The sequence below is a fragment of the Pseudocoprococcus catus genome, assembly GCF_019734885.1.
Classification (GTDB): domain Bacteria; phylum Bacillota; class Clostridia; order Lachnospirales; family Lachnospiraceae; genus Coprococcus_A; species Coprococcus_A catus.
Map to the genome: position 1 here is coordinate 1 of NZ_JAAXCM010000020.1, position 115,343 is coordinate 115,343.

A 115,343-nucleotide genomic window follows, 5' to 3' on the forward strand; every position below is an offset into this window, starting at 1 on the left:
ACAAATAGCATAAGAAGAATAACTATATAGGGCAGGGACTGCCCGAATTTACGCCTGTGGAGATAGTAGGTCACGAGGTCTGTGAAGCAGGAAGCCCATTGGCTTTAGACAATGGGTAGTTCACGGATGGTAATCAGACAATTATCTTGAGTACACAAGGAACGAATCCATCGGAAGTACCGGTGGAATTGGTGAATTTTCTGAAATATGTTGGCCAGGATACGGATGAAGCAGAAACGAATGATGATTATGTGAGATTGTTGCAGGAACAGATAAAACGCATAAAACAAAACCGTGACTGGGAGGGAAAGTATATGCTGTTAGAAGAGATGATGCGAGATGAGCGAGAAGAAGGCAGACAAGAAGGCAGAGAAGAAGGCAGACAGGAAGGTCAGGAGCGAATGAGTCAGCTGATTTTGTTGTTGTTAAAGCAGAACAGGAATGAAGATATTGCCAAAGCAGCTGCAGACAGAGATTATCAGGAGCAACTGTTCAAGGAGTTTAACTTGTAAAGGGATACTGTGCGAGTATCTGATGGATGAAGAAGAATTACTTGAGGACATAAGATAAAATACAGAATGAGAGTGAAATAAAATGTATAAAAAAGTAGTAAACAGTTTACTTGAAGTATGGGGCAAGAGGAATCCTGTTTACGAAAGATAAAAGCACTATAATTAAAGAGGGAGGATATGACTCATTTGGAATCATATCCTCCCTGTGTTTTGTCCTGAAGAAGCAGCAAATCTGAGATATTTGTACCTAATCAGGATGTTTTCATTTTGCTAATGATACATGGTATCTGCAGCGCAGCAGATAAAATAAGTCCCAGTGCAAGGCATACCGCCCAATGACTGAATCCTGTACAGCTAAGAAGCAGAATGATACTGTTATACAATATCATTGCAGCAATGACAACATGCCGAAAATGTTTCTGCTCATCAAGTGTTGCCGGACGCTGAGGTGACATGATGGGACTGTTGATCATTAGACTAATTGATGCCAGTGCCAGTACAATATACAGTGCCAGACAAGTTGAAATATGAATTGCCAGATACATAAAGCCAGACAGCAGTGTACAGGAAATGATAAGGCATGTCCGTGCTGTTTTAGCATGGAAGCCACCGCTGAATTTTCGGATAGTCATAAAGGGAAGAATGAGAAGCAGAGCTTCCGGCAGCCTTCCGATACATGCACTAATGATAAATAAAAGAAATAGCGGTGTCCATGCAAATAGAAAACAATATGCAGCATAGACATAAAGCTCACGATCGGCTGGTTGAAGAGTATCTTCGCGAATCAGCCAGTCAATTAAGTGATTTGAAATAGTGGTAATCATTTTTTATTATGAGAAAGATTTTTCTTAAATTGAGTTAAACTTTCAGGAGCTGAAGGTTCATGACAGAGCAGTGTAGAGTTGGAATGCGCTTCTGTATGAATGACTATTTTAAGAAAATTAGAGGTTACATTGGCAAGTGAATAATTGCTATCTTTTTTCATAAAATTAGATCTCCTTTGCTAAATGAATTAAGATTTATTATATTGTAATATCTTATTTACTATATTACAGTGAGTGGTGACAAGATGTCTAGAGAACATGACAGATGGTTAAGAAAAAGATAAAAACTGTGTTAGAAAGTAGAATATTAGTCGTTAAAGAGAATATAAAAGAAGATTTCTGTAACACATGATTTTAAATAGCGCCTTCGCAGTTGACTTATATACTTTGAATGAATATAATTTGAGAATAGCAGGGGTGAAAGGAAACATAAGATGATTGATATTATAAATATAGGGGTAAATTATATCATTGAGATGGTTGCTGCATGGCAATATTTTCGTAGTTTTTACAGTTCGAAATGTTCAAAACAGACAGAGTGTATGTTTATGGTAAGCGCATATGTAATGATGTTTTGCTTGTTTTGGCTTCAGATATTCTGGTTTAATGCCGTTGACTTTTTGATTATTAATTGCTTTTTATGTTTTTATTTATTTTCCAGAAGGATGTCATCTTCTGTTTTTCATGCATTGATTTTAACTGTAGCAATGGTAGTCACGGAAGTAATTATAGAGTTGGTATGTATGCGATTATTAGATGGATTTCTTGTTTTTACGCAGAATTCAATTTCTTATGCTATTGTATCTATTGGCAGCCGTATATTTTATTTTTTTGTTATACGAATTATTATTGTAGTTTTTGCACCGAAGAAAGAGAGATTGGAAGCCAAAAGCGGCTTTACAGTTTTATTGAGTGTCACTCCATTGATATCAGTTTGGCTTACTCTTGTAATTGTAGTGATTTGTATGAATGGCCATATAGATTTCATAATGGGTGGAATGCTATTGGCGAGTATGGCGCTTCTTCTTGTTATGAATTTTGTTGTATTTTGGGCCTATGATTCTGATCAGAAATTTATGAGGAACTATTTGATGATGCAGGCTGATCTGAAAGAGCAGCAGGCAGAAGCGGAGTATTATCGCAGATTGGCGGAGCAGACAGAGAATCAGAAGATTTTAATTCATGATATCAAGAATCATCTGCAGACGATTGCAGGTTTGAGTGAAGATGGTGGAGAATCGAAGATTCATGAATATGTGCAGCAATTAATGGAGATGCCGGAGATGAAATCTTCGGTGACTTATTGTAGTCAGCCGGTGCTGAATGTGATTCTGGGACAATATCAGGAGATTTGTAAGAAGAAGAGCATTCAGTTTGGGGTTGACATCCGAAAGGATAGTGTAGATTATATAACCATGGATGATTTAACAGCTCTGTTTGGCAATCTTCTGAAAAATGCTGTGGAAGCTGCAGCAGGTGTGTCAGAAGCTTATATAGATGTGACGGTGAATTATAATTATAAGTCAAAGCAGACATTTATATCTGTAGAAAATTCGGTACTGTATCCACCGAGGTTTGATGGAGATGGCGGACTTATTTCACGGAAGAATGATGGCAAGTTGCATGGGGTAGGAATAAAGAGTATTCAGCGTGCGGCCGAACATTATCAGGGAGAAGTAAGTTATCATTATGATAAAGAAGCGAAATGTTTTCATATGATGGTTTTGCTGACGAATAACAAGTGATGGGGTGGAGAATAGAAATGAGAATTGCTGTATGTGATGATGATCAGAACTTTTGTAAAGAAATGCTGAAGTATCTTCAAGGTTATTTTAAAGAGAAGAAATTGAAGCAGCCGGAATATGTTTGTTTTTCCAGTGGAGAAGCAATGATGAAAGCCGGAGGAATATTTGATATGGCTTTTCTGGATGTGGAAATGGATGGCATCAGTGGTATTCATGCCGGTGAGTATCTGAAAAAGAAGAATGATAAAATTCTCATTTTTATTGTAACTTCTTTTCCGGAATATCTGGATGAAGCCATGTCATTCAGGGTTTTCAGATATTTGTCAAAGCCACTTGACAAGGCTAGACTGTATCGGAATTTGGAAGCAGCACTGAAGATTTATACGGTATCTAATCGTAAAATAGCCGTGGAGACAAAAGATGGGACGTATAGTCTTACGGCAGAAAATATTGTGATGGTGGAGGCTGTCAATCGGAAGGTAATCTTGTATACATTAAAACGTGAATTTGAATGTGTTCATCCAATTAAATATTGGGCGGAACAACTAACAGATAAATGCTTTTGTCAGCCACATCGGAGTTTTATTGTGAATCTGAAATATGTACAGAAATTTGATAACCATCTTATTTCTCTGGCTGGTGACAGAGTGGCTTATTTGACAAGACGAAAATACAAAGAATTTAAAGATGCGTATTTGTTTTACTTAGAGAGTGCAAAATAATAATCTAATAGAAGCGGATTAAAGCACTGCTGTTTTATTGGAAGACAGAATGGGTTTTATATAATCCATTAGATTTCAAGAAGACAGTAGTTCTTTTAAAATTGACCAAAAATAGCTGAAAAATGTCGTTTGATTCATATAGTATTGCTAAAAATGTTGCTTTGAAGTATATTGATGGAAAGAAAATTGCTTTATGAAGGAGGAAGGAAAATGAGAAAATTATTTAAGATGGGAATTGTTACGTGTTTATTATGTTGTTTATTGGCGTCTACCGTCTATGCAGGAAATTCGAGTTTTGGTTCAACAAAAGTCAAATATCAGACGTTGAGTACTGGAACGGAATTAACATCTACCAGTTCAAGAAACACAAAAGCGACAACAAATGCAAAATGGTTTTATTATGTAACAGCTATTTCATTTCCGCGGAGTACAGATGGAACTTTAGGCATGATGCATGTACCGGGGTTATATTCTCATGCTAATGAAATATATCAGGCAAAGGGCGAAGCACAGTGGACAAAAACGACATTTTCTTATTTGGATTATGCTGGATGGTTAAGCGGACAGGGAAAAGCAGGAACAACATATACCTTATGTGCACGTTTGGATAATCTTTTCCGTAGTGGTTATGGCTATACACAGGGTGCGTGGAATTCTAACTAGTTTCTATTCAAATCAAATAATTAGAGGTCGGCAACCAGGTCGTTTTTCGACCTGGTTGTTTTTTTAATGATGAGGATAAATATTATGAACAGAAAAATCATAGGAATTTTGGGATTAGTAGGTTTAGTGCTGACAGGCTGTGCGGCACCAGAAGTTGAAACAGAGCAAACAATGATGGGTTCTTACAGCTCAGATGAAATTATGCAAGATAATGGCCGAAAAATAGAAAAGCATTTTCAAAATGAAGGAGAAGATGGTGTGCTTGATATAAATGCTGTTGTGGATATTCCGGATATATCGTTGAAAGAAGGCGTTATACAAAGTAAAGAATGGGATATTTCCATGTTGGAAAATGTGCTGTGTCCAGGGACAGATATGATTTTAGAGCAGAACAGTCAAAGCGACTATACACGTTATATTGGTGGATCTGCTTATAATGATTTGGATTATGATATATATTTTGAAATTTCAAAATTAGATAATTCATTGACGTATTGTAATTATAAGTTAGATGATTATTTTGTTAATGAGGAGTTTGAATTAGTAAAGGAGACTGAATGGACAGAATCAGAGCAAAATTTTGTAAAGAAAATGGAAGAAAATAGTTTAGACTTGTATTCGAAATTGGGTATAGAAGCGGAAGTTGCAAATACAGATTTAACAGTTTCAAATGAAAAACAGTATTGCAGTGTAAAAATGTTAAGAACTTTAGATGGGTGTTCCTGGCTGGATGCAGGCGGAGAGCCTGTTTGTGATACGATACAAATAGCAGAACCGGGGATTAATGTTTTGTCAGTAGCAGAACAATATACGACAAAGGATGTTAAAGAGGCAAGCGTATTATCTATTGATGAAATCATGCAGATTATTGATGATGGGGTAAAGAACGGAAATATTCACACATATATAATGGAAGAAAAAGGCTTTGATTATACAATACAATCCATACGGATGGGATATATGACACAAATAGAAGATGGAGCAATGCACTTTTTCCCAGTATGGTATTTTCAATGTAAATTGGGTGAAAAAGGTATTACATTACTGGCTCTGGATGCAAGAAATGGTGCTGTTATTTATATGGGATAAAGAAGGATATAATAAACGATGAAAAGAATAATGTTAAAAAGATCAATATTAAATATCCGAATGCTGTTTGTTATTGTTACCAATTTTATTATCTTGTTTGTAAGTCTATTTGAATATGGAATTATAACAGTGGATGGGAAGACTCCGGGCACTACATATGATATTTTGACTATGTATACAATTCCCTTTGCAATTTCTTCATTTATTATATTTGCAGGGATATTTCCGGGGCTACCATATGCGTTTAGTTATTTAGAAGAACGTAATAGTGGATATTTGAAGTATATTCGGACAAGAATTAATATAGGAAAGTATGCAAAATATAAAGTGCTTTTTAGTGGATTGTCAGGTGGATTATCTGTTATGATTCCTGGGGTTATGATTTTTGCAGTTATTTGTTTGATTGGGCGAAAAGTCATTCCTGGTGATAATGGACATATATTTAAACAATTGATGTGGGCACCGTACATGTATATTTGGGGTGGTCGTTTTGTGTTGTTGTTAAAAGCAATATTATTGTTTTTATTTGGTGCAATGTGGGCCGAATTAGCTTTATTATTTTCAAATATTTTTAAAAATCGATATGTGGCCTATGTTTTACCCTTTTTAGCCTATGAATTAATGTGGTTAGTATTTCCAGTTGGAATATGGAATCCGGTATACCTTGTCAGAAGTGATTTTGGTCGTGATATTCCGGTATTTATACCATATTTAGTAGATATGGGGTATATTGTAATATTATGTTTAATCAATATGGTGTTAATGAAGCGGAGGGGGCGGCAATGAATATAAATTTCCGTCAAATAATACTTGTTTTATCAGGGCAGCTACGAGCTGCTTTGATGTCGAAAAGAGTTTTGATTGGATATTTGATTGGAGTAATGGCGGCATTAAAGGCGGCGTATTTGTATGGAGAGTATGCGTCGAATCATCCAATCCAAATATTTGAACCATGGCTGATGAATTTTAGAAGTCTTGCTGATATTACAATTATGTTAGTTGGATTTATTCTTGTTGTGGCAGATGCTCCTTTTGTAGATTCAAGGTCACTTTTGACAATATACCGCACTTCGAGAGGAAATTGGTATGATGGGCTGTGTTTGTATGTTTTAGTGCAGGGAATTATCTATTTTGCACTATCATTGACGGCAAGCTGTATTTATACGATTCCTCATGGTTATATTCAAAATCAATGGAGTGTGGCAATGAAGCAATTAGTTTTGTGGCCGTCGGACAAAGCAATCATAACATGGCATCTTGTTGCACCGGATAAAACTTTGATTGAAGGGGTTCTTCCGTGGGAATCGGTTTTTCATACATTTTTGTTGATGCTTTTGTACAGTCTGGTGCTTGGAATGCTATTATATGTACTCAATGCTGGAATAAACAAGGCAATAGGAACCATCGCGGCAGCAGCTGTTCATGTAAGCGGCATAATTTTAATGAATCTAAATGTTTCATATAAGATTACAAGGTGGTCATTGCTGAAAAACAGTAGCTATCTTTGGCATTTTGAGGCAAAACTTGATTTAGTGTTTTCATATGCTCTCTTTTTATTGTGTTATGTCTGCATTTTGTTTATTGGTCCGATAATATTAAAACATGCGGATTTCAGGTATTCAGTAGGTGAAGAAAATGACTAAGAAATATCGATGGATTTTCGGCATACTAATCACAATATGTATGAGTATAATTTTAATTTTGATTTCAAGTATTGCTTTAGATTATCATAGAAATGTCTGGCGTTATCTTGGAGGACCTGTGAGTGATGGTATTGTTCCTCAGAAGGTGATTGAGTGGCTGTTGATAGTGACGCCGGTTTGGACAATATGTGGTTGGTGGCTAAATAATCAATTCGCACTTGTTCAAATGACAGTGTTTCGATATGGGAATATAGGTGTATGGTGGAAACAGCAGATAAAGGAAGTGTACTTATTACATAGCTGGTATTATATTTTAATGTTTGTGGTTTTGAAATTGAGAATACAGAAATATTGGACGGCTAATTTGTATTTAGAGATTTTAATGATTTTGATACATTCACTTTTTATGTTAACAATAATGATTTTAATAAGAATTGTCGTTAATAATATGCTGGCTTCTTTTACTTGCATTTTGATGTTAGAAATTTTGAGTATTTATGCTTCGGCACAAAAATGGTTTAGTCCAAAATACTGTCCATTTGTCTGGGGGATGTATAATGTATGTAATCAGACATATCCAAATAAAGGGTATGATATAGAAAAAGCTATTGTGTTGTCAGTTGTTTTTATTATAGTATTAAATGCTGCGATTTTTGTGGATAAGAAGTTGTTGAAAAGGAGTTTGAGCCATGGAAAAAATAGAACTGATAGGAGTGAATAAGTCTTTTAAAGAGGAAAAAGTATTAAAAGATATTTGTTTAACATTAACTGACAATAAAATTTACGGTTTTGTTGGCAGAAATGGTTCTGGGAAATCGGTCTTATTTAAGATTATTTGTGGGTACGTGATAGCGGACAGTGGAAAAATTATGATAGATGGTAAAGAACTTGGAAAGGATATGGATTTTCCAGAAGGATTAGGAGCTTTAATTGAAACGCCTGGATTTATCTGGTATCAAAGTGGGTTCGAAAACTTACGTTATCTGGCTCGTATTAGAAATAAAATTAATGATGCACAGGTAAAGGATGCAATACGTCAGGTTGGGTTGAATCCAGACAGTAAGAAATGGGTAGGGAAATATTCCATGGGGATGAAGCAGAGACTGGGAATTGCTCAAGCGATTATGGAAAATCCAGATATTTTAGTTTTGGATGAGCCGATGAATGCATTAGATGAGGAAGGCGTTGAGGAAATTAGGCAGCTTTTGTTGAAATATCGACAGCTGGGGAGATGTATTCTCATTACAAGCCATAATAGGGAGGATATTGAAATATTATGTGATGAGGTATTTGAAATAAAAAGCGGTGTATTGCAATAATGTTTTTTGTTGCATAGGAAATTGCGTCCTATGCAACAAAAATGCTCCGAGAGGGCGCGCATTGTCCGATGGACAATAGCTATGCGTTGACAAAAACGGAGTGAAGATGCACTTATGATGCGCCCTTCTGGTATCATATTCATACAAACACTTTCGAATATATTATGAGAAGAAAGGGGCAATGGGTATGAGAAAATCAGGGAATTTACGGATGATTATGGCAGCAGCATTGACGCTGGTATGTGTTATGACGATAGCAGGATGCGGTAAGCAGCAGGCGGGCGCAGGATCAGGTTCAGAGCAAAGTGCACAAAGTGCTCTGGAACATGTGCTGAGCTGTACAGTTCAGGAGGCTGCTGATTTTGAGACGGCATCGGAAGAAATTAAACAGGCAGCAGAGGAAACCGGGGATGAGACAGGGATTGTTTCTGTAGATGGACTGGAAACATATTTTCAGGGGAGATTCGGGGATGATATGACTGAAGATTGTCTGAACAAGATGATGACGGATCGCACCATTGCAGTGAGTATCAAACTGGCGGAGCAGTATCAGTCAGATATTCTGGCAGAGGACATTCAATTGACGAAGAAATCAAGCAACGAAGATATGTATGATTTCGAAGCAAAGTTGGTGACAGCAGCTGACAGTAAGCAGATTGCATCAGTGACGGGCGTTGTCACGATGGAGGAGAGGCAGTCGTCCTGGAAGATTTCTAATTTGACGCTAAAAGTAAGTGAGTCATAAATGGTTCATAAAAGTAAGTGAGTCATAAATATTTCTATTGAGTGTAGAAACATCCTCTGGTATACTAATTGTATAGAAACGAAAACAATGGCAGCTCTTATAAGGAGGCGATGCGGATGAAGTCTTTCAAAACTTTACGAATGGTGATAACGATTGTGGATGTGGTGTGTTTATTGGCCGTGTTGTTTGTTCCGGCTCTTGAGGCAGCGAAGCATAACTTCTTTGCCTGGCTGATTCTGGGACTTCTGACGTTGTATGTTCTCTTTATGTGGCTGGTGTTAGGGCGCAGAAACAACAGTGGTTATGATGCAGAGAGTGACCGTGAGGCAGATATTTCGAAGGAACTGCTTTCTCAGAGGAATAAGTGGTACTGGTAATAAGATAAGCGTGTAAGAAATCTAAGATAAGAAACTGCACAAAAAAATAATAAATAATAAATCAAATAAAACAGGCGTATGAATAATGTGAGAAGGTTCATACGCCTGTTCTTTAATAAGGTAGGAATTTACTAAGCAAAATATGCTTTGTTAATGAAGTATTTTGTTTTACAGATGGAATCTTGTTCCTGTTTTGCCCTGGATACCGTCTTTGGATTTCTCCAGAAGTGTGATCAGAGCTGTGCGGCCTTCCTTGGAGGAAGCGAAGTCAACGGCTGCCTGTACTTTTGGAAGCATGGAGCCAGGTGCGAAATGACCTTCTTCCATGTATTTCTTTGCTTCTTCAACTGTCAGATCTTCAAGCCACTGTTCGTTTGGTTTGCCGAAGTTGATGGCAACCTTTTCAACAGCTGTGAGAATGATGAGGAAATCTGCGTCCAGTTCCTGAGCCAGAAGACAGCTTGCGAAGTCTTTGTCGATAACTGCGCTGGCGCCCTTTAAGTGGTTGCCCTGACGGGTAACAGGAATACCGCCGCCGCCGCAGGCGATAACCAGGTCTCCGGATTCAACCATTGTACGGATAGTACCGATTTCAATGATTTCTGCAGGTTTTGGAGAAGCAACAACACGGCGATAGCCTCTGCCGGCATCTTCTTTCATGATGTAGCCGTATTTTTCTTCCATCATCTTCGCCTGTTCTTCGTTGAAGAACTTGCCGATCGGTTTGGATGGATTGTTGAAAGCAGGATCATCTTCATTGACACGAACCTGTGTGATCATTGTTGCAACAGGGATATCTGTGATACCGCGGTTGAACAGCTCTTCACGCAGTGCGTTCTGAAGGTCGTATCCGATGTAAGCCTGGCTCATGGCAACACAGACAGATAACGGTGTGTTTGGCTGCTGTGCATCTTCATGTGTCAGTGCGATCATCGCATTGTTGATCATACCAACCTGTGGGCCATTGCCGTGTGTAACAACAACTTCACAGCCTTCTTCGATTAAATCTACAATAGCTTTGGAAGTTACTTTTACAGCTGCCATCTGCTCCGGCAGTGTATTCCCCAGTGCATTGCCGCCAAGTGCGATAACGATTCTTTTCTTCTTATTCATTCTAAATATTTCCCCCAAAATAAACAAAATAACGGTTTTTGCGATTTATATAAGGCGGAGGTGAATCCCCGCCTTATATGTTAAGTTGTTAAGTTAAATTTAATCTTATTTGAAGATTCTAGGCATAGATCTTTCTTCGAGTTTCTTCAGGATTTCCTGTGGATTTTCGAATTTAGCAAGGAAGATCATAGCTGCGATGATATATGGTTTGTAGCTTGCTTCTTTGTAAAGAGGATCTCTGTAACGATCGAATACGGAAGCATCAACTTCACCTTCTTCACAGCTTACGCCTGTGATGTCAGCTGGCAGGCAGTGCAGGTAAAGAGCTTTGCCGTTCTTTGTTGTAGCCATAAGTTCTTCTGTACAAGCCCAGTCTTTGTGTTCTGCGTTCTGAGCAAGGAGTTCTTTTTCAAGAGCTTTGATACCTTCTGTATCGCCGTTGCCGTAGAGTTCTGTACGTTTTTCCATAGCAGCGAAAGGAGCCCAGCTCTTTGGATATACGATATCAGCATCTTTGAATGCTTCTGCCATGTTGTTTGTCTTTGTGAAGGAACCGCCGGATTTCTTAGCGTTTTCAGCTGCAACAGCTTCAACTTCTGGGAATACTTCATAGCCTTCCGGATGAGCAAGTACAACGTCCATACCGAAACGAGTCATCAGACCGATGATACCCTGAGGAACGGAGAGTGGTTTGCCATAAGATGGAGAGTAAGCCCAGGACATAGCGATCTTTTTGCCTTTAAGGTTTTCAACACCGCCGAATTCATGGATGATGTGAAGCATATCAGCCATAGCCTGTGTAGGATGGTCGATATCGCACTGAAGGTTAACCAGAGTAGGTTTCTGCTCAAGGATACCGTCTTTGTTGCCCTGTGTTACAGCGTCAACAACTTCATGCATGTATTTGTTGCCTTTGCCGATGTACATATCATCACGGATACCGATAACGTCAGCCATGAAGGAGATCATGTTTGCTGTTTCACGAACTGTTTCGCCGTGAGCAACCTGAGATTTGCCTTCATCCAGATCCTGAACTTCAAGACCAAGAAGGTTACATGCGGAAGCAAAGGAGAAACGTGTACGTGTAGAGTTATCACGGAATAAAGAAATACCAAGACCACTTTCGAATACCTTTGTGGAGATGTTGTTCTCTCTCATGTAACGAAGCGCATCAGCAACTGTGAAAACAGCTTCAAGTTCGTCGTCTGATTTCTCCCATGTCAGGAAGAAGTCACCGTTGTACATTTCTTTGAAGTTAAGTGCGTTTAATTTGTCGATATAAGCCTGTAATTTAGCATCCATTATAATAATCCTCCGTTTGATTAAGTGCCGTGCACCGGTTAAAAATTGTCCGATGCACGGAAGTTTTATTGGTTTATAATACGTTAACTTTTATAGTATAGTCTTTTTTGAAATTATTCGCAATAGGACATTGGCAGAGCAGCGTAAACAGCAGCACATGTAACCAGATCCTGTTTCCATGTCATTTCGTTAGGAGCGTGAGCCTGAGCTTCTGCACCTGGTCCGAAACCGATACATGGGATACCGTTTCTACCCATGATAGAAACGCCGTTTGTGGAGAATGTCCACTTATCTGTCAGTGGGCGAGCCTGACGCATTTCAAGTGTGTCAGCAGCACCGATTCTCTTATCGCCGTACAGACCATGGTAAGCAGCTTCAAGTGCTTTTGTAACCTTGTGATCCTTTGGAATCGCCCATGTTGGGAAGTAGCATTCGATTTCGTATACACAGCCTGTGTAGGATGGACGGTCATAGTTGTACATGGAAACAACAACGTCATCACCGTATTTCTTTACGCTAGGCAGGTTGCGGATTTCTTCCAGACAGCTTTCCCATGTCTCGCCGAATGTCATACGACGGTCAAGAGATACTGCACAGGAGTCAGCAACTGCACAACGGCTTGGGGATGTGTAGAAGATCTGAGATGTTGTAACTGTACCTCGGCCAAGGAAGCGAGCTTCTTCCCAGTCAGGGTTGTATTTAGGATTCAGCATCTTAACAAGACCTTTGATCTCTGTTTCGTCTGCATCATCATTTTCATTCAGTGCACGAACATCCTGAAGGATATCAGCCATCTTGTAGATTGCGTTGTCACCACGTTCTGGAGCAGAACCATGGCAGGAAACACCCTTAACGTCGATACGGATTTCCATACGTCCGCGCTGACCTCTGTAGATACCGCCGTCTGTAGGCTCTGTAGATACTACGAATTCAGGACGAACTTTGTCTTCGTTGATGATGTACTGCCAGCAAAGGCCATCACAGTCTTCTTCCTGAACAGAACCAACAACCATGATCTTGTAACCTTCCGGAATCAGGTTGTAATCTTTCATGATCTTAGCGCCGTAAACAGCAGATACAACACCGCCGCACTGGTCAGATACACCACGGCCGCCGATTTCTGTTTCGTTCTCATAACCATCATATGGATCGAATGTCCAGTTGTTGATATTGCCGATACCTACTGTATCGATATGGCCGTCGAAAGCGATAATCTTGTCGCCTGTACCCATGTAACCGATAACGTTACCCTGTGGATCGATGACAACTTCATCGAAGTCCAGTTTCTTCATCTCAGCAGCAATTGTCTCTACATGAGCCTTTTCATCACAGCTTTCGCCAGGATTCTTAACGATGGCACGTAAGAAAGCTGTCATATCAGCCTGATAGCCCTGTGCTACTTCTTTGATTTTGTTAAAGTCTAACATTTTTTTACCCTCCATAATGTTCATATATTGTAACGCTACAAAATTGTTTCTCTATTTATATGTAATAACTGTCAAAGGCAGTTAAAACGAATGCTTAGTTTTCCTGAAGATCAGCAAATGGTTCTTTGTCTGTGCCGCATAAGCCTTCCCATACGATTTCACGATAACGGTCAGGATCTGTATCGCCTTCAGAAGAAACAAGAAGTACCTGAGAATTCTCATCCAGTTTCAGTGCTTCCTTGAGTTCCTTTAATTCAGGTTTTGTCATGATCGCTGCAACCAGACCCATTGTAACGGAACCGGATTCACCGGAGATAACTCTTTCGTCACCTTTCATTGGTGAGCTGTAAATACGTGTACCGTTGGCACTTACCCAATCAGGACAAGATACGAATGCATCTGCATGATTGCGAAGGATATCCCATGATACTGTGTTTGGTTCGCCGCAGGCAAGACCAGCCATGATTGTGAGCATATCGCCTGTAACATCTACGCGGCTGCCGTCACCCTTGGAAGCAGAGCGGAAGAGGCAGTCTGCAGCTTTGGCTTCTACAACTGTCATGATCGGTGGGTTTTCTTTGAAGCGGTTAGCGAAGTAACCAACAACTGCACCGGCCAGTGAGCCAACGCCTGCCTGAATGAAGATATGTGTTGGACGGCAGTTGTCTTCTTCTAACTGATGATCAGCTTCAAGTGCGAGTGTACCGTAACCCTGCATGATCCATGTAGGAATTTCTTCATAACCTTCCCAGGCTGTATCCTGAACCATGATGCCGTGTTCTGTCTCAGCCGCTTCCTTCGCAGCCATACGAACACATTCGTCATAGTTAAGATTCTCAATAGTAACTGTTGCATTTTCCTTTGCAATATTATTTAAACGAGTCTGTGTTGTGCCCTTCGGCATTCTGACTACGCATTTCTGTCCAAGCTTATTCGCTGCCCATGCAACGCCGCGGCCGTGATTACCATCTGTTGCTGTGAAGAATGTTGCCTGACCGAAGTCTTCCTTGAGTTTCTCAGAAGTTAATACATCATAAGGAACTTCGCTGACATCCTTGCCGAGCTGCTGTGCCATGTATCGTGCGATTGCATAAGAACCGCCGAGAACCTTGAAAGCATTCAGACCGAATCGATAGGATTCATCCTTTACATAAAGTTTCTTAAGTCCGAGATACTCGGCCAGATGCGGAAGTCCTGTAAGAGGTGTAACTGAATACTGAGGAAAGCTCTTGTGGAAATTGTTTGCTTTCGACATCTCCTCCAGAGACATGTTAGCGACCTGTTTGTCATCACTCTTCGGCATCTTGTTTAATACCCATTTGATTTGATTATCTGCTTTGTTAGCCATTGCTGAACCTCCATAAAACTATGCTTGATAAGTCTCATTTTGTCTCCCTGTAATCATCATAACAGATTATCTGAAAAATGCAAGAGAAAAATCAAAAAAATTTTTAGGAATCAAAAAATTTTTTTAGAAAGTGCTTGTGTTTTGTCTAATATAATGTTAAAATGACAATCAGAGAATATTTCTTTTGGTGAACTTGAATAAATGCGCATCCATGAGGGAGGGAAATATTTTTGTTATTGTGTAGCAAATGAGTGGAAGTCTCCCTGTTTGTTAATCAAATGTCAAAACAACCCGACATAGTCTGGCAGCTGTTCGCGGGTTATGCATGATATCCTTATCATATGCACACGATAAAAAGGAAAATACATAAAAGTATAAACTTTTAGGGAGGTAGGTGTTACAAGATGAATAGTAAAGAAGATCTTGGACGTAAGAAAGGCAGAAGGCTTTCAGCTGATGACTTATTTAACATGGAGGGTAAGCCATCATTTTTACAGGCATTTCCATTGTCATTGCAGCATGTAGCTGCTATGATAGTAGGATGTGTTACACCGGCGATCATTGTAGCCAATGCGGCAGGTCTTTCCGATTCTGATTCAGTTATTCTGATCCAGGCAGCGTTGTTTGTTTCTGCATTGACCACATTGCTTCAGCTTTATCCGCTGTTCCATGGCAGAGCGTATGCAATCGGTTCGGGTTTACCAATGATTATGGGTATCAGTTTTGCGTATGTTCCGACGATGCAGGCTATAGCGACTCAGTATGATGTGGCGACCATACTGGGGGCACAGATAGTCGGCGGTATTGTTGCTTTATTGGTTGGTCTGTTTATTAAACAGATCAGGAAGTTCTTCCCACCGCTGATCACAGGTACGGTTGTATTTGCCATTGGTCTTTCATTGTATCCGACAGCCATCAACTATATGGCCGGTGGTACATCCAATGAGCATTACGGTGCATGGCAGAACTGGCTGGTAGCAATTATTGTATTATGTATCGTTACATACCTGAACCATTACGGCAAAGGTATTTTCAAGCTTGCTTCTATATTAATAGGTATTATCATTGGTTACGTTATCTCCATTTTCTTCGGAATGGTGGATTTCTCATCTGTAACCGGTGCATCACTGATTAGTATTCCTCAGCCGCTGCATTTTGGCATTAAGTTTGAGCCGTCTTCATGTGTTGCCATCGGTATGCTGTTTGCGATTAATGCGATTCAGGCAATCGGTGACTTCTCAGCTACCACAACAGGCGGTCTGGACAGAATGCCGACGGATGAAGAGTTAAAGGGCGGTATTGTGGCTTATGGTATCAGCAATGTTGTGGGTGCGATTTTTGGCGGTCTGCCGACAGCAACCTACAGTCAAAATGTAGGTATTGTAGCATCTACGAAGGTTGTAGCAAGAAAGGTATTCCGTATTGCGGCAGTGATTCTGCTTGTTGCAGGTCTGGTGCCTGTATTCTCAGCAGTTTTGACAACGATTCCTTATTGTGTATTGGGCGGTGCAACAATTTCTGTATTCGCATCCATCACAATGACAGGTATCAAGCTGATCACAACTCAGCCATTGGATTTCCGCAATACAACAATTGTCGGTCTGGCAATTGCCCTTGGTATGGGTGTGACACAGGCGAATGCAGCATTAGCAACATTCCCAGCTTGGGTAACAACTATTTTTGGTAAATCACCGGTTGTATTGGCGATGATTACAGCTGTTGTGCTGAATCTGCTTCTTCCAAAGCCGAAGGGCAGTGCAGTTGAACCTGTGGAAGAAAAAGCCGAGTAAGATTGATATAAGGTAAATAAACATTTTGTAACTGTTCAGAGCCAGGCAAAATTTCAAAAACAGGTATAAAATGCTTGCATTTTTAAAACTGTTTTTGAAATTTTATTTGGCGGATACGCCACACCGACGAAATGCGTAGCATTTTGGAGGTTGGCTCTGAACAGTTACAACATTTAATTTAAGTTTTAAAGAAGGAGGCAGGAATGATGCTGGTTATTGGTAATGGTAAGTTATTTACAAGAAATGATGAGATGCCCTTTGTTGAAAATGGTGCTGTTGCGATTGAGGGGACAAAGATCGCTGCTGTGGGGGAAACAGAGGCTATAAAGAAACAGTATGGGGATGCAGAATTCATTGATGCAAAGGGCGGCGTGATCATGCCGGCATTTATCAATACGCATGAGCACATTTACAGTGCGATGGCCAGAGGATTAAGTATTAAGGGGTATAATCCGAAGGGATTTCTGGATATTCTGGATGGTCAGTGGTGGACGATCGACCGCCATCTGACACTGGAACAGACGAAATACAGTGCGGTTGAAACATTGATTTCCTGTATTCGCAATGGTGTGACGACGGTTTTTGACCACCATGCAAGTTTTGGACAGATTGGCGGCAGCTTATTTACAATCGCTGATGTGGCTAAGGAATTAGGTGTGCGTGCCTGCCTCTGTTATGAGATTTCTGATCGTGATGGCATGGATAAAGCCAGAGAATCTGTCATGGAGAATGCGGAATTTATCCGTTATGCACTGAAAGATGACTCAGATATGATCGCCGGTATGATGGGTATGCATGCACAGTTTACAATTTCCGATGCAACCATGGAACTGGCAGCTGCGAACAAACCGGATGAAGTCGGCTATCATATCCATGTGGCAGAAGGCATTGAAGATCTGCATGACTGTCTGAAGAAATATGGCAAACGTATCGTGGACAGACTGATGGATTTCAACATTCTCGGTGAGAAGACGCTGCTGGGTCATTGTATTTACATTAACCCTCATGAAATGGATTTGATCAAAGATACCAACACAATGGTGGTACATAATCCGGAATCCAACATGGGCAATGCCTGCGGATGCCCGCCAACCATGGAGCTGGTTCACAGAGGTATCCTGACAGGTCTTGGTACAGACGGTTATACACATGATATGCTCGAATCTTATAAGGTGGCCAATGTACTGCACAAACATCATCTTTGCGACGCCAATGCGGCATGGGGAGAAGTTCCGAAGATGTTGTTTGAGAACAATGCAGCCATTGCCAATCGCTACTTTAAGACACCACTTGGTGTTCTGAAAGAGGGCGCAGCCGGTGATGTCATCGTTGTGGATTACAACCCGCCAACACAGCTGGATGCATCCAATATCAACGGCCATATTCTGTTTGGCATGACAGGCAGAGACGTTGTGACAACGGTTGCCAATGGCCGTGTATTGATGAAAGACCGTGAGATTAAAGTGATTGACGTTGAAGAAGCAATGGCAAAATGCAGAGAGGAATCTGCAAAGCTGTGGCACAGCATCAACGGTTAATCAGATTGGGGACAGGAGCGGCATCTGTTCCGGCAGATGCCGCGGATTTAAAAGAAATAGAGACTTAAAAGGAAGATAGAATTAAAAAAATAGAGATTGAAAGAGAATACAGGAGGATTTCTCATGAGTGATAGAATGACAGGTATGTCTTTTGACCAGTTAATGAATTGGGTAACTGAAGAATTAGAGAATCATGGTACGCTTTTTGGGCTTCATCGTGCTTATAAAGCGCCTGAAGAAGCGCTGACAATTTTTGGCAGAGACCTTGAGACTCCGATTGGTCCTGCAGCCGGCCCTAACAGCCAGTTAGCTCAGAATATTGCGGCTTCTTATTATGCCGGCAGCCGTTTCTTCGAACTGAAAACCGTTCAGATCATGGATGGTGATGAACTGGCAGCATGTGTCAACAAGCCATGTATCAAAGCGGATGACGAAGCTTACAACTGTGAGTGGTCTACCGAGCTTTATGTTCCTCAGGCACAGGATGAATACATTAAGGCATGGTTCCTGCTTTCCTTTATGGCAAAGGAATACGGCCTTGGCAGTATGGATGGTTTCCAGTTTAATATCAGTGTCGGTTATGATCTGGAGGGTATCAAGTCTGAGAAAGTCAACACATTCATTGAAAGTATGAAGAATGCAGCTGATACAGAAACCTTCAAAGTCTGTAAGCAGTATCTGCTGGATCATGTAAGCGAGTTCAAACATGTGACAGCAGAAGATATTGAAGCTATCAGACCGGATATCTGTAATTCCGTTACACTTTCCACACTGCATGGCTGTCCTCCGCAGGAAATCGAACGTATTGCAACCTATCTTTTGACAGAAAAGAAACTCAATACATTTATCAAATGTAACCCAACACTTCTTGGCTATGAATTTGCCAGAGAAACACTGGACAAGATGGGTTATGATTATATTGCATTCGGCCGTTTCCATTTTGAAGATGATCTTCAGTATGTGGATGCCGTTCCGATGCTGCAGCGCCTGATCAAATTATCCGGCGAAATGGGTCTGGAATTTGGTGTGAAGATTACAAATACATTCCCTGTAGATGTTAAGGCAGGTGAACTTCCAAGCGAAGAAATGTACATGTCAGGTAAATCCCTGTATCCTCTGTCCATTTCACTGGCAGCAAAACTGTCACGTGAATTTGATGGCAAACTGCGTATCTCCTATTCAGGCGGTGCAGATGCTTTCAATATTGACAGAATCGTCGGATGTGGTATCTGGCCTGTAACAGTTGCCACAACGATTCTGAAGCCGGGCGGCTACCAGAGATTACAGCAGATGGCAGATTCTCTTGAGGCAATGGGCGTCGGCGAATTCAAGGGTATCGATGTGGCGGCACTGAATAAATTGGCAGAAGATGCCATTACAGATGCGCATCATGTGAAACCGGCCAAATTGCCTGCATCAAGAAAGTCTAATGAGACAGTTCCGCTGCTTGATTGCTATACAGCACCTTGTCAGGATGGATGCCCGATCCATCAGGAAATCCCGACTTATGTTGCATTAGCCGGTGAGGGCAAATATGAAGAAGCACTGAAAGTGATTCTGAACAGAAATGCACTGCCATTTATGACTGGTACCATCTGTTCACATCCTTGTCAGGGTTATTGTACACGTAATTTCTATGAGAAATCCGTACAGATCAGAAATACAAAACTGGAATGTGCTGAGCAGGCTATGGATGCTATTATAGACAGCGTATCTGTAACTGGTGATTACAGCGGCAGTGTTGCTGTCGTGGGCGGTGGTCCTGCAGGTATGGCAGCAGCTTACTATCTGGCAAGACTTGGCGCAAAGGTAACAATTTATGAAAAACGTGAACGCCTGGGTGGTGTTGTCAGCGCTATCATTCCTAACTTCCGAATTGATGACAGTGTCATTGCAAAGGATGCTGCTTTACTTGAAAAATTAGGCGTGAAAGTTTTATATAACACAGAAGCACCTGCTGTAGATGTTTTGAAGAAAGAATATGACAGCGTAATTCTTGCTGTTGGTGCTTACAAACGCGGTGAACTCAAGCTTGAGGGCGGTGAAGCACAGAATGCACTGGCATTCCTTGAAGATTACAATCGCACAAATGGCAAGATGGCCATCGGCAAGAATGTGGTTGTCATCGGCGGCGGCAATACAGCCATGGATACAGCTCGTGCAGCAAAACGCTGTGATGGTGTTGAGCATGTGTATCTTGTTTATAGAAGAACAAAACGCTACATGCCTGCTGATGAACATGAATTAGTGCTGGCTGTAGAAGATGGTGTAGAGTTCAGAGAACTGCTGGCACCTGAGAAACTGGAAAATGGTCAGTTGATCTGCCGTGTCATGAAGCTTGGTGAACTGGATGCATCCGGTCGTGCAGGCATTGTTGAGACGGATGAAACAGTGGCTGTACCTGCAGACCGCGTGATCGCAGCTGTTGGTGAAAAAGTGCCGACAGATTTCTATGAAGCGAATGGTCTTCAGGTAGATGACAGAGGCCGCGTGAAAGTCAGCCCGACTCTGGAATCCAGTGTAGAAAATGTATATGTCATCGGTGATGGTCTGTATGGCCCATCCATCGTTGTCAAAGCAATGGCTCAGGCCATCACAGCAGCAGAAGCTATCTGCGGCCGTGAAATCTCAGGCAGCTGCGACATCGCAGCAGATCCGGCTTCCATCTATGCGAAGAAGGGTATTCTGGCTGAACCGGGTGATAAACCGGAATCTGAACGCTGTCTTGGCTGTTCAACCGTATGCGAAAACTGTGTAGATGTATGCCCGAACAGAGCCAACATCTCAATCAAGGTACCTGGTATGGCCAAAGCACAGGTCATCCACGTAGACTACATGTGCAACGAATGCGGCAACTGCAAGAGCTTCTGTCCATACGCAAGTGCACCATACCTTGACAAATTCACTTTATTTGCCAAAGAAGCCGATATGGCTGACAGCAAGAACGATGGATTTGCCGTTATCGACAAAGAAGCAGTTACAGCGAAGATTCGTTTCTTCGGAAAAGAAACAACCTGGACAAAAGGACAGGAAAGCAGCGTGCCATTCGGCCTGCTGAAAGTCATCGAAGCTGTTTGTGCAGAGTATAGTTATTTACTTCCATAAAACCATATAGGCGGAGACTTCAAGTACCCTGAATCCACTCTGCCTGTGACTTACCTCTGAAAACACGCTCATCGCGAAACGTTTTCAGAGGTAAGTCACAGGCAGAGCGGAATAGAGAAGGGAAAAGAGTCTCCGCCATTTTTATGTGTAGAAATAACTATAATCTGCACGGCAGGCGCAGGAGGGATGGAGAGTCGGAAATAAAGGCAGGGGTTTTAATGTCAGGACATTCTGGCAACAATATGGTAAAAATGTCGTTTTTGCAGGCACTTTTGGGTTGAGCTGAATCTCTAATAATGCTAAGATATACTATAAAAGTTGGATACTAATGTTTGGTTTATAATTAATTTATGAAGAATAAAACTTAGAATTGCTTTTTCTCATTATTGGTATTGGTCAGAGAGAAAAGTGCAGATGAAAAGCTTTATTCGGTGCATTCATGGAAAGCCTGAATCGCCCGGCAGGAGAAAATATCCGTCATGGGACGCGGCATACAGCTATTGTCAGCATGCCGTGCCCATTGCGAGAACTAAATCTGCCGGGCAGAGCAGGCGACAGACAGGAGGTTTTAGCGATGATCCATCATATGATTATGACAGCCGATGAGGCAATTGAGAAGTTAAAGTCAGGGAATACCCGTTATTTACTTACAAATAATAACAGCGGCAATGTTTCTGCGGCACTGCGTAAGTTTACTTATGAACACGGGCAGCATCCTCATGCGATTATTGTGACTTGTTCAGATTCCAGAGTGATTCCGGAGACGATTTTTTCGGCGGGTCTGGGTGAAATCTTTGTAATCCGTGTGGCGGGCAATGTCATTGATGATCATCAGCTTGGAAGTATTGAATATGCAGCCGGACATCTGGGAAGCCCGGTGGTTGTTGTGCTGGGACATACTCATTGCGGTGCGGTGGATGCGGCCATCAACAGTGACCCGGAGGGCTATATCAAGTTTATTACGGATGAGATTAAGCTGGCCATTGGCGATGAAACTGATGATTATAAGGCTTGCTGCCTGAATGTGAAGCGCAGTGTGGAATTGATTGAACACAGTCTGGATATCCAGCAGATTGAGGAGCAGGAAGGTCTGAGAGTTGTTGGCGCTATGTATCACATTGAGGACGGCAGTGTGGAGTTTTTATAAGAAAGAAGAGATAAATTGAGAGAAGAACAAAAGGGTGCTGTAAAAAACAGTATTGGCCGTATTTTTATTACGGCGCTGTTGGTTTTGATACAGGTTGTCTGGATTATTGAATTATTTGTCAGACTCAATAAGTATTCCACCGGAATTTCTCTGGTATCCGGTGCCATTGCATTAATTGTGGTTATTAAAATATACGGCCGGGATATGAATTCTGCCATGAAGATGCCATGGATGATTCTGATTATGGCATTTCCGGTGGCTGGTGTCGGTATTTACCTGTTATGCGGACATTCCGGAGTGAATATCGGTATCCGCAAACATTTTCAGGGACTGAAGTCAGAACTGACGCTTTTATTGCCGGAAAAAGAAGATGTTTTGCAGAAATTGTCGGCTGAGGACCGGCAGACAGGGAACATGGCCCGTTACATCAGCCATTCGGCGGGGTATCCGGTGTATGGCAATACGGATTTGGAATTTTATCCGGAAGCAGTTGATGGCTTTGAAGCTCAGAAGGAAGCACTGAAGCAGGCGAAGAAATTTATCTTTATGGAGTATCATGCCATCGAGGATGCACAGTCCTTTGCGGGCATGAAAAGTATTCTCTTTGAGAAGGCGAAGGAAGGTGTGGAAGTTCGTCTGATTTATGATGATGTTGGCAGTATGGGCTTTATCAATACGGATTTTGTGAAGCAGATGGAAAGCCACGGCATACAGTGCAGGATTTTCAATAAAATCGTACCTTTTGTCAATATATTTATGAATAACAGGGATCACAGAAAGATTACGGTCATTGATGGACAGGTTGGTTTTACAGGCGGCTACAATCTGGCAGATGAATATTTTAATATTACCCATCCATATGGCCTTTGGAAAGATAGCGGTGTACGTATGGAAGGGGATGCCGTTCAGAGTCTGACGGTGATGTTTCTTGAAATGTGGAATGCCATTAAGAAGACGGACACGGACTATGCACCGTATTTTCCGGAGATTACATATACAGCGAAGCAGACAGGCTATGTACAGCCTTATGCAGACAACCCGCTGGATGATGAGCATACCGGGGAAAATGTGTATATGAATATTTTGAACAGTGCACAGGAATATGCGTATTTCATTACACCGTATCTGCTGATCAGTGATGAAATGAACAAGGCTTTTACATTGGCAGCCAGAAGAGGCGTGGATGTGCGGATTATCACACCGGGCATTCCGGACAAGAAGTTTGTCTATAAGGCAACACGTTCTTATTACAACAGATTGGTAAAAAAGGGTGTGCGGATTTTTGAGTATACGCCGGGATTTTGCCATGCCAAGCAGTGTGTATCGGATGATAAAGCAGCGGTGGTTGGCACCATCAATCTGGATTACAGAAGTTTATATCATCATTTTGAAAATGCGGCAGCTTTTTATCATAAGGATGCAGTTGCGGGCGTGAAGGCGGACTTCGACCATCTTTTTGAAGAATGTCATGAAGTGACGGAGCAGTATCGAAGCCATCGGTCAACAGCACTGAGAGTTGGGCAGTGTATTCTGCGATTATTTGCGCCGCTGCTGTAAGATGTGAAGAAATCGAGCACCAGAAATCAAAGATATGTGAGGCGGTAAATGCAGAGGATGATAACGATGTCTGAATTTGATAAAAACAGCGAGAATATAGATGAAGACGATGATTTAGAGTATTTAATCAATTTATATGGCCGGGATATTCTGTCATCCCCGGGTATGCAGTCTGAGAAAACATTCAGACAGCACGGCAGGATGTCGGTATACGAACATTCCCTGGCGGTGGCTCGGATGTGTCTGAGAATTGTAAAACATTTTCCGGGAGAAGTAAATATGCGGTCACTGGTGCGAGGTGCACTTCTGCATGATTATTTCTTATACGACTGGCATATACCGGATGAAAGCCATAAATGGCATGGTGTCACCCATGCAGGAGATGCCTTGAAGAAGGCCATGCGGGATTTTGAACTGAACGAGATTGAGCAGGACATGATTCGAAAGCATATGTTTCCACTGAATCCAGTCCCGCCGAAATATCGGGAGAGCTGGATTCTGTGTGTTGCGGATAAGATATGCGCCTCAAAAGAGACGATTAAGAGACGTTAGTTTTAAGATAGCAATGTTTATTTGAAATTTATATGCAGAAAACTGCGTAAAGCGGAACAATTTTTTTGTTATCTTCAAATCCAAAGTTTTTGGTTGAAAGTTTGATGGCATAGGCTGGTTTGTAAGTATCCATATATAATTTTAAGCTTTTGGCACGTGTATTGTCAGCCGCTTTTACTTCGATAGGGATGATATGCGTGTCTCGTTGAATAATAAAATCAATTTCAGCCCCGCGATTGGATTCCCAATAGTAAGTTTTATAACCATTGATTGTAAGGTGTGTATTGACATAATTTTCTGTCATACCGCCTTTGAAATCATTGATTTCGTCCACCATATAGAGAATGTCTGTTGCAGCCAAATCCTTTTTGGCACAGAGCAGACCAAGGTCAGAGACATATATTTTAAAGGAATCAATATCCCTGTAGTTTTCCAATGGCTTTTTGATTTGTTCAACTTTATATATTTGCGATACGATACCGGATAAGGTCAGCCATTCAATGGCATTTTCAAATTCGGATGCACGTCCTCCTTTTTTAATTAATTTATATTGGAAGCGTGTATTTTTTTTGGAAAGCTGAACGGTTATGTTGTCGTATGTTAATCGGGTTTTCTTGATTTCATTTAAAGTATTATACTTACTCATGTCATTCAGATAACTGGCCAAAATGGTATCCTGTGTATGACGAATAAGAATATAATCCTTGGTTTCAACAAATTGAAGGACGCACTCAGGCATACCGCCTACAACGAGATATTGGCGATAGAGCATCAGTGCGGCTTCGTGAAGGGCAGATGGCAAAGGGGTATTAGCGTCGAAACATTGGCGGATTTGTTGGACTAAGGTTTCTTCACCCATAGCCAGCATAAATTCTTCAATGTCCATGGGATAAAGTGTTTTCATATCAACTTTACCTACAGGAAATGAAAATCTGGCACGATTAACTGCCACGCCAAGAAGACTTCCGGCAACAATGATATGATAATCCGGGGCATCCTCACAAAAATACTTGAGTGAAGTTAATGCCCGTTCGCATAACTGAACTTCATCAAATACAATCAGTGTTTTTTCACGAACAATGGTTTGACCGGCGATATGTGATAAGATAGGAATCAGGTAATCAGGGCTGATATTTTCATCAAATGTTTCATTGAGTTTGGGATTGGTTTCGAAGTTAAAATAAGCGACATTGTCATAATGGGTGCGGCCAAATTCCAGAATGGAGTAGGTTTTGCCGACCTGTCGTGCGCCTTGGAGAATTAGTGGCTTGCGATGGGGACTGTTTTGCCAATCCTCAAGAAAACGGATAACTTTTCTATACATACAATGAAAACCTCCTTCTGTAATTTGTAAAAATAAAATTTAGTACACGTTTGCGGGCCTTGGTATGGAAGGCTGTTTTATGCGGAAAAGACTCTTTAACATAAAAATAGCATATATTCGTGTAAAAATCAACGAATATATGCTATAAATTAACACTAAATTACATGAATAAAATTCAAAAACTTACATTATTCGACACACATTGCAAAAAATAAGTTTACATGAAGTATTGCTTTTCATGGTGAGATACTAGTACATCGTTTTCGAAATATTAATTCTTATCCTTGATATTCCCGCTTTTGGCGTTCATAATCAGCATCTGAAGTCGGTTTTCGATGTTGGCGAAGCTGACATCCGGGTCGTAGTCCAGAGGCAGGATCTGTGCATCCGGGTACATTTCTTTCAGCCGCTTGCTGATGCCTCGGCCGACTACGTGGTTTGGCAGGCAGCCAAATGGCTGAAGGATGACAAAGGAACGGCAGCCGTCCTTGGCATGATGCAGGATTTCACCCGGGATCAGGACACCTTCACCGGCATCAAATGTGTGGTGGATGATCGGGTCGCTGGCCTTGACAAGGTCAGGCATTCGGCAGGCGGGTGTATAGAGAGGATGCTTTTTGGCAATGGCATCTGTCATATTGTGGGCCATGTCGAAAACCTTATCTACAGTTGAAAACCAAATCTTCTTGTCTAACGGTTTCTTTAATTTATATTCTTTAATCTGCGCATCCAGATAGAAATAGGACTTCTGGATGACGTCTGTCATGTGGGCTTCAATGATCTCGAAGCCGTTATGTTCCAGATAATCTTCAATATCGTGGTTGGCACCCGGATGAAAGTTCAGCAGGTATTCACCGACAATGAGAACCCGCGGACGGCGGTTGGTGCGGTCGTATTCTACCCGGTTCATCAGGTCGATGGCCTTCATGAAGCCTTTTTTCAGACCGCTGATGCCGTGAAGCTCAAGGCCTTCCACAACGGCATCCATACCTTCTTCAAAGGCTCGGTTGGCACTTCCGGCCACCTTTTCATAAGGTCGGATTTTGCGCAGCAGTTCTTCCAGTACGTCAATCACAGGCAGAGCAAAAGCCAGACGGATGGCGGAACCCAGGCTCATTCGGAAGCCGGGATGCATATTGTGGTAGTCTACATCATCGTTGGTGAGAATCGGCACATCACGGAATCCGGCATCATCAAGAGCTTTGCGAAGAAGGGCACTGTAATGGGTCAGACGACAGTCGCCGATATATTTGCCCATACCGATGGCTACTTCTTTGCCGTCGTATTTGCCGCTCTTTAATGCAGCCAGTGCTTCACCGATTACGATCTGGCAAGGGAAACAGATATCGTTGTGAACATACTGCTTTCCAAGGAGGATGGCTTCTTCACGGCCGATTTCCAGCGGTTCTGCCTGAATATGCTGTCCCCGCATGGCGGCTGACATGATCCGACAGAAAGCATGGGAGGTATTCGGAACCAGGACAATCTTTTTGCGGCGGTCTTCCTTTGTAAATTTCACCGGATAAGGGTCTTCCAGCGGATGGATATCCAGTTTCGGATGAACGGCATGATTCATGCTGACAGTTTCCGTAAAGGAGCGGACACGGATACGCAGCGGCCCCTGAATATCACTTTCATCCAGTTTCAGAACCAGCGGTGTCTTGCCGGAAATCTCCTTCATCAGGCGGATGATTTCATCAGAAAGATAAGCATCATGGCCGCAGCCGAAGCTGACAATCTGCACATATTCCAAATGTGGATTTCTGGCAGCCAGAATAGCAGTGGACAGCATGCGGGCATGATAATTATTGACAATATCCAGCCGGCTCATGCTCAGATCCACATGGTCGGCTTCCTCCAGAGAATCTGCCGTCAGCACCGGAATGCCGAGACTTGTAAACATTTCCGGAAGGTCATGGTTCACAAGGGCATCGTTCTGATATGGCCTTGAGGCCAGAACAACGGCATAGCTGCCATTGGCAGTGACTTCGTCAAGAACAGCTTTTCCTGCCCGATGCATTTCATCGTGGAACTGTTTTTCAGCGTCATCGGCGGCTGCGATGGCTTGCCTGGTTTCTGCCGGGGAAATGCCGAAAGTCTTCTCCATATAGCCGGTGAGCTGACAGTTTCTGTCCTCACTCCTGTACCAGTGGAAAAGCGGTGCGTCAAAGGGTATATGCCAACGCTTCTCCGGGTTATCGGAGTTGCGGATGACAATCGGATAGCCTTTGACAATGGCACACATAGATTCGCTGGTGCTCTCTGTATTTTCAGAGGTTACTGTTGTGATGGATGGCATGAAAATACGATCCACACCTTTTTTCGCCAGATTGCGGAGGTGTCCGTGCACCAGTTTAGCAGGGAAGCAGACGGTATCGGAAGTGACCGCAGACAGTCCGTCTTCGTAAATTTTGCGTGTGCTCAGATCGGACAATTGAATCTTAAATCCCAGAGCACGCCAGAAGGTGGTCCAGAATGGCATGGTTTCCCAATAGGAAAGCACCCGGGGCAGACCGATGGTGATGTCACGTTCTTTAGCAGCTTTCGGATAAGGGTAGTCTTTAAACAGCAGTTCCTGTCGAAGTTTGAAAAGATTTGGTGTCTGTTCACGGGATTTCTTGGCATCTGCAAGCTGCTGTCGGACAGAAGCATCCTTCGGATCACCGAGGATTTCGCCGCGTTCGCACCGGTTGTTGGTTACCCAGGAATTGCCGTTGGAAAAACGGACAATGGTTCGTTTACAATGGTTGGCACAGAAGGGACAAGGGGCGTTGGCTTCCTGTGTATAGGAAAAATCAGCCACACCGTCAATGCCGATAAATGTTTTGGCCGGGTGGTTCTGCTCGAAACGCTCTTTGGTAATAAGGGCAGCGCCGATGGCACCCATGATGCCGGGATAAGGGGCACGGATGACTTCACGGCCGGTGTACTGCTCAAGGGCACGAAGTACGGCATCATTTCTGAATGTACCGCCCTGGACAACAATCTTGTTCCCCAGACTGTCCAAATTGGAGATTCGGATAACCTTTGTAAAAACATTTTCAATGATGGAACGGCACAGGCCGGCCATAATATCTGCGGATTGTTTGCCGTTTCGCTGCTCCGTGACAATGCTGCTGTTCATGAAAACCGTACAGCGGCTGCCAAGGGAAGCGGGGTGGTCGGATGAAAAAGCAGCATCAGCGATTTCTTCCACCGGAATATGTAAAGATGAAGCAAAGTTTTCAAGGAAGGAGCCGCAGCCTGAGGAGCAGGCTTCGTTGACAACAATATTGGTGATAATGCCGTTGTCGATCCAGATGGCTTTCATATCCTGGCCGCCGATATCAAGGATAAATGTGGCATCTTTGATATACTTGTCCGCAGCCCGGGCGTGGGCAACGGTTTCCACCACATGGCATTCTGTGCTGAAAGCCTTTGAGAAAAGCAGCTCTCCGTAGCCTGTGGTACCTGCGGCAATGATATCCAGTTTGGCACCAGCCTTTTCGTAGCGGTCATGGATGGTCAGTAGGGCTGTCCTGGCAACTGTCAGCGGGTCCCCTTCATTTGGTGCATAAAATGAATCAAGAATATTCTCATTCTCATCCATCAGTACAAATTTCGTGGTGGTACTGCCGGAATCAATGCCAAGATAAGCATGGACAGTTTCACCTTTCTTTGGTACATAAGGTGTAAATTCCGGAAGCTGATGGCGTTTATTGAATGCACGGTGTTCCTCTTCGGATTCGAAAAAACGTGGACCGTCGGCAGAGGCCTGCAAATGGGCACGAAGCTTCGGATTGTCCAACAGTTCAAGGTAGTGCTTTGGCGCATACCATGAAGAATTGCCTGCAAACATACCGTCTAGAGAAAGGGCTGCACCATAGGCAATCATAATCTCAGGATGGGACGGGCGCAGCGTTTCTTCCGGTGTCAGGCCAAGCCTTTCAGCAAAAACATTGACCAGTGTCGGATTGAAGGTCAAAGGACCGCCTTCAAAAACAACAGGCTTCTGGATGTCCAGACCTTGAGCAAGACCGCCGATGGTCTGCTTGGCAATGGCGTGGAAGGAGGACAGCGCCAGGTCCTGACGGGAAATACCCTGATTCAGCAGTGGCTGGATATCTGTCTTGGCATAAACACCACAGCGGCCGGAAATATCATAAATGCAGCTGCCCTGGGAAGCCAGTTCGTTGAATTCTTCCACAGGCACCTTTAATATAGAAGCAATCTCATCAATGAAAGCACCTGTACCGCCGGCACAGCTGCCGTTCATACGCATATCAGCTACATTCAGTGTCTGGGTGGCCGGATCACGGCGGAAGAAGATCATCTTCGCATCCTGACCGCCCAGTTCGATGGCAGTACCTACATCGGCATATTCCTTCTGCAAGGCGATGGAGTTGGCCACAACCTCCTGAATATAGCAGCAGCCAAGGGCTTCGGCCAGATGCTTGGCACCGGAGCCTGTCAGGGCCAGACGGATACGGGCATTTGGAAAGTTGCTCTCCAAAAAGGTCAGGGCATTCTGAAGGCTCTGAGCCTGTGCGGCATTGTGACGTTTATAATTGGATAATAAAATTTCATGCTTTTCAGGATCAATGGCCACAATTTTGGTGGTTGTGGAACCGACATCAATACCCACGAAAAGCTGTGTATCTTTGGTATTGTTTGAATTTGTCATGGTGTGACTCCTATATATTCTCAAGATTCATTTTTGAGTCCCGGTTCGGAATGAAATTCTGCTGAACGCGCCTCAGCAGTGTGAGTAAAATCTTCTTCTCATCTTCGGAAAGACCTTCTGACATATGGTCAAAGACACATACCATATGGGATTCTGCTTCCTGACAGATGCTCTCTCCTGCTGTGGTCAGTGCGACAATTTTTATACGTTTGTCATCAACACTTTGGGTGCAGGTGACAAAATCTTTCTTCTGCAGCCGCTGAACCAGACCGACGGTGGTGGACTGGCCAATCTGCAGCTGGCGTTCAAGTTCTTTGAGTGTAAGTGCGTGTGTGCCGCCGGGGGCATGGTTCAGTGCCTGGAGCAGATAGATCTGAGAAACTGTCAGGTCCATTTCACGAAGCTTGTTGTTGGCTTCTTTCTCCATAGCACAGTGGATATGCCGGATAAGCGGGGCACATTGTTCTGTATAAGTCATAGGATTTTCCTTTTTTCATCGAGATTGCGAAACTTCAGGGATTTTGAAAACCATCCTGATTAACCGTTCACAGCAGGCACGTTCGCACTGCCATTGCTTGGCAGCGGTACATAAGGTGCTAAAGGACACCACCTAAGTACCGGCCAGCAATGAAGCACCTGCTGCGAACGGTTAATCAGGATGGTTTATCCAAAGAGATAAGAGTTTCGCAATCCATCGAGGATTAAATTTATATTTTGTAACTGTTCAGAGCCAAGCAAAATTTCAAAAAACAGGTATAAAATGCTTGCATTTTTAAGACTGTTTTTGAAATTTTATTTGGCGGATACGCCACACCGACGAAATGCGTAGCATTTTGGAGGTTAGCTCTGAACAGTTACTATATTTTACTATTTAGGCATAAGTAAGCATGATGAGTATAGCATTTTGGAAAGAAAAATTCAATAGCATGGCATTGATGTGGTGTCGAAAAACTGCTAAGGAATGGCAAAGAAACAAAAAAGAGAAAGATTACATATTGATTGTAGATGTTAACATTTGTTAATATTCCGCGGGAAAAAAGTTTATTAATAAACAGACTTATTTTGTAGTCAGGGAATTCATCTGAAAAAGTGGCTGATAGTGTCGAATTTCCTTGTATTCTGCGGTTTACATCGTTGACAAAAAGGTAGATTTTACCTATAATGAAATCAGAGACTAAGCTGTGAAGCTTTAGCCTTTTGTTTACCGACCCATTATTTAAGAAGGATGTCAGTGAGAGGAGAGAGGAGAACAGCAATGTCAGAAAGATTAATTAGTATCAAAATGAAGAAAGCGAGGGAGGGTGATTAAGGAAATCAAACGGGGAGGACACAAAGCAACCATAATTTTTCACTTATTTGCATAGAGTGAGTAAGTGGATGGAACCGGTGCATGGCACTGGGATAAAATTATGACAAAAAGAAAGGAATGAAAACATGAAACAAGGATTTAAGAGAATTGTTTCTATGGCGCTTATTGCATCCATGATCGCCACAATGGCTCCTTCTACAGCATGGGCAGCCAGTGTGGATAATACAGATGCAGCGCAGGTTGAAGCTCAGACAGCCGCAGATGAAGAAGTGGTACCTGCTGCAGAATCAGCAGCAGAAACTGAAGCGGTTGAAGTTCAGACAGAGACAGAACCTGCAGCGACAGAAGAAACAGAAGCTCAGACAGCGACAGAAGAAACAGAAGCTCAGACAGCGACAGAAGAAACAGAAATTCAGACAGAGACAGAGACGCCGGTTTATTCAATTGGTGATATCAACATTAATTTCCAGGGTGCCAATGCAGCTGTTGCAGAACAGATGACAAAGGACGTGGAAATTGATGAATCTGATCCTGCTATCCAGAGTCTGAGAAAAGCACTGGAAGAGGTTGAGATTGTTGGCGGCGAAGCCGGCACAGAATCCAATGAATCTAACATCAGCACAGCAGACCTGTATGAAGCAGATGAAGCAGATGAACAGGCTGAAACCAAGAAGCTGACAGAAGACCAGATTAATACAGTTGTTGGTATGTATCAACAGTATCTGGATCAGTGGTCAGCCAATGCCAATGTACTCGGTGTTCAGAATCCGTACTTTCTCAATTTTAATGATGATAATAAGGATGGACTTGGTATTCTTGGTGAGATGCTGGCATTAGATGGCGCATCTGTACAGGATGTCAGAGATGGCAAATATAGCTATAATGATCTTACCGGCATGATTCTTAATTTCATGTATGGTGACAAGCTTGGCATTAACTATTATGGTGATGATGTTATCCAGGCAAGAAAAGATGCACTTGCTGCTGTAGATGCATCCGGTGCACAGACAAAAGCTCAGAAGCTCCTTGTTCTGAATGACTGGCTGGCTCATGAGAATACATTCGATATGTCTTATATCATGAACTCTGGTAAATCTGACGATGAGAAGCCGATGGTTGCTGAAAAACCTCAGAAAGAAGAACATGAAGACGATGTATATAATACAATTTACAGTGTCTACAAGCCTCAAATTGAGCAGAACTTCCATGATTCAGTATATGCGGGGATCGAAGATTCTCTGCGTCAACAGTTTTATGAACAGGCTATTCAGCAGGCTGCTTATAAGCAGGCGTTGAATAAAGAAGAGAGTGAAGCTACAGACGAAGAGAGACAGGCAGCACAGGAGAAAGCAGAAGCTTATGTAAAAGAAAATAAAGATGCAATTGACAAAGACCCGGATGGATTTGCAAGAAAGGCTTATGGCGCTGAAGCTGCTGATCAGATGAAAGAGCAGGCAGATGCTTTTATTAAGAGCGCCGAAACAGATGGTGTTGAAGTTAACGGTGTAACTATGACTGTAGAACAGTTGACACAGCAAGAGTTGCAGAGTACAGACAAGAAAGTTCAATTAGAGGATGGCAAGATGTATACTTACCAGGAAGCTATTGAAGAATCTACCAAGACAGCTGCAACTAAGCTGACAACAGGTATTCTTAATTATTGGGAAGGAACTCAGTTTGGTGTGTTTGGTAAGGGTACATCCGTATGTCTTGGCTATTCAAAAGCTTTCTCATATCTTGTACAGTGCCTGGACAAAAAGATCTATCTGATTGATCCTGATAAGACAGATGCGTATGACAGTAAGAAAACAGTGACAGCAGATGATGGATCTACATCTGAAGTATGTGATAACTGGAAGACTTCCAAGGAACTGTATTATACAGATGGCGCATTGGATATATCCAAGAATTACACCGTTGACCTTGTAAAGATCCATTTCAGTTCAGATGTTACAATGTATGGTGAAGAACAGGAAGGTTTTGGTTCCGATCATTACTGGAATGCTGTAAAACTTGAAAATGATAAGTGGTATTATATTGACTCATGTTACACAGATGTTTATACAGAAGTTATGAGCCGTGACCGTGTTGAGACAGATGGCGATATGAACCATGGTTTCTTTATGTTCAGCCAGACAAGTACAGAAAGTTTATATAAGGGTAATTATGAAAGCATCACATCTCTGTATACAAGTGCTGCAACGGATCAGTCCTATGAAGATGCTTGGATGTCTCGTGCAGCAAGTAATGTTTACTACAAAGGTGGATATGCCTACTATCTGTATGATTCTACTGGTTTATTCTCAAGAACAAGCTTGAGTCAGAACCAGAAAGCGTCAGAATATAAACTGGTTCGTCATAATTTGGCAAATGATGATTTGGCAAAAGACAGTGACGGCAATGTGGCTGGTGAGAGTGATTATGAAACACTGATTAACTTCACAGATAAAGAAAATGACAATGATACATTTGTTAGTGTTCTCAAAGACGGTAAGATGGAGAAGAGTGATCTGCTGACTAAACTGTATGCACAGTTTTTAGATGAACAGAGCGCTTATCCAGCCATTGACCTGACAGCAGCTCTGGCTGACAATGGTAAGCTTTACTTCAACGTATCCAATGACATTGTTTCCTATGATCCTGCAGATGGTTCTGTAGCTGTTGTAAAAGAATACAATGAAGTTTTTGCAAAACGAGATAAGACAAAACTGTTTGGTGGTATGGCTTTCTCAACAACAGATAAAGACAATGCTGTCTTTACGGTAACCAATCACCCAATTGCCGGTCTGACAATCAAAGATGGCAAGATGATTGTTTCTATTGCAACAAACTTTGCATTTATTTCCGGTAAGAGCAGTGTAACAGATCATACTAACTATGGTTATTCATTTGAGGAAACAGATTATAATTCAGGTTATACCAATTATAAGTACTATCAGCAGATTATGGGTAACCAGACAAATGATAACGATGAATTCATGTGGTCTGCGAACTTTGTAGATACTGTTGATATGGATACTTTAACAGGTACTTCTCATAATTATGAAGAAGTTTCTGTACCAGCTTTCTGCGGACGTAATGCGTTCACAGAAGAACGTTGTACAGATTGTGGCCTGATCAAAGATGGTACACGTGTAGAAGAAGAAGGTACTGCACATGATCATCATTTCATCAAGTTCCATGAAGTTTATTATACAAAAGACAGTAGTGGCAAGTGGAACGAAGCAGATAACTATGTTTGCCCAGAGTGTGGTTTAGGTATCTCAGAACCTGTAGAGCCTAACGAAAAGTATGCGACTGAACAGTTAAAAAAGAATTATAAGAAGAAGAAAGCCCTCTGGGATGAGGCACAGAAGAATGCAGCTGAAGGTCATGCTTACACAGCAACAGATGCGAAGTGGAGTGATGACGATTCAACTGTTACATTCCAGAAACTGGAATGTACAACATGTAAAGCACAGATCAACAAGAGAGATTGCCTGCTTGAATCCGATGACACAAACAAAGCCAACAGAGAGTTTATTAATAAAACTTTAGACGAAGCAGTAACAGTTAAAGCTGAACTTGTTGGCCACACTGGTACATGTGATCAGGGGGTAACATCTACTTACAAAGCAACAGGCAAGACAGATGATGGTTACAGATATACTGCAACTGATAAGAAGACATCTGACGCAGGTCAGCATCAGTACACCGGTACATGGACATGGGCTGAAAAAAAAGATGATGCTGGTAACGTAACTGGTTACACAGCAACTGTCGCTGATGTGAAGTGTACAGTTTGTGGCGATGTAGCCAAAGAAGACCAGATCAAAGTAGAAGTTGCTAAGGATACAGAAAATTCCAAAGCAGCAACATGTACAGAAGCTGGTAAAGATGTTTATACAGCAACAGCGACAGTTACAGATGCTGATGGTAAGGAAATCGGTACATTAACAGCAGATCCAAAAGAAGTTGATTTACCGGCACTTGAACATAAGTATGGTGAACCAGTATGGTCAGACTGGGAAGAAAAGGATGGCAGCTGGACAACAACAGCAACGTTCACATGTGCAAATGATAAGAATCATGTAGAGACACCAGAAGTCAAAGTAACATCAGAAACAACAGATGCAACATGTACAAAAGCAGGAACTGTGACATATACAGCAACAACAGAATTTGGTGGTAAGACTTATACAAATCCAAATCCGAAGGTTGTAGAAGGACAGGCACTTAGTCATAAGTATGGTAAACCAACATGGAAATGGGATGGCTATACAAAAGCCACTGCAACATTTAAGTGTGAACGTGGTGATGATACTCAGACTGTAGAAGCAACTATCACATCTAAAACAACAGATGCAAAATGTGAAGTCGCAGGTGAGACAGTTTATACAGCCACAGTGACATTTGATGGCAAAGAGTACACAGATACTCAGAAAGAAGAAATTAAAGCACTTGGTCATAAGTATGAACTGACATGGTCTCCATGGGAAGAGAAAGACGGTAAGTGGACAACAACAGCAACATTTACATGTGCAAATGATAAGACAGATGTACAGACACCTGAGGTTAAGGTAGCAGAAACTTCTGATAAACCAACATGTGAAGAAGATAGCGTTGTCACATATACAGCATCAACAGAGTTTAAAGGCCAGACTTACACAAATCCTGAGAAGAAGACAGTAACTGTTAAGGCTCAGGGACATGATTATCAGCCAGTTGTAACAAAGAAAGCGACAACAGCAAATGATGGTACAATTGCTTACACATGTTCAAGATGTAACAAGGTTGAAAAAACAGAGACAATTTCTCATCCAAAGACAATTGCTCTGGAAGCAACAACTTACACTTACACTGGACAGGAAATTAAGCCTGCAGTAACAGTGGCAGCAGCAGATGGTACAACAATTGCGGCTGACAAGAACTACACAGTTTCCTATCCAACAGCAAAGAATGTTGGTAAGTATACAGTGAAAGTAACTTTCACAGGTGATTACTATGAAGGTTCTGTAGAAAAAACATTCGAAATTACAAAAGCAACAGTTGCTATGAAGTATACAAATGAAAGTGTTGTAGTTGATTACACTGCAAAGGGTACTGTTGATAATGCACTGGTGACAGAAGCATCAGCAGATAGTATCGCATATACTTCAAGTAATGAAAAGGTAGCAAGAGTTGCTGAAGACGGTACAGTTTCTATCATTGGTTACGGTACAGTTACAATTACAGCAAAAGTTGGCGGTGATGCAAACTACAATGATGCATCTGCACAGTACACATTAAAGATCAATCCACTGGCAACACCAGAACTGCCGACAGTTTCAAACGGAACAAATGGCGTTAACATTTCCTGGCCAGCTGTAGAAGGTGCTGAGAAATACCGTGTATTCAGAAAGACATCTTCTAGCGGATGGGATGCAGTTGGTGTGACAGCAGATACAAGCATCGTAGATAAAGGTGCTAAGAGCGGCACTGAATATGCATATGTTGTTCGCTGCTACAATGATTACAATGTTTACACAAGTAACTACGATAAGAATGGTGTTAAGTTTATCTGCCTGAACGCAGGTAAGATTACATCTGCTGAAAATGGCAATGGTCAGGTGACACTTAAGTGGAACCAGGTATCCGGAGCAGATGGTTACTATGTATATCGTAAAGAGTATGGTGGCAGCTACAAACAGATTGCAACTGTAAAGGGTGAGAAGAATGTATCTTACACAGATAAGGATGCAACGCTTACAAGCAGTACGGTTTATGTTTATGCAGTAAGACCTTACTGTGGTGACACAATGGGTTCATTTACTGGTAGATGCAATACGTATCTTTCAACAGGTGTGATCACTTCCCTGTCTCATACAGGTAATGCAATTGCAGTTAAGTGGGATGCGATTGATGGCGCAGAAGGTTACTATGTATACCGTAAGGAATATGGTGGTACCTATAAGCAGATTGCCAAAGTAGAAGGACATGATACTTTAACTTATTCAGATCCATCAAGCTCCTTCAAGAGCGGTACAACATATGTATACGCAATCAGAGGTTATAACGGCGGATCAAGAGGCTGGTTTGCAGGTAAGTGTGTAAACTATCTTGCATCTGGCAATATTACTTCACTGTACAATTCTAACGATGGTATTATTGTTAAGTGGAACAAAGTAGCCGGAGCAAAAGGTTATTACGTATACCGTAAGGAATATGGCGGCAGCTATTCAAAGATTGCAACCATCAAGAAGGGCAGCACAGTATCTTATACAGATAAGAAAGCCCAGAATGGTGTAACATATGTATATGCTGTAAGACCTTACAATGGTAATGATTCAGGTTACTTTACAGGTAAAGTCGTTTGCAGATTACAGACACCTACAATCACAGACGTTGTCTCTATAGGGCAGGGACAGGTCGGTATTGCATGGAAAGAAAATCTGGAAGCAGATGGTTACCAGCTTCAGCTTGCAGATACATCCAAGTTCGCTAAGAATGAAACTCAGCAGGAAAATGTTAGTGTAGCAAATGGAAATGCTGTAGCGATCGAAGGTTTACAGAAGGGTGAAACTTTCTATTTCCGTGTTCGTTCCTACAAGAAAGTTGGCAACAAGACGGATTTCTCTGCTTGGAGTACAAAGTCTGTAAAAGTTACACAGTAATCACAATTTAATAATTCGAAAGAGGTCATTGCTTCGGCAATGGCCTCTTTTTTCGATTTCAGCACAGAAATGTAGGTTTATGCAGGAGCGTTTGGTGTATAATAGATGAAAGATGTTGTGCTTTGAGCAAATGAAAAGTTAACAGATGGCTGTTATATGAAATAATAAAGGAGGATGAGATGGAATACAGACAAAATGACTGGTCGATTCTCGGTTTCGGATGTATGCGTTTTCCGAAAAAGGGCGGTAGTGTGGATATGGAGGAGACAGAGCGGGAACTGGCCTATGCCATTGCACATGGAGTGAATTATTTTGATACGGCTTATATTTATCGGGGCAATGAGAAGGTGCTGGGAGAACTGACGGCGAAGAATCACTGGCGTCAGCAGATTCAGATTGCCACGAAGATGCCCCACTATCTTATTCACTCTGTTGATGAGCTTGAGAAGCTTTTTTGTGAACAACTGAAGCGTCTGCAGACGGATTATGTGGATAACTATCTCATGCATATGCTGCCGGATGTGCATATCTGGGAGAAATTAGTCCGGATGGGGATTCTGGACTGGATAAAGGAGAAGAAAGAAAAGGGACAGATTCGCCGAATTGGTTTTTCTTATCATGGCAACAGCCGGAATTTTATGGCGTTAATCGATGCCTATGATTGGGAATTTTGTCAGGTTCAGTATAATTATATGGATATCCACAGTCAGGCCGGTGCAGAGGGTGTGGCTTATGCGGCAAAGAAAGGCATTCCAGTGATTATTATGGAGCCACTGCGGGGCGGCAGACTGGTGAACGGCCTGCCGAAGAAAGCGAGAGATTTGTTTGCGGAAACCAGACCGAAGCGCAGTCCGGCGGAGTGGGGACTTCGATGGCTCTGGAATCAGCCGGAGATCGCAGTGGTGTTATCCGGTATGAACAGTATGGATATGATCCGGGAAAATATTCGGATTGCAGATACAGTGAGGGCCGGCGAGATGACAGATACAGATGAGCAGCTGTTTCGCAAAGTCAGAAGTGCCGTGAATGAGAAGATGAAGGTACCTTGTACCGGCTGCGGTTATTGTCAGCCCTGCCCATATGGTGTGGATATCCCAGGAGCTTTCAGATGTTATAATGTTCGCTACACCGATAACTTTTTTACGGGGATGCGGGAGTATCTGATGTGTACGACTTTCAGGGCAGAGCGGACCAATGCGTCTTTGTGCAGGCAATGCGGAAAATGCGAACAGCATTGTCCGCAGAGGATTGCTGTCCGCAAAGAATTAAAACAGGTGGTTCGTCATATGGAGAACCCGGTTTATAAGGTGATTGCATTTTTTGCAAAAGGTTTGTTCAAAAAATAGAACAGCAGGTGGGGTGATTGCCCATCTGCTGCTCTATTTTGTTGACGTATTATTGTTTATCGTAAATATTAAAATATGCGGATTCTTTAGAATAGCTATTCTGATATCTCGTGCAGAGCTTGAACCGCCCTGTCAATTTCATCTTCGGTATTAAAGCACGAAAAACTGAACCGGACAGCCCCTTGTTTTTCTGTACCGAATGTTTTGTGCATCAGCGGTGCGCAGTGGGCACCTGCACGGACACAGATTTCATAGTCCTCCCAAAGAATATCACTGACGGAAGCAGAGCTCATATCGCCAATGTTGAGGGAGACAATCGGTGCGCGAAGGGGCGCATCCATATCGCCATAAATTTTCAGGTCAGGAATATCGGTGATACCTGCGAGAAAACGGCGGGCAAGGCTGATTTCTTTATTGTGGATATTTTTGACACCTATGGATTGGATATAGTCCAGACCGGCATTCAGTCCTGCAATGCCGTGTCCGTTTAATGTGCCGGCTTCCAGGGCTGTCGGCATATCTGCCGGGTGATGTCTGTCGAAGCTGTGAACACCGCTGCCGCCGGATTTGAATGGCGGCAGGGTTAAGCCTTCCCGGAGATAGAGGCCGCCGGTTCCCTGGGGACCGAAGAGACCCTTGTGTCCGGTAAAGCAGAGAATGTCTATGCCCATGTCCATGACATTGATCGGAATGCTTCCGGCTGTCTGGGAAGCATCCACAATCAGCAGCAGGCCATGCTTTTTGGCGAAATCTGATACAAAAGCCATGTCAGTGACATTGCCGGTCAGATTGGAAGCGTGGGTCAGGACAATGGCAGCCGTGTTAGGCTTCAAGGACGCATTCAATAGATCATATCGGATGCGTCCTTTTTCGTCAGCGGGAATAATCGTTAATTCTGTACCTGCCTCTTCCTTCAAATAAAGAGGACGCAGGACAGAATTGTGTTCGCAGGCGGTTGTGATGACATGTTCACCGGTGTGGACGGCACCGTGAATGGCGATATTCAGTGCTTCCGTGGCATTGCATGCAAAAACAATCCGGGACGGGTCCGGTGAACCGAAGAGGGCAGCCAGTTTGTCCCGGGTGTCATAGATTAACCGGGAGGCGTTCAGTGTCGGAGCATGGGCGCCTCTTCCTGCGTTGCCGATGGTGCTGAAGGATTTGAAAACTGCTTCAGCTACCTGGGGAGGCTTCAAAAAAGAAGTGGCCGATGAATCCAGATAAATCATTCTAAATCCCTCCTTTTGGCGGCTGTAAGTGCGGCACCCAGAGCACCGGCATATCTGGCAAATGCATCGGTTTCAACGGGGTGTCCGATTTTGTCGGAAAGTGTCTGAATAAAATAAGGACTTTCGCAAAGGCCGCCGGTGAGAACGATATTCTCTTCAAGCCCGAAGCGGGCAGCCAAATTGGCCACACGGCTGGCTACAGAGTGGATAACGCCGGCGGCGATATCTTCGCGTTTTTCACCGGAGCCGATATGGCTTATGACTTCAGACTCCGCAAAAACTGTGCACATAGCACTGATAGCCAATGGCTGTCCGTGAGCGGCCATTTCATACATTTCATTCAAATCAGCTCCCAGACGGGTAGCCATGACTTCAATGAACTTGCCGGTGCCGGCGGCACATTTGTCATTCATCAGAAAATCTGCCACCTGTCCATCAATGACTTTGATCATCTTGGTGTCCTGGCCGCCCACATCAATAATGGTCATATTTTTCTTGAAAATGGCCCATCCACCTTTGCCGTGGCAGGTGATTTCCGTAACAATTTTGTCGGCATAATCTACACAGATGCGGCCGTAGCCAGTGGCCACGCAGCGCATGGCATCGGCATAGCCCCGGGTTTTCAGCTGTTCCAGAATGGCATTGGCTGTTTCACGGCCGTTCCATCCTGTGGGCAGTACAAAATAATCTTCAATTTTACCATCCTTTAGGACAACAGTCTTGGAGGCGGTTGAACCGATATCAATACCGGCAAAATAAACAGGTGTTGTACTCATTGCTTTTTTATTTCTCCAATGTTTCAAGGAAAGCTTCCAGACGGGTCAGGATCTGGCCTTTATCTGCCTGGGAATAATCAGTTTCAATCATCAGGTAGGATTTTCCTTTATTCGTTACAGTCTGTTTCACATAATGGGATTCGATATTGTAAGTATGACAGGCCTGAAGGATAATTTCGATGACACCGTCTACCTGATATTCGTCAATCATTTCGTCAATATACTGCATACGGCTGTTGTTCGGGCTCATAACAGAGCAGTTGATGTTCAGGTATTTTTTCGCAAGAGCGTCATAAATCGGCATGTTTTCGTCGACCGGTTCCACTTTTTCGCGGGTGCCGTTACAGCAGTCAAAGGCAACTACATCAGCGCCTAATTCTTCCACAGTTTTAATGATCTTGTCGCGAACACCACTGTTAGGACATCCGGTAATCAGGATACGTGGACGTGTACTTTCTTTGCCTTTGTAGTTGGCTTCCCAGTCTGCCAGAACTTCTTTTGTACGTTCCTCGATAATGGCAATGCGCTCTTCAAGGTCAAAGTTAAAACCGAGGCCGTCCAGGCGGGTGCCCATCTCATAACCGCTGATCGGTGCAGGATTCAGCTTGCCAAGTTCAAGGAAACCAAGCATAGCCCGACGTTCATGATTCTTCAGACGGATGGCATCGCGGATCTGGTCCTCGGTAATTGTAATATGATAAAAATCTTCCAGTTTTTCTTTCAGGCGGATGACTTCTCCGGTCCATGAGCGGAGAGCAGCTTCGTCTCTGGAGTGAGGCAGCTGCATAACGTAAGTTTCCTTTAACTCGTTCATCAGCTCAAACATCTTGCGCTTGCCGTCACAGGTAGTTTCACCCACAATGAAATCTGAGAAATAGAAATACGGACAGGTGTCTGTCAGTGCGAAACCGTAGCTGGCTTTGATCAGCGGACAGAGATTTCGGGGCAGTTTCGTCTCGGCAGCAGGAATCGGTTCATCGCTGGAAGCGCATAAAGGCGCAGCGGCAGCATTGGCTGCCATCAGAAGCTCCTGCGGAACAAAAGAACAGTATACGCCCACGATGCGGCCGCCATTGTCTTTGATCTCTTTCATCTTCATGAAGCCGGCTTTGCGGGCTTCGGCATAGGTTTCAAAATTAGCCGGTAAATTCAACATTGTAAAATCCCCCTTGGTGTATTGATTGACAGGCATTGTAAAACCCTGCAGTGTGCTGGTAAAACTATCAAAATAATTAGTTTTATTTCAGGTGTGAGAGGTTTCGCAATTGCCTGATAAGTATCATGAAAAGTTACTGTTTATAGCAGTGCTCCAGGTATCTGATAAACTCGCAGACGTAGTCTTTTAAAATGTACTCCTTATGGTAAATGATGTAGAATTCCCGGCCGGCGATATGTCCGGGCAGTTCGAACTGCAGCAGCCGTTTGGCATCGATATAGTCATGGACGGCTTTCTCGGAGACGATGGAGACGCCGAGGCCGCCGGCAACAAGGTTTTTGATAGCTTCCTGGTCATTGATGCGGGCTGCAATGTGGAGCTTATCTTCGGAAATGCCGATTTTCTCAAGGAAAGCAGAAGCGGATTTGCCGGTGCCGCTGCCCTGTTCGCGCAGGATCACAGGCTGTTCCTGAAGGACTTCTTCCAGGGAAAAACTGCCTGTATCCTTCATTTCCAGAAAATAGTCGTTGACAGGTGCGATCATCACCAGACGATCCTGATAGAACTTCCGGAAAACAAGCTGCTCGTCATCGGTTTTCATTCCCACAAGGCCCAGGTCATAACTGCCTTTATGAACCGCATCGATAATGCCGCGGCTGTCGCTCTGGGTGACAACAAAATAGATGTCCTCATGGCTTTTGCCGAAGGTGGGAAGTACTTCCGGAAGAATATAAGCAGATGGAATTGTGGAAACACCCAGACGAATCACCTTGGAATCGTGGCCGTTCCAACGGTTGATCATGTCGTCTCTGAGCTTCAGAATATTTTGTGCACATTCAAAAAGCTCTGTACCCCGGGGGGTGACTTCAAAGCTTTTGGCTGTGCGGACAATCAGCCGTGAATTTAATTCTTCCTCCAGAATTCGGATGTGGGTGCTGATGGTAGGCTGCGAGATGCCCAGTTCCTCAGCGGCTTCCGTGAAGCTTTTGCAGCGGACAACGGAAATGAAAGATTGTAATTGTTTAAAATCCATAGGGACCTCCTGTAATCGTGTCTAAAGTCGTTAGTAATAGTATACAGTTTATTATTATAAAAATCAATGAATATATTAAAAATATTGATAAAAATGATAGCAGAGAGAGGACTATTGATTAAAATGTGCAATTCAACCTGTTTATAATGTACATTAATAAATAACGGCCTTACAATTAATTACAATTCTGGGAAAAAAAGCTTGTGAATAGGTACGGGCTATGTCTATAATAGTAATTAAAATAAGGAGGATTTTATCATGCCACAGAGAACAGACATTCACAAAGTACTTATTATTGGTTCTGGTCCGATCATCATCGGTCAGGCCTGCGAATTTGATTATTCAGGCACTCAGGCCTGCAAGGCATTGAAAAAACTGGGTTACGAGATTGTACTGGTCAATTCCAACCCTGCAACGATTATGACGGACCCGGAGACAGCGGATGTAACGTATATTGAGCCGCTGAATGTGGAACGTCTTGAAGAGATTATTGCGAAGGAACGTCCGGATGCCCTTCTGCCTAATCTTGGCGGACAGTCCGGTCTTAATTTGTGTGCGGAGCTGAACAAGGCCGGTATTCTGGACAAATATAATGTGAAGGTTATCGGTGTACAGGTGGATGCCATTGAGCGTGGTGAAGACCGTATTGAATTTAAGCATGCCATGGATAAGCTTGGTATTGAGATGGCGAGAAGTGAGGTTGCCTATAGTGTGGAGGAAGCCCTTGCCATTGCGGATAAGCTGGATTATCCGGTGGTTCTTCGCCCGGCTTACACAATGGGTGGCGCCGGCGGCGGTCTGGTTTATAATAAGGAAGAACTGAAGACCGTTTGTGCCAGAGGTCTTCAGGCCAGCCTTGTAGGTCAGGTCCTTGTTGAAGAATCCATTCTCGGCTGGGAAGAACTGGAGCTGGAGGTTGTCCGTGATAAAGACAACAACATGATTACAGTATGCTTTATTGAGAATATTGATCCGTTGGGTGTGCATACCGGTGACTCTTTCTGCGCAGCACCGATGCTGACCATCTCCGAAGAATGCCAGAAACGTCTTCAGGAGCAGGCATATAAGATTGTTGAGTCTGTTGAGGTTATCGGCGGTACAAACGTACAGTTTGCCCATGACCCTGTGACAGACAGAATCATTGTTATCGAGATTAATCCACGTACATCCCGTTCATCTGCTCTGGCTTCCAAGGCCACAGGTTTCCCGATTGCCCTTGTATCCGCGATGTTGGCAACAGGTCTGACATTGAAGGATATTCCTTGCGGCAAATACGGTACACTGGACAAATATGTTCCGGACGGTGATTATGTTGTTATCAAGTTTGCACGCTGGGCTTTTGAGAAGTTCAAAGGCGTAGAAGATAAGCTTGGCACCCAGATGCGTGCTGTGGGTGAAGTCATGAGTATCGGCAAGAACTACAAAGAGGCCTTCCAGAAAGCAATCCGAAGCCTTGAGACAGGACGTTATGGTCTCGGTCATGCGAAGAATTATGACACCATGACAAAGGAAGAACTGCTTCATTTGCTGATCAATCCGACAAGTGACCGTCACTTTATCATGTATGAAGCTATTCGCAAGGGTGCAACAACAGAAGAGATTTTCGACCTGACAAAGGTGAAGACATATTTTATCGAGCAGATGCGTGAACTGGTTGAGGAGGAAGAAGAAATCCTCAAATCCAAAGGACATCTGCCGTCAGATGCACTTTTGATCCAGGCAAAGAAAGACGGTTTCTCTGATAAGTATCTGAGCCAGCTGCTGGAGATCTCGGAGGATGAGATCCGCAATCACAGAATCAGCCTGGGGGTTGAAGAGGCCTGGGAAGGCGTTCATGTCAGCGGTACAAAGGATAGTGCTTATTATTACTCTACTTACAATGCAGGGGACAGGAATCCTGTATCCGAGGATAAACCGAAGATTATGATCCTTGGCGGCGGACCAAACAGAATCGGTCAGGGTATCGAGTTTGACTACTGCTGTGTACATGCAGCCCTTGCCTTAAAGAAGCTTGGATTTGAGACCATTATTGTCAACTGTAATCCGGAAACTGTTTCTACCGATTATGACACATCTGACAAGCTTTATTTTGAGCCGCTGACACTGGAAGATGTTCTCAGTATTTATAAGAAGGAAAAGCCATTGGGTGTGATTGCCCAGTTTGGCGGTCAGACACCACTGAATCTGGCAGCAGAGCTTGAGAAAAACGGCGTAAAGATTCTTGGTACAGCACCTGCAGTCATCGATCTTGCAGAAGACCGTGATTTGTTCCGTGCCATGATGGAAAAGCTTGAAATCCCAATGCCTGAATCCGGCATGGCAACAACTGTTGATGAAGCACTGGAGATTGCCAATAAGATCGGTTATCCGGTTATGGTGCGTCCATCCTACGTTCTTGGCGGCCGAGGTATGGAAGTTGTCTATGATGATGAGAGTATGGCCGGCTATATGGCAGCTGCAGTTGGTGTGACGCCGGACAGACCAATCCTGATTGACCGTTTTCTGAATCATGCTACAGAATGTGAGGCAGATGCTATCAGCGATGGTACACATGCCTTTGTACCGGCTGTTATGGAGCATATTGAGCTGGCGGGTGTCCATTCCGGTGACTCTGCTTGTATCCTGCCGTCTGTTCATATTTCCGATGAGAATGTGGCAACGATTAAGGAATACACAAGAAAGATCGCTGAGGAGATGCATGTCAGAGGCCTGATGAACATGCAGTATGCCATTGAGAACGGCAAAGTGTATGTTCTGGAAGCCAATCCGAGAGCATCCCGTACCGTGCCGCTTGTATCCAAGGTATGCAACATCCGTATGGTGCCATTGGCAACAGATATTATTACATCAGAATTAACAGGCCGCCCATCACCTGTTCCGGAATTGAAAGAGCAGAAGATTCCATATTATGGCGTCAAGGAAGCGGTTTTCCCATTCAATATGTTCCCGGAAGTAGACCCTGTTCTCGGACCGGAAATGCGTTCAACTGGTGAGGTACTTGGCTTATCCGAGTCCTATGGAGAAGCCTTCTTCAAGGCTCAGGAAGCTGCATCCTTGAAGCTTCCGCTTGAAGGCACGGTCCTGATTTCCGTGAATAAGAAAGATAAAGCAGAAGTCGTGGATGTGGCAAAGCGATTCCATGAAGACGGCTTTAAGATCATTGCAACAGGAAAGACCTGTGATCTGCTGAATGAATCCGGTATTCCGGCTGAAAAGGTGAAGAAACTTTATGAAGGACGTCCGAACATTCTGGATATGATTACGAATGGCAAGATTGATCTTGTGGTTAACTCACCGGCAGGTAAAGAAAGTGTGCATGATGACAGTTACCTTCGAAAAGCAGCCATCAAGGCAAAGATTCCATATATGACAACCATCGCAGCAGCCAAAGCAACCGCTGAAGGCATCGGCTATGTCAAAGCGCATATGGAAGAGAATAATGAAGTCAAATCACTGCAGCAGATGCACAGTGAAATCAAATAAAAAGTAAAAAATAAAAACTGCCTGACCAGTTGCCCTGATTTACCAGATGTTTTTGTAATAAAATATTGTATATAGGGCAAAGGATATGCTATACTATGGGAAGGTAAGTTGCGAAACAGGGCTTGTTGCCCTGTTTTTTTAGGCTAAAATATCGAAATCAGGCCAAAGATTAAATAAGGTATTTAACACTTAGTGTGTGAAATGACGAATGAATGGAGGATGTTTATGAGTAAAACAAAGGTTTGGATTATCGGTGCCAAGGGAAGACTTGGCAGTACGATTAGTGATGCTCTTGACCGTATGGAATACAATGTTCTGACATCGGATCTGGATGTGGATATCACAGATATGGACAGTGTCACAGCTTTCATGGATATGAGTCATCCGGCGGTGGTTATTAACTGTGCCGGTTACAATACCCATGACTGGGCGGAAGAGGATATGGTGAAGGCTTTCAGAGTCAATGCCATTGGTGCGAGAAATGTTGCTTCAGCTTCCCGTAAGGTTGGAGCGAAGCTGATTCATATGTCAACGGATGATGTTTTTGATGGACAGGGAAGTGCACCGTTGACGGAGTTTGATGTAGCCACACCGGACACGGTTTTTGGCAAGTCCAAACTTGCCGGGGAGAATTTTGTCCGCGAGCTGAATCCGAAGCATCTGATTGTCAGAAGTTCATGGGTTTATGCCAGGGAGGGCAGCTGTTTTGTTAATTCTGTGATTCGCCAGGCAAAAGAGGGCGGTGTGATCCGCGTGGCAGCTGAACAGTACAGCAGTCCAACAAGCGCCAAGATGCTGGCTGACTTCATTATGAAGATGATTGATGCCAATGAGTACGGCATTTATCATGCCTCCTGTGAAGGATGCTGCAGCAGAGTGGAGGCGGCAGAAGAAATTCTCAGACTCATGGGACAGAATCCGACAGGCAGAATTGAAGCTGTACCATCAGAGTCAGGTAAGAACAGTCCGAGAAATACATTCCTCAGAAATCTGATGATGGAAGTGACGGGAATTTATCGGATGCCTCGGTGGCAGGATGCCATGAAAGAATATATTCAGGAATTAAGGGGGTAGAAGGATGGCAAAGGACAAAGGCAAGAAGAAGCTGGGAATGACAACGCTGATTTTTATCGGATTGTTCCTTGGTGCGTTTACAGGTATTATTTTATATTATTTTGTTCCTTCGGGATATGTCAGAGATACAGTGCTGGTTGATGGTATTTTCTATGTTGTGGGGCAGGGGTTCTTACGACTCATGCAGATGCTGGTTGTACCTCTTGTATTCTGTTCGCTGATCTGCGGCAGTGCAGCTATTGGTGATACGAAAACTTTGGGTAAAGTCGGTGTGAAGACCATTGTGTTCTATCTTTTCACAACCGCACTGGCGATTTCAATTGCTCTTGCAGTTGGTACGATTGTAAAACCGGGTCTCGGCCTGGATACAGCTGCGATTCAGACACAGGAAGTCACGGTGGCTGAGAGTACGACACTGACTGAGACTTTGTTGAATATTATTCCAACCAACCCGATTGGAGCCCTGGCAAATGGTACAATGCTTCAGGTTATTGTATTTGCCCTTTTTGTAGGTATTATACTTGCAAAACTCGGTGAAAAAGTCGAAGTTGTTTCCAACTTCTTTGCGCAGTTCAATGATATCATGATGGAGATGACCAACATGGTCATGATGGCAGCACCAATTGGTGTGTACTGTCTGATCTCCAGAACATTTTCCAATATCGGTTTTTCGGGATTTATTCCGATGGCAAAATATATGCTCTGTGTACTTGGAGCGCTGGCGATTCATTGCCTTGGCAGTTATTCTGCCCTGATGGCGATTTTTACAAGGCTGAATCCGTACAAGTTTATCCGCAAATACTTCCCTGTTATGAGTTTTGCATTCTCAACAGCCACATCTAATGCAACGATTCCGATGGCGATTGAGACACTGGATGAGAAGATTGGTGTATCCAAGAAGATTTCTTCCTTTACCATTCCGCTGGGTGCAACCATCAACATGGATGGTACAGCCATTATGCAGGGTGTGGCAGTTTGTTTTGCGGCGCAGGCATTTGGCATTGCACTGACACCGACAGATTATCTGACAGTTATTGCAACGGCGACACTGGCATCCATCGGTACAGCCGGTGTACCTTCAGTTGGTCTGATTACATTGTCCATGGTATTTGCATCCGTTGGCCTGCCTGTTGAGGCCATTGCCATGATTATGGGTATCGACCGAATCCTTGATATGGCAAGAACAATGGTCAATATCACTGGTGATGCGATGTGTACGGTCATTGTGGCGAATCAGGACGGTGCACTGAATCGGGATGTATTTAACAGCAAATAGCAGAACTGAATAAGTATATTGTGTATAAAAGGTATCCGTGTTGATGAATGCGGATACCTTTTGTCTGTTACATCCGTTTCAGTTCGGGGAGAACTGTGGCGAGCATTACGATGAAGCAAAGACTGCCGCCGATAACGTTGGAGATGGGTTCGGCCATAAAAACGCCGTTTGGTCCCATGTTCAGGGCATAAGGCAGGATATAAGTCATGGGCACCACAATGATGACTTTACGCAGTATGGAGAAAAAGATGGCATATTTCTTCTTGTTGAGGGCTTTGAAAATTGTCTGGCCCACATATTGCAGCAGCATGAAGATAAATGCAGCAAAATAAAGTTTCATGGCGGGTACGGTATCGGTCATCAGAGCCTGATCCGAGCTGAAAATACCGATCAGGAAGCGAGGTGCAGCCAGAATCACGCTCCAGATGATCAACGTATAGATCAGCGCTAAAACAGCCATGGTGATACCGGCCTGGCGTACTTTTTGTGGGCGGCGGGCACCGTAATTGTAGCTGATGATCGGCGAAGAACCTTCCGTGATGGCGTAAATCGGCGTTTCGACCATCTGACGGACACTGGAGATGATGGTCATAACGGATATGTAGACATCACCGCCTGTAACGGACAGGACATTGTTGGCGCAGATAGTGACAAGACTGTTGGTCAACTGCATAATAAATCCGGCAGTTCCGAGGCTGACGATATTTTTGGCATCTTCACCGCAGGATGTCAGTTCGGTTTTGGAAAGAAAACGGATCCGATATTCTGCTTTGTAGTGTAAAAAGTACAAAACAAAGGCAGCAGACAATGTCTGCGAAATAACCGTGGCAATGGCAGCACCTTTGATGCCGAGTCCGAATACAAAGATAAACAGCGGATCCAGCAGAAGGTTGGCGACAGCGCCGATGATAACGGAGGTCATGCCGGTTGTTGCGTAGCCCTGGGCATTAATGAAAGGATTCATGCCGGTGGCAGCCATGGATGGAAATGTACCGAGCAGATAGATCATCAGGTAGGGGTATGCATAGACCAACCCGGCATCAGAAGCACCGAAAAGTACCAGAATCGGTCTGGCAAAGAGAAGTCCTGCAATCATCAGGATAACCGCGCATAATGCCAGCAGGGTAAAGGATGTATTCATCAGAAGTCCGGCTTTTTCATGATTGCCTTTGCCGCGTTCAATGGAGAAGATCGGCGCACCGCCGGTGCCGAACAGGTTGCTGAAGGCTGTGATAATGACGATGATCGGGAAACAGAGCCCAACAGCGCCGAGGGCCGTGGTGCCAACGTCAGGAATACGGGCAATATAGACACGGTCGACGATATTGTAGAGAAGACTCATGATCTGGGCTACAAGCATCGGCAGAGCGGCTTTCAGAATGTTACTGACGATATTGCCATTTTCAAAATCAATACGTTTCATAAATAATCATTCCTTGTTTACAAATTTTTCTTGATGTAGTATAACATGAAATAAACTATATGAAAAATATTGTTTTTATATCTATCCTATAGATTTTTTATATAGAAGGCTGATTTAATGACGGAATTAACGCTATGGTTGAAGACGAAATCATCTTTCAGACAGACATTATCATTGCAGAAACAACAGAAAGAGTTACAAAAGAACTTTCAGAAAAAATATTCTCAGGAATTGAGCGAGACGACTCAGAAATATTCAAAACAACTATATTAGGAATCAAAACTAAAGAAAACTGTAAAGAATGAACGTGTCTGCTATGAATTCGTTCATTCTTTACAGTTTATTGAGATTTGGGAAAGTTTTGCCCTTTATAACTCCGGATGCCGTTTAAAGAAATCCTTTGTTTCGTTTCTCACCACGCCATTCAATGCCAGCAGCGCGATTAAGTTCGGAAATGCCATCAGTGCATTAAAGATATCGGCAATGTTCCATACGGCAGCAACGGTCATGTATGGGCCGATGAAAACGCAGATAATATACAGCCAACGGTAGGTTTTGACAGCTGTCTGGTTCCTGTTCAGAAGATATTCCAGACAGCGTTCGCCATAGTAATCCCAGCCGAGGATGGTTGTAAATGCGAAGAATACAAGGCAGAGCATCAGTGAGAAGGATGCCACAACCGGAGGGAAGGGAAGTCCCTGCTGGAAAGCGGCTGTTGTGATGGCAACACCTTCAAGACCGGTATTCCATGTTCCGGTAATAACGATAGAAAGACCTGTCATGGAGCAGATAACGATGGTATCGATAAATGTACCTGTCATGGAGACAAGACCCTGACGGACAGGCTCTTTTGTTTGAGCGGCGGCAGCAGCGATAGGTGCACTTCCGAGACCGGATTCGTTGGAGAAGATACCTCGCTGGATACCTTTCTGCATAGCCATAATCATAGTACCCATAGCGCCGCCGGCCAAAGCACTGCCTGTAAAAGCAGATTTTACGATGGTTACGATGGCAGCCGGAACAGCTGTGATGTTGGTGATCAGGATGATCAATGCCAGAGTTACATAAAGAACTGCCATAAAAGGCACAACAACCTGAGCAACTTTGGAAATTCGCTTGATACCGCCGAGAACAACCAGACCGACACAGAGGGTCAGCATAAGACAGGCAATAACAGTTGCCCATGAGTAAGTATTGCCGAAGAGGGAGACGGTATGGATCATATCCGGATCAAAGAAATTCTTTACTGCGGATGCGATACCGTTGACCTGTGTAAATGTACCGATACCAAACAGACCGACACCGGCACCGAAAAAAGCGAAAATTTTGGCAAGCCAGCGCCATCCGTGTCCCATACCATTTTCAATATAGTAGAAAGGACCGCCGAGAACATGGCCTTCATCATCGATTGTACGGTATTTGATCGCTAACAGACCTTCGGCGTATTTAGTCGCCATACCGAGAAAAGCAGCGATAACCATCCAGAAAAGAGCGCCGGGGCCGCCGGCAGCAATGGCAGTTGCAACACCGACGATATTACCTGTACCGATGGTTGCGGAAAGGGCTGTACATAAAGCTCCGAAACTGGATACTTCACCTTCGCCGCCGTCTTCATTTTTAATCATGAATTTGAGTGCTTTGCCAAGATGTCTGATCTGAAGGACACCTAAGCGGATTGTTAAGAGACATCCTGTGAACAGGATTAAGATGATCAGAGGCAGTCCCCATACGACTGCGTCCAACCAGTTGATGAGATTGTTGATTTGTGTAAACATTCTTTTTCCTCCATCCTTTTGCCTGAGAGACTTGCAGTTGGGCGTATCCGATCGAAAATTCCGCAGCTGCGTACACCTTCGGCGCTCTTCTTTTGTATTTTGCATGATGCATTGTGAAGAGACTCTCCTGAGTATTAATTAAGTAATACAATGAAATAAATATTAACATAGGGAAAATGGAAATTCAATGCTTTTTTGTTAAAAAAGATAAAAACTGTAAAACTTTACCATGGTAATATGAAAATGCGAAGAGGTTTTGTATACAATTGGCGGATGAAGACTGGAAACAGTGTGCAAAGAGGAAAATTTCTTCGATAATTGCAAGGCGGCCGCTTATATGGTAAGCTAGAAATAAACAAAAGTGCAGAAATTATCGCCGCGGTTAGATGGAACTTATAGCGGGCAGGCATATAGAAAAGAAGGATTATAAAGATGGTAAAAGTATACTTGGTCGAGGATGAGATTATTATACGCCAGAGTATCAAGAACAGTATCGACTGGGAAAAAGAAGGGTATGAATTTGTGGGGGATGCCAGCGACGGCGAGCTGGCACTTCCGGTGATTTTGAAGGAGAAGCCGGATATTCTGATCACAGATATCCGTATGCCGTTTATGGATGGACTGGAGTTAAGCCGTATGGTTAAAGCGGAATTGCCGGATATCAAGATTGTGATATTGAGCGGGTATGACGATTTTGAGTATGCCAAGCAGGCCATTAAGATCGGCGTGGCAGAGTATCTGCTGAAGCCGGTATCTTCAGCAGTTTTGCTGGAACATTTGTCGGAGATTGCCGAGAAAGTCAGAGATGAGCGGGAAGATCTGGCCTTGAAGAAAGTTTATTACCAGGAAATGCAGGAGAATGAAGAACTGATCAAGATGAAATTCCTGGGGGAATTGATATCGGGTAAATTGTCCCTGGCAGATGCCATGGAAAAAGGAAAGCGTTTCCATATGAATCTTAGCGGCCCTTTTTACAGGATTATTTTGTTCAAATTTATCCAGGAGGATCACGTGCAGGCAGAGCAGTCTGAGGTACTGGCCGGAGCCTATGAGGCTGTCGGAGGCTACGTTGACCGATTCAGGGATGTTTTTCGATTCCAGAGAGGGGTTGAAGGTTGGGCATTTCTTCTGACATCTGTGGAAGAAGAAATGGAGACTCAGACAAAAGCCTTTATTGAGGGGCTGAAAGCAGTGATCGCACCTTTTGACACATTGACCTGGTTTGGCGGTATCGGCAGTGAGGTGGCGAGAATCCGTGAACTGCGATATTCATTTCGGGAGGCGGATAAGGCATTTGCCGGCCGTTTTGTGCAGAAACCGAATCAGATCATATCGGTTGAACAATTGAACTTTGAACAGCAGGACAATGAATTTGATGCCAATATTTTTGGTGAGATTAATCAGTTTGATCAAATTATTACCCGTTTCCTAAGCAGCGGTTCTCTGGAGGAAGTGGAGAGTTTTGTCGGGGCATTATTTACGGAAATATCAGAGGATCATTTCCGATCGCTGATGATCAGGCAATATATTATCATGAACATTTATGCAACGGTTCTGACTTTCTGCAAGAAGCTGAGAAAAGATGCCGGAGTAGATGGAGAGGCTGCGGGTCAGATGGAGAGCCTTCGGGAGAACGAAGAGATTTTGAAGCGGGCTGTTTCAACTGCGGAATCTGTTGATGATATCAAGGCCTACATAGGAACGCTTTTGGATCATGCCATTGAACTGCGCAATACGGTCAGTGGAAGACGGTATTCAGACATTATCCAGACGGCGAAGAAACGGATTGAACAGGATTATATGTCGGAAGACATTTCGTTGAATTCCGTTGCGGCAGAAGTCTGCATGAGTCCAAGCTATTTTAGTTCCGTTTTCAGTAAGGAAATGGGCAAGACATTCATTGAGTATCTGACGGAAGTCCGCATGGAGAAGGCGAAACAGTATCTGGCCTGTTCATCTATGAAAACATCGGAGATCAGCTATGAAGTGGGCTACAAAGACCCGCATTATTTTAGCTATATTTTCAAGAAGACCCAGGGCTGCACGCCGAAAGAATACAGGGCGGCAAGAAAGGGGTAAGCTATGTTTGGATATAAGAAGCTTTCCCTGAATCGAAAGATTATGATGATCGCCGTGGCGGCTATTGTACCGATGATTTGTCTTGTCTGCTATCTGCTCTGGACAATTTCCTATACGACCGGTGTGTATGCGGACATCACGAACAATGTGGCAGAGGCCAATGAATATGTCCGGGATTTCAAGGAGCGGATTGACTATACCACTTACCTGGCGGTCATCAACAACAAGAAGATTGATGAGCTGGATGTGGGAACTGTGACGGTCAATGGTATTTTGACGGTGGATCCCTATGCCTATATCGATGAACTGAAAAGCGTCTGCAATGATCTGGCGCGTTCTGCAACGGTTGAATTGAACAAAAGTCAGATGGTTCGCCTGAAGAATACATTGAATACACTGTCAAATTGTATTCATGATTTGGAGAATAATATTGGCCGGGAGAATTCCTATGATCAGAATATGGCCACGCTGGATAATGATGTTTATGCACTGACATCTCTGGTGCAGTCATGTATCCGTGACTATATTTATGCAGAAACCCTGAATTTCGATCAGATCAAAGCACAGCTGGATGAGAATAATCGGACAATTTTCTGTTTTACGATTCTGGCGTCGCTTTTTGTTGTCATTTTGACGGTAGGACTTTCTGTCAGGGCGTCCAGAAACATTACCGGCCCGATACGTAATCTCTGTACACTGACCAGCAGGGTCGCCGAAGGTGACTTTACGGCACAGACGAAGGATGTGGAGTCAGAGGATGAAATTGCTCTGCTTATGGATAATTTCAACGATATGACCAAGGAGATCGGTCAGCTTGTGGAAGATATGAAGCGCAACCATGAGACATTGCGGCTGAGCGAGACGAAACTTTTGCAGGCGCAGATCAATCCGCATTTCCTGTATAACACACTGGATACGGCAGTGTGGCTGGCGGAGGCGAAACAGAATGATCAGGTGATCCGTCTTCTGACCTATTTGTCTGATTTCTTCCGGACTTCTCTGAGCAATGGGCAGAACTTTATCACGATCCAGGAGGAGCAGCGGCATATTGAAAGTTATCTGAAGATCCAGCAGTTCCGTTACCAGGATACGCTGGCTTACAACATTGATATAGACAAGGCGTTATATAATTTTACGATCCCGAAGCTGCTTTTACAGCCGTTAGTTGAGAATGCTCTGGTTCATGGGATTCGCGGCAAGCGGGGGAAAGGAACGATTTCTGTGACCGGCCGCCTGGAAGGGGATAATATTGTCTTCTGTGTGACGGATGACGGTGTAGGCATGGATGAAGAAAAACTGTATAATCTCAGGAAGGCTTCTGTGGACGGAAGTACCCAGTCAGCCAATATAGCGGCCTTTGGCGTGGGCAACGTCAATGAGCGGATCCATATTTATTATGGCGAAAATTATGGTTTATTTTTCAAAAGTCAACCGGATGTGGGCACCACAGCAAGGGTTTTGATACCGGCCAGAAATGTTTCATAAAAAAATACACTTTTATCATAAAAAAGTACACTTTTTTTGAATGGGTCAAAACATTCACAAAAAGTTCAAAAAATATTAACCTAAAAAAAAGAATCCTCTGTTTCCAAAATTATGGGAATACGGTATGCTTTTCACATAAGATACTTATTATTTCATAACTAGGAGGAGAAGAGTTTATGAAGAAGAGATTTTTAGGGGTATTATTGTCAGTAGCTATGGTTGCTGCAGTATTGGCAGGCTGCGGCTCATCAGGTACTAAAGAAACAGCAGCACCTGCAGGCAGCGAAACAGAAGCTGCAAGCGAAGCAGCATCTGGTGAAACAGAAGCAGCAGGCAACACAGGTGACGTGATCACAGTTGGTTTTTCACAGGTTGGTGCAGAATCTGACTGGCGTACAGCTAACTCAGAATCTATGAAATCTACATTCAGCACAGAAAACGGTTACAATTTAATCTTCGATGATGCTCAGCAGAAACAGGAGAATCAGATCGCAGCGATCCGTAACTTCATCCAGCAGGAAGTTGATTATATCGTTCTTGCACCTGTAACAGAATCCGGTTGGGATACAGTTCTTCAGGAAGCTAAAGACGCAGAAATCCCTGTTATCATCGTTGACCGTATGGTAAACGTTTCTGATGACAGCCTTTACACAGCTTGGGTTGGTTCCAACTTCAAACTGGAAGGTCAGAAAGCATGCGAATGGCTGAAAGCTTATGCAGAAGCTAAAGGCATGAGCGAAGTTAATATCGTAGATATTCAGGGTACAATCGGTGCATCCGCTCAGATCGGACGTACAGAAGCCCTCAACGAAGCAGTAAAAGCTAATGGCTGGAATCTGTTAGCTCAGCAGACAGGTGAATTCACACAGGCTAAAGGCCAGGAAGTTATGGAATCTATGCTGAAACAGTATGACAACATCAACGTTGTATACTGCGAGAACGATAACGAAGCATTTGGTGCAATCGAAGCAATCAAAGCAGCTGGTAAGACAGTTGGTCCTGATGGTGACATCCTTGTAATGTCCTTCGATACAACAAAACAGGGTATCACAGATACATTATCAGGTGATATCATTGTTAACACAGAGTGTAATCCTCTTCACGGCCCACGTGTAGAACAGATTATCAAACAGCTTCAGGCTGGCGAAACACCAGAGAAACAGGCATATGTAGAAGAAGGTATCTACGCTCATGGTTCTGATGTAGCATCCGTTTCAATCGACGGTACAGATTATGAAGTTACAGAAGTAACACAGGATGTTGTAGACGCTCGTGCATACTAAAATTTATAGGAATTAATTTTCCGGGAACATAATGATTGGCGTGGTAGAAAGAGGCAGAAGCCTGGAATGCTGCCACGCCAATTTTATGCTTATACGTTACATGTCAACTTACCCGAAATGGGAGAGATTTTAGAGAGAGAATTTGAAAGCAGGTGAATGCTATATGTCCAATGATGTTGTTTTAAGTATGAGAGATATCTCGAAAACATTTCCGGGTGTCAAAGCATTGCAGCATGTAGATTTTACGCTTCGCAAAGGTGAAATCCATGCGTTAATGGGAGAGAACGGAGCCGGCAAGTCCACACTGATCAAGGTGCTTACCGGAGTACATAGTTTAGACGGCGGTGAGATCAGAATAGCGGGTTCTGATGCACCGATTATCAATAAATCCCCGCAGGATGCCCAGAGCCACGGTATCAGTACCGTGTATCAGGAAGTTAATCTTTGTCCGAATCTGTCAGTGGCGGAGAACCTTTTTATCGGACGTGAGCCGAGAAAGTTTGGTTTTATTGACTGGCATACAATGAATAAGAAAGCAACAGAGCTCTTGAAGAGTCTGGATATTGATGCAAGAGCAACTGATAAATTAGAGGAATGTTCTCTGGCGAAGCAGCAGATGATTGCCATTGCCAGAGCGGTAGATATGAAGTGCCAGGTTCTGATTCTGGATGAACCGACATCTTCTCTGGATGATGAAGAAGTTGAGAAACTTTTCGTATTGATGAGACGTCTTCAAAAAGAAGGCGTTGGTATTATCTTTGTTACGCATTTCCTTGAGCAGGTATATGCGGTCTGTGACCGGATTACTGTTCTTCGAAATGGTACACTGGTTGGAGAGTATCCTGTAAAGGAACTGCCTAGAGTAGAACTGGTTGCCAAGATGATGGGCAAGAACTTTGATGATCTGGCAGATATCAAGGGAGATCATAAAGTACTTGAGAAGTTTGAACCGGTTATCGAAGCTGAACAGGTTGGAAGAAAAGGCAGTATCAAACCGTTTGATTTTGCTGTCAACAAAGGTGAGGTTGTGGGCCTGACAGGACTTCTGGGTTCCGGACGTTCCGAACTGGTGCGTGCCATTTACGGTGCGGACAAGCCGGATACAGGTAAGATCAAGGTCAACGGCAAGGAAGTGAAGATCAATTCTCCGCTGGATGCCATGAAACAGGGTATGGCTTATCTGCCTGAGGACAGAAAGAAAGATGGTATCCTTGCTGATCTGTCTGTACGTGAGAACATCATTATCGCACTTCAGGCGAAGAGAGGCATGTTCCATCCGATGAGCAGAAAAGAGATGGAGGAAGCCGCAGACAAATATATCGATATGCTGCAGATTAAGACAGCCAGCAGAGAGACACCGATCAAGAGTCTTTCCGGTGGTAACCAGCAGAAGGTGATTATCGGCAGATGGCTTCTGACCAATCCGGATTATCTGATCCTGGATGAGCCGACACGAGGTATCGATATCGGTACAAAGACTGAGATCCAGAAACTGGTGCTTGACCTGGCAGACCAGGGCATGGCCGTTACATTTATTTCTTCCGAAGTTGAGGAAATGCTTCGTACATGTTCACGTATGGGAGTTCTCCGAGACGGCAAGAAGGTCGGCGAGATTTCCGGCGACCAGCTGACACAGGAAGGCGTTATGAAAGCAATAGCAGGAGGTGACAGCAATGAATAAGGATTCGATTAAGAAAATAACATCCATGCGCTTGTTTTTGCCAATCGTATGTCTGGTTGCTGTTTTATTAGTGAATTTGATTACGACACCGGGATTCTTCAAGATTTCCATTAATAATGGTGTTTTATATGGTTACATTGTGGACGTTGTCAACCGTGCATCCGAGCTGGTTATTCTGGCTGTCGGTATGACACTGGTAACGGCTGCTTCCGGCGGTCAGGATATCAGTGTTGGTGCAGTTATGGCTGTTGCAGCAGCTGTCTGCTGTCAGATCCTTTCTGGTGGTGAAGTATCTGTTACTGAGCTGGCTGCTCCGATGGGTCTGGCAATTATTGCAGCTATTCTGGCTTCTGCACTCTGCGGTGCCTTTAATGGTTTCCTTGTAGCCAAGATGAATATTCAGCCGATGGTTGCCACACTGATTCTGTATACAGCAGGACGTGGTATCGGACAGCTGATCACAGCAGGTCAGATTACATATGTCCGTGTGGATTCTTATAAGGTATTTGGTGGTTATATCGGGAAGATTCCTGTACCGACACCGATTTTCCTGGCGATTATCGTTGTTATCATTGTGAATCTGATCCTGAAGAAAACAGCTCTTGGTCTGTATATTGAAAGTGTTGGTATCAATGGTACGGCTTCCAGACTGGTTGGTCTGAATTCAACACTGATCAAATTCCTGACATACGTGATCTGCGGTGTGTTGGCAGGTATCGCAGGTATTATCGCATCCAGCCGTATTTATTCAGCCGATGTTAACAACATTGGCCTGAACCTTGAAATGGATGCCATCCTTGCAGTTGCTCTTGGCGGCAATGTACTGGGCGGCGGTAAGTTCAGTCTGATGGGCTCCGTTATCGGTGCTTATACGATCCAGGCTCTGACAACAACGCTTTATGCGATGAATGTTAAAGCCGATCAGCTGCCGGTTTACAAGGCCATCGTTGTCGTTATTATTGTTACACTGCAGAGCCCTGTATTCCAGAGTTTCATTGCAAAACAGCGTGCAAAAAAAGCTGCAGCAGCAGTAGAGGGAGGTAAATAATCATGGCTAAGTTAAAAACAACCACAGATTCAAACAGAAAGATTAACGGCAATACCTTCCTTTTGATTATCACAATTGCACTTTTTGCGATCATGTATATCGCAGGTATGGTTATTTTCGCAGATAAGGGTTTTGCAAAACCACAGATGTTTCTGAACCTGTTCATTTCCAATGCCGGTCTGCTGGTTATTGCAGTTGGTCAGACCATCGTTATGATCACAGGCGGTATTGATATCTCTGTTGGTTCTATTACAGCGTTGGTTTGTATGGTTATGGCCAATCAGATGGAGAATCACGGCATGAGTGCTTATGCAGCGATTGCTGTTGCACTGGTTATCGGTCTGGCTTTCGGTATTGTACAGGGCTTCCTGATTTCTTATCTGGAGATCCAGCCATTCATTGTCAGCCTGGCAGGTCTGTTCTTTGGACGTGGTATGACTTCCATGGTCAGCACAGAGATGATTTCTATCAAGAATGAAACATTCCTTGCATGGGCCAATGCAAAGATTTATCTGCCGTTTATTGGTTCCTACAGCAAGAGCGGTAAGTTCCATCCGGCATATATTTATCCGACGGTTATTATTGCTCTGATTATCGTAGCGATTATCGCAGTTGTTATGAAATATACCAAATTCGGCCGTGAAGTTTACGCTGTGGGCGGCAATGCACAGAGCGCGTTAATGATGGGTCTGAATGTTAAGAGAATCAAATTTAAAGCTTATGTGCTTGAAGGTCTGCTTGCAGGCTGCGGCGGTTTCTTATTCTGCTTAAACAGCTGTGCAGGTTTCGTAGAACAGGCCAAAGGTCTTGAAATGGATGCCATTTCTGCATCCGTTATCGGCGGTACACTGTTAAGCGGTGGTGTGGGTACACCATTCGGCACCATCTTCGGTGTTCTGATCAAAGGTACCATCACAAGCTTGATTACCACACAGGGGACATTGTCCAGCTGGTGGGTACGTATCGTACTTTCCGCACTGCTTTGTTTCTTCATCGTATTACAGGCAATTTTTGCCCGCATGAAGAAGAAAAACGCTTAACATTGACCTAAGCATGCGCAGGAATTCAGGTAAGAAATATGTCTGCACGGCAGACCTGAATTCCGCGCCAAGTTTCGTATATACTCAACTTGAACATACACAGAAAGGAATTAAAAACATGTTAAAGGTGAAAAATTATCAGTTCTGGTTTTGTACAGGTTCACAGGATCTGTACGGTGATGAGTGCCTGTCCCATGTGGCAGCACATTCCAAAGAAATCGTAGAAAAACTTAATGCATCAGGCAATCTTCCATATGAGGTTGTATGGAAACCAACCCTGATCACCAATGAATTAATCCGTAAAACGATGAATGAGGCCAATATGGATGATAATTGTGCCGGCATTATCACATGGATGCATACTTTTTCACCGGCAAAATCCTGGATACTCGGCCTTCAGGAACTGAGAAAACCTTTGCTTCATCTGCATACACAGTATAATCGTGAAATCCCATACGATACCATTGATATGGATTTCATGAATGAGAATCAGGCAGCTCACGGTGACAGAGAATACGGTCATATTTTCTCACGTCTGCATATGGAACGCAAAGTGGTTATGGGTTACTGGGAAGACAAATCTACACAGGATAGAATCGGCTCCTGGATGTGTACAGCTGTAGGCGTTCTTGAAAGCAGCCATATCCGTGTGATGCGTATTGCTGACAACATGAGAAATGTTGCGGTTACAGAGGGCGATAAGGTTGAAGCACAGATCAAATTCGGCTGGGAAGTGGATGCTTATCCGGTAAATGAAATTGCAGAAGCAGTGAAAGCAGTTTCAAAGGCAGATATTGATGCACTGGTAGAAGAATATTACAGCACATATAATATTTTACTTGAAGGCAGAGACGAGAAGGAATTCCGTCAGCATGTGGCTGTTCAGGCCGGTATTGAAATCGGTTTTGAACGTTTCCTTGAAGAAAAGAATTATCAGGCCATTGTTACGCACTTTGGCGACTTAGGTGCCCTGCAGCAGCTTCCGGGTCTGGCTATCCAGAGACTGATGGCTAAAGGCTATGGTTTCGGTGCGGAAGGCGACTGGAAGACAGCAGCCATGGTGCGTCTGATGAAGATCATGACAGAGGGCATGAAAGGTGCCAAAGGTACATCCTTTATGGAAGATTATACATACAATCTTGTACCGGGCAAAGAAGGTATTCTTCAGTCCCATATGTTGGAAGTTTGCCCGACAATTGCAGATGGCCCTATTTCTATCAAAGAGCAGCCATTATCCATGGGTGACAGAGAAGATCCTGCAAGACTTGTATTTACAGCTAAAGAGGGCAAGGCTATTGCCACATCCCTTATCGATCTGGGCAATCGTTTCCGCCTGATCATCAATGACGTAAACTGCAAGAAGACAGAAAAACCAATGCCGAAGCTTCCGGTTGCAACTGCATTCTGGACACCGGAACCAAATCTTCAGACAGGTGCTGAAGCATGGATCCTGGCAGGCGGTGCACATCATACAGCTTTCTCCTATGACCTGACGGCTGAGCAGATGGGTGACTGGGCAAACAGCATGGGCATTGAAGCTGTTTATATCGACAAAGACACAACAATCAGACAGTTTAACAATGAGCTGAAATGGAATTCCATTTACTATCGTTAAATTGATTAAAAGACAGGCAGCTGCGATAGTGTGGTATAAACCGCAGGCAGCTGCCTGCCTGTGGTTATAGAGATAGACAATGTTTGAATTGGACAGAGTGTCCATTTCAAAGCAGGATTCGACAGCGAATCCATGAATCAGGAGGATAGAATGGCAGATTTAAAAGCAATTATTGAGAGCGGCAAAACAGCACTGGGTATTGAATTCGGTTCAACCAGAATCAAGGCAGTGCTGATCGATGAATCATTTAAACCAATCGCTTCCGGCAGTTACAGCTGGGAGAATCAGCTGATCGACGGTTTCTGGACTTATTCTCTGGATGATATCTGGAAGGGTTTAAGAGACTGCTACAAGAGCCTGGCAGCCGATGTGAAAGAAAAATACGGTGCAGAGCTGACGAAGATCGGCAGCATCGGTTTTAGTGCCATGATGCACGGCTATATGGCCTTTGATGAGAAGGGCGAGCTGCTTGTACCGTTCCGTACATGGCGAAACAGTACAACAGGTCAGGCGGCTGAAGCATTGACAGAATTATTTAATTACAATATTCCTCAGAGATGGAGCATTTCCCATTTGTATCAGGCGATTTTAAATGGTGAGGAACATGTCGATCAGATCAGTTATCTGACAACGCTGGCGGGTTACATCCACTGGCAGCTGACAGGGCGGAAAGTCCTTGGTATCGGCGATGTTTCCGGTATGTTTCCGATCAATGACAAGACCCATCAGTATGATGAGACAATGGTTGAGAAGTTTGGTAAGCTTATTGAAGATAAACATTATCCGTGGACATTAACAGGTATTCTTCCGAAAATCCTTGTGGCCGGAGAATCTGCCGGTGTGCTGACAGAAGAGGGAGCCAAGCTTCTGGATGAAAGCGGCAAATTGCCGGCAGGTATCCCACTGTGTCCGCCGGAGGGGGATGCAGGTACAGGTATGGCAGCTACCAACAGCATTGGTGTTCATACAGGTAATGTTTCTGCCGGTACATCTGTTTTTGCCATGGTGGTTCTGGAAGACCAGTTAAAGGCCGTTTATCCGGAGATCGATATGGTGACAACACCTGTGGGCAGTCCGGTAGCTATGGTGCATGCCAATAACTGTACATCCGAGATCAATGCCTGGGTAGGCCTTTTTAGAGAATTTGCGGAGCTGTTCGGCATGGATATCAGTCAGAATGACCTCTTTGAGAAATTATTCAAAGTGGCCATGGAGGGTGATGCAGACTGTGGTGATATGATGTCTTACGGTTACTATTCAGGGGAAAATATTACCGATATCACAGAAGGCCGTCCGCTCTTTGTGAGAAAACCAACCAGCCGATTCAGTCTTGCTAACTTTATGCGTCTGCATTTGAGCAGTGCCCTGGGTGCCCTGAAAGTAGGTATGGATATTCTGATCAAGAAAGAGCATGTGGCCATTGATAAGATTTACGGTCACGGTGGTTATTTTACTACAAAAGGTGTGGGACAAAAGCTTCTGGCAGCTGCCATTGATACACCGGTATCCGTTATGGAGACAGCCGGCGAGGGCGGTCCATGGGGTATGGCACTGCTGGCATCTTATCTGACATGGAAGGGTGAAGACGAAACACTTCAGAATTATCTGGAGGGCAAAGTATTTGCCGGAAATGCAGGTACAAGTGAAGAACCGGATGCAAAGGATATCGAAGGTTTTGAGAAGTTTATTGAGAATTATAAAGGTGCAATAGCAGTTGAAAAGACAGCATCAGAAGTGATAAAATAAACATGTCATTTTGCATCGGGACTCACAAGGGAATGTTGATGCGGGAAGTCTAAAAAGCCTTTATGGCAGAAAAGAGGGTGTTAGTCGAATGCTTGAAGAATTAAAGAAAGAAGTCTACGAAGCCAATATGCTGCTTCCGAAGTATCAGCTTGTGACTTTTACATGGGGCAATGTCAGCGGGATTGACCGCGAGAAGGGCCTTTTTGTCATCAAGCCGAGCGGTGTGGATTATGACAAACTGAGACCGGAAGATATGGTTGTTGTAGATCTGAATGGCAATAAAGTAGAGGGCGATTACAATCCGTCTTCTGATACAGAGACACATGTTGTCTTATATAACCGTTTTCCGAAGATCGGCGGTATCGTACATACTCATTCACCATGGGCCACAAGCTGGGCACAGGCCGGCCGTGGTATTCCATGTTACGGGACAACCCATGCCGATTATCTGTACGGCGAGGTACCTTGTGTGAGAAACCTTACAGAGAAAGAGATCAATGATGCCTATGAGAAGAATACAGGTGTCCTGATCGCAGATGAATTTGAACGTCCGGGTTTGGATTATATTGCAACACCTGCCGTTCTCTGCAAGAATCACGGACCGTTCACATGGGGCAAGGATGCCCATGAGGCTGTACACAATGCCGTTGTTCTGGAAGAAGTTGCCAAGATGGCAGCCCGATGTGAGCTGATCAATCCGAAGGTTCAGCCTGCACCGCAGGAACTTCAGGATAAGCATTATTTCAGAAAACATGGTGCCAATGCGTACTATGGTCAGCCGGGTAAATAGATTTCCGTTAAACGAGGTAGCAATTATCGTAACTTAAAAATGCAAGCATTTTATACCTGTTTTTTGAAATTATGCTTGGCTCTGAACAGTTACAAATTATCATATAATTAAGGGCGAAAGGCCCCAGGAGGTAAAATTATGAAATTTTTCATTGACACAGCGAATGTAGAAGATATCAGAAAAGCAAATGACATGGGCGTTATCTGCGGCGTTACAACGAACCCATCCCTGATCGCCAAAGAAGGCAGAGATTTCAAGGAAGTCATCAAAGAGATCACAACGATCGTTGATGGACCGATCAGCGGCGAAGTAAAGGCTACAACTGTTGATGCAGAAGGCATGATCAAAGAGGGCCGTGAAATCGCAGCTATCCATCCAAACATGGTTGTTAAGATTCCTATGACAGTTGAAGGTTTAAAGGCTGTTAAGGTTCTGTCTGCAGAAGGCATCAAGACAAACGTCACACTGATCTTCACAGCTAACCAGGCTTTACTGGCTGCAAGAGCAGGTGCTACATATGTATCCCCATTCCTCGGCAGACTGGATGATATCAGCACAGCAGGTATCAGCCTGATCGAAGATATCGTAACAATTTTTGACAACTATGGCCTCGAAACAGAGATCATCGCTGCATCTATCAGACATCCAATGCACGTAACAGATTGTGCACTGGCAGGTGCGCATATCGCAACAGTTCCTTACAAGGTAATCGAGCAGATGACACATCATCCGCTGACAGATCAGGGTATTGCTAAATTCCAGGCAGATTACAAGGCTGTATTTGGCGAATAAAAAATTTATGTTATGCGGAGAGCCGTCAGTTCATGTGTAACTGTCGGCTTTCTTTATAAACTCCTCTTGAAGAAAATGCGATTTTACTATAATATTAAAGAAAAGAAAATGCGATTTTACGGTATTTTGCGAAAAAATAAAATGCGGATTTAATATATATTAGCGAAAAATAAAATGCGGATTTTTCAATAAAGGAGGAAAACAGTATGTTCAAACGCAAAATTTATGAAAAACTAGTAGAGTGGAAAAAGGAGTCTGATGGAAGAACCGCGCTTTTAGTGGAGGGCGCCAGACGAATTGGAAAGTCCACAGTTGTAGAAAATTTTGCAAAGAATGAATATGAAAGCTATATTTTAATTGATTTTTCAACAGCTTCAAGAACGGTTAGGGAGCTTTTTGAAGATATATCTGATTTGAATTATATTTTTTTACAGCTTCAGCTGCAATATAAAGTTGATCTGCATGAAAGAAAATCGTTGATTATTTTCGATGAAGTGCAGTTATGCCCATTAGCAAGGCAGGCCATTAAATCGTTGGTTAAAGATCATCGGTATGATTATATTGAAACCGGGTCATTAATTTCTATTAAGAAAAATGTGCAGGATATTCTTATTCCCAGTGAAGAAAGAAAAATAAGCATGTATCCGATGGATTATGAGGAGTTTTTGTGGGCAATAGGTGACACGGTAAGTACTTCTCTGGTTAAAAAGCTGTTTGAAGCGGGACAGGCACTTGGTGAGAAGATGAATCGAAAATTACTTAGAGACTTCAGATTATATATGCTGGTGGGAGGAATGCCGCAGGCTGTTGATGAATATATCAAAACGAATAATTTTCGAAAAGTGGACGCCGTGAAGCGGGATATTCTTAGTTTGTATGAGGATGATTTTAAAAAGATAGATGCGACCGGAAGATTATCTGTTTTATTTGATGCCATTCCGGCACAGCTGAATAAAAATGCATCCCGCTATCAGATTTCAAGTGTTTTGGACAGCGGATGGTCGGACAAAATGTTGGAACTCATAGCTGAATTGAAAGATTCAAAAACGGTTTTGATTTCCTATCATACAAATGATCCAAACGCCGGTATGGCAAATAACAAGGATCTGACAAAATTTAAAATGTTTTTGTGTGATACAGGGTTATTTGTTACACTTATGTTTAAAGATAAAGATTTCACGGAAAATATCATCTATGAAAAACTTTTAAATGACAAGTTGAGTACAAATCTGGGTTATTTGTATGAAAATGTTGTCGCACAAATTTTGGCGGCGAATGGCAACGAATTATTTTATTATACGTTTGCGAATCCTATTTCCAAACATAATTATGAAATAGATTTTTTGCTTGCCAGGAAAAATAAGCTTTGCCCGATAGAAATAAAGTCATCTGGTTACAAAACACACAAATCACTGGATGCATTTTCGCAAAAATATTCAGATAGAATTTTGTGGAAATATCTTGTCTATACCAAAGATTTGTGTAAGGACCAGGATATTATATGTCTGCCAGTTTATATGGCACAATTTTTATAACATGAAATGGAGGAGTTTTATTATGAGCAATATGCCGGAAGTGAAGTTAGGTGTTGTGGCTGTCAGCCGTGATTGTTTCCCTGAAAGTCTTTCTGTCAGCAGAAGACAGAATCTGATGAAGGCTTATACAGAGAAGTATGGGACAGAGGGAATCTATGAATGTCCTGTCTGTATCGTGGAGAGCGAGATCCATATGGTGCAGGCACTGGAAGATATCAAAAAAGCGGGATGCAACGCCCTTTGTGTTTATCTCGGTAACTTTGGTCCTGAGATTTCAGAGACACTGCTTGCAAAGCATTTTGACGGACCGAAGATGTTTATTGCCGCTGCAGAAGAGAGCGGAGACAACCTGTTGGATGGCAGAGGTGATGCATACTGTGGTATGTTAAATGCCAGTTACAATCTGCAGCTGCGCAATATCAAGGCCTATATTCCTGAGTATCCTGTGGGTGATGCTGAGAAATGTGCCGATATGATCCATGAATTTATGCCGATCGCAAGAGCGGTCATCGGACTCCAGAATCTGAAGATCATCAGCTTTGGACCAAGACCAATGAATTTCCTCGCATGTAATGCCCCGATCAAACAGCTTTACAATCTGGGGGTTGAAATTGAAGAGAATTCAGAGCTTGATCTGTTTGAAGCTTTTAACAAACATGCCGGTGATGAGAGAATTCCTGCCATTGTGAAAGAGATGGAAGAAGAACTCGGCACAGGTAACAAGAAGCCTGAAATCCTTGTTAAGCTGGCTCAGTATGAACTGACATTAAAAGACTGGATCGAAGAGCATCGTGGTTATCGCAAGTATGTAACATTGACAGGCAAATGCTGGCCGGCATTCCAGACACAGTTCGGTTTTGTACCATGTTATGTGAACAGCCGTCTGACAGCGCAGGGCATTCCGGTATCCTGCGAGGTGGATATTTACGGTACACTCAGTGAGTTCATTGGAACGGTTGTCAGCCAGGATGCTGTTACACTGCTGGATATCAACAATTCTGTACCGTCTGATATGTACAACAGCGATATAAAGGGTAAATATAACTATACTCAGAAAGATACATTCATGGGCTTCCATTGCGGCAATACAGCTTCCAGCAAACTGTCCTTCTGCGAGATGAAGTACCAGAAGATTATGGCAAGAACACTGCCTGAGGAAGTGACACAGGGTACCCTTGAAGGAGATATCAAACCGGGTGACATCACATTTTACCGTCTGCAGAGTACAGCAGACAATAAGCTTCGCGCTTATGTGGCCCAGGGTGAAGTTCTTCCTGTGGCAACACGTTCCTTTGGTTCCATCGGCGTCTTTGCCATTCCTGAAATGGGCAGATTCTATCGTCATGTTCTGATTGAGAAAGGATTTCCGCATCATGGCGCAGTAGCATTCGGTCATTACGGCAAGGCACTGTTTGAGGTATTTAAGTATATCGGCGTGCCGGTAGAGGAGATTGGTTATAATCAGCCGGCAGGAGTACGCTATCCAACTGAAAACCCTTGGGGCTAATAAAAATACAAGAATGCGAAACTTCATATGTCTAGGGCATTGTGAAAAATTAAAAGTTCAAAGCAGGCACGTTTACACTGCCCAGCACTGGCAGCAGTATATAAGGCGGTAAAGGACACCGCCTAAGGACTGGCCGTGCTGGAAGCACCTGCTTTTGAATCTTTTAATTTTTCACAACTGTTCAGGAGTATAATTGAGTTTCGCATTTTTAATACTTTCATTAAAATGTGATAAAATATATCGAATTAGTTGTATTTATAGGAAAATTAATTAAAGGATTCTCAGAGGGAAAGATAGGAGGAAGTAGTTTGTTATATATAGGAGTCGACCTGGGAACTTCCGCGGTAAAGCTGCTAATGATGGATGCGTCTGGCGATATTAAGAAGGTTGTGTCCAGAGAGTATCCGCTGTTTTTTCCGCAGCCGGGGTGGTCTGAGCAGCATCCGGAGGATTGGTTTACCCAGGCGATGGATGGGCTGAAGGAACTAACGGCTGAGTGTGACAAGTCTCAGGTGGCTGGTATCAGTTTCGGAGGACAGATGCATGGTCTGGTTGCGTTAGATGCCGATGATCAGGTGATTCGTCCGGCGATTCTGTGGAATGACGGCAGAACCGGTGAAGAAACAGAGTTCCTGAATACAGTGATCGGCAAGGATAAGTTGTCTGCTTACACGGCCAACATTGCTTTTGCCGGTTTTACGGCACCGAAGATTTTGTGGATGCGAAAGCATGAGCCGGAGAATTTTGCGAAGATTGTAAAAATCATGCTGCCGAAGGATTATCTGGCTTATCGGTTATCCGGTATTTTCTGTACAGATGTGTCCGATGCATCCGGTATGCTTCTGATGGATGTGAAGCATCGCTGCTGGTCGAAGAAAATGCTTGATATCTGCGGTATTACAGGAGAAATGCTGCCAAAGCTTTATGAGAGCTATGAAGTGGTGGGTACACTGAAAAAGGAAATCGCAGAGGAACTGGGCTTTTCTGAAAATGTAAAAATTATTGCCGGTGCCGGCGATAATGCAGCAGCGGCAGTGGGAACAGGTACGGTGGGAGAAGGCAAATGCAATATTTCGCTTGGGACTTCCGGAACAATTTTCATTTCCAGTGGGCATTTTGGTGTGGATGAATACAATGCGCTGCATTCCTTTGCCCATGCAGATGGTCATTATCACCTGATGGGCTGCATGCTCAGTGCGGCATCCTGCAATAAATGGTGGAATGAAGAAATTCTGAAAACCAAAGATTATAGCGCGGAGCAGACGGGAATTACGAAGCTGGGCGAAAATCATGTCTATTTCCTTCCGTATCTGATGGGTGAGCGTTCACCCCACAATAATCCGGACGCAAGAGCCATGTTCATCGGCATGTCTATGGATACAAAAAAAGAAGAAATGACCCAGGCAGTGCTGGAAGGAGTTGCTTTTGGTCTGAGAGATTCTCTGGAGGTAGCCAGAAGTCTCGGTATCAGCCCTGAGAGAACGAAAATCTGCGGCGGCGGTGCGAAGAGCTCTCTGTGGCGTCAGATCATTGCCAATGTAATGAATCTGAAGGTGGATGTTCTTGAGAATGAAGAAGGCCCGGCACTCGGAGGTGCTATGCTGGCGGCTGTGGGATGCGGAGAATATCCGGATGTGGAGACTGCAGCAGCAAAGATTGTCAAGGTGGTGGACACAGTGACACCGGAACCTGAGCTGACCAGGAAATACGAAGAACGCTATCAGTATTTCAGAAAGATTTATCCGACTGTAAAGGAATTGTTTTGAGAGAACAAGAAAAATGATTCGGTGAAAATTCTCGGTTAAAAACAGATAATCGGCGAAAGAAAATGTTAATGCCGTAAAACAAATGAAGCACTCATTTACGCAATGAGTGCTTCAAATTTTGTGAATTATGAGCCGGAATTCACAGAGTGTGTTTTATTTTGTTATTTACGATAAAAATGAGAACGCCATAACAACGACACCGAGAACAACAAGGATTACACCGGTTGCACGGTTCAATGTCTTTGGTGTGGCTTTGTTGGCCAATACCGCAGCAATTCTGGCCCAGATCAGAGTGAAGATGATGCACAGGATCCAGACAGCAGGATCCGGCAGGCCGCCGATGGCAAAATGAGAGACTGCTCCGGTAAATGCGGTGAAGGTCATGATAAAGACGCTTGTTCCAACGGCTGTTTTGAGTTCGTATCCCAGAACAGAAGTCAGGATCAGAAGCATCATCATACCGCCGCCGGCACCGATAAAGCCGCATATAAATCCGATAATGATACCGCAGATAACAGACTGCATGGCACGTTTCTTAGCGGATACGCCCTGCATCGCTTCCTTGGTAGTCATAACCGGTCTCACAATGAATTTGATACCCAACAGGAAAGTCATAAAGACGGAGAAATTGCCCATGGTTGCGGATGGAACCAGGCTGGATATATAGCTGCCCACAACAGTGAAGATCAGGACAGTAACCATCATGATCAGGCCGTTTTTGATATCCAGATTCTTGTTCTTGCCGTAAGTATAAGCAGAAACGGCGCTGGCCAGTACATCGGATGATAATGCAATGCCTACGGCCGTATAGGGGTCAATACCGAGAAAGGTGATGAGGATCGGACTGATGACGGCGGCAGCACTCATACCGGCAAAACCTGTTCCCAGACCGGCTCCCATGCCGGCAAAAAAAGTAACAATAATCGTAAAAAGTAAATGCATAACTAGTTGTCCTCCAGAATAAGATTCAGATTGAGTTCCATTTGCTGCATGCCCTGGAATATGGTTTGGCGTGTGGTATCGTCGATATCTGCAAAAAGCTGTTCAACAAAGTGTTCCTGCAGCTGCTGGCCTCTGCTGATGATAGGCTGTGCCTTATCGGTACAGAGAAGCTGGACTTTACGTCGGTCACCTTCTACATTCTTTCGGACCAGATAACCTTCATTTACAAGCTTATCAATGTTGACAGAGACAAGATTCGCTTTAAGCTTTCGGACTTCGACAATATCTCTGGCTGTTTTGAATTCAGGGTTATTGGCCAGAAACATAAGAATATCAAAAGCTGTCTGGGGCAGTTTCAGTTCATGGCAGAGCGGTTTGCACATGCTTTCATAGGCCAGAGACAGTTTCCTTGGAAATTCAATACCTAATTTCACAAAAAGCCTCCTTATAGAATAATTAGTTCAAATTTGAAATATCTATTTATGAACTAATATAAACCATAAGGAGACTTTTGTCAAATATGGAAAACATCAATCAGGAATACCATTGCCAGTCCATAGTATGTAACGACAGCTACCAGATCATTGACAGTTGTAATCAGCGGGCCGGATGCAACCGCCGGGTCCACGTGGATTTTGTGGAAAAACATTGGCACAATGGTGCCGATCATGCTGGAAACGACCATGGCCACAACCAGTGAGAGGCCGACACAGCCTGAGATCAGGAAAGCGGAAAGCCATGCGTATTTCTTGAAAAAGTGGATGTAGACACCGAGAAATACCAGAGCCATCAGGCCAAGGCTGATGCCATTGAAGAAACCGATTCTCATTTCCTTGCCGAGAAGGTAGAGTTTCTTTCTTGTGTTCAGGTTTTCATCCATCAGAACACGGATAGTAACAGCCAGGGACTGTGTGCCGACATTGCCTGCCATATCAAGAACCAGTGATTGGAAACAGATAACAATCGGCAGAACGGCAACAACGGATTCGAAGATACCCACAACCGAGGATACACCCATGCCCAGAAATAACAGGATGATCAGCCAGGGCAGTCTTTTCTTCATGCTGATGATGGTCGTTTCATTTAAGTCTTCTTCAGATGTCAGACCACCGAGCTTTGCATAATCATCGCCCATGGCATCGTCAACGAGTTCCACAATGTCCGTTGCGGTCAGGATGCCGGCGATACGGCCCTCTTTGGTCAGAACAGGAAGAGAGTCTTCTTCGTAATCGGCAATCTTGTCAATGCAGTCGTTGATTTTCTCGTGTTCGCAGACATAAGGATAGGAACGACTGATAATGTCGGACAGGGCATCATTTTCGCGGGCAATGATTAAATCCTTCAGATCAATGGCACCTACAAATTTCTCATCCTTATCCACAACGTAAATGGTGGAAATATTGTCATGTTCACCAGCCTGGCGAACGAGAGCGCTCATGGCTTCACGGATGGATAATTTGTCGGAAATACAGATGAAGTTGTTGGTCATACAGCTTCCGATTTCGTCATCATCATAGGAAAGCAGTCTGCGGACGTCCTTTCGGGTATCTTCATCCAGATGGCTGACAAGTTCCTGTTTTTTGTGTTCGGTCAGATCATCCAGAATGTCCAGTGCATCATCGGCATCCATGTAAGAAACCACTTTGGCAGCCTTTTCAATCGGAAGTTCTTCAATATATTTTTCAGAATCATCCAGATAAGAAAAGATTTCAGCTACTTTCTGTGCGCCGAGGACAGGATAGAGTTGCTTTCTTTCGTTTTCACTCAGCAAGGTGATCGCTTCAGCAATATCTTTCTCATGGTAATCGGAAAGCAGCTTCGGCAATTTGGTGGTATCTGTTTCCGTGCGGATAATCTTTAACAGTTCTTTTACATAATCTTTCTTGTAAAACATTCTTTTTTTCATGTCGTCCTCCTTGTCACCCCAAAAAAGGGCATAAAAAATACATCGCTTCACGTTTCAGTTTAATAGCATAGACTGTTGGATGCGATGTACAAAAGAACGCACGAAAATATAGGATGCGTATAGAAAAGAGGTTGCCCAAAGGCCCCATGTCTGCAAAGCAGAGGCAAATTCCATACGAATATGTTGTGTCTGCTTTGCAGGCACAACTATTGTATTAAGATTTACGCGAGCAACGAGCCAAAGTTCGTGCTTGCACGAGACCTTGGCGACTGCCGCGATAACTTGAGAAACTCGCGGAGCGTGTTTCTCATAGTTTGCTTATGGGTCTGGGGCTGAGCTTTCCAAATAGCCGCATTCTGACTGTATACTTCTGTTCACCGCATATCTTACTTCGACCTATGCAACTGTCCATGAAAACTCACCTCCATTTAACTTTCAAATTTTGTCAATGATTGACCACTTATAGAAGTGGGGAATCTCGTATAGAGATAGTCCTTTTGGATAATAGCAGAAAAATCTGGAAAAGACAACCCCCCCTAAAAACAATTTTTAATTTTTATGGTAAAGTTTTGTATCGCTTTCTGTTGTTTGCATTGTCCTGCTGCTGGTCATCGGAATTTTTTCCACCGGGTATAGTATGCAGAACATTTTGTCAACGCAGCTGCGCACGGAAATACCATATGAATATAGTGTCATAGACTATAATAATGGTGAAACGGATACGATTTTAAGCCGACTGCCCTCTGAAATCAAGGATAGCAGCCTGATTGCAGACAGCTATGAATGTGTGGAAGGGATCATGGCAGAGGGAAAGGTATATTACAAGGAGTATGACGTTCAAATACCAGAAACATTGGCTGCTTATAGATTTGGAGATTTACCAATGATGTTTGTAAGCCTGTCAGATTATAATGGTTTGCGCAAATTGCAAGGCATGGAGGCGGTTGATTTATCAGAAAATAACTATAGAATCTTATATGATAAAGACACTGTTCGTGAACTTGCAAAACAATTTCATGATAAAAATATCAATCTAACTCTTGACGGAAACGTGCTTTCTCTGGTGAATGAAGCTGAAGAATTTATCATGTCAAATAGTGGCATGGGTCAAATCATATTTGTAGTCGCAGATGCATGGATGAAAAATATGAATGTCGATACAATGATATGGAATGTACAGTGTGTGAGTGAAGACGCAGCAAAAGAATTTGGTGCATTGTTGGATAATTATCAGGAAAAGAGCGAAAGAGAATGTGCCTTTGTGCATTACGTGAGTAAGCAGCAGGTATATGAATCTTCAGTTACTACAAAGGCAATCATAGCATTTCTGGCAATTTACCTTGGTATTGTATTTATGATAGCTTGTGCAGCAATTCTTGCTATTCAGCAGCTATCCGAAGCTACTGATAATGTAGAACGATACAATCTCCTAAAAAAACTGGGTGTAGAACGACGTGAACTGAATCGCGCACTATTCATCCAAATTCTTAGCTATTTTCTGTTTCCGCTTTTACTGGCAGTGATTCATTCAGTTGTTGGCTTGACGGTGGCAAGCCGGGAAGTTATCGAGGTGTTTGGAGATATGAATGTAGCATCCACGATCTTTGCAACATCGGTATTTATTGTGTTAGTGTATGGAAGTTATTTCCTGCTGACATATGTGGGAAGTAAAAGCGTTATTAACAAAGGATAGTATAAAATGTACCCTATAGATTGGACACTTTGAGTTTTAAAACTGAGAAATCGGAATTTTATGAGGTGAGTTATGTAAAAAGCAAAAGCAATTAATATTTTGGGAGAATTTTGTGGCAAGCGTGATATAGAAGAATTTACACAAAATGTATTAGAAAAAAATTGGAATCAATCAGGCTGATGTAATGGTTTTATTTGGAGGAAACATTATAGCCGGTGGTGATATTCTTGCTGAAGCCATTCAGAACGAAGTGGCAAAGAAAAATATTATTGTCGGAGGTGCTGGACACACAACAGAGACATTGAGAAATGTTGCTGGAGCAACAGATTATTTTAGGGAATTTAGGTTATTTTATTTTGTAACAAGGAAAGATAGAAAGGTGTGGATGTTTATATGGCAAAGAAATTAGACTTAAACAAACCAGTATTTGAATTGGTTCAGGAATATCCTGAGCTTGTAGATGTTTTAAAGGATTTAGGATTTTCAGAGATTACAAAGCCTGCAATGCTTAACTCTGTGGGACGCATCACAACAATTCCAAAGGGAGCTAAGATGAGAAACATATCCATGATGAAGGTTGTGCCGGCACTTATGAGTAATGGGTTTGAACTTATTGGGAAGATGCCAAATATCTTTGCACTTGGAAAGAATAATGCAGGAGACGAGACCAGCAGTGAAGATGGGGCTTTTCAGGAAAATACAAGAGAAAAGATAAAGAGCTATTTAAAGCGACTTGGAGAAGGCGAAGACTTAGAGAGTGTGCGCAAAGACTTCGTAGAGAATTTTTCAGAGGTAGAGGCATCTGAAATTATGAAAGCTGAGCAGGAGCTAATTAAGGAAGGCACACCAATCACAGAAGTGCAGAAATTGTGCGATGTTCACAGTGCCTTATTTCACGGTGCAACAAAGGAAGAAAAGATTGCAAATGCAGAAAAAGCAGTAGAAGAGTCACTTAAGAAAGAGGAGACATCTAAGAAACTGATGCCGGATGCATACAATCAGAAGCATGCTGCAGCAAAGACTCTTAGAGAAACTGTTGGACATCCGATGTATCGATGGGCTCTTGAAAACGAGAAGATAGCCGCATTGATTCATGAAATTCAAGGAGATATTGAGTCTGGGAATGATGTAGGAGAGAAGCTATCTGAGCTTCGACAGATTTCTATTCATTATGCAGAAAAAGGAGATCTTGTCTATCCGGTATTAAAGGTACGCTATGAGATCTCAGGACCTTCGGATGTGATGTGGACAGTGGATGATGAAATTCGTGATGAGCTAGCTGCACTTGATAAAATATCAGATTATGATGAAGAATGGATGAACCGACTTCAGACAGTTCTCAAACGAGCAGATGAGATGATCTATAAAGAAAATAATATTTTATACCCTATCTGCGCAGTGAATTTCAGCAGGGAAGAGTGGTATGGCATTTACGAGGATGCTAAGGACTATGCACCTGTGTTTGGAGTAGAAATGATCTGGGATGAGGCAGAAAAATATAGTGCTGATAAAAAAGCAAGAACAGAGGCGGCTCTAAGCGATGGAGAAATCATATTAGGTGGTGGTCATATGACAGTTCCACAGCTGGAAGCACTTCTCAATACATTGCCTATCGAGATTACATTTGTGGATGATAATAATATCAATCGCTTCTTCAACGAAGGACCAAAGGTGTTCAAACGCCCTCAGATGGCGATTGACAGGGAAGTATTTTCTTGCCATCCACCTAAGATAGAACCGATGGTGCGAGCAATTTTAGATGATTTTAGAAATAATAAGCGTGACAGAGTTCCAGTTTGGATGGAGAAGAATGGAAAACCATTCCTTGTAACATATATGGCAGTAAGAGATAAGAAAGGCAATTATCTTGGAACGGTTGAAGTAGTACAGGATATGCAGTTTGCAAAAGAGCATTTTGAACAATAAGGAGGGCAAGGATATGCACCGAATCGTGTGATTGGATCAGGAACGGTTCTGGATACAGCAAGACTAAAAGAACGTCTCGGGGAGCATCTGGAAGTAGATAGTCGAAGTGTTCATGCGTTTATTGTTGGAGAACATGGAGACAGTGAGATTGCCGCTTGGTCAAGTGCCAACGTGTCAGGTATTCCACTCCATGATTTCTGCGAGATGAGAGGGCATCATGACCATGAAGGAGCTACGTCAGAAATTGCGGAGAAAGTAAAAAACAGCGCCTATGAAATTATTCAAAGGAAGGGTGCTACTTATTATGGAATAGCAATGTCGGTAAAGAGAATATGTGAAGCTATAATCAGAGATGAACGTTCGATACTTCCAATTTCAACAATGATGGATGGAGAATACGGAATCAAGGATGTAGTTCTGTCTATGCCAAGTATTGTAGGTGCAGAAGGATTTCTATCAAAGATTCCCATTTCACTATCTGAAGATGAAATCAAGGCATTACACAAATCAGCTGAAACACTGAAATCAGTGCTGGAAGAGGCATTGGAATAAAATTGTTGTGAAATCGCATACAGCGTATGTGGCAAAGGGGATGGGCGCATCCCCTTTTTTCTATAGTAAAAGTTTCATTTTTTTATCGTTAACTTCTATAAGATTTTCATCTTGCATACGACCAAGTTCTCTGGACAGTGCACTTCGGTTTACACCTAAGAATTCTGCAAGTGCTGTCTGTGTAAAGGGAACATGGAGATACCCTTCTGAGTCTGGCGCTAAACTATGCAAATAGATTAGAATTCGATCTCTTAAAGATTTCTGATTTGCAATTCTTAGTTTTAGATTTGAAAAAACATTTTGTGAGGCAAGTATTTTGAGCATGTTAGTGGTTAAATTCAGTTGGTAAGAGCATGGACAGGAAGAACCGCTTATAATACCTTTAAGATTAATTAACATAATGGTGCAGTTAGTCAATGCTTTTAGCTGTATTGGACTGTATGGTGTTTGCACGCATGCCAGGGCTTCTGCAAATGATCGACCACGTTCAAAATGATTCATATTGATTTTGCTGTAGTTTTCATTGATAAATGATCCTTCAACTGTTCCATCAAGCACAATTCCGGAATATAACAAAGGTTCTCCTAGGTGTTGAATTAATTCGTCTTTTTCAAAAGAGAGAATTGAGGCCTGGAGGAAGTTGAAAATTTGCGGATAGTGTTCAAGAGGAATTCCTTCAAATAGCTTTGCTTTCGATAGTATCGGAAGATACTTCTGATAATCATCTAGTTTCTTCATATGCTTATTACCATCCTTTCAAATGAAATTTTATCATATCATCGATATTGTTGCTACAGCAACAGAAAAACAAGAGGCCTATGGATAAAATAATAGATGTAAAGAAGAGAAAGAGAGGTGGTAACGATGAAAGAACAAGCTAGAAAAATTATAGATTTTGTAAGAGAAAACAGAACAGTGCCAGGGTGTACCATCTCGAAGCAAATCTATCATGAGAATGGCACAGGGATATCAATTTTTTGCCTGGAGAAAGTATTCTAACACCTATTCAACGGTCGGTTGGAGTTAGTGCAATAAAAGATTCTATATATAAAGAGATTGAATTTCGAAAGGAGACTATTATGAACGAGGTAATCAAGGCGGGAGAAGTATTTAAGTTAGCAGAGTTACTTCCATATCAGGAAGGAAAGAATGTAAATATGGATTTGGCGCATAATGACAAGATGAAATTTGTTGTTATGAGTTTTGATGCAGGAACAGGTCTTTCAGAGCATGCAGCTCCGGGAGAAGCCCTTGTGATGGCACTTGATGGAGAGGCTGTGATTGGATATGAGGGACAGGAGCAGGTGATCCACGCAGGAGAAACTTTTAAGTTTGATAAGTTTGGAAAGCACTCAGTAAGTGCAACAAAGCAGTTCAAAATGGCACTGTTATTGGTTCTTGAGTAAATATGAGGAGATATCGCTATGAACTATTTAGAGATTGAAAAAGTAATCGGAAGACAGATTATTGATTCCACTGCCCCATTGGAAAGCAGCAAGTGCATATAACGAATACTGTGAGCGGGGAGTGGCTTTTAGTCCATCCTCTGCCTTATTACAGTCAATGCGTAACATATATCCGGCAGATGTATAAATGTCAATGCTGTTGTGATACATGTTGTATTTTGCGTAAATGGTATTCATGTTGTGTCTCCTTCAAATCAATAAAAATATAGAAGCATTTCAATCAGTTCACCATGTCATTTTTATTTTGTGTTATAATGTGTTATAAGATTTTTTTGGTCTCCGCTGCCGCTTCGGTCGGCACAGAGCAGAGGTCCACCGGACCTCTTGTGCCCTTGTATTTTCCCTTATCAGAGTTCGTAAACTTATATGGGAAGATATAACACAAGGGAAACAATAAGGGAAAGCTCACCTGCGACAAATCCAGCGTTTTCAAAGGTTTACAGTGAATTTAATAACAAAATATAACAGTTATTAAATTTCCTAAAACAGGTGAAATCTCAATCGGAATTTGGCGAGGTGATTATTTTGGAACAGATTATTGAATATATAAAGCAAAACTACAATCCTATTTCTATCATCATTTATGGTTCGTATGCTGACGGAACAAATAATCTGAACAGTGATTTTGATTCGTTGGTTATTTCTTATGACCATGAACAATTTCACGACATATCTTTTGTGAACGGCATTCAATTGGATGTTTTTGTATATCCCGTTTCTTATTTCGATGGGGAGTTTGATTGCGATGATTTTGTACAAATCTTTGATGGTAAGATTATTGTAGATATCAATGAACGAGGAAAAGCACTTCAAATGAAAGTGATTTCACATATGCAGAACCGTCCCCAAAAATCAAAAGCAGAAATTGATGCAAGTGTTGGCTGGTGTAGTAAGATGTTTGAACGTGTAAAACGAAATGATGTCGAAGGAATGTTTCGGTGGCATTGGGTATTGATTGATAGTTTGGAGATTTTTTGTGATTTAATGCAGCATCCTTATTTTGGACCAAAAAAGACATTGAAATGGATGGAGAAAAATCACCCTATTGCTTTTGCTCATTACAAAACAGCGCTTGAGGATTTCAGCGTGGATAGTTTGGAAAGCTGGATTGCATATATAAAAAACGCAAATGCTACATTCTGACAGATTTCAGTTTGATGAAATAAAGAAATTCGCCAGATCCATGAAGCCTGTGGCGGGAAAATACTGAAGGTAATCATTGAAACCTGCCTTTTGACAGAAGAAGAGAAGATTAAAATGTGTGAACTGGTAACAAATGCCAGAGCAGAATTTATAAAGACATCTACTGGATTTTCTTCAGCTGGGGCAACATTCGAAGATGTAAAATTAATGCATGAACATGTTGGAAATGGAGTGAAAGTAAAAGCAGCAGGTGGAATCACTTCTTTCGATGATGCTGAAAAATTTATAAGTCTTGGAGCAGACAGGCTTGGAACAAGTCGCCTGGTAAAAATTATGAAAGGGAATGCTAACTGTACAGGCTATTAAAATAATGATTAATTGTAACTGTTCACAGTTATTCTTTATATAGCCGTCTGATTTTTGCGGGAAGTCAGACGGCTATTATGCTGTATTTTGAACGCAGATAAGCAAGTAGCGAAGCGGATTGCGAATGTCCGCTTTATTGTTGTGTGTAGGAATCCTTGTATTAAGGAATCCTATTTTAATAATGAATCGGTTGCAGAAACCATACAGCAACGAGTAATGTCAGAGCTTCTGCCGCAGGAACGGCGAGCCATACTCCAGTCAAACCAAATTTCAAAGGCAGTATAATCAGAAATAAAAGTAATAGTAGGAATGAACGCAAAAATGTGATCAGACCGGAGAAATACCCTTTTCCATATGCCATCATTCGAATTGCAGCAAAAATATTAATTCCTGAAAATAGAAAACCGAGTCCATAAATTCTCATTCCGGATACTGCAATAGGAAACACAGGACTGGATGCATCTGCAAAACAGGTTACGGCAACTGGAGTAAGAAAGTAGGTCAGTGCATAAATGACGATTGGAGCTACTGCGAAAAAGCGATGAGCATAGCTTTCCAGTTTCTGGCAAATTTTTATTTTTCGGTCGCCATACGCATAACTCAGAGGTGGTGCTATGCCCATAGAAAAACCAAAGTAGACACCGATAAACAAAAACTGCAGATACATGATGATGGAAACTGCGGCGACACCGTCTTCACCGGCAAATGAGAGTGCAGTGCGGTTAAATACGATGGTTGTAACTGCAATAGCAAGTTGATCAACAAATTCGGATGCACCATTTATCATACAATGCATGGCTTCCCGCAAGGATAAGTTATGCAAGGTAAATGAAAGATACTTTTGTTTATGGATAAAATAATAAATTCCCATTGAAAATGACAATACCAGTCCAAGAATGGTTGCCAGTGCAGCACCATAGATTCCCATTTGCATTTGTCTGACCAGAATATAGTCTAAAACGATATTCAAAATACCACCGGACAGTGCAGTAATAAAGCTATATGTGGGGGCACCGTCCACTCGGATAAAATATGTAAACAGTTCCTTACCGATTACGACGGGAGCTGCCCAAAGCCACCAACGTGCGTATGTTTTACACCCTGCAATTGTCACGGGGGTTGCACCGAGCATGTTCAGAATTGCTGAGAGATTCGTAAGAATCATCAGGGAAACGAGGCATCCAAGTAAGATAGCTGCAAAAGAGCTGACAGAAAAGGAGCGATTTGCTTCCTTTTTTCTGTTTCCTCCAATGTGCAAAGCTGTGACAGCGCTGCCGCCGGTAGCAAATACAAGTGCAATTCCGGTCAATACATTTACAATAGGATAAACAATGTTAATAGAAGCCAGTGCATTGGTTCCGACATATGTAGAAACAAAAATACCATCAATAATGGTATAGGCTGTGTTAAATAATGATGTTAGATATGTAGGAACGATAAATTTTAATAGTTTTGTGAATCGAACTTCTTTTTTAGAAGCAAATATTAAAGTATTTTCCATAAAAATTTCCTCCCTTGATGGAAGTATAAACCTTAAAGTAGCTTGAAGGTCAACGGGAAAAATAGTATAGTGAGTAAATAATAGTAAGTTTTAAAACCAGGAGGGAAAAATCATGGATAAAAAATTTCAAATTGGAGAAATAGCCCGTTTTTTTGATATACCAGCATCTACGTTTAGGTATTGGGAGGAGAAGGGGATTTTACATCCCAGAAAGAAAATTGAAAATCAATATCGGGAATATACAATTGAAGATTTAATGACAATTTCAGATGTCGTTTTTTATAAAAATCTTGGGTTAGAGTTAAAGGAAATTCGTGGAATGGATGCCGCAACGCCTGAGCAGCATGGAAAATTATTTTCTGAGAAACTTGTAGAATTGGAACATCAACAAGAACTGCTTGCACGTCGGATGGAGAAATTACGATATCATATGAAGGCGTTGAAAACATTGGACGAATTGAAAACACAGATATATCAAGAGTCTGATATTGATACAGCCTGCATTGTATCTTTTGACTTGATTGAAAGGGACAAGCTGCGTCAGTATATTGAAAATCCATATCTTTATTCTCGGGTGCAGCATACGCAAACACTTCCACAGGAACAACGTGGGCTTACTATACCAGCGGAAATGAGTTCCTTATTTCCAAAATCCAGTATTCTTTGGCAAAAAAAGGCAAATCGATATGTAACTTTTTTGCTTAGGGAAGAAGTGACAGAGGGGTTTCCTAATAACCTGCACGAACACTTATCACGTATTCAGGAATCACACCGTACTGGTGCAATCATCAGCCGCTTTTTACTCTGTGCTCAGGAAAACGGAAAAATATATGATTTTTATAAGACGTTTGTAGAAATTATATGAGGTACAATATTTGTAGTTACTGTGAAGGCACAGACCAACTGCGAATGAGTTTAAGAAGACCGAAATTCAAAGCAAGAAAATTGAGTACGAAAGCAAGTGAAAAACCTCCGTGAAGCTGTGAGATACGCCATGCACATCTCGGGAAAGATTTCCCTCGCTGCCGGGCTGTCGCCCTATACATTTCCATGAAAGAGCCATCTTTATCAAGCAAGCTTGAAAGATGGCTCTTTCACGTAAATGTGCATGGCTCGTAGCGTTCACACAATCTTCACAAAATTATTAGCACTCACCTCTTGACAGTGCTAATAATGTATGTTATATTACATGTAGAACAAAGGAAGGGGAACAAAAAGAAGCGTTCCGAATCCGGAGTTGGAGATGTTGATAACACTCAGGAGCAATCCGAAAGTGCTTGATTAGATTTTAAGATATCTTTTGAAAGGAGATATGACTTATGTTAATGCCTAGTATTTTTGGAGAGAATTTGTTAGATGACTTTTTTGGATTCCCATTTGATGGAGATTATAATTATAACGCATCAGGTTTAATGACCACAGATGTGAAGGATACCGACCATGGTTACGAAGTAACGATGAACATGCCGGGAGTTAAGAAGGAAGATGTGAAGGCTGAACTGAAGGATGGCTACTTGACCGTCAGTGCTGTATCGAATAAGCAGACAGATGAGAAGAACTCGGAAGGCAAGTACATCAGACGTGAACGTTACAGCGGTTCATGCAGCAGAAGCTTCTATGTTGGTGAAGGTGTTAAACAGGAAGATATCAAGGCTAAGTTTGAGGATGGCACCTTGAAGCTTGAAATTCCGAAAGAGGAAGCAAAGCCTGCAGTAGAGCAGAAGAAATATATATCCATTGAGGGATAATGATTCATCGGCTCGGATGTTTTTAGACAATAACAGTTAACAGATTTGAATATAGATATTTGATTGAAAAGGAGATATGACTTATGTTACCTAGCATTTTTAACAATAATTTATTTGATGATTTCTTTGGTTTCCCATTTTATTATGACAACAGAGCAGAAGATAAGGCAGAGAAGAAACTGTATGGTCACCATGCAGGCAATCTGATGAAGACAGATATCAAGGAACTGGACAATGGCTATGAACTTGAGATTGATCTTCCGGGCTTCAAGAAAGACGAGATTAAGGCTGAATTGAATAATGGTTACCTGACCGTCAGTGCAGCAAAGGGTCTTGATGAAGATAAGGAAGACAAGAAGACAGGCAAGTACATCAGACGTGAGCGTTATGCAGGCGCATGCCAGCGAAGCTATTATGTCGGTGAAGATATCACAGAAGAGGATATCAAGGCATCCTTTGAACATGGTATTCTGACACTGTTCGTTCCTAAGAAAGAAGCAAAACCTGCTGAAGAAGAGAAGAAATATATCTCTATCCAGTAAAAAATAAATGTTTATGAAGCGCAGGAATTGTAAGCAAGTCCTGAATCAAAAAGGCCGCAGCCCATTCGGGCTGTGGCCTTTTGTGGTTTACGCGCCACGGGCGCGCTCTAACCAGAACGCTGTGCGCAGCATATGGATATGTCCTTGCCGGAATCCAGTGTGGAGGATCAAGCCAATGCTATTCTGTTCTTTGCAGAGGACGCATCAGCCGCAGTGACAGGTCAGTACCTGATTGTGGACCATGGAACAACATTGTAATTAGAAAATTGAATAGTAAATAATGCAAAGGCTTTATAGATCGAAATGAAATAAGATTAAAACTTCGAGTTATAGAGCCTTTTGGTGGATAAAAAAGTCAATTTATATAGATGTGGTTGAAAAGTTGTCGAATCTTGTGGGCAAAGAGGGGAGGAAAGGTTATGATTGTGACAGAACGGATACCCATAAGGTGACATAAAAGCCATCAGTCCGGAGGATTATAAATCATCCAGGCTGATGGTTTTTGGCTGTTCCATATGGAAAATCGTTATTTCATAAATGTGTGCAGTATCACCTGATTGCATGGCATTTAAGATTGCCCGATGTTCGGCGCAGGTGTCTGTCATGCGGTCCTCATGGAGGAGGGACAACTCAGCGAGTTTACGCATGCGATACATCAGTGCTGCGAACAAAGATGTAAACTGTTTGTTGTTCAGAGAGTTGATGATGCTTGTGTGAAACTGAAAATCATATTGACAGAATGTTTCAATGGAATGAGAAGTCGAGGCAACGGTTTCCATTTTGTAAAGTAATTCATTTAATTCGGCAAACAGGGCCTGTGCTCTGGAAGTGTCAGATTCCCTGGCAATCTGAAGGGTGCAGTAGCTCTCTAATGCGGAGCGGATCTGCAAGGTTTCATTCACATCATCGACATTAATCTGATGGAGGGTAAAACCTTTGCTTGGAATAATATCAATATAACCTTCCTGTGCGAGTCGGTGGACGGCATCGCGGAAAGGCGTGCGGGAAATGCCAAGCTCTCTGGATAGTCGGGTTTCAGAGTAAATCTGGCCGTAGGATAGCCGATTGCTTAAAATCAGCTTCTGCAGGTGCTGATAGGCTTGTTCGTTTAATGGCAGCATAACTTCTCCTTTAATCATCAAACAAAAATAGAATATAATTGTATCATACAATAAAAAAAACGAATGGTCAATCAGTTCATTCTTGACCGGTATACCGGTATGTAGTATTATATGAGTTGAAAAAATGGACTGTTAAAGAGAAAGGCGGAGCATAGCGAATGATAGTTGCAACGGTATTTGGAAAGATTATTTCTATTTTTATTATTATGATTGTAGGCGTGATCTGTTGTAAGATAGGAATCATTGATGATTATACAAAACAGCGTTTATCCAGACTGAGTACACTGGTTGTGAATCCTATTTTGATTTTTACTTCCTTTCAGATGGAGTATGACGGTGAGTTGCTGAAAAAAATGGGCCTTCTTTTTGTGTTGGCCGTCATCAGTTATCTGATTTCCATTATGATTGGGCATTTCCTTTTGCATGAGAGAGAAGGGTATGATCTGTCAATCGAGAAGTTTGCAGTGACCTATGATAACTGTGGATTTATAGGGGTCCCCCTTGGTTATGCGCTTTTTGGAAATATCGGTGTTATCTATGCAACCGTGTTTGTCGCTGTTTTTCATATTTTCTGTTGGACACATGGCATCATGCTGTTGGATAAAGGCGGTTTTCAGCTGAAGAAGCTGATCAATCCGTGCCTCATTGCGGTCATCGCAGGTATGGCATTCTTTATTTTTCAGATTCGTCTGCCGGAAAGTATTGATTTTGCAATGAGTGCTATTGGCGATATGAATACGCCGCTGGCGATGCTTTTGTCCGGCGCGATTATGACACAGCTGAATTTTAAGGAGGTTTTGACAAAAAGAAGACTCTTTTTCGTGGCGTTACTGCGCCTGATCGTTTCGGCAGGTCTGTTTTGTTTGTTACTGAGATTTCTGCCGATTGATGATCAGATGCGGACAGTGGCCGCAGTGACTGCAGCGTGTCCGGCCGGTGCCATGACGATTACGATGGCGATTATGTATGAGCGTGATGATCATTATGCGACAGAGCTTTTTACAGTGACAACGCTGCTTTCAATCCTGACAATGCCGCTATGTATGCTGATTGCCGGATAGGGCACTGCACAGCAATTTTACATGCGAATACGTCAAGATGAAGATTAAACTAAATCATAGGCATTTCTTGGGGTGCCGTCGGCAACATGGATAATTCCGCAGTAGCGGAAGCCATAACTGCCGATGGCATTTTGCATTGGCTTGTTGTCAGCGTGGGTATCAATGCGCAGACAGTCTATTTTGCTATGACAGAAATCAAAGCAGGCACAGGCGATTCCTTTGGCCTGGCCGTTGGAGGCAATCCGGTGAATCGTGCCGTAAGGCTGATCGGAGTGCCAGGCACCATTTTCAATGACGGCATAATTCGGTTCTCTTCCTATAATGAAGGCAAAACCGCCCACAATTTTCTCCGGCGCATTCTCTGGCGTACAGACATAATAATTGCCATTGGCAATGTCTTTCAGGATGTCTTCTGAAGCTGGATAATTGCCGTTCCATTGATGGGGATTGCCGTTGGCAGCCATAAATTTTCTGGCATAGGCGTAGAGGGGCATGATATTCTGGATATCTTCTTTACTGGCAAGTCTTATATGAATCATTTTAGTGTATCCTTTCTTCAGTAAATCAAAAACAACTATATAATAGGGATATTTTACCGGAAATGTCAAATATATTTTTAAAAATAGAAAGGTCAAAAATGAGTTGTGAAGAACACAAGTTATCTTCTTTCACCATGATGCAAACAAGTATGATACTCATAGAAAACAGTGCACACAGGGCGTATTTTGGCAGTTGGTATCGGGTACAATAAAGTGACAAAAGAGCACGCCTGCAAAGTGGAAGAGATATAGGTATTTGGTCCTATTGAAATTTTATTTGACTTTTTGAAAATGAGGAAATATAATGATTACAAACGAGTAGCAAGTAAGCGTAAATCCAGTTTACCAGCTGCTCGTTTTCTTTTGTTAAAAAATAATAGTGTCATGAAAAAGTGTGTAGCCTGTCAGCGTAAGTCCAGCTTATTTGACGGGTTACACATTTTTTGTGTCAGAAAAAGAGAGGAGTAAAACAAAATGGCGGAAAACAACAAGATGAAAGATATGCCGGTGAATAAGCTGATGATCCAAATGGGGATTCCGATGATTTTATCTATGGCATTGCAGGCGGTCTATAACATTGTAGACAGTGCATTTGTAGGCAATATGAGAGAGGGAAGTGAAGCTGCGTTAAATGCATTGACGCTTGTATTTCCGGTTCAGATGCTGATGGTTGCAGTAGGTATAGGAACAGGTGTCGGAACCAATGCACTTCTTGCAAGGACACTTGGACAGGGAAACAACAAAAAAGCTGCAAAGATAGCAGGGAATAGTCTGTTTCTTGGTGTGATTATTTATGTGGTCTGTTTGTTGTTTGGTTTCTTTGGTGTGAGAGCCTATATCTCATCACAGACAGTAGATACAGAAGTACTTGAAATGGGTGTCAGCTATCTGAGGATATGCTGTGTGATTTCTTTTGGTATTGTTTTCTTTTCATTATTTGAAAAATTGTTACAGGCAACAGGGCGCTCCCTTTATTCGACCATCGGACAGGTGGTAGGCGCAATTGTAAATATTGTCCTTGATCCGATTATGATCTATGGTATTGGACCTTGTCCTGAAATGGGCGTGAAAGGTGCCGCTTACGCAACTGTCATTGGTCAGGTAGCCTCTGCAGTTTTACTGTTTATTTTCCATATGAAGCTGAATAAAGAATTTGAACATGATGTGAAATACTTGAAGCCGAATGCGGGCATTATAAAAGAAATCTATGCTATCGGACTCCCGGCAATTATTGCACAGGCTCTGATGTCTATAATGGTGTACGTGATGAATTTAATTCTGAAGTTCAATCCTTTCGCACAGACAGCCTATGGCTTGTTCTATAAGGTACAGCAGTTTGTTCTTTTCCTTGCATTTGGTCTGCGAGATGCGATCACGCCGATTATTGCATTTGCGTATGGAATGAGAAGTAAAAAAAGAATACAGGATGGCATCAGGTATGGTCTGATCTATACGATAGCATTAATGATTCTCGGCATTGCAATCACAGAGATTTTTCCAGGCGCATTTGCAACGCTGTTTAATGCAGGACAGTCAAGAGAATGCTTTATCAGTGCGATGAGAGTGATCTCTATCAGTTTTATGTTTGCCGGAATCAATGTCGCTTATCAGGGTATTTATCAGGCACTGGACGGGGGCGTGGAATCGCTGGTTATTTCACTTTTGAGGCAGCTTATTATCATTCTGCCATTAGCTGGAATCTTTTCACTGTTCGTCAGAAATGGACAGATGGGCGTTTCGCTGATCTGGTGGGCATTCCCGATTACAGAAGTGATTGCATGCCTGGTCGGTTATGTATTTTTAACAAGAAACAGAAAAAATAAAGTAGCCGTTTTAAGTTAAGGAGGAATCAGAGATGACAAAAAGAATTATTACAATCAGCAGAGAGTTTGGAAGCGGTGGACGTTTTATCGGGGAAGAAGTTGCGAAGAAACTTGGAATTGCTTATTACGATAAAAATATTATCAATGAGATTGCAGAAAAGTCTGGTTTATCATCGGAATATGTTCTTGAAAATGCAGAATTATCACCGAAAAAAGGATTGCTTGCCTATGCATTTGCCGGACGTGATATGACAGGCAAATCGGTGGAAGATATGGTATACGAGGCGCAGAGAAAAGTTATTCTGGCATTGGCTGAGAAGGAACCTTGTGTGATCATTGGAAGAAATGCAGATTATATTCTAAAAGACAGAGATGATGTGATGAATGTATTTATTCATGGGGATATGCCGGAAAAAACACAGCGGATTATGCGTTTACATAATGTAGAAGCACAGGAGGCTGTCAAAATGATGTCGGACACAGATAAAAGACGGATGACAAATTATAATTTTTATACAGAGCGGAAATGGGGATATGCAGGCAACTATACGTTGTGTCTGAACAGTTCGCAGCTTGGATATGACAGATGCGAGAAGATTATTATGGCATGTAGTCAATAACCAGCAGCATACGATTTATATGCAAAATCTGTGAAGTCTGTAAAATGTGGGCTTCACATTTTTTTTGCAAAATTAGCACTCGCCTATTGACAGTGCTAATAATATGTGTTATATTACGCATAGAACAAAAAGGAGGGTGAATGATGGGTATGAGATTTGATGGTTCATCTGATGATGAACATAATATGTATGATGATTTGTTTTACAACTTTCCGCTGAACGCTGTGGGACAGAAACCGAAGGACAAGGATCAGAAACCGGAGCAGTCGTTCATTGTCCGTAAGTTCAGGGAATGGTTTAAGCGAGACAAGAAAGAAGAAAATTAACACGGCATGAATCAGAGTGCCGTGTTTCATATAGATAACAATATAGAATTAAGTACATTGTTTCCAAAGGAGGCATGAATATGGATTTAAATAAATTTACACAGAAGTCCCTGCAGGCAGTGCAGGATTGTCAGAAACTGGCTTATCAGTACGGGAATCAGAAGATTGAACAGGAACATCTGCTTCTGAGCCTGCTGACCCAGGAAGACAGCCTGATCGACAGACTGCTGGCGAAGATGGGAATTAATCATGAAGGATTTAAGGTACAGGCGACGAAGCTTGTTGAGAAGCTTGTGAAGGTATCCGGCGGTCAGGTTTATCTAAGTGATGACCTGAACCGTACATTGATGCAGGCAGAAGAAGAAGCGAAACAAATGGATGATGAGTATGTATCTGTGGAACATCTTTTCCTGGCATTAATTGAAACTGCAAACAGCAATATCAAGACATTATTGAGAAATTTCGAAGTGACCAGAGAAGGTTTCCTTCAGGCACTTTCCACTGTCAGAGGCAATCAGCGTGTGACAAGTGATAACCCGGAAGCAACTTATGATAGCTTGAGTAAATATGCAGAAGATCTGGTAGGCAAGGCACGGGCCCAGAAGATGGATCCGGTCATCGGCCGTGATACAGAGATTCGTAATATTATCCGTATTCTTTCTCGTAAGACGAAGAATAATCCGGTACTGATCGGTGAACCCGGTGTTGGTAAAACCGCAGTTATCGAAGGACTGGCACAGCGTATTGTGAAGGGTGATGTACCGGATGGCTTGAAGGACAAGAAGATTTATTCTCTGGATATGGGTGCACTGGTAGCCGGTGCCAAGTACAGAGGTGAATTCGAAGAGCGTTTGAAAGCTGTTCTGGCTGAGGTTAAGAAGAGCGATGGCGAGATTATCCTCTTTATTGATGAGCTGCATCTAATTGTTGGAGCCGGTAAGACAGACGGTGCCATGGATGCCAGCAATATGCTGAAGCCTATGCTGGCCAGAGGTGAACTCCACTGTATCGGTGCGACAACTCTGGATGAATACAGACAGTACATTGAGAAGGATAAAGCCCTTGAACGTCGTTTCCAGCCGGTTATGGTTGATGAACCGACAGTTGAAGATACCATTGCTATTCTGCGTGGCCTGAAAGAGAGATATGAAGTTTTCCATGGCGTTAAGATTACAGATAGTGCCCTTGTGGCAGCAGCAACGCTTTCACATAGATACATTACAGACCGTTTCCTTCCGGATAAGGCAATCGACCTTGTGGATGAAGCCTGTGCAATGATCAAGACAGAACTCGATTCCATGCCGACAGAGCTGGATGAGATTTCTCGTAAGATCATGCAGCTGGAGATTGAGGAAGCCGCACTTAAGAAAGAAGACGACAAACTCAGCAAGGAACGTCTGCAGAACATTACCCATGAGATTGCAGAACTGCGAGAAGACTTCAAGATTCAGAAAGCAAAATGGGATGATGAGAAGCAGGATGTTGAGAAACTGCAGAGCTTGCGTCAGCAGATTGAAGATCTGAACAAACAGATTGAACTTGCTCAGAGAAATTATGATCTGAACAAAGCTGCTGAACTTCAGTACGGCAAGCTGCCTCAGCTGAAGAAACAATTGGAAGAAGAAGAAGCCCGTGTTCACGGAGAAGAGAATTCTATTCTTCGTGAACGTGTGACAGATGAAGAGATTGCCAGAATCGTGTCCAGATGGACAGGTATTCCTGTTGCAAAGCTGACAGAGAGCGAGCGTAATAAGATTCTTCACCTGGATGATGAACTTCACAAACGTGTCATCGGTCAGGAGGAAGGCGTATCAAAGGTTACGGAAGCTATTATCCGTTCTAAGGCAGGTATTCAGGATGAGAACAGACCGATCGGTTCATTTCTGTTCCTTGGACCTACTGGTGTAGGTAAGACAGAACTTGCCAAGGCGCTGGCTGAGAATCTGTTCGATGATGAGAACAATATGGTGCGTATCGATATGAGTGAATACATGGAGAAGTTCTCCGTGTCCAGACTGATCGGAGCGCCTCCGGGATATGTTGGTTATGAAGAAGGCGGTCAGCTGACAGAAGCTGTCAGGAGAAAACCTTACTCCGTTATCCTTTTCGATGAGATCGAGAAGGCCCATCCGGATGTCTTCAATGTATTGCTTCAGATTCTTGATGATGGTCGAGTTACTGACTCTCAGGGCAGAACGGTAGATTTCAAGAATACCATTCTGATCATGACCTCCAATATCGGTTCTTCCTATCTGCTGGATGGCATTGACAGTGAAGGCAATATCAGCGAGGAAGCACGACAGAATACAATGAATGATCTGAAGGGACATTTCAGACCGGAATTTCTGAATCGTTTGGATGAGATCATCATGTTTAAGCCTCTGACGAAGGACAATATCAGCGGTATCATTGATATTCTGATCGGACGTCTGAATAAACGTCTTGAAACGAAGGAGTTAACACTTCAGTTAACACCGGCTGCAAAGGATTATATTACAGAGCATGGTTATGATCCGGTCTATGGTGCACGTCCATTGAAACGTTATATCCAGAAGAACGTTGAAACCATGGTTGCAAAGATGATCCTTGGCAACGAATTAGAGCCGGGTGACTGCATCAATGTAGATGCCGATGCGAACGGCCTCACAACAACCACAACACATATCGAGGACTAATGGCATAGATAGTGTTGTAAGATAATCATTTTCCCCTATCTCCTGTATTTCGGCAGATGCCGAAGTACGGGGGATTTTTATTGCAAAAGGATTTTTATTTTGTATTATTATGTGATATACTCTGTACATGGCATAAATCTCCTTTGTCAGAATGTTTTTTGGGCAATTCTGTTATACAAAATGGATTGTATTTATGCTCTTTTTATTGGATTTTGTAAAGACATCATGATATTCGGTTGTGATTGAATCTCGAATGAAGAAAAGTAAAGGGGGGTGGCCCATGAGAATATGAGTTATTGGATTGTTGAATTTATCAAAGTACTGAGTGGTTATATTTTCCTGATGTATTTATGGCCATCAGTTATTTTTAGAAAAAAATTATCCGGCAAGAGCTTAACTTTTCAATTTGCATTCTGTTCTACAGTCTCTATTTTATTAAGCAACACAATCATACTTGGTTTAGGTCTGTTCCATATACTGAATGAAGGGATTGTCCGGTGGATATATTATGGTACATTCTTTCTCTCTATTTTTAAAGAAAAAGAATTGAGAAGATATATTTTTGCGCATATTAAGAGAACCCTTTCGGGAACACAGGGATGGAAATTATTAATTTTCCGACAGGCAGAAAGCCTTAAGATAATTATTGTAAATAGCTTTCAACAATTGAATAAAAAGATCAAAGGCAGAAGAATAGAGTATGGGATATTGTTTGTATTGATTGTTTTTGCGGTTGCATATTTTTCCTATGGGGCATTTCAATGTCATTCCTATGGGTGGGGAGATATGTATGTTCATCATGCATGGATTTATGGCTTAAAAGAAGGAAAAATTTTTTCAGCAGGTATTTATCCGGAAGCTATGCATTGTTTTATTTACTGCATGAATGATTTGTTTGGAATTTCAGTGTACAGCTGTATGATGTTTTTGGGAGGAATTCATGTCAGTGCACTTTTATTGGCCATTTATTGTTTCCTCAGAGAGGTCATGAAATCAAAGTATACAGTTTATCTGGTTTTGGCAGCTTTTTTGACAATTGATATGGTTTGTGTAGATGAAATTTATGGCATGTCAAGAATGCAGTATACCATACCGCAGGAATTTGGTCTGTATACGCAATTTTTGTGTGCGTTATATCTGGTTCGATTCCTTAGAAGAAATCCTGAAGAGGGAAAAGCAAAACGAAAAGTTTGGAATGATGATCTGTTTTTGTTTATGACATCATTGGCGGCTTCTTTAGCAATCCATTTTTATGTTACGATGATGGCATTCTTTTTATGTGCTGCAATTGCAATTTTTGGTATTGTGAAGGTATTTAAAAAAGAAAATTTCAAATCATTGGTTATAGCAGTATTGGCTGGAATGATTATTTCTGCGGCGCCTATGGTACTAGCCTATGCATCGGGGATACCTCTTCAGGGATCATTGAACTGGGGCATGAATGTTATGAATGGTACGGATACGAAAGAGGGTCGGACGCAGCAGGCACAAAGTATTGCAAGTGAGAATAATGCGGAAACATCGTCTCAGAATGAGAGTGAGAGCCAGAGCAGTGAAAGTATTCAACAGGAATCAGGCGTCCAAAGCAGTCAATCTGTGACTTCAGAAGAAAAACAGCAGACGGAAACCAATGATGCTTTGGAACAGGAGCAGACATCACAGAAAAAGAGCAGAAAAACCATCGGGGAATATATAAAAATGGTCTACAAATATGGTTACGCGCAGCTTTATGGTGATACAAGGGCAAAATGGCTTCTTGGTTTCACATTGATAGCAGGCATTTTGAGCGTTATAAATTGGATCATTACAGCTATACGTTTTCGAAAATTGCCTTTTGAATTATATCTGGGGATAACAGCAGCATCTGTCATTTTTATGATTTTATATGCGGCACCGTTTTTGGGACTTCCGGAAATAATAGCAGGTGCGAGACTGTGTCTGACAGAGCAGGTACTTCTGCTGTCAATGATGGCACTGCCCGCGGATGAAGTGTTATTTGCGATAGGACGAAGAAAGATGGCATGCATTCTCCCTTATTTAAGTGTTTTGGGAGTGGCTGTAATTTATGCGGGAACCAATTATTTTGGTGTCTATCATGGCTATTTATACTATGAGCTGACAAGATATAATTCTGTGATAAATCTGACAAATCGTATTGCATCTGAATATCCAAAGCAGCGTTATACGATCATTTCTACAACGGATGAAATTTATCAGGTTATAGAATCCGGATGGCATGAGGAAATCCTTGATTTTTATTATAAGTCGAAGCTGGAAAAATATTATATACCAACGGAATATCTCTTTTTCTATGTGGAAAAGAATCCGATTCAATATGCACAGTACCATTTTTTTGCAGGACCAAGGTGGCTCGCACAGAAAAAATATTCACAGTATTATAAGTACTCCAATGCGGTGATTAGTGAAGGCAGTGCGATCAAAAGCTCAAAAATTTCGGAAGATGTGCTTGGTGAGCCGCTTACAGATATGGGAAAAGCATCAGATGCCTATTCTAATCTTAAAAATAGAACAATATTGGAATCAGAATTGTATTTTTGGTGCCAGGATTTCAAGGCTCGTCTGCCATATGAAATTCAAGTATATTATGAAGATGAAGATGTTGTCTGCTATATGATTAAGCAGAATCCTGAACATTTGTATAATTTGGGAAGCAAGTAAATTTAGGAAAAGAGTTTTGCATTGTCGGAAAAGGAAGTGAGCTATGAACAGCTTGAAGAGACGGAGGCTGTGGTGCGCAGTGCCTGCAGTGTTTATTCTGTTGTTTATCATTAGTATCTATACATTTTTTCAAAAGAATGTCAAGGAATATGAGAGGGCGGAAGAGGTTTTTGGCAACCCACTTATGGGATATGCGCCATGTGCCTGGAATACAACGGTCAGCGATGACGTTTCACTGCTGTATATGGATATTACATGGGCGGAACTTGAACCTGAAGAAGGACAATATAATTGGGAGAGCATAGATAAAGAAAATCAGCTGAGCCGATGGAGGAAGGAAGGCAAACATATTGTATTGAGATTTGTCTGTGATGTACCCGGTCAGGAGAAGCATATGGACATTCCGGAGTGGTTGTATGAGAAGATTGATCATGAGGGAACCTGGTATGATGTTGAATTCGGCAAGGGATTTGCCCCGGATTATAATAATGAAGAGATGATACGGTATCATGCAAAAGCGGTTGAGGCTTTGGGAGAGCATCTTGGCAAGGATGGTTTGATCAGTTATATTGAACTGGGCAGTCTGGGACACTGGGGAGAATGGCATGTCAATTACAGTGCCGGTATTCAGCGACTTCCAAATGAAGCGGTACGGAAGCAGTATGTAGTTCCCTGGACGGGAGCTTTTCCTGATGCAATGCTGCTGATGCGCAGACCATTCTCACATGCTTCGGAATATGGAATGGGATTGTATAATGATATGGCAGGTCATCCGGATGAAACAGAAGTCTGGTTGAGAGAGATTGAAAATGGAGGAGATCTCACTCAGACAGATGAGAAAAATGCTTTAATTTCAATGCATGACTTTTGGAAGACAGCTCCTGTCGGCGGGGAATTGACCAGTTCTTTTTCTATGGAAGATTTACTGGAGACGAATCTTGACCAGACTGCAACACTGATCAGAGAGTCGCATACAACTTTTTTGGGACCGCATGTAGCCAATAACCAATATTTACAAGGTTATCATACCGTATTGAAAAGCATGGGATATCGTTTGCGGATATCAGAAGCTGTCCTTTCAAATAAACTAAAGGGAACAAAGCTTTCAATGACATGGGCAAATGATGGTACAGCACCTTTTTATAAAGACTGGCCGGTATGGGTTTATGTAACAGATGAGAATGGTGATACCATTGAAAAGAAGCAGGTTGAAATGAAGCTGTCTTCAATTCTTCCTGGCGAAAGTGTAAAAACAGAAATTTGTCTGGAGACAAAAAAACTTGTTGATCTTGCGGGTAAGAAATACAACATTCGTATTGGGATTGAGGATCCTATGACAGGAAAGGAAAATCTTCGTTTGGCAATGAAGTGCGGATACATGGATGGAAGAAACCTTTTATGGTAGTATGAAGGAAAGAGGAAATAAATCATGAGCAGTTTTGAGAAAAATCTTTCAGAAGGCAATGTAGCAAAGCAGCTGATACTGTTTTCACTGCCTTTTCTGGCGTCGAATATTATACAGTCTTTATACAGTGTGGCAGATATGCTGATTGTTGGGCGCTTCAGCGGCACAACCAGTATGTCCGGCGTTAATCTGGGCAGTCAGGTGACACTGATCCTGACAAATATCGTTGTTGGTCTGTGTGCCGGCGGAACGGTATTGATCGCGCAGTATTTGGGAGCCAAAAGGCGGAAGGATATGCAGGAGACAACAGCCACATTACTGACCACATTAACAATGGCAGCCATTGCTATCACAGTTTTAATGCTGATCTTGAAAAAGCCGATTCTTCATCTGATTCAGACACCGGCGGAATCTTTTGCGGAGGCTGATCGATATCTCACAGTGACGGTGCTGGGACTGATATTTATATTTGGTTATAATGTATTCAGTGCGGTCATGCGAGGCATGGGGGACAGCAAACGGCCGCTGTATTTTGTACTGATTGCCTGCATTACCAACGTGGTTCTTGACCTTGTGCTGGTGGCTGGTTTGAAAATGGGGGCACTGGGAGCGGCTATTGCAACAGTTTTCTCACAGGCTGTCAGTATGATTACCTGTATTGTCGTGATGATCCGCAACGATTTCGTCTTTGACTTCAAGCCATCTTCCTTTATCATTAAGAAAGAAAAAGCAGTGAAGATTTTGAAACTGGGGACCCCAACGGCCATTCAGAACGGTATTACCAGTATTTCCTTTATGATTATTACAACCTTGGTCAACGTGATTGGTGGTGTGAATGCATCGGCCGCAGTAGGTGTTGTGGCGAAATTCAACAGTTTTGCAGTGCTTCCGGCTGTGGCGATGGGCGCTTCCATTTCAACCATGTGTGCACAAAATATTGGTGCAGGCAAATGGGACAGAGCGGTTAAAACCTGCAAAATCGGTACAGTCATTGCTTTTTGCATCAGCGGCTGTATTTTTATCGTTGCTCAGACATCTTTCGAGCATATCCTGCGGCTCTTTAACGATGAGCCGGAAATGCTGAAATATGGCGTACAGTATATCAGAACATTCAGTTTTGATTATTTATTGATGCCGTTTGTCTTCTGTATCAACGGCCTGTTTACAGGCGCAGGGCATACCGCTTTTTCCATGGTGAATAATATGCTGTCGGCGATCATTCTCAGAGTACCGGTGGCAGTGATCTTTGGCCTGGTGCTGAATTTTGGTTTGACGGGCGTCGGTCTCGGCGGTCCGATGGCATCCGTGGGTGCCATTATATTGATTGTGGTGTTCCTGATATCAGGTCGTTGGAAAGAGAATAAAGCGTTATAAAGAAAATCGCGATAGGCGTATTTACAAACGCCTGTAAGAAAGATATAATAAGAATATAGGAAGCTGGAAGGTGAATGTGCTCACCCGATCCGGCGAAATATTAGGTTAAAAAATAGCTGTCCGAGACTCGCCAAAGTACATAGGACGGCTATTTTTTATGCGTAAAATTCAGTATTGCAACTATGAGCATAGCGACAGAGACTATAAGTTGTAATTCCTCATATGTACTCATATGGCACCACCTGCGAATAGGCTCGGAACGGGTGCGGCACGTCCTCCGACTTCCATGAAATAAGTATACCATGGATAACCGGAGATGGCCATAAGTTACAGAATGGCCATAGCCTATGTAATAAAGGAAAACTCTCTCGCATAAGCCTCATACAGGATGCCGATAAAAAAACTGAAATTCCCAGATGTCTGCATTTTTGCGACACTGTGTGCTCCAGGCGGACAAGCAGTCCGAATGGAGCACACAGTGTCTGGCAAAACCAGCGAGACAGCGGAAATTTCAGTTTTTATTTTATGATACCCGTATGAACACTATTTCTGGAAGGACAGCAGCAGATCGCCGGTATTGACGCGATCGCCTGCAGCAACGTAAATCTTGTCGATAACACCGTCCTGTTTGGCAACGACAGTTGTCTCCAGCTTCATGGCTTCGAGTACGAGCAACGGCTGGTTCTGTTTCACTTCTTCGCCTTCTTTGACGAATACCTGGCTGACTGTACCCGGAATTGTAGAACCAACATGTGCCGGGTTGGACTTATCTGCTTTCAGTTTCTTATCGGACTTAACTTCAAGCTTCTTATCCTGAACAGTGACTTCACGGACAGAACCGTTGATTTCAAAGCTGAGGACACGTTTGCCTTCCTCGTCAGGTGCAGACATTTCCATAAACTTGATCAGCAGATCTTTACCTTCGCCAATCTTAAGGGTTGTCTCCTCACCACGGCGCAGGCCATAGAAGTAAACATGGCTTTCAAGTCGTGTAACATCGTTGTATGCCTGGAAATGTTCGCAGTAATCTTCATATACCTTTGGATAGAGGGCATAGCTGACAGCCTTCAGATCCAGCTGGTAATCGGAGAAATCTGAGAGATCGTATTTATCCTTCAGCATGGCCTTAACAGCGTCAAAATCGACATCCGGAAGCAATGTACCCGGACGGACAGTGATCGGTTTCTCACCTTTGAGGATCATCTTCTGAAGTTCAGGATTGAATCCACCTTCAGGCTGTCCGATCATGCCCTTGAAGTAGTCTACAACAGAGGCAGGGAATGAGAGATCCTGGCCAAGTTCAAAGATATTGTCTTTGGTCAGACCGTTCTTCAGCATAAAGATAGCCATATCACCGACAACCTTGGATGTAGGTGTAACTTTTGTAACATTGCCGAGAAGCTCGTTGGCCTGTCTGTACAGCTCTTTGATTTCTTCAAACTGATTCTTCATACCCATGCTTTCAACCTGGGCGAGAAGGTTGGAGTACTGACCGCCAGGGATCTCGTACTTGTAAATATCAACGTTTGGTGCGTTCATACCGCTTTCAAACTGTTTGTAAACCTTGCGGACTCTGCCGTAGTAGCGGCCAAGTTCACTGAGTTCATCAAGATCAAGGCCTGTGTCACGGTCTGTACCCTGCAGGGCAGCAACAACAGAGTTCATGGATGGCTGACTGGTCAGTGTGCTCATGGATTCAATGGCCAGATCGACGATATCAACGCCGGCTTCTGCAGCCATCAGGACAGTTGCCACACCGTTGCCTGTAGAATCATGTGTATGAAGGTGAACCGGAATCTTCAGTTCGGACTTCAGCGCACCGATCAGCTCTTTGGCAGCGTATGGCTTCAGAAGTCCGGCCATATCCTTGATGCAGAAGGTATGGATACCAAGTGCTTCGAGTTCTTTGGCTTTCTTGACATAATAATCCAGTGTGTATTTCTTCTCGTTCGGATTCGTAACATCGCCTGTATAGCAGAGTGTACCTTCGACAATCTTGCCTGTTTTCAATGCTTCTTCGATTGGCATCTTCATGTTCTCAACCCAGTTCAGGGAGTCGAAAATTCTGAAAATATCGATGCCGGCTTTGGAGGAAACATCAATAAAGTTTTTAACCACATTATCCGGATAATTGCTGTAACCAACGGCGTTGGATGCACGCAGCAGCATCTGGAGCATAGTGTTCGGCATTCTCTCACGGAGAATTTCGAGACGCTTCCATGGAGATTCCTTCAGGAAACGATAAGCGGTATCGAATGTGGCACCGCCCCAGCATTCAACGGAATAAGCATTCTGCATAAATGCATTGGTTGCACGGGCTGCACCGGCGAGATCCTTCGTACGCATACGGGTTGCCATCAGGGACTGCTGGGCATCACGCATAGTTGTATCTGTCACGTATAATTTCTTGTCATTCAAGATCTTCTGAGTAAAGTCCCTGGCTCCAAGCTTTAAGAATTCGTCTCTGGCACCATAAACCGTTTTCTCCTCATTGAACTGAGGAATTTCACGATTTTCATAAAATGGTTTGTCGCCGCCTGTTGCATTGACAATTCTGTCACCAAGAAATTCAATAATCTTGGTTGCACGGTCCTGACTGCGCTGCAGCTGGAACAGAGAAGGTGTTTCTTCTATAAAAGTAGTGTAGCACTTGCCGGCTCTGAAGGTTTCGTTGTTGATAACATTGATCAGGAAAGGTACATTCGTCTTGACACCTCTGATACGCAATTCCTTCAATCCACGGAGAGATTTGCGGATAGCACCTTCAAAAGTACGGTCATGTGTGATGACTTTTACAAGAAGGCTGTCATAGTATGGAAGAATTTCTGCACCTGTGTAAGCATTGCCGCCGTCGAGACGGATACCATTACCTGAACCGGAACGATAAACAGTGATTTTGCCGGTATCAGGAAGAAAGCTGTTGGAAGGATCTTCGGTGGTGACACGTGTCTGGATAGAATATCCCTGACACTGAACCGCATCCTGAGAAGGAATATTGATTTCAGGACTGTTCAGAGGGTAGCCTTCTGCAACAAGAATCTGGGATGCAACAATATCAATGCCTGTAACCATTTCAGAAACAGTATGTTCAACCTGGATACGAGGATTCATTTCAATAAAGTATGGGTTACCGTCCTGATCTACAAGGAACTCAAGGGTACCGGCATTTCTGTAACCTACTTGCTTGCAAAGCTTGATGGCACTGTCAAAAATAATCTGTCGGGTTGTTTCAGGAATACTGAAAGCAGGTGCATATTCAACAACCTTCTGATGACGGCGCTGAACAGAACAGTCACGATCATAAAGGTGAACAACATTGCCGTAGTTATCAGCAAGTACCTGTACTTCGATATGCTTTGGTCCACGGATATATTTTTCGATGAAAATCTGGTCGTCACCAAAAGCTTTCTTGGATTCATTGCAGGCTTCACGGTATTCCTTCGGCATGTCTTCAGCATTGTTGACGATACGCATACCACGTCCGCCGCCGCCGTTGGAGGCTTTCAGCATAACCGGATAGCCAACCATATCAGCAACCTTCATGACTTCTTCTTCAGTCTTTAAAGCGTGATCCACACCAGGGATGATCGGAACACCGGCTTTGATGGCCATCTGTTTGGAAGAAATCTTATCACCCATGGCATTCATGATGTCTTTGGAAGGCCCGATGAATACGATACCTGCCTCTTCACAGGCTTCAACAAAGTCTGGATTCTCAGAGAGAAAACCGTAGCCCGGATGAATGGCATCAACATTTGCCTTTTTGGCAATTTCAATAATACCTTTGATGTCCAGATAAGCATCAACAGGACCTTTATTTTCTTTCAGCTGATAGGATTCATCTGCTTTGGAACGGAAGAGAGCATAGCGGTCTTCCTTGGAATAGATACCGACGGTTGTAATACCCAGCTCATTCAGAGCACGATAAACACGGATTGCGATTTCACCGCGGTTAGCGACGAGAACACGTTTGAATGGTTTGATTTGTACTTCTCCCACTTTGAGAAACCTCCTTTTTTAACTTTGCAAATACAATCTGTTATTCCCCTTATTTTTGTTTTACGAATAACAGCAGGAATGCTGTCTGTCGTATCGAGTGTATTGCATACATATATTTTTACTATACGATATGGTTTGTTCAAATGCAAGCGTTAAATAATAAACATTCAAAAATGTCCTATGAATTCCGTAAAAAATCCGAATTGCTTCGAAAAAAATGCAATATTCGACAAATTAGAATTCGTTTTGGAAACGTTTACAGATGAAAAATAAAAAAGTGATATAGCATAAAACTATACCACGATAAAACATCAGTATTGGAATAATTGTTCCATATAGCTTACAATATGGATAGAGTGTTGAGAAACACTAACTGTATCAGATCTGTCAGATATCGGCCATTCAGGCAGCAGATTTTTTGGATTGTACAGTTCGGTTCGTCAGATGTTCCGGGCGGCTGTGATCAGATTCTTCAGATGCGGCGAGAGATGGCGGCTGGATTTCCAGATCAGGTCGATCTCCGCAGGCAAAAGGCCCGGTACCGTCCGTTTCACGATATCGCTGCTTTCTTCCAGTACATGATCCAGAAGAAAAGCCGCGGTTGTGTTGGTTGCCACTAATTGCTGGATGGTTGCCAGCTGATTGGTGCGGACAATGATATTCGGTTTCAGATGATGGGCTTCATAATACTGATCGATGCAGTGGTCAAGGAAAGTATCTTCCGGCAGCATGGCTAGAGGCAGTTGATCCAGGTCGTCGGTTGTTACGGTATCTTTCTCAGCCAGGGGATGCATGACAGACAGATACAGACAGATATTGACATGACGCAGCGCCACATGGCCGATGCCCGGAGGGAGCGGTCCGTTTCGGGTGATAATGGCTGCATCCAGGGTGTGATCCATGATTTTGGAACGATTGGCCAGAGAACCATTCTCCATGACCTGGATATGTGTACCGGGAGAACGGGCATAGAGGGTTCGAAGGAGATCTGTGAAGACGAGGGAACCGCTCATGGCCGGAAGACCAAGGGTCAGTGTTCTGTCGGTTGTAGACATATGCTTCATATTGGTTGTCAGCTGCTCGGCCTGTTCCAGAAGCTTATCTGCCTCATCCAGGAAGTAGCGACCCTCCGGAGTCAGTTCCAGACCGCGGCTGCGCCTGGTGAACAGACTGACACCGAATTCACGCTCCAGTTCCTTGACCGCATTGGAGAGACTGGGCTGGGAGACATGGAGTTCGGCAGATGCCCGTGTGATATTGTTGTATTTGCAGATCGTCTGGAAATATTTCAGCTGTATAAGTGTCATGGAAACCTCTCTATCATAATGTATGCTCTCCGGAACGGAGGCATCATCGGCCGTAATGAAATGGTGGACAGGAAAACATTGCTTTAAGAATCATTATAAACCAGGAGGTGTATTTTCACAACGATAAATAAAGCGAATCCTGACAGAAAGGGATTCGGATGGGAAGAGAAAGGAGATTATAGAGAGTATGAAAGAATTATGGGAATTATTTATTGTGTTTGCCAAGATTGGCGGTTTTACTTTCGGCGGCGGCTATGCGATGCTGCCGATTCTGCAGCGTGAAGTTGTGGAGAACAGAAACTGGGCAACGAGTGAGGAATTGATGGATTATTATGCTATCGGTCAGTGTACACCGGGTATTATTGCTGTTAATACCGCGACATTTATCGGGTATAAGCGCAAAGGTATTATCGGTGGTATTGTGGCGACTATCGGATGTGTTTTCCCTTCACTGGTCATTATCATGATCATCGCCGCATTCATTAACAGTTTTACACATATTGTCTGGGTACAGCATGCCCTTGCAGGTATTCGTGTCTGTGTGTGCGTCCTGGTGCTTGATGCCGTTATCAAACTAGCGAAGAAGTCTTTGATCGATGCGGCGACGTATCTGATCTTTGCGGCCGTTGTGATTCTGTCACTGTTTACCAATGTTGCATCTTTTGTATGGATCGTATGTGCCGGAGCAGCAGGTGTGATCATCAAGACTTTGATGGAGCGTTCAAAAGCGCAGAAGAAAGCATAGGAGGGATGAAACATGTTGATATTTAGACTTTTCTGGGAATTTTTTAAGACAGGACTTTTTGCCATTGGCGGCGGTCTGGCAACACTGCCGTTCCTTTATGATATGCAGGCTGCGACAGGCTGGTTTACGCTGGATGATATTTCCAATATGATCGCTATTTCGGAATCCACACCGGGACCGATGGGCATCAATATGGCTACTTATACGGGCTTTACTTCCATGGGTGTTTTGGGCGGTATTGCTGCGGTGGCCGGACTGGTAACACCTTCTATTATTATCATTATTATTGTGTCGAATATTCTGGAGAAATTTAAAACGAATAAATACGTACAATATTGTATGTATGGCCTGAGAGCCGCATCCGTGGGTCTGATTTCTGTGGCAGGACTTCGTGTGGCTGAGGCCGCGTTTCTGAGAACACAGCTGTTTGCAGAAACAGGATCGCTGACGGATCTCTTCAATATAAAAGCGTTTATATTTGGCGTGGTGCTGTATGTTGTTTACAAGAAAACAGGCAAGCATCCGATCATTTATATTCTTGCATCTGGTGTAATTGGTGTTATACTTAGTTTGTAGGGTTAAGAGTGCCTGAACGTATGATTTCAGGCACTGTTGATATTTAATCATTATATCAAAATCCGATGCTTTCAGGGGGCCGGCAGACATGGATTTGGCGCCGGAACTCACAAGTGGGGTATGAGGGAAGCCGTCGGAGTGAGGAGGAGATTATGAATTATAATGAAGTACTTGCGAATGCAAGAGAGAACATCGGCAAGTTATGTAAGGCCTGTCCGGTCTGCAATGGTCTGGCATGCCGCAACACCGTTCCGGGTCCCGGAGCCAAGGGTGTCGGCGATACGGCCATTCGCAATTACCAGAAGTGGCAGGAGATCAGAGTGAATATGGATACATTGTGTGCGCCGAAGACAGTGGATACATCCCTTGAACTCTTTGGAAAGAAGTTCAGGTATCCGTTTTTTGCGGGACCTGTAGGGGCTGTGAACCTGCATTACAGCGATGCATATGATGATGTTTCTTATAATAAAGTCCTTGTTTCTGCCTGTGCAGAAAATGGCATTGTTGCTTTTACAGGTGACGGTACGAATCCGAAGGTGATGGAAGCGGCAACAGATGCGATCGCATTGGCCGACGGCATGGGTGTTCCGACAGTGAAGCCGTGGAATCTGGATACGATTCGTGAGAAGATGGATCTTGTGAAGAAGTCCGGTGCTTTTGCAGTGGCTATGGATGTGGATGCAGCCGGTCTGCCGTTCCTGAAGAATATGGATCCGCCGGCAGGCGGCAAATCCGTCGAGGATCTGAAGGCCATTGCAGAAATGGCTGGTGCGCCGTTTATCGTGAAGGGCGTTATGACAGTGAAGGGTGCATTGAAGGCGAAGGAAGCGGGAGCAGCAGCCATTGTTGTATCCAATCATGGCGGACGTGTACAGGATCAGTGCCCGGCAACAGCAGAAGTTCTTCCTGAAATCGTGAAGGCTGTCGGCGGCAGCATGAAGATTTTTGTGGATGGCGGCATTCGAAGCGGTGTGGATATTTTCAAGGCACTGGCACTTGGTGCAGATGCAGTTATTATCGCCCGTCCTTTTGTAACAGCTGTTTACGGTGGTGCCGAAGAAGGCGTGAAAGCCTACATTGACAAACTGGCCGGAGAACTGGCAGATACGATGGCTATGTGCGGTGCCTTCAGTCTGGATGAGATTACACCAGACATGGTTCGATAAATGAATAGGATGACAAATATTTCCAATAAATATTAGCAAAAATGTCAAAAAACATTAAAAAATGAATAAATATTCAGAAAACACTTCGTGGAGTTGCTGTGTTAAAGCTGCGAAGTGTTTTTTTTGCTGTACAATTCAAACAATATATGCTATAATTTAAATTATTTCATATGACTGTTGTTATTTAGTCTATTAACGTGACGCAGTATGCTATACAAATGGTATTTTTTGTACATAGACAAATGTCCGCCTTAGACGTTATAATAGCAGAAAAACTAAATTGAATAGGAGAGAGAAAAGTGGGTAAATACATACTCAAGAGAATTGCACTTGCATTCGTGACTATTTGGGCAGTTGCCACGATCACATTCTTTCTGATGAACCTGGTTCCGGGCGGACCGTTCTTATCAGAGAAGGCAATCAGCCCTGCAGCAACAAAAGCGCTGGAAGCTAAGTATGGACTGGATAAACCTATGGCAGAACGTTATTTTACTTATATTTCCGATGCAGCTCACGGCGACTTCGGTGACAGCCTGAAGCAGAGAGGCCGTACAGTTATGGATATTATTGCGACAAAGTTCCCTGTATCCGCCAAATTAGGTGGAATGGCTGTCGTCCTTGCACTTTGTGTCGGTGTGCCGCTGGGTGTTCTGGCTGCATACAAGAGAGGCACTTTTATCGATAGTTTATTCAGTGTCATTGCCACCTGCGGCATTGCGGTGCCCGGGTTCGTCATCTGTACGCTGCTCCTTTACGTCTTTGGCGTTAAACTGCAGTGGCTGCCGACACTGGGTCTTAAGAGTGCACAGAGCTACATTATGCCGGTGATTGCGCTGGCAGCTTATCCGACATCATATATCATGCGTCTGATGCGTTCATCCATGCTGGATGTTCTCGGCCAGGATTATATGCGTACAGCGAAAGCAAAGGGTTTGTCACAGAAGGTTTCCCTGTTTAAGCATGCCCTTCGTAATGCGATCCTGCCTGTTATTACATATGTAGGTCCTATGCTGGCTTATACACTGACAGGTAGTTTTGTTACAGAGAAGATTTTTACAATTCCGGGTCTTGGCGGCGAATTTATCAAAGCCATCAATGGCCGTGATTACACGATGATTATGGGTACAACAATTTTCCTTGCGACGATCATGATCGTTATGAATGTTATTGTTGATATTGTCTACAAACTGGTAGACCCGCGTATCAAGTTGAAATAAACAGGAGGGTAAGTGATAATGGAGAAGAATCCGTTAAGTTTTCAATTAAAGTTAAATCCAGACGACTTCCTTCCGGCTACTGATGAAGAGAAGGAAGGCCTTGTTGTCATGCGTGACAGCGTCAGCTTCTGGAAAGATGGTTTCAGACGTCTGCGTAAGAACAAAGTGGCCATGGTTTGTCTGTTTATCATTATTATTGTTATGATTTTTGCCTTTATCGTTCCGGCATTTTATCCATACAGTTACGAACAGCAGATTCAGGGTGCGAATAACCTTGCACCGATGCAGTATTCTGCCAAAGAGATGGAGCAAATAGCAGCCGGCGAGAAGGTATTTCCGCATTTCTTCGGCACAGATAAGATGGGCCGTGATTATGCGATCCGTGTCATGATGGGAAGCCGTATCTCCCTGCTGGTTGGTATCATTGCAGCAGCGATCATTCTTGTCATCGGTTCTATTTTCGGTTCCATCGCTGCTTTTGCAGGCGGCTGGGTCGATCTGATCATGATGCGTATTGTTGATATTATTTATACCATTCCGGATGTCCTGCTGATCGTTCTTTTGTCCTTCGCTTTGAAGGCACCATTGAAGGTGTTGGCTCAGGCACCGGGCTTCGGATGGATTTCCGTTGTTGGTGAGAACCTGATCAGTATTTTCATCGTATTTGCCCTTTTGTACTGGGTTGGTATGGCGCGTATGGTACGAAGCCAGATCCTGATGCTGAAGGAAAGTGAATATGTTACGGCTGCAAGAGCACTGGGGGCATCTTCAGCGAGAATTATCAAGAAGCATCTGCTGACGAACTGTATCGGTACACTGATCGTTACAACAACATTGCAGATCCCGTCATCTATCTTTACGGAGAGTTTCCTGAGCTTCCTCGGTCTTGGTGTTGCTGTTCCGATGCCTTCTCTGGGAAGTCTTGCCAGTGATGCAATCAATGGTTTGAATACATATCCGTATCTGCTGTTTATTCCGGCAGCAGTTATCAGTTTGATCATTCTGAGCTTTAACTTACTGGGCGATGGCCTCAGAGATGCCTTTGACCCTAAACTTAAGAACTAGGAAGGAGAGTGTAAGATTATGTCAGAATATCTTGTAGATATACAGCACGAACGTCTTTCATTCTTTACACCTGCCGGTGAAGTTAAGGCATTGAATGACGTTTCTATCCATCTGAATGATGGTGAAGTCCTCGGTATTGTAGGAGAGAGTGGTTCAGGTAAATCCGTTACTGCATACAGTCTGATGGGACTGACTGCTTACCCGGGTAAGTTAGTCGGTGGTACGATTGATTTTAACGGTCACCGTATCAACGATCTGTCTGAGAAGGAGTTTCGTAAGATCCGAGGCAACGAAGTATCGATTATTTTCCAGGATCCGATGACAAGTCTGAATCCTGTTTATACAATTGGCAACCAGATCATGGAAGTTATTCTTCTGCATACAGACAAGAATAAAGAGCAGGCCCGGGCCAGAGCCAAGGAACTTCTGGAACTGGTTGGTATCAATGAGCCTGAAAAGCGTCTGAAGCAGTATCCGCATGAGTTATCCGGTGGTATGAGACAGCGTGTTATGATTGCGATCGCATTGGCATGTGAACCTAAGCTTCTGATTGCCGATGAGCCTACAACAGCCCTTGATGTGACGATTCAGGCACAGATCCTTGAGTTGATGATGGAGCTGAAAGAGAAGCTTGGCATGGCGATCATCATGATCACTCATGACCTTGGTGTTGTTGCCAGCATGTGCGACAGGATTGCCGTTATGTATGCCGGACGTATTGTCGAATACGGCACAACGGATGATATTTTCTACAATCCGAAGCATGAATATACAAAGGGCCTTCTGAAGAGTATTCCGCGACTGGATGCCAAAGAGCATGAGCGTCTGGTGCCGATCGAAGGTACACCGATCGATTTGCTGAATCCGCCTGCAGGATGTCCGTTTGCACCGCGTTGTTCAAATTGTATGAAGATCTGCCTGAGAGAGATGGCACCGGTGACAACTTTCGATGATGTACACTATACACAGTGCTGGATGAACCAGAAGGAACAGATGGAAAGAGAGGCCGCAAAATGAGTGATAAATTAGTTCAGGTAGAACATTTGCAGCAGTACTTTCCGGCCGGTGGTTTTGGAAAGAACAAGAAATATGTTCAGGCTGTAGATGATGTTTCCTTCTTTATCAACAGAGGTGAAACACTTGGTCTTGTTGGTGAGTCCGGATGCGGTAAGACAACAACAGGACGTACACTGCTCCGTCTTTATGAACCGACGGGCGGCAGAATTATTTATGATGATAAGGTTATTTTTGATAAAGAGAAAAAGATTGCAGAGAATATGCTGCCTTATCGTAAGAAAATGCAGATTGTATTCCAGGATCCATATGCCAGTCTGGACCCGCGTATGACAGTCGGTGATATTGTCGGTGAACCAATTGATATCCACCATCTTGCATCTTCCAAGCAGGAGCGTTATGATATGATTATCGAGATGCTTCGTCGCGTTGGTCTGAACTCCGAGCATGCAAATCGTTATCCGCATGAGTTCTCAGGCGGTCAGCGTCAGCGTGTCGGCATTGCAAGAGCATTGGCTGTTCATCCGGAATTCATTGTGTGTGATGAGCCGATTTCCGCGCTGGATGTTTCTATTCAGGCGCAGGTTATCAATATGTTTGAGGATCTGCAGGAGAGCATGAATCTGACGTATCTGTTCATTGCCCATGATCTGTCCGTTGTTAAGCATATTTCCAACCGTATCGGCGTTATGTACCTTGGCAGAATGGTTGAACTTGCCGACAGCTATGAGCTGACAATGCACAGCCTGCATCCATATACAAAGAGTCTGATCTCTGCGATCCCGATCGCAGACCCGAAGCAGGCAAGGGCCAGCAAGCGTATCGCTCTTGAAGGCGATGTACCTAGCCCGCTGAATCCACCTTCAGGATGCCGTTTCAGAACACGCTGTCCATATGCAGACGAGCAGTGTGCGAAGGAAGTTCCGGAATTCAAGGAAGTGGCTCCGGGACATTATGCAGCTTGTCATCATCTGGACAAGTGCAACTAAAAGTACCGTTTCACAGACAGCGCTGTGAAGGGTATAATGTGTAATTGTTCAGAGCTAAGCAAAATTTCAAAAAACAGGTATAAAATGCTTGCATTTTTAAGACTGTTTTTGAAATTTTATTTGGCGGATACGCCACACCGACGAAATGCGTAGCATTTTGGAGGTTAGCTCTGAACAGTTACTATAATATTATAAGTTGTGATAAGCAGTTATGCGGAATGCATAATGTTTATAGAAAATGCAAATTGTTCGGAGCCATGATCCAAGCAGTTGGTTCTGAGCATCTGTAAAAAAGAAAAGGAGAAGAGAACATGAAAAAGAGAATCTTACCTCTTCTGCTGACAGCTGCTATGGTAGCTGGTCTGGCAGGCTGCGGCAGCTCCGCTGCAAAAGAAACAACAGCAGCAAGCGACAACAACCAGACAACAGCAGAATCCACAGAAGCTGGCAGCACTACCGGCGAGAAAATCCTGAAAGTTCAGGTTGGTCCTGATCCAGAAACTGTTGACCCTGCACTGAATAGTGCTGTAGATGGCGGTAACATGATCCTTCATGCATTTGAAGGTCTTCTGACTCTTGATGAGAATGGCCAGTTAAAGGAAGGACAGGCAGAATCCTGGGAGACATCAGAAGATGGTCTTACATGGACATTCCACTTAAGAGATGGCCTTAAATGGTCAGACGGCACAGATCTGACAGCTAAAGACTTTGTTTACAGCTGGCAGCGTGTATGTGATCCTAATGTAGCAGCTCCATACGCTGAGACAGTTCTTGGTATGGTTAAAGGCTATGATGAAGCAGTAGCAGGCGATATCACAAAACTTGATGTACAGGCTCCTGATGAGAAGACAGTTGTTGTAAATCTTGCACATCCTTGCTCATATTTCGGCGAACTTGCAGCATTCGCAACATTAAACCCTGTTCAGAAAGCAACAGTTGAAGCAAATGGTGATGCTTGGGCAACATCTGCGGATACTTATATCTCCAATGGTCCTTTCATGATGACAGAATGGGTACCTGGATCACACATCACATTCAGCAAGAATCCTAACTACTGGAATGCTGAGGCCATCAAACTTGACAAGCTTGAGTTTGAACTGATCGAAGACTCCAACGCTGCTTACAGTGCATACACAAGTGGCGAAGTTGATATGATCAAAGATGTTCCTACAGAAGAAATTCCTAGCCTTCAGGGCAATGAAGAATTCCATGTAGATCCTATCATTGGTACATACTATGTCAGCCTGAACCTTCAGAAAGAATATTTCCAGGATGCAAGAGTACGTAAGGCATTAAGCCTTGCAATCGATCGTAACTACGTAGCGAATACTCTGATGCAGGGTACATATTCACCTGCAAGCGCAATTGTAGGTCCTGGCTGGTTAGATACAGATGGTTCTTCATTTGCTGAAAATGCAAATGGCGGCACACCTTACATTGACAATGACAACTTCGACGCTAACCTTGAAGAAGCTAAGAAGTTACTGGAAGAAGCTGGCTATCCAAACGGCGAAGGCTTCCCGCAGATCGAGTACACAACAAATGATGCAGGTTACCACAAGGTTGTAGCTGAGTACTTACAGCAGGCTTGGGCTGCAATTGGTATCGACCTTAAAGTCAACATCGTTGAATGGGCAAGTTTCACACCAATGCGTCGTAACGGCGAATTCGATGTTGCTCGTAACGGTTGGGTAGGTGACTACACAGATCCATCCAACATCCTTGAACTGTTCTGCACAACAAACGGCAACAACGATGGTAAATACACTAATGCAGACTTTGATGCAGCTATCGAAGATTCCAGAGTTACAACAGATGCAGCTACACGTTCAGCAGACCTTCACAAAGCAGAAGACCTTCTGATGGAAGATGCAGGTTGTATTCCAATCGCTTACTACAACGATTTTTGGCTGCAGAGCAGCAAGATCACAGGTGCTTGGCATTCAGCTAACGGTTTCTGGTACTTCATGTATGCAGATATCACAGAATAAAATGTAAAGTTACAGTATAATTATTCTGTACTATGAAGGGCATTGTCCTGATGTACTTTCTTTCTGAAACAGACACAATAAAGCGTGTCAAATGTTTCAGAAAGAAAGTCACAGGACAGTGCCCTTTTTATAGTATAAAGAAAATTATACTGTAACTTTTTGTATAAAAAGGAACTCCCTGAAAACAGCGTGCATCCGCACGAAATGTTTTCAGGGGGATTTTTCATAACAGGCGTTAAAGAAGATAGCAGAATTTTTGAGAGACTGCAATTTTGTCAAGGAATATGGTGAAGGTGCAGATCGGATGTGCCGGGAATGTCAAAAATGTCCTTGAAACATTTACGTTTGATCAGATATTTGGGCGCAAAGAAATAAAAAGTGCATTACACTATGGAGATTATAGAGCCGGAAGTACAATTGAGATCATGCATCAATTGGAACTTATCGAGCCTGTGAAGGGGCATGGAAAGGGCAAATACAGAATAAAATGACGGTTCAGTTCAAGTAGTTTTTTGTGGTCGGCATTAGAGAAGTCCCTGGACTGAACCTAAAAATTTTTTGGTTTTATAGTTCTGGCCAATACACAGACAGGCATAGAAAATAAAACATCCATGAAACGTTTCGTGCGGGTGCGCGTTGTTTCATGGATGTTTTATTTTCTATGCCTGTCGTCCGATTGCCAAAACCAACGAAAGACTTTTACAGCTCTTCAATTCGGCTGTCGATATATGGTTCTACAACATCGACAAATTCGTCTTTCCTCAGCCACCATTCATCGGCGCTGCTCTCTTTGAGATAAACATCATCCAGTGAGTAAAGTTTGATGGTGTTCTGCTTGCCGTGGATGAGCTGACGGAAGTCTTCGAAACGGACTTTGACGATTTCTTCTGTATCCGGCATGATGAAAAGTGCCTTGGCTGTGAAGATGGCGAAGACCTGAACAAGGGCATTGTCATGGTAGTCGCCGGTGTCAATCTGCTGATGGGTGCTGCCCACATGGATAATGTCTTCTTTGGATTTCTTCAGTCCGCGGTAGTATTCCAGACTGTCGACGATGGCTTCTTCATAGCTTTCATCAGGATCAAAATGTGTTGTCTGGATCAGGTCGTATTTGCCGGGATATAGTTCGCGGTCAAGTGAACGCTTTTGAATCATGATATAAGTATCATCTTCCTTTGGCTGGAACATCCATACATGGGCAACCTGATGAAGCAGGCCCTGGGTATGTACTTCTTCGCGGGTGGCACGTCCAATGTTGTTCAGATCCTGGTCGTAAATTTTAAGAATGTCGTCTCCTCTATACATATTAATTCCGATCTCCTCAATTAATAAACATAATGAAATAAAATGGGGGATTAATTCCCCATAGCTATTATAATATTCCGGTGAAAATTTACAAGTCATTTTATCAACAAAATACAGAAAAATTTTTGGATATTTTCCCATATGAAGAAACTTGGTAAAGATGCATAGAAAAATAGGCAGTGAGGACACTTAAATAGAAAATATACAGAAAATAGTTTTATGGCGAAAAAACACTTACGAAGAAGAAATATTTGTGGTAGAATAATGGACGCTGAAAAAAATAAGCGAACTTAAAACGAAGAATGTATTTGGTCAGAAATTGGAAACGTACAGGTGATGCCGGGATTTGAGAGTGAGTCCAAAGGCATGGAACTGATTAACGAACAACACACATTATGTTCTTTTCTAATGAAAAGGAGTGTATTTTATGCCAAAGACAAAATTACAAAATGTTTTCTTTACTATTATGATGGCCTTTCTGATGGTCTATGCCATGATCTGTTATAATATTTCACTGAGTATTGGTGGTATGACGAATCAGGTATTCCTGATGGCATTTGGTGAAATGAAGATCATGTGGCCTGCAGCTATCATTCTTGAATTTTTTGTTGTTGAAAAACTGGCTTCAATGCTGGCATTTCGTATCGTATCCCCGCAGGATAAGCCGATTTTCATTACACTGGCGATTTCATCTATGATCGTATGTCTGATGTGTCCGATGATGAGCTTTATTGCAACGTTACTTTTTAAGAACGCAGGCAACAATTTCATTGCGGTATGGTTCCAGACAACAGTGATGAACTTCCCAATGGCACTTTGCTGGCAGGTTTTTGGTGCCGGTCCTCTTGGACGACTGATTTTTAGAACCGTCATGAAGGCTATGGGCAAACAGAAAGCACCGACAGCCGACCCTGCGGAATCCTGTTAATTTATAACAGATATTCAGCAAGGCTGCATACAGGCATGAGCATGAGCTTGGCCTCATTATCCGTATAAAGAAAAGACAGGAATCCTCTGTATACAAAACAGGGGATTTTTGATTTTAAAGGTTGACAGACAAAAAGGTTTGTACTATGATTACATAGTGGATAAAAACGAAGACAGAGACAGTAGCTCCGTATGAAAGTTTCAGAGAGCCGGCGGCAGGTGTGAGCCGGTGCGAGTAGCATGGATGTGA

At 43.0% G+C, this 115,343-nt stretch carries 89 protein-coding genes, 2 pseudogenes and 1 riboswitch; of the genes and pseudogenes, 65 read left to right on the forward strand and 26 right to left on the reverse strand.

Features of this window, described 5'->3' with window-relative positions; all coding sequences use genetic code 11:
- The first annotated feature begins 146 nt into the window (after nt 1–146).
- Nucleotides 147–512, forward strand: a complete 366-nt coding sequence (locus HED67_RS02100; RefSeq protein WP_246612080.1) for a hypothetical protein — start codon at nt 147–149, stop codon at nt 510–512.
- A gap of 251 nt (nt 513–763) precedes the next feature.
- Here the strand turns inward: HED67_RS02100 and HED67_RS02105 are convergent, their stop codons facing one another.
- Both HED67_RS02105 and HED67_RS02110 read right to left on the reverse strand, forming a co-directional pair.
- Nucleotides 764–1,336 carry an accessory gene regulator ArgB-like protein gene (locus HED67_RS02105; protein ID WP_117539672.1) on the reverse strand — a complete coding sequence of 191 codons (573 nt, stop codon included), beginning with the start codon at nt 1,334–1,336 and terminating at the stop codon, nt 764–766.
- Entirely contained in the window at nt 1,333–1,497 is a 165-nt protein-coding gene (locus HED67_RS02110; RefSeq protein WP_221717382.1) for a cyclic lactone autoinducer peptide, read from the reverse strand. Before HED67_RS02110 ends, HED67_RS02105 begins: the two co-directional genes overlap by 4 nt.
- Nucleotides 1,498–2,349: 852 nt before the next feature.
- Between HED67_RS02110 and HED67_RS02115 the strand changes: the two genes are divergently transcribed.
- From HED67_RS02115 to HED67_RS02160, 10 genes are all read left to right on the forward strand, one after another.
- The gene (locus tag HED67_RS02115) at nt 2,350–3,081 is read left to right on the forward strand and encodes a sensor histidine kinase (protein ID WP_246612091.1); all 732 of its coding nucleotides are present in this window, start codon (nt 2,350–2,352) and stop codon (nt 3,079–3,081) included.
- 17 nt (nt 3,082–3,098) lie between these two features.
- Nucleotides 3,099–3,803 (forward strand): LytR/AlgR family response regulator transcription factor, encoded by a 705-nt coding sequence (locus HED67_RS02120; protein WP_117528485.1) that lies wholly within the window; start codon nt 3,099–3,101, stop codon nt 3,801–3,803.
- 210 nt (nt 3,804–4,013) lie between these two features.
- Nucleotides 4,014–4,466 carry a hypothetical protein gene (locus HED67_RS02125; RefSeq protein WP_221717384.1) on the forward strand — a complete coding sequence of 151 codons (453 nt, stop codon included), beginning with the start codon at nt 4,014–4,016 and terminating at the stop codon, nt 4,464–4,466.
- An 84-nt stretch (nt 4,467–4,550) separates the two neighbouring features.
- The gene (locus HED67_RS02130) at nt 4,551–5,555 is read left to right on the forward strand and encodes a hypothetical protein (RefSeq protein ID WP_015513101.1); all 1,005 of its coding nucleotides are present in this window, start codon (nt 4,551–4,553) and stop codon (nt 5,553–5,555) included.
- Nucleotides 5,556–5,573: 18 nt separating this feature from the next.
- Nucleotides 5,574–6,341, forward strand: coding sequence for a hypothetical protein (locus HED67_RS02135; protein WP_117539666.1), 768 nt, complete (start codon nt 5,574–5,576; stop codon nt 6,339–6,341).
- On the forward strand, nt 6,338–7,198 hold the full coding sequence (locus HED67_RS02140; RefSeq protein ID WP_015513108.1) for a hypothetical protein: 861 nt from the start codon (nt 6,338–6,340) through the stop codon (nt 7,196–7,198). Before HED67_RS02135 ends, HED67_RS02140 begins: the two co-directional genes overlap by 4 nt.
- Nucleotides 7,191–7,919: a hypothetical protein gene (locus HED67_RS02145; protein WP_015513109.1), complete on the forward strand. Its 729-nt coding sequence runs from the start codon at nt 7,191–7,193 to the stop codon at nt 7,917–7,919. The genes HED67_RS02140 and HED67_RS02145 overlap by 8 nt, the downstream gene beginning before the upstream one ends.
- Entirely contained in the window at nt 7,888–8,517 is a 630-nt protein-coding gene (locus HED67_RS02150; RefSeq protein WP_117528481.1) for an ATP-binding cassette domain-containing protein, read from the forward strand. The genes HED67_RS02145 and HED67_RS02150 overlap by 32 nt, the downstream gene beginning before the upstream one ends.
- A 187-nt stretch (nt 8,518–8,704) precedes the next feature.
- The gene (locus HED67_RS02155; protein WP_178440292.1) at nt 8,705–9,262 is read left to right on the forward strand and encodes a hypothetical protein; all 558 of its coding nucleotides are present in this window, start codon (nt 8,705–8,707) and stop codon (nt 9,260–9,262) included.
- Nucleotides 9,263–9,378: 116 nt separating this feature from the next.
- Nucleotides 9,379–9,639: a hypothetical protein gene (locus HED67_RS02160; protein ID WP_178440294.1), complete on the forward strand. Its 261-nt coding sequence runs from the start codon at nt 9,379–9,381 to the stop codon at nt 9,637–9,639.
- A gap of 168 nt (nt 9,640–9,807) precedes the next feature.
- Here HED67_RS02160 and arcC read toward each other — a convergent pair whose 3' ends face one another.
- From arcC to dpaL, 4 genes are all read right to left on the reverse strand, one after another.
- A complete protein-coding gene (gene arcC / locus HED67_RS02165; RefSeq protein WP_015513113.1) occupies nt 9,808–10,752 on the reverse strand; it encodes a carbamate kinase in 945 nt (314 codons plus the stop codon).
- 105 nt (nt 10,753–10,857) lie between these two features.
- Nucleotides 10,858–12,054: a knotted carbamoyltransferase YgeW gene (gene ygeW / locus HED67_RS02170; RefSeq protein ID WP_015513114.1), complete on the reverse strand. Its 1,197-nt coding sequence runs from the start codon at nt 12,052–12,054 to the stop codon at nt 10,858–10,860.
- Between the two features lie 113 nt (nt 12,055–12,167).
- A complete protein-coding gene (locus HED67_RS02175) occupies nt 12,168–13,481 on the reverse strand; it encodes a YgeY family selenium metabolism-linked hydrolase (RefSeq protein WP_178440298.1) in 1,314 nt (437 codons plus the stop codon).
- Between the two features lie 94 nt (nt 13,482–13,575).
- Nucleotides 13,576–14,829: a diaminopropionate ammonia-lyase gene (gene dpaL, locus HED67_RS02180; RefSeq protein ID WP_015513116.1), complete on the reverse strand. Its 1,254-nt coding sequence runs from the start codon at nt 14,827–14,829 to the stop codon at nt 13,576–13,578.
- A gap of 404 nt (nt 14,830–15,233) precedes the next feature.
- On the opposite strand from dpaL, the gene HED67_RS02185 reads away from it, so the two are divergent.
- The 6 genes from HED67_RS02185 to HED67_RS02210 all read left to right on the forward strand — a co-directional run bounded on the left by HED67_RS02185 (nt 15,234) and on the right by HED67_RS02210 (nt 24,518).
- The gene (locus tag HED67_RS02185; RefSeq protein ID WP_221717385.1) at nt 15,234–16,619 is read left to right on the forward strand and encodes a uracil-xanthine permease family protein; all 1,386 of its coding nucleotides are present in this window, start codon (nt 15,234–15,236) and stop codon (nt 16,617–16,619) included.
- 206 nt (nt 16,620–16,825) lie between these two features.
- Complete coding sequence (gene ssnA / locus HED67_RS02190; protein WP_221717582.1) at nt 16,826–18,157, forward strand: putative aminohydrolase SsnA; 1,332 nt, start codon at nt 16,826–16,828, stop codon at nt 18,155–18,157.
- Nucleotides 18,158–18,280: 123 nt separating this feature from the next.
- Nucleotides 18,281–21,262 carry a putative selenate reductase subunit YgfK gene (gene ygfK, locus HED67_RS02195; protein ID WP_221717386.1) on the forward strand — a complete coding sequence of 994 codons (2,982 nt, stop codon included), beginning with the start codon at nt 18,281–18,283 and terminating at the stop codon, nt 21,260–21,262.
- A 439-nt stretch (nt 21,263–21,701) separates the two neighbouring features.
- Entirely contained in the window at nt 21,702–22,409 is a 708-nt protein-coding gene (locus HED67_RS02200; protein ID WP_246612081.1) for a carbonic anhydrase, read from the forward strand.
- 15 nt (nt 22,410–22,424) lie between these two features.
- Nucleotides 22,425–23,966, forward strand: a complete 1,542-nt coding sequence (cls, locus tag HED67_RS02205) for a cardiolipin synthase (RefSeq protein ID WP_221717387.1) — start codon at nt 22,425–22,427, stop codon at nt 23,964–23,966.
- A 66-nt stretch (nt 23,967–24,032) separates the two neighbouring features.
- Nucleotides 24,033–24,518, forward strand: a complete 486-nt coding sequence (locus HED67_RS02210; RefSeq protein ID WP_246612082.1) for an HD domain-containing protein — start codon at nt 24,033–24,035, stop codon at nt 24,516–24,518.
- Nucleotides 24,519–24,546: 28 nt separating this feature from the next.
- On the opposite strand, the gene HED67_RS02215 is transcribed toward HED67_RS02210, so the two are convergent.
- From HED67_RS02215 to HED67_RS02225, 3 genes are all read right to left on the reverse strand, one after another.
- On the reverse strand, nt 24,547–25,842 hold the full coding sequence (locus tag HED67_RS02215) for an ATP-binding protein (RefSeq protein ID WP_178440310.1): 1,296 nt from the start codon (nt 25,840–25,842) through the stop codon (nt 24,547–24,549).
- Between the two features lie 271 nt (nt 25,843–26,113).
- A complete protein-coding gene (locus HED67_RS02220) occupies nt 26,114–30,505 on the reverse strand; it encodes an acyl-CoA dehydratase activase (RefSeq protein WP_221717388.1) in 4,392 nt (1,463 codons plus the stop codon).
- A 10-nt stretch (nt 30,506–30,515) separates the two neighbouring features.
- Nucleotides 30,516–30,983 (reverse strand): MarR family winged helix-turn-helix transcriptional regulator, encoded by a 468-nt coding sequence (locus tag HED67_RS02225; RefSeq protein WP_178440314.1) that lies wholly within the window; start codon nt 30,981–30,983, stop codon nt 30,516–30,518.
- A gap of 956 nt (nt 30,984–31,939) precedes the next feature.
- On the opposite strand from HED67_RS02225, the gene HED67_RS02230 reads away from it, so the two are divergent.
- Nucleotides 31,940–38,446: a hypothetical protein gene (locus tag HED67_RS02230; RefSeq protein WP_221717389.1), complete on the forward strand. Its 6,507-nt coding sequence runs from the start codon at nt 31,940–31,942 to the stop codon at nt 38,444–38,446.
- Nucleotides 38,447–38,625: 179 nt separating this feature from the next.
- Nucleotides 38,626–39,792 (forward strand): aldo/keto reductase, encoded by a 1,167-nt coding sequence (locus tag HED67_RS02235; protein WP_221717390.1) that lies wholly within the window; start codon nt 38,626–38,628, stop codon nt 39,790–39,792.
- Nucleotides 39,793–39,887: 95 nt separating this feature from the next.
- Here the strand turns inward: HED67_RS02235 and HED67_RS02240 are convergent, their stop codons facing one another.
- The 4 genes from HED67_RS02240 to HED67_RS02255 form a co-directional block, all read right to left on the reverse strand.
- Nucleotides 39,888–41,021 carry an aminotransferase class V-fold PLP-dependent enzyme gene (locus HED67_RS02240; protein WP_221717391.1) on the reverse strand — a complete coding sequence of 378 codons (1,134 nt, stop codon included), beginning with the start codon at nt 41,019–41,021 and terminating at the stop codon, nt 39,888–39,890.
- The gene (locus tag HED67_RS02245; protein ID WP_178438306.1) at nt 41,018–41,797 is read right to left on the reverse strand and encodes an acyl-CoA dehydratase activase; all 780 of its coding nucleotides are present in this window, start codon (nt 41,795–41,797) and stop codon (nt 41,018–41,020) included. The genes HED67_RS02240 and HED67_RS02245 overlap by 4 nt, the downstream gene beginning before the upstream one ends.
- 7 nt (nt 41,798–41,804) lie before the next feature.
- Entirely contained in the window at nt 41,805–42,953 is a 1,149-nt protein-coding gene (locus tag HED67_RS02250; RefSeq protein WP_221717392.1) for a double-cubane-cluster-containing anaerobic reductase, read from the reverse strand.
- A 133-nt stretch (nt 42,954–43,086) separates the two neighbouring features.
- Nucleotides 43,087–43,986, reverse strand: a complete 900-nt coding sequence (locus HED67_RS02255; protein ID WP_221717393.1) for a selenium metabolism-associated LysR family transcriptional regulator — start codon at nt 43,984–43,986, stop codon at nt 43,087–43,089.
- A gap of 258 nt (nt 43,987–44,244) precedes the next feature.
- On the opposite strand from HED67_RS02255, the gene carB reads away from it, so the two are divergent.
- The 3 genes from carB (at nt 44,245) to HED67_RS02270 (ending at nt 49,819) form a co-directional block, all read left to right on the forward strand.
- Nucleotides 44,245–47,469 carry a carbamoyl-phosphate synthase large subunit gene (carB, locus tag HED67_RS02260; RefSeq protein ID WP_178438299.1) on the forward strand — a complete coding sequence of 1,075 codons (3,225 nt, stop codon included), beginning with the start codon at nt 44,245–44,247 and terminating at the stop codon, nt 47,467–47,469.
- A 225-nt stretch (nt 47,470–47,694) separates the two neighbouring features.
- On the forward strand, nt 47,695–48,543 hold the full coding sequence (rfbD, locus tag HED67_RS02265; protein ID WP_221717394.1) for a dTDP-4-dehydrorhamnose reductase: 849 nt from the start codon (nt 47,695–47,697) through the stop codon (nt 48,541–48,543).
- A 4-nt stretch (nt 48,544–48,547) separates the two neighbouring features.
- Nucleotides 48,548–49,819, forward strand: coding sequence for a dicarboxylate/amino acid:cation symporter (locus HED67_RS02270; RefSeq protein ID WP_178438295.1), 1,272 nt, complete (start codon nt 48,548–48,550; stop codon nt 49,817–49,819).
- A 67-nt stretch (nt 49,820–49,886) separates the two neighbouring features.
- Here the strand turns inward: HED67_RS02270 and HED67_RS02275 are convergent, their stop codons facing one another.
- The gene (locus HED67_RS02275; RefSeq protein WP_221717395.1) at nt 49,887–51,242 is read right to left on the reverse strand and encodes an MATE family efflux transporter; all 1,356 of its coding nucleotides are present in this window, start codon (nt 51,240–51,242) and stop codon (nt 49,887–49,889) included.
- A gap of 134 nt (nt 51,243–51,376) precedes the next feature.
- Here HED67_RS02275 and HED67_RS02280 point away from each other — a divergent pair, with 134 nt between their 5' ends.
- The gene (locus HED67_RS02280) at nt 51,377–51,547 is read left to right on the forward strand and encodes a hypothetical protein (RefSeq protein ID WP_221717396.1); all 171 of its coding nucleotides are present in this window, start codon (nt 51,377–51,379) and stop codon (nt 51,545–51,547) included.
- A 63-nt stretch (nt 51,548–51,610) separates the two neighbouring features.
- On the opposite strand, the gene HED67_RS02285 is transcribed toward HED67_RS02280, so the two are convergent.
- Nucleotides 51,611–53,017: an alanine/glycine:cation symporter family protein gene (locus HED67_RS02285; protein ID WP_178438291.1), complete on the reverse strand. Its 1,407-nt coding sequence runs from the start codon at nt 53,015–53,017 to the stop codon at nt 51,611–51,613.
- Nucleotides 53,018–53,157, reverse strand: a riboswitch (glycine riboswitch).
- A gap of 292 nt (nt 53,158–53,449) precedes the next feature.
- Here HED67_RS02285 and HED67_RS02290 point away from each other — a divergent pair.
- From HED67_RS02290 to xylB, 13 genes are all read left to right on the forward strand, one after another.
- Nucleotides 53,450–55,096 carry a response regulator gene (locus HED67_RS02290; protein ID WP_221717397.1) on the forward strand — a complete coding sequence of 549 codons (1,647 nt, stop codon included), beginning with the start codon at nt 53,450–53,452 and terminating at the stop codon, nt 55,094–55,096.
- Between the two features lie 3 nt (nt 55,097–55,099).
- Entirely contained in the window at nt 55,100–56,581 is a 1,482-nt protein-coding gene (locus tag HED67_RS02295) for a sensor histidine kinase (RefSeq protein ID WP_221717398.1), read from the forward strand.
- Between the two features lie 176 nt (nt 56,582–56,757).
- The gene (locus tag HED67_RS02300; protein ID WP_221717399.1) at nt 56,758–57,864 is read left to right on the forward strand and encodes an ABC transporter substrate-binding protein; all 1,107 of its coding nucleotides are present in this window, start codon (nt 56,758–56,760) and stop codon (nt 57,862–57,864) included.
- A gap of 163 nt (nt 57,865–58,027) precedes the next feature.
- Nucleotides 58,028–59,545, forward strand: a complete 1,518-nt coding sequence (locus tag HED67_RS02305; protein ID WP_221717585.1) for a sugar ABC transporter ATP-binding protein — start codon at nt 58,028–58,030, stop codon at nt 59,543–59,545.
- Nucleotides 59,538–60,593 (forward strand): ABC transporter permease, encoded by a 1,056-nt coding sequence (locus HED67_RS02310; protein ID WP_178438285.1) that lies wholly within the window; start codon nt 59,538–59,540, stop codon nt 60,591–60,593. The genes HED67_RS02305 and HED67_RS02310 overlap by 8 nt, the downstream gene beginning before the upstream one ends.
- A gap of 2 nt (nt 60,594–60,595) precedes the next feature.
- Nucleotides 60,596–61,633 carry an ABC transporter permease subunit gene (locus HED67_RS02315; RefSeq protein ID WP_117526426.1) on the forward strand — a complete coding sequence of 346 codons (1,038 nt, stop codon included), beginning with the start codon at nt 60,596–60,598 and terminating at the stop codon, nt 61,631–61,633.
- A 118-nt stretch (nt 61,634–61,751) separates the two neighbouring features.
- A complete protein-coding gene (araA, locus tag HED67_RS02320; protein ID WP_221717400.1) occupies nt 61,752–63,248 on the forward strand; it encodes an L-arabinose isomerase in 1,497 nt (498 codons plus the stop codon).
- Between the two features lie 150 nt (nt 63,249–63,398).
- A complete protein-coding gene (locus HED67_RS02325) occupies nt 63,399–64,994 on the forward strand; it encodes a xylulokinase (RefSeq protein ID WP_221717401.1) in 1,596 nt (531 codons plus the stop codon).
- An 88-nt stretch (nt 64,995–65,082) separates the two neighbouring features.
- Nucleotides 65,083–65,784, forward strand: coding sequence for an L-ribulose-5-phosphate 4-epimerase (locus HED67_RS02330; protein ID WP_221717402.1), 702 nt, complete (start codon nt 65,083–65,085; stop codon nt 65,782–65,784).
- Between the two features lie 138 nt (nt 65,785–65,922).
- Nucleotides 65,923–66,576 carry a fructose-6-phosphate aldolase gene (fsa, locus tag HED67_RS02335; RefSeq protein ID WP_117540523.1) on the forward strand — a complete coding sequence of 218 codons (654 nt, stop codon included), beginning with the start codon at nt 65,923–65,925 and terminating at the stop codon, nt 66,574–66,576.
- Between the two features lie 206 nt (nt 66,577–66,782).
- Nucleotides 66,783–68,111 (forward strand): ATP-binding protein, encoded by a 1,329-nt coding sequence (locus HED67_RS02340; protein ID WP_221717403.1) that lies wholly within the window; start codon nt 66,783–66,785, stop codon nt 68,109–68,111.
- 22 nt (nt 68,112–68,133) lie between these two features.
- On the forward strand, nt 68,134–69,618 hold the full coding sequence (locus HED67_RS02345) for an L-fucose/L-arabinose isomerase family protein (protein ID WP_221717404.1): 1,485 nt from the start codon (nt 68,134–68,136) through the stop codon (nt 69,616–69,618).
- A gap of 308 nt (nt 69,619–69,926) precedes the next feature.
- Nucleotides 69,927–71,384, forward strand: a complete 1,458-nt coding sequence (gene xylB, locus HED67_RS02350) for a xylulokinase (protein WP_221717405.1) — start codon at nt 69,927–69,929, stop codon at nt 71,382–71,384.
- 165 nt (nt 71,385–71,549) lie between these two features.
- Here the strand turns inward: xylB and HED67_RS02355 are convergent, their stop codons facing one another.
- The 3 genes from HED67_RS02355 to mgtE all read right to left on the reverse strand — a co-directional run bounded on the left by HED67_RS02355 (nt 71,550) and on the right by mgtE (nt 74,232).
- Nucleotides 71,550–72,326 (reverse strand): sulfite exporter TauE/SafE family protein, encoded by a 777-nt coding sequence (locus HED67_RS02355; RefSeq protein ID WP_221717406.1) that lies wholly within the window; start codon nt 72,324–72,326, stop codon nt 71,550–71,552.
- 2 nt (nt 72,327–72,328) lie between these two features.
- Nucleotides 72,329–72,760, reverse strand: a complete 432-nt coding sequence (locus HED67_RS02360; protein ID WP_242993916.1) for a MarR family winged helix-turn-helix transcriptional regulator — start codon at nt 72,758–72,760, stop codon at nt 72,329–72,331.
- Between the two features lie 80 nt (nt 72,761–72,840).
- Nucleotides 72,841–74,232, reverse strand: coding sequence for a magnesium transporter (gene mgtE, locus HED67_RS02365; RefSeq protein WP_221717407.1), 1,392 nt, complete (start codon nt 74,230–74,232; stop codon nt 72,841–72,843).
- Between the two features lie 649 nt (nt 74,233–74,881).
- On the opposite strand from mgtE, the gene HED67_RS02370 reads away from it, so the two are divergent.
- The 4 genes and pseudogenes from HED67_RS02370 to HED67_RS02385 form a co-directional block, all read left to right on the forward strand.
- Nucleotides 74,882–75,925: a hypothetical protein gene (locus HED67_RS02370; protein ID WP_221717408.1), complete on the forward strand. Its 1,044-nt coding sequence runs from the start codon at nt 74,882–74,884 to the stop codon at nt 75,923–75,925.
- Nucleotides 75,926–76,109: 184 nt separating this feature from the next.
- Nucleotides 76,110–76,334, forward strand: coding sequence for a hypothetical protein (locus tag HED67_RS17340; RefSeq protein WP_015514923.1), 225 nt, complete (start codon nt 76,110–76,112; stop codon nt 76,332–76,334).
- Entirely contained in the window at nt 76,319–77,851 is a 1,533-nt protein-coding gene (locus HED67_RS02380) for a DUF438 domain-containing protein (RefSeq protein ID WP_004613245.1), read from the forward strand. Before HED67_RS17340 ends, HED67_RS02380 begins: the two co-directional genes overlap by 16 nt.
- A 9-nt stretch (nt 77,852–77,860) precedes the next feature.
- Nucleotides 77,861–78,403 (forward strand): annotated as a pseudogene (locus tag HED67_RS02385) (Rossmann-fold NAD(P)-binding domain-containing protein); the annotation flags it as partial.
- Between the two features lie 60 nt (nt 78,404–78,463).
- Here the strand turns inward: HED67_RS02385 and HED67_RS02390 are convergent.
- Nucleotides 78,464–79,141 (reverse strand): Crp/Fnr family transcriptional regulator, encoded by a 678-nt coding sequence (locus tag HED67_RS02390; protein ID WP_004613243.1) that lies wholly within the window; start codon nt 79,139–79,141, stop codon nt 78,464–78,466.
- A gap of 341 nt (nt 79,142–79,482) precedes the next feature.
- Between HED67_RS02390 and HED67_RS17345 the strand changes: the two genes are divergently transcribed.
- A complete protein-coding gene (locus HED67_RS17345; RefSeq protein WP_330656570.1) occupies nt 79,483–79,809 on the forward strand; it encodes a cupin domain-containing protein in 327 nt (108 codons plus the stop codon).
- A gap of 27 nt (nt 79,810–79,836) precedes the next feature.
- Here the strand turns inward: HED67_RS17345 and HED67_RS02400 are convergent, their stop codons facing one another.
- Complete coding sequence (locus HED67_RS02400) at nt 79,837–80,046, reverse strand: hypothetical protein (protein ID WP_004843443.1); 210 nt, start codon at nt 80,044–80,046, stop codon at nt 79,837–79,839.
- Between the two features lie 339 nt (nt 80,047–80,385).
- Here HED67_RS02400 and HED67_RS02405 point away from each other — a divergent pair, with 339 nt between their 5' ends.
- Both HED67_RS02405 and deoC read left to right on the forward strand, forming a co-directional pair.
- Nucleotides 80,386–81,012, forward strand: coding sequence for a nucleotidyltransferase domain-containing protein (locus tag HED67_RS02405; protein WP_242991682.1), 627 nt, complete (start codon nt 80,386–80,388; stop codon nt 81,010–81,012).
- Nucleotides 81,013–81,036: 24 nt separating this feature from the next.
- Nucleotides 81,037–81,378: pseudogene (gene deoC / locus HED67_RS02410) on the forward strand (deoxyribose-phosphate aldolase); the annotation flags it as partial.
- A gap of 175 nt (nt 81,379–81,553) precedes the next feature.
- Here deoC and HED67_RS02415 read toward each other — a convergent pair.
- Nucleotides 81,554–82,879, reverse strand: a complete 1,326-nt coding sequence (locus HED67_RS02415; protein WP_221717411.1) for an MATE family efflux transporter — start codon at nt 82,877–82,879, stop codon at nt 81,554–81,556.
- 112 nt (nt 82,880–82,991) lie between these two features.
- On the opposite strand from HED67_RS02415, the gene HED67_RS02420 reads away from it, so the two are divergent.
- The 4 genes from HED67_RS02420 to HED67_RS02435 all read left to right on the forward strand — a co-directional run bounded on the left by HED67_RS02420 (nt 82,992) and on the right by HED67_RS02435 (nt 85,427).
- Nucleotides 82,992–83,744, forward strand: coding sequence for a helix-turn-helix domain-containing protein (locus tag HED67_RS02420; protein WP_221717412.1), 753 nt, complete (start codon nt 82,992–82,994; stop codon nt 83,742–83,744).
- A gap of 454 nt (nt 83,745–84,198) precedes the next feature.
- Nucleotides 84,199–84,627, forward strand: coding sequence for an Hsp20/alpha crystallin family protein (locus tag HED67_RS02425; protein WP_221717413.1), 429 nt, complete (start codon nt 84,199–84,201; stop codon nt 84,625–84,627).
- 83 nt (nt 84,628–84,710) lie between these two features.
- On the forward strand, nt 84,711–85,169 hold the full coding sequence (locus HED67_RS02430) for an Hsp20/alpha crystallin family protein (protein WP_178438261.1): 459 nt from the start codon (nt 84,711–84,713) through the stop codon (nt 85,167–85,169).
- 132 nt (nt 85,170–85,301) lie between these two features.
- A complete protein-coding gene (locus HED67_RS02435; protein ID WP_221717414.1) occupies nt 85,302–85,427 on the forward strand; it encodes an SDR family oxidoreductase in 126 nt (41 codons plus the stop codon).
- 218 nt (nt 85,428–85,645) lie between these two features.
- Here HED67_RS02435 and HED67_RS02440 read toward each other — a convergent pair whose 3' ends face one another.
- The gene (locus HED67_RS02440; protein ID WP_221717415.1) at nt 85,646–86,290 is read right to left on the reverse strand and encodes a GntR family transcriptional regulator; all 645 of its coding nucleotides are present in this window, start codon (nt 86,288–86,290) and stop codon (nt 85,646–85,648) included.
- Nucleotides 86,291–86,448: 158 nt separating this feature from the next.
- On the opposite strand from HED67_RS02440, the gene HED67_RS02445 reads away from it, so the two are divergent.
- Entirely contained in the window at nt 86,449–87,351 is a 903-nt protein-coding gene (locus HED67_RS02445; protein ID WP_221717416.1) for an AEC family transporter, read from the forward strand.
- Between the two features lie 44 nt (nt 87,352–87,395).
- Here the strand turns inward: HED67_RS02445 and HED67_RS02450 are convergent, their stop codons facing one another.
- Nucleotides 87,396–87,890 carry a GNAT family protein gene (locus HED67_RS02450; RefSeq protein ID WP_221717417.1) on the reverse strand — a complete coding sequence of 165 codons (495 nt, stop codon included), beginning with the start codon at nt 87,888–87,890 and terminating at the stop codon, nt 87,396–87,398.
- A gap of 474 nt (nt 87,891–88,364) precedes the next feature.
- Between HED67_RS02450 and HED67_RS02455 the strand changes: the two genes are divergently transcribed.
- The 7 genes from HED67_RS02455 (at nt 88,365) to HED67_RS02485 (ending at nt 98,792) form a co-directional block, all read left to right on the forward strand.
- Nucleotides 88,365–89,732: an MATE family efflux transporter gene (locus HED67_RS02455; RefSeq protein WP_221717418.1), complete on the forward strand. Its 1,368-nt coding sequence runs from the start codon at nt 88,365–88,367 to the stop codon at nt 89,730–89,732.
- Nucleotides 89,733–89,745: 13 nt separating this feature from the next.
- On the forward strand, nt 89,746–90,333 hold the full coding sequence (locus tag HED67_RS02460; RefSeq protein ID WP_221717419.1) for a cytidylate kinase-like family protein: 588 nt from the start codon (nt 89,746–89,748) through the stop codon (nt 90,331–90,333).
- Between the two features lie 140 nt (nt 90,334–90,473).
- Nucleotides 90,474–90,659, forward strand: coding sequence for a hypothetical protein (locus tag HED67_RS02465; protein WP_178438246.1), 186 nt, complete (start codon nt 90,474–90,476; stop codon nt 90,657–90,659).
- 80 nt (nt 90,660–90,739) lie between these two features.
- Nucleotides 90,740–93,334, forward strand: coding sequence for an ATP-dependent chaperone ClpB (clpB, locus tag HED67_RS02470; RefSeq protein ID WP_221717420.1), 2,595 nt, complete (start codon nt 90,740–90,742; stop codon nt 93,332–93,334).
- A 288-nt stretch (nt 93,335–93,622) separates the two neighbouring features.
- On the forward strand, nt 93,623–96,013 hold the full coding sequence (locus HED67_RS02475) for a hypothetical protein (protein WP_221717421.1): 2,391 nt from the start codon (nt 93,623–93,625) through the stop codon (nt 96,011–96,013).
- 43 nt (nt 96,014–96,056) lie between these two features.
- The gene (locus HED67_RS02480) at nt 96,057–97,418 is read left to right on the forward strand and encodes a DUF4832 domain-containing protein (RefSeq protein ID WP_221717422.1); all 1,362 of its coding nucleotides are present in this window, start codon (nt 96,057–96,059) and stop codon (nt 97,416–97,418) included.
- Nucleotides 97,419–97,442: 24 nt separating this feature from the next.
- Nucleotides 97,443–98,792 (forward strand): MATE family efflux transporter, encoded by a 1,350-nt coding sequence (locus HED67_RS02485; protein ID WP_221717423.1) that lies wholly within the window; start codon nt 97,443–97,445, stop codon nt 98,790–98,792.
- Between the two features lie 543 nt (nt 98,793–99,335).
- On the opposite strand, the gene HED67_RS02490 is transcribed toward HED67_RS02485, so the two are convergent.
- Both HED67_RS02490 and HED67_RS02495 read right to left on the reverse strand, forming a co-directional pair.
- Nucleotides 99,336–102,791: a pyruvate carboxylase gene (locus HED67_RS02490; protein ID WP_221717424.1), complete on the reverse strand. Its 3,456-nt coding sequence runs from the start codon at nt 102,789–102,791 to the stop codon at nt 99,336–99,338.
- Nucleotides 102,792–103,231: 440 nt separating this feature from the next.
- The gene (locus HED67_RS02495) at nt 103,232–104,098 is read right to left on the reverse strand and encodes a LysR family transcriptional regulator (protein ID WP_221717425.1); all 867 of its coding nucleotides are present in this window, start codon (nt 104,096–104,098) and stop codon (nt 103,232–103,234) included.
- Nucleotides 104,099–104,285: 187 nt separating this feature from the next.
- Here HED67_RS02495 and HED67_RS02500 point away from each other — a divergent pair, with 187 nt between their 5' ends.
- The 9 genes from HED67_RS02500 (at nt 104,286) to HED67_RS02540 (ending at nt 113,352) form a co-directional block, all read left to right on the forward strand.
- Nucleotides 104,286–104,843, forward strand: a complete 558-nt coding sequence (locus HED67_RS02500; RefSeq protein ID WP_117540748.1) for a chromate transporter — start codon at nt 104,286–104,288, stop codon at nt 104,841–104,843.
- 12 nt (nt 104,844–104,855) lie between these two features.
- Nucleotides 104,856–105,419 carry a chromate transporter gene (locus tag HED67_RS02505; protein WP_015514949.1) on the forward strand — a complete coding sequence of 188 codons (564 nt, stop codon included), beginning with the start codon at nt 104,856–104,858 and terminating at the stop codon, nt 105,417–105,419.
- A 152-nt stretch (nt 105,420–105,571) separates the two neighbouring features.
- Nucleotides 105,572–106,585: an alpha-hydroxy-acid oxidizing protein gene (locus HED67_RS02510; RefSeq protein WP_221717426.1), complete on the forward strand. Its 1,014-nt coding sequence runs from the start codon at nt 105,572–105,574 to the stop codon at nt 106,583–106,585.
- 299 nt (nt 106,586–106,884) lie between these two features.
- Nucleotides 106,885–107,802: an ABC transporter permease gene (locus tag HED67_RS02515; protein WP_178441344.1), complete on the forward strand. Its 918-nt coding sequence runs from the start codon at nt 106,885–106,887 to the stop codon at nt 107,800–107,802.
- Between the two features lie 18 nt (nt 107,803–107,820).
- Nucleotides 107,821–108,867, forward strand: a complete 1,047-nt coding sequence (locus HED67_RS02520; RefSeq protein WP_178441345.1) for an ABC transporter permease — start codon at nt 107,821–107,823, stop codon at nt 108,865–108,867.
- Nucleotides 108,868–108,885: 18 nt separating this feature from the next.
- On the forward strand, nt 108,886–109,884 hold the full coding sequence (locus HED67_RS02525) for an ABC transporter ATP-binding protein (RefSeq protein ID WP_015514952.1): 999 nt from the start codon (nt 108,886–108,888) through the stop codon (nt 109,882–109,884).
- Complete coding sequence (locus tag HED67_RS02530) at nt 109,881–110,870, forward strand: ABC transporter ATP-binding protein (protein WP_117540740.1); 990 nt, start codon at nt 109,881–109,883, stop codon at nt 110,868–110,870. The genes HED67_RS02525 and HED67_RS02530 overlap by 4 nt, the downstream gene beginning before the upstream one ends.
- 311 nt (nt 110,871–111,181) lie before the next feature.
- Complete coding sequence (locus HED67_RS02535) at nt 111,182–112,861, forward strand: peptide ABC transporter substrate-binding protein (RefSeq protein ID WP_221717427.1); 1,680 nt, start codon at nt 111,182–111,184, stop codon at nt 112,859–112,861.
- 272 nt (nt 112,862–113,133) lie between these two features.
- Complete coding sequence (locus tag HED67_RS02540; RefSeq protein WP_221717428.1) at nt 113,134–113,352, forward strand: hypothetical protein; 219 nt, start codon at nt 113,134–113,136, stop codon at nt 113,350–113,352.
- 208 nt (nt 113,353–113,560) lie between these two features.
- Here HED67_RS02540 and HED67_RS02545 read toward each other — a convergent pair whose 3' ends face one another.
- Nucleotides 113,561–114,166: an NUDIX hydrolase gene (locus HED67_RS02545; protein ID WP_221717429.1), complete on the reverse strand. Its 606-nt coding sequence runs from the start codon at nt 114,164–114,166 to the stop codon at nt 113,561–113,563.
- Between the two features lie 427 nt (nt 114,167–114,593).
- On the opposite strand from HED67_RS02545, the gene HED67_RS02550 reads away from it, so the two are divergent.
- Nucleotides 114,594–115,094, forward strand: coding sequence for a DUF2798 domain-containing protein (locus HED67_RS02550; RefSeq protein ID WP_178438339.1), 501 nt, complete (start codon nt 114,594–114,596; stop codon nt 115,092–115,094).
- The last annotated feature ends 249 nt before the right edge of the window (nt 115,095–115,343 follow it).

What these genes read in the sequence shown, in the direction of transcription:
- HED67_RS02105 (WP_117539672.1), bottom strand. Translation starts at nt 1,336, where the DNA reads ATGATTACCACTATTTCAAATCACTTAATTGACTGGCTGATTCGCGAA.
- HED67_RS02110 (WP_221717382.1), bottom strand. Translation starts at nt 1,497, where the DNA reads ATGAAAAAAGATAGCAATTATTCACTTGCCAATGTAACCTCTAATTTT.
- HED67_RS02115 (WP_246612091.1), top strand. Translation starts at nt 2,350, where the DNA reads ATGGCGCTTCTTCTTGTTATGAATTTTGTTGTATTTTGGGCCTATGAT.
- HED67_RS02120 (WP_117528485.1), top strand. Translation starts at nt 3,099, where the DNA reads ATGAGAATTGCTGTATGTGATGATGATCAGAACTTTTGTAAAGAAATG.
- HED67_RS02125 (WP_221717384.1), top strand. Translation starts at nt 4,014, where the DNA reads ATGAGAAAATTATTTAAGATGGGAATTGTTACGTGTTTATTATGTTGT.
- HED67_RS02130 (WP_015513101.1), top strand. Translation starts at nt 4,551, where the DNA reads ATGAACAGAAAAATCATAGGAATTTTGGGATTAGTAGGTTTAGTGCTG.
- HED67_RS02135 (WP_117539666.1), top strand. Translation starts at nt 5,574, where the DNA reads ATGAAAAGAATAATGTTAAAAAGATCAATATTAAATATCCGAATGCTG.
- HED67_RS02140 (WP_015513108.1), top strand. Translation starts at nt 6,338, where the DNA reads ATGAATATAAATTTCCGTCAAATAATACTTGTTTTATCAGGGCAGCTA.
- HED67_RS02145 (WP_015513109.1), top strand. Translation starts at nt 7,191, where the DNA reads ATGACTAAGAAATATCGATGGATTTTCGGCATACTAATCACAATATGT.
- HED67_RS02150 (WP_117528481.1), top strand. Translation starts at nt 7,888, where the DNA reads ATGGAAAAAATAGAACTGATAGGAGTGAATAAGTCTTTTAAAGAGGAA.
- HED67_RS02155 (WP_178440292.1), top strand. Translation starts at nt 8,705, where the DNA reads ATGAGAAAATCAGGGAATTTACGGATGATTATGGCAGCAGCATTGACG.
- HED67_RS02160 (WP_178440294.1), top strand. Translation starts at nt 9,379, where the DNA reads ATGAAGTCTTTCAAAACTTTACGAATGGTGATAACGATTGTGGATGTG.
- arcC (WP_015513113.1), bottom strand. Translation starts at nt 10,752, where the DNA reads ATGAATAAGAAGAAAAGAATCGTTATCGCACTTGGCGGCAATGCACTG.
- ygeW (WP_015513114.1), bottom strand. Translation starts at nt 12,054, where the DNA reads ATGGATGCTAAATTACAGGCTTATATCGACAAATTAAACGCACTTAAC.
- HED67_RS02175 (WP_178440298.1), bottom strand. Translation starts at nt 13,481, where the DNA reads ATGTTAGACTTTAACAAAATCAAAGAAGTAGCACAGGGCTATCAGGCT.
- dpaL (WP_015513116.1), bottom strand. Translation starts at nt 14,829, where the DNA reads ATGGCTAACAAAGCAGATAATCAAATCAAATGGGTATTAAACAAGATG.
- HED67_RS02185 (WP_221717385.1), top strand. Translation starts at nt 15,234, where the DNA reads ATGAATAGTAAAGAAGATCTTGGACGTAAGAAAGGCAGAAGGCTTTCA.
- ssnA (WP_221717582.1), top strand. Translation starts at nt 16,826, where the DNA reads ATGCTGGTTATTGGTAATGGTAAGTTATTTACAAGAAATGATGAGATG.
- ygfK (WP_221717386.1), top strand. Translation starts at nt 18,281, where the DNA reads ATGAGTGATAGAATGACAGGTATGTCTTTTGACCAGTTAATGAATTGG.
- HED67_RS02200 (WP_246612081.1), top strand. Translation starts at nt 21,702, where the DNA reads ATGGAAAGCCTGAATCGCCCGGCAGGAGAAAATATCCGTCATGGGACG.
- HED67_RS02210 (WP_246612082.1), top strand. Translation starts at nt 24,033, where the DNA reads ATGTCTGAATTTGATAAAAACAGCGAGAATATAGATGAAGACGATGAT.
- HED67_RS02215 (WP_178440310.1), bottom strand. Translation starts at nt 25,842, where the DNA reads ATGTATAGAAAAGTTATCCGTTTTCTTGAGGATTGGCAAAACAGTCCC.
- HED67_RS02220 (WP_221717388.1), bottom strand. Translation starts at nt 30,505, where the DNA reads ATGACAAATTCAAACAATACCAAAGATACACAGCTTTTCGTGGGTATT.
- HED67_RS02225 (WP_178440314.1), bottom strand. Translation starts at nt 30,983, where the DNA reads ATGACTTATACAGAACAATGTGCCCCGCTTATCCGGCATATCCACTGT.
- HED67_RS02230 (WP_221717389.1), top strand. Translation starts at nt 31,940, where the DNA reads ATGAAACAAGGATTTAAGAGAATTGTTTCTATGGCGCTTATTGCATCC.
- HED67_RS02235 (WP_221717390.1), top strand. Translation starts at nt 38,626, where the DNA reads ATGGAATACAGACAAAATGACTGGTCGATTCTCGGTTTCGGATGTATG.
- HED67_RS02240 (WP_221717391.1), bottom strand. Translation starts at nt 41,021, where the DNA reads ATGATTTATCTGGATTCATCGGCCACTTCTTTTTTGAAGCCTCCCCAG.
- HED67_RS02245 (WP_178438306.1), bottom strand. Translation starts at nt 41,797, where the DNA reads ATGAGTACAACACCTGTTTATTTTGCCGGTATTGATATCGGTTCAACC.
- HED67_RS02250 (WP_221717392.1), bottom strand. Translation starts at nt 42,953, where the DNA reads ATGTTGAATTTACCGGCTAATTTTGAAACCTATGCCGAAGCCCGCAAA.
- HED67_RS02255 (WP_221717393.1), bottom strand. Translation starts at nt 43,986, where the DNA reads ATGGATTTTAAACAATTACAATCTTTCATTTCCGTTGTCCGCTGCAAA.
- carB (WP_178438299.1), top strand. Translation starts at nt 44,245, where the DNA reads ATGCCACAGAGAACAGACATTCACAAAGTACTTATTATTGGTTCTGGT.
- rfbD (WP_221717394.1), top strand. Translation starts at nt 47,695, where the DNA reads ATGAGTAAAACAAAGGTTTGGATTATCGGTGCCAAGGGAAGACTTGGC.
- HED67_RS02270 (WP_178438295.1), top strand. Translation starts at nt 48,548, where the DNA reads ATGGCAAAGGACAAAGGCAAGAAGAAGCTGGGAATGACAACGCTGATT.
- HED67_RS02275 (WP_221717395.1), bottom strand. Translation starts at nt 51,242, where the DNA reads ATGAAACGTATTGATTTTGAAAATGGCAATATCGTCAGTAACATTCTG.
- HED67_RS02280 (WP_221717396.1), top strand. Translation starts at nt 51,377, where the DNA reads ATGGTTGAAGACGAAATCATCTTTCAGACAGACATTATCATTGCAGAA.
- HED67_RS02285 (WP_178438291.1), bottom strand. Translation starts at nt 53,017, where the DNA reads ATGTTTACACAAATCAACAATCTCATCAACTGGTTGGACGCAGTCGTA.
- HED67_RS02290 (WP_221717397.1), top strand. Translation starts at nt 53,450, where the DNA reads ATGGTAAAAGTATACTTGGTCGAGGATGAGATTATTATACGCCAGAGT.
- HED67_RS02295 (WP_221717398.1), top strand. Translation starts at nt 55,100, where the DNA reads ATGTTTGGATATAAGAAGCTTTCCCTGAATCGAAAGATTATGATGATC.
- HED67_RS02300 (WP_221717399.1), top strand. Translation starts at nt 56,758, where the DNA reads ATGAAGAAGAGATTTTTAGGGGTATTATTGTCAGTAGCTATGGTTGCT.
- HED67_RS02305 (WP_221717585.1), top strand. Translation starts at nt 58,028, where the DNA reads ATGTCCAATGATGTTGTTTTAAGTATGAGAGATATCTCGAAAACATTT.
- HED67_RS02310 (WP_178438285.1), top strand. Translation starts at nt 59,538, where the DNA reads ATGAATAAGGATTCGATTAAGAAAATAACATCCATGCGCTTGTTTTTG.
- HED67_RS02315 (WP_117526426.1), top strand. Translation starts at nt 60,596, where the DNA reads ATGGCTAAGTTAAAAACAACCACAGATTCAAACAGAAAGATTAACGGC.
- araA (WP_221717400.1), top strand. Translation starts at nt 61,752, where the DNA reads ATGTTAAAGGTGAAAAATTATCAGTTCTGGTTTTGTACAGGTTCACAG.
- HED67_RS02325 (WP_221717401.1), top strand. Translation starts at nt 63,399, where the DNA reads ATGGCAGATTTAAAAGCAATTATTGAGAGCGGCAAAACAGCACTGGGT.
- HED67_RS02330 (WP_221717402.1), top strand. Translation starts at nt 65,083, where the DNA reads ATGCTTGAAGAATTAAAGAAAGAAGTCTACGAAGCCAATATGCTGCTT.
- fsa (WP_117540523.1), top strand. Translation starts at nt 65,923, where the DNA reads ATGAAATTTTTCATTGACACAGCGAATGTAGAAGATATCAGAAAAGCA.
- HED67_RS02340 (WP_221717403.1), top strand. Translation starts at nt 66,783, where the DNA reads ATGTTCAAACGCAAAATTTATGAAAAACTAGTAGAGTGGAAAAAGGAG.
- HED67_RS02345 (WP_221717404.1), top strand. Translation starts at nt 68,134, where the DNA reads ATGAGCAATATGCCGGAAGTGAAGTTAGGTGTTGTGGCTGTCAGCCGT.
- HED67_RS02355 (WP_221717406.1), bottom strand. Translation starts at nt 72,326, where the DNA reads ATGCATTTACTTTTTACGATTATTGTTACTTTTTTTGCCGGCATGGGA.
- mgtE (WP_221717407.1), bottom strand. Translation starts at nt 74,232, where the DNA reads ATGAAAAAAAGAATGTTTTACAAGAAAGATTATGTAAAAGAACTGTTA.
- HED67_RS17340 (WP_015514923.1), top strand. Translation starts at nt 76,110, where the DNA reads ATGGTTTTATTTGGAGGAAACATTATAGCCGGTGGTGATATTCTTGCT.
- HED67_RS02380 (WP_004613245.1), top strand. Translation starts at nt 76,319, where the DNA reads ATGGCAAAGAAATTAGACTTAAACAAACCAGTATTTGAATTGGTTCAG.
- HED67_RS02390 (WP_004613243.1), bottom strand. Translation starts at nt 79,141, where the DNA reads ATGAAGAAACTAGATGATTATCAGAAGTATCTTCCGATACTATCGAAA.
- HED67_RS17345 (WP_330656570.1), top strand. Translation starts at nt 79,483, where the DNA reads ATGAACGAGGTAATCAAGGCGGGAGAAGTATTTAAGTTAGCAGAGTTA.
- HED67_RS02400 (WP_004843443.1), bottom strand. Translation starts at nt 80,046, where the DNA reads ATGAATACCATTTACGCAAAATACAACATGTATCACAACAGCATTGAC.
- HED67_RS02415 (WP_221717411.1), bottom strand. Translation starts at nt 82,879, where the DNA reads ATGGAAAATACTTTAATATTTGCTTCTAAAAAAGAAGTTCGATTCACA.
- HED67_RS02420 (WP_221717412.1), top strand. Translation starts at nt 82,992, where the DNA reads ATGGATAAAAAATTTCAAATTGGAGAAATAGCCCGTTTTTTTGATATA.
- HED67_RS02425 (WP_221717413.1), top strand. Translation starts at nt 84,199, where the DNA reads ATGTTAATGCCTAGTATTTTTGGAGAGAATTTGTTAGATGACTTTTTT.
- HED67_RS02430 (WP_178438261.1), top strand. Translation starts at nt 84,711, where the DNA reads ATGTTACCTAGCATTTTTAACAATAATTTATTTGATGATTTCTTTGGT.
- HED67_RS02435 (WP_221717414.1), top strand. Translation starts at nt 85,302, where the DNA reads ATGGATATGTCCTTGCCGGAATCCAGTGTGGAGGATCAAGCCAATGCT.
- HED67_RS02440 (WP_221717415.1), bottom strand. Translation starts at nt 86,290, where the DNA reads ATGCTGCCATTAAACGAACAAGCCTATCAGCACCTGCAGAAGCTGATT.
- HED67_RS02445 (WP_221717416.1), top strand. Translation starts at nt 86,449, where the DNA reads ATGATAGTTGCAACGGTATTTGGAAAGATTATTTCTATTTTTATTATT.
- HED67_RS02450 (WP_221717417.1), bottom strand. Translation starts at nt 87,890, where the DNA reads ATGATTCATATAAGACTTGCCAGTAAAGAAGATATCCAGAATATCATG.
- HED67_RS02455 (WP_221717418.1), top strand. Translation starts at nt 88,365, where the DNA reads ATGGCGGAAAACAACAAGATGAAAGATATGCCGGTGAATAAGCTGATG.
- HED67_RS02460 (WP_221717419.1), top strand. Translation starts at nt 89,746, where the DNA reads ATGACAAAAAGAATTATTACAATCAGCAGAGAGTTTGGAAGCGGTGGA.
- HED67_RS02465 (WP_178438246.1), top strand. Translation starts at nt 90,474, where the DNA reads ATGATGGGTATGAGATTTGATGGTTCATCTGATGATGAACATAATATG.
- clpB (WP_221717420.1), top strand. Translation starts at nt 90,740, where the DNA reads ATGGATTTAAATAAATTTACACAGAAGTCCCTGCAGGCAGTGCAGGAT.
- HED67_RS02475 (WP_221717421.1), top strand. Translation starts at nt 93,623, where the DNA reads ATGAGTTATTGGATTGTTGAATTTATCAAAGTACTGAGTGGTTATATT.
- HED67_RS02480 (WP_221717422.1), top strand. Translation starts at nt 96,057, where the DNA reads ATGAACAGCTTGAAGAGACGGAGGCTGTGGTGCGCAGTGCCTGCAGTG.
- HED67_RS02485 (WP_221717423.1), top strand. Translation starts at nt 97,443, where the DNA reads ATGAGCAGTTTTGAGAAAAATCTTTCAGAAGGCAATGTAGCAAAGCAG.
- HED67_RS02495 (WP_221717425.1), bottom strand. Translation starts at nt 104,098, where the DNA reads ATGACACTTATACAGCTGAAATATTTCCAGACGATCTGCAAATACAAC.
- HED67_RS02500 (WP_117540748.1), top strand. Translation starts at nt 104,286, where the DNA reads ATGAAAGAATTATGGGAATTATTTATTGTGTTTGCCAAGATTGGCGGT.
- HED67_RS02505 (WP_015514949.1), top strand. Translation starts at nt 104,856, where the DNA reads ATGTTGATATTTAGACTTTTCTGGGAATTTTTTAAGACAGGACTTTTT.
- HED67_RS02510 (WP_221717426.1), top strand. Translation starts at nt 105,572, where the DNA reads ATGAATTATAATGAAGTACTTGCGAATGCAAGAGAGAACATCGGCAAG.
- HED67_RS02520 (WP_178441345.1), top strand. Translation starts at nt 107,821, where the DNA reads ATGGAGAAGAATCCGTTAAGTTTTCAATTAAAGTTAAATCCAGACGAC.
- HED67_RS02525 (WP_015514952.1), top strand. Translation starts at nt 108,886, where the DNA reads ATGTCAGAATATCTTGTAGATATACAGCACGAACGTCTTTCATTCTTT.
- HED67_RS02530 (WP_117540740.1), top strand. Translation starts at nt 109,881, where the DNA reads ATGAGTGATAAATTAGTTCAGGTAGAACATTTGCAGCAGTACTTTCCG.
- HED67_RS02535 (WP_221717427.1), top strand. Translation starts at nt 111,182, where the DNA reads ATGAAAAAGAGAATCTTACCTCTTCTGCTGACAGCTGCTATGGTAGCT.
- HED67_RS02545 (WP_221717429.1), bottom strand. Translation starts at nt 114,166, where the DNA reads ATGTATAGAGGAGACGACATTCTTAAAATTTACGACCAGGATCTGAAC.
- HED67_RS02550 (WP_178438339.1), top strand. Translation starts at nt 114,594, where the DNA reads ATGCCAAAGACAAAATTACAAAATGTTTTCTTTACTATTATGATGGCC.